The 115,343-nt window shown below is 55.6% G+C and carries 103 protein-coding genes and 3 riboswitches (2 of these 106 cut by a window edge); of the genes, 81 read left to right on the top strand and 22 right to left on the bottom strand.

From position 1 onward, the window contains the following. The 3 genes in view from G340_RS0110485 to trpA are tightly spaced (at most 5 nt apart) and all read left to right on the top strand, a layout consistent with a single transcriptional unit that may run on beyond the window. Positions 1-641: the 3' portion of a phosphoribosylanthranilate isomerase gene (locus G340_RS0110485; protein ID WP_020073610.1), read on the top strand. It extends 19 nt beyond the left edge of the window; the window shows 641 of its 660 coding nt (coding positions 20-660); its start codon lies off the left edge, out of view; the stop codon is at positions 639-641. A gap of 5 nt (positions 642-646) precedes the next feature. After that, on the top strand, positions 647-1,831 hold the full coding sequence (gene trpB / locus G340_RS0110480) for a tryptophan synthase subunit beta (RefSeq protein ID WP_020073609.1): 1,185 nt from the start codon (positions 647-649) through the stop codon (positions 1,829-1,831). Further along, on the top strand, positions 1,828-2,607 hold the full coding sequence (trpA, locus tag G340_RS0110475) for a tryptophan synthase subunit alpha (RefSeq protein ID WP_020073608.1): 780 nt from the start codon (positions 1,828-1,830) through the stop codon (positions 2,605-2,607). The genes trpB and trpA overlap by 4 nt, the downstream gene beginning before the upstream one ends. Before the next feature lie 213 nt (positions 2,608-2,820). Here the strand turns inward: trpA and G340_RS0110470 are convergent, their stop codons facing one another. After that, complete coding sequence (locus G340_RS0110470) at positions 2,821-4,020, bottom strand: MFS transporter (protein WP_020073607.1); 1,200 nt, start codon at positions 4,018-4,020, stop codon at positions 2,821-2,823. Between the two features lie 367 nt (positions 4,021-4,387). Between G340_RS0110470 and G340_RS0110465 the strand changes: the two genes are divergently transcribed. The 5 genes from G340_RS0110465 to G340_RS17930 all read left to right on the top strand — a co-directional run bounded on the left by G340_RS0110465 (position 4,388) and on the right by G340_RS17930 (position 7,557). Beyond that, a complete protein-coding gene (locus tag G340_RS0110465; RefSeq protein ID WP_020073606.1) occupies positions 4,388-5,224 on the top strand; it encodes an aldo/keto reductase in 837 nt (278 codons plus the stop codon). Between the two features lie 205 nt (positions 5,225-5,429). Further along, positions 5,430-6,296: an EamA family transporter gene (locus tag G340_RS0110460; RefSeq protein ID WP_020073605.1), complete on the top strand. Its 867-nt coding sequence runs from the start codon at positions 5,430-5,432 to the stop codon at positions 6,294-6,296. 42 nt (positions 6,297-6,338) lie between these two features. After that, positions 6,339-6,584, top strand: a complete 246-nt coding sequence (locus tag G340_RS16725; RefSeq protein ID WP_326522378.1) for an MBL fold metallo-hydrolase — start codon at positions 6,339-6,341, stop codon at positions 6,582-6,584. An 87-nt stretch (positions 6,585-6,671) separates the two neighbouring features. Then, positions 6,672-7,172 (top strand): nitroreductase family protein, encoded by a 501-nt coding sequence (locus tag G340_RS0110450; protein WP_020073603.1) that lies wholly within the window; start codon positions 6,672-6,674, stop codon positions 7,170-7,172. Continuing rightward, positions 7,123-7,557, top strand: a complete 435-nt coding sequence (locus G340_RS17930; RefSeq protein WP_154653173.1) for a hypothetical protein — start codon at positions 7,123-7,125, stop codon at positions 7,555-7,557. The genes G340_RS0110450 and G340_RS17930 overlap by 50 nt, the downstream gene beginning before the upstream one ends. 151 nt (positions 7,558-7,708) lie before the next feature. On the opposite strand, the gene G340_RS0110440 is transcribed toward G340_RS17930, so the two are convergent. From G340_RS0110440 to G340_RS0110425, 3 genes are all read right to left on the bottom strand, one after another. Next, entirely contained in the window at positions 7,709-8,920 is a 1,212-nt protein-coding gene (locus G340_RS0110440) for a GNAT family N-acetyltransferase (RefSeq protein WP_020073601.1), read from the bottom strand. A gap of 20 nt (positions 8,921-8,940) precedes the next feature. Beyond that, a complete protein-coding gene (locus G340_RS0110435) occupies positions 8,941-9,771 on the bottom strand; it encodes an aldo/keto reductase (protein ID WP_020073600.1) in 831 nt (276 codons plus the stop codon). A gap of 240 nt (positions 9,772-10,011) precedes the next feature. After that, a complete protein-coding gene (locus tag G340_RS0110425; RefSeq protein ID WP_020073598.1) occupies positions 10,012-10,830 on the bottom strand; it encodes a MerR family transcriptional regulator in 819 nt (272 codons plus the stop codon). Between the two features lie 73 nt (positions 10,831-10,903). Here G340_RS0110425 and G340_RS0110420 point away from each other — a divergent pair, with 73 nt between their 5' ends. The 13 genes from G340_RS0110420 to G340_RS17925 all read left to right on the top strand — a co-directional run bounded on the left by G340_RS0110420 (position 10,904) and on the right by G340_RS17925 (position 23,565). Continuing rightward, positions 10,904-11,704, top strand: coding sequence for a YitT family protein (locus G340_RS0110420; protein ID WP_407635363.1), 801 nt, complete (start codon positions 10,904-10,906; stop codon positions 11,702-11,704). A 518-nt stretch (positions 11,705-12,222) separates the two neighbouring features. Then, positions 12,223-12,789 carry a glycerol-3-phosphate responsive antiterminator gene (locus G340_RS0110410; protein ID WP_020073596.1) on the top strand — a complete coding sequence of 189 codons (567 nt, stop codon included), beginning with the start codon at positions 12,223-12,225 and terminating at the stop codon, positions 12,787-12,789. Between the two features lie 191 nt (positions 12,790-12,980). Beyond that, positions 12,981-13,496 carry a flavin reductase family protein gene (locus tag G340_RS0110405; protein ID WP_020073595.1) on the top strand — a complete coding sequence of 172 codons (516 nt, stop codon included), beginning with the start codon at positions 12,981-12,983 and terminating at the stop codon, positions 13,494-13,496. Positions 13,497-13,535: 39 nt separating this feature from the next. After that, positions 13,536-15,026 (top strand): glycerol kinase GlpK, encoded by a 1,491-nt coding sequence (gene glpK, locus G340_RS0110400; RefSeq protein ID WP_020073594.1) that lies wholly within the window; start codon positions 13,536-13,538, stop codon positions 15,024-15,026. 33 nt (positions 15,027-15,059) lie between these two features. Beyond that, positions 15,060-15,767, top strand: a complete 708-nt coding sequence (locus G340_RS0110395; protein ID WP_020073593.1) for an MIP/aquaporin family protein — start codon at positions 15,060-15,062, stop codon at positions 15,765-15,767. A gap of 157 nt (positions 15,768-15,924) precedes the next feature. Beyond that, positions 15,925-17,373, top strand: coding sequence for an NAD(P)/FAD-dependent oxidoreductase (locus tag G340_RS0110390; protein ID WP_020073592.1), 1,449 nt, complete (start codon positions 15,925-15,927; stop codon positions 17,371-17,373). After that, the gene (locus G340_RS0110385; RefSeq protein ID WP_020073591.1) at positions 17,370-18,641 is read left to right on the top strand and encodes an NAD(P)/FAD-dependent oxidoreductase; all 1,272 of its coding nucleotides are present in this window, start codon (positions 17,370-17,372) and stop codon (positions 18,639-18,641) included. Before G340_RS0110390 ends, G340_RS0110385 begins: the two co-directional genes overlap by 4 nt. A 3-nt stretch (positions 18,642-18,644) precedes the next feature. Continuing rightward, positions 18,645-19,010, top strand: coding sequence for a DUF1667 domain-containing protein (locus tag G340_RS0110380; protein WP_020073590.1), 366 nt, complete (start codon positions 18,645-18,647; stop codon positions 19,008-19,010). A gap of 167 nt (positions 19,011-19,177) precedes the next feature. Next, complete coding sequence (locus G340_RS0110375; protein WP_020073589.1) at positions 19,178-20,632, top strand: MATE family efflux transporter; 1,455 nt, start codon at positions 19,178-19,180, stop codon at positions 20,630-20,632. Between the two features lie 127 nt (positions 20,633-20,759). After that, a complete protein-coding gene (locus G340_RS0110370) occupies positions 20,760-21,497 on the top strand; it encodes a methyl-accepting chemotaxis protein (protein ID WP_020073588.1) in 738 nt (245 codons plus the stop codon). Between the two features lie 304 nt (positions 21,498-21,801). Next, positions 21,802-22,383 carry a nitroreductase family protein gene (locus G340_RS0110365; protein WP_020073587.1) on the top strand — a complete coding sequence of 194 codons (582 nt, stop codon included), beginning with the start codon at positions 21,802-21,804 and terminating at the stop codon, positions 22,381-22,383. Positions 22,384-22,428: 45 nt separating this feature from the next. After that, positions 22,429-23,352, top strand: a complete 924-nt coding sequence (locus tag G340_RS0110360; protein ID WP_020073586.1) for an RluA family pseudouridine synthase — start codon at positions 22,429-22,431, stop codon at positions 23,350-23,352. Positions 23,353-23,421: 69 nt separating this feature from the next. Further along, entirely contained in the window at positions 23,422-23,565 is a 144-nt protein-coding gene (locus G340_RS17925) for a hypothetical protein (protein ID WP_020073585.1), read from the top strand. A 23-nt stretch (positions 23,566-23,588) separates the two neighbouring features. Here the strand turns inward: G340_RS17925 and G340_RS0110350 are convergent, their stop codons facing one another. Genes G340_RS0110350 through G340_RS0110340 form a run of 3 tightly spaced genes read right to left on the bottom strand, consistent with a single transcriptional unit; the run spans position 23,589 to position 26,529 of the window. Beyond that, positions 23,589-24,593: an ATP-binding cassette domain-containing protein gene (locus tag G340_RS0110350; RefSeq protein WP_020073584.1), complete on the bottom strand. Its 1,005-nt coding sequence runs from the start codon at positions 24,591-24,593 to the stop codon at positions 23,589-23,591. Next, positions 24,590-25,291 carry a GTP-binding protein gene (locus G340_RS0110345; RefSeq protein ID WP_020073583.1) on the bottom strand — a complete coding sequence of 234 codons (702 nt, stop codon included), beginning with the start codon at positions 25,289-25,291 and terminating at the stop codon, positions 24,590-24,592. Before G340_RS0110345 ends, G340_RS0110350 begins: the two co-directional genes overlap by 4 nt. Beyond that, on the bottom strand, positions 25,288-26,529 hold the full coding sequence (locus G340_RS0110340) for an ABC transporter substrate-binding protein (RefSeq protein WP_027103962.1): 1,242 nt from the start codon (positions 26,527-26,529) through the stop codon (positions 25,288-25,290). The genes G340_RS0110345 and G340_RS0110340 overlap by 4 nt, the downstream gene beginning before the upstream one ends. Before the next feature lie 462 nt (positions 26,530-26,991). Here G340_RS0110340 and G340_RS0110335 point away from each other — a divergent pair, with 462 nt between their 5' ends. Continuing rightward, positions 26,992-27,612: a hypothetical protein gene (locus tag G340_RS0110335; protein WP_020073581.1), complete on the top strand. Its 621-nt coding sequence runs from the start codon at positions 26,992-26,994 to the stop codon at positions 27,610-27,612. A gap of 60 nt (positions 27,613-27,672) precedes the next feature. On the opposite strand, the gene G340_RS0110330 is transcribed toward G340_RS0110335, so the two are convergent. Both G340_RS0110330 and G340_RS0110325 read right to left on the bottom strand, forming a co-directional pair. Continuing rightward, on the bottom strand, positions 27,673-28,164 hold the full coding sequence (locus tag G340_RS0110330) for a hypothetical protein (protein WP_020073580.1): 492 nt from the start codon (positions 28,162-28,164) through the stop codon (positions 27,673-27,675). A gap of 87 nt (positions 28,165-28,251) precedes the next feature. Then, positions 28,252-29,097: a P-loop NTPase gene (locus G340_RS0110325; RefSeq protein WP_020073579.1), complete on the bottom strand. Its 846-nt coding sequence runs from the start codon at positions 29,095-29,097 to the stop codon at positions 28,252-28,254. A 421-nt stretch (positions 29,098-29,518) separates the two neighbouring features. Here G340_RS0110325 and rpoB point away from each other — a divergent pair, with 421 nt between their 5' ends. The 8 genes from rpoB to metK all read left to right on the top strand — a co-directional run bounded on the left by rpoB (position 29,519) and on the right by metK (position 44,065). Beyond that, positions 29,519-33,241, top strand: coding sequence for a DNA-directed RNA polymerase subunit beta (rpoB, locus tag G340_RS0110315; RefSeq protein ID WP_027103961.1), 3,723 nt, complete (start codon positions 29,519-29,521; stop codon positions 33,239-33,241). A gap of 14 nt (positions 33,242-33,255) precedes the next feature. Next, entirely contained in the window at positions 33,256-36,801 is a 3,546-nt protein-coding gene (gene rpoC, locus G340_RS0110310; protein ID WP_020073576.1) for a DNA-directed RNA polymerase subunit beta', read from the top strand. A gap of 295 nt (positions 36,802-37,096) precedes the next feature. Beyond that, positions 37,097-37,528 (top strand): 30S ribosomal protein S12, encoded by a 432-nt coding sequence (gene rpsL / locus G340_RS0110305; protein WP_009060375.1) that lies wholly within the window; start codon positions 37,097-37,099, stop codon positions 37,526-37,528. 145 nt (positions 37,529-37,673) lie between these two features. After that, positions 37,674-38,144 (top strand): 30S ribosomal protein S7, encoded by a 471-nt coding sequence (gene rpsG, locus G340_RS0110300; protein ID WP_009060427.1) that lies wholly within the window; start codon positions 37,674-37,676, stop codon positions 38,142-38,144. A 76-nt stretch (positions 38,145-38,220) separates the two neighbouring features. Further along, positions 38,221-40,302 (top strand): elongation factor G, encoded by a 2,082-nt coding sequence (gene fusA / locus G340_RS0110295; protein WP_020073575.1) that lies wholly within the window; start codon positions 38,221-38,223, stop codon positions 40,300-40,302. A gap of 99 nt (positions 40,303-40,401) precedes the next feature. Continuing rightward, positions 40,402-41,607, top strand: a complete 1,206-nt coding sequence (gene tuf / locus G340_RS0110290) for an elongation factor Tu (protein ID WP_020073574.1) — start codon at positions 40,402-40,404, stop codon at positions 41,605-41,607. A gap of 202 nt (positions 41,608-41,809) precedes the next feature. Then, a riboswitch (FMN riboswitch) is annotated at positions 41,810-41,939 on the top strand. Between the two features lie 80 nt (positions 41,940-42,019). Then, positions 42,020-42,592 carry an ECF transporter S component gene (locus G340_RS0110285; RefSeq protein ID WP_020073573.1) on the top strand — a complete coding sequence of 191 codons (573 nt, stop codon included), beginning with the start codon at positions 42,020-42,022 and terminating at the stop codon, positions 42,590-42,592. Positions 42,593-42,710: 118 nt separating this feature from the next. Next, positions 42,711-42,812, top strand: a riboswitch (SAM riboswitch). A gap of 71 nt (positions 42,813-42,883) precedes the next feature. Continuing rightward, positions 42,884-44,065 carry a methionine adenosyltransferase gene (gene metK, locus G340_RS0110280; protein ID WP_020073572.1) on the top strand — a complete coding sequence of 394 codons (1,182 nt, stop codon included), beginning with the start codon at positions 42,884-42,886 and terminating at the stop codon, positions 44,063-44,065. Positions 44,066-44,253: 188 nt separating this feature from the next. Here the strand turns inward: metK and G340_RS0110275 are convergent, their stop codons facing one another. Further along, positions 44,254-45,648, bottom strand: a complete 1,395-nt coding sequence (locus G340_RS0110275) for an MFS transporter (RefSeq protein ID WP_326522377.1) — start codon at positions 45,646-45,648, stop codon at positions 44,254-44,256. 177 nt (positions 45,649-45,825) lie between these two features. Here G340_RS0110275 and G340_RS0110270 point away from each other — a divergent pair, with 177 nt between their 5' ends. The 18 genes from G340_RS0110270 to G340_RS0110185 all read left to right on the top strand — a co-directional run bounded on the left by G340_RS0110270 (position 45,826) and on the right by G340_RS0110185 (position 65,995). Further along, the gene (locus tag G340_RS0110270) at positions 45,826-46,446 is read left to right on the top strand and encodes a TetR/AcrR family transcriptional regulator (protein ID WP_020073570.1); all 621 of its coding nucleotides are present in this window, start codon (positions 45,826-45,828) and stop codon (positions 46,444-46,446) included. Positions 46,447-46,566: 120 nt separating this feature from the next. Then, positions 46,567-46,920 carry a hypothetical protein gene (locus G340_RS0110265; RefSeq protein WP_020073569.1) on the top strand — a complete coding sequence of 118 codons (354 nt, stop codon included), beginning with the start codon at positions 46,567-46,569 and terminating at the stop codon, positions 46,918-46,920. 49 nt (positions 46,921-46,969) lie between these two features. Beyond that, positions 46,970-49,186, top strand: coding sequence for an SF1B family DNA helicase RecD2 (gene recD2, locus G340_RS0110260; protein WP_020073568.1), 2,217 nt, complete (start codon positions 46,970-46,972; stop codon positions 49,184-49,186). Beyond that, a complete protein-coding gene (locus G340_RS0110255; RefSeq protein ID WP_020073567.1) occupies positions 49,176-49,865 on the top strand; it encodes a ComF family protein in 690 nt (229 codons plus the stop codon). Before recD2 ends, G340_RS0110255 begins: the two co-directional genes overlap by 11 nt. A 13-nt stretch (positions 49,866-49,878) precedes the next feature. Next, complete coding sequence (gene mreB / locus G340_RS0110250) at positions 49,879-50,988, top strand: rod shape-determining protein (protein WP_020073566.1); 1,110 nt, start codon at positions 49,879-49,881, stop codon at positions 50,986-50,988. Positions 50,989-51,229: 241 nt separating this feature from the next. Beyond that, the gene (locus tag G340_RS0110245; protein ID WP_020073565.1) at positions 51,230-51,886 is read left to right on the top strand and encodes a pentapeptide repeat-containing protein; all 657 of its coding nucleotides are present in this window, start codon (positions 51,230-51,232) and stop codon (positions 51,884-51,886) included. 569 nt (positions 51,887-52,455) lie between these two features. Continuing rightward, the gene (locus G340_RS0110240) at positions 52,456-53,625 is read left to right on the top strand and encodes an ABC transporter substrate-binding protein (protein WP_020073564.1); all 1,170 of its coding nucleotides are present in this window, start codon (positions 52,456-52,458) and stop codon (positions 53,623-53,625) included. Positions 53,626-53,700: 75 nt separating this feature from the next. Then, positions 53,701-54,573, top strand: a complete 873-nt coding sequence (locus G340_RS0110235) for a branched-chain amino acid ABC transporter permease (protein ID WP_020073563.1) — start codon at positions 53,701-53,703, stop codon at positions 54,571-54,573. A gap of 12 nt (positions 54,574-54,585) precedes the next feature. Continuing rightward, positions 54,586-55,476, top strand: coding sequence for a branched-chain amino acid ABC transporter permease (locus tag G340_RS0110230; protein ID WP_020073562.1), 891 nt, complete (start codon positions 54,586-54,588; stop codon positions 55,474-55,476). After that, on the top strand, positions 55,463-56,227 hold the full coding sequence (locus G340_RS0110225) for an ABC transporter ATP-binding protein (RefSeq protein WP_020073561.1): 765 nt from the start codon (positions 55,463-55,465) through the stop codon (positions 56,225-56,227). The genes G340_RS0110230 and G340_RS0110225 overlap by 14 nt, the downstream gene beginning before the upstream one ends. Before the next feature lie 3 nt (positions 56,228-56,230). Next, positions 56,231-56,935 (top strand): ABC transporter ATP-binding protein, encoded by a 705-nt coding sequence (locus tag G340_RS0110220; RefSeq protein WP_020073560.1) that lies wholly within the window; start codon positions 56,231-56,233, stop codon positions 56,933-56,935. Between the two features lie 40 nt (positions 56,936-56,975). Beyond that, positions 56,976-58,637, top strand: a complete 1,662-nt coding sequence (gene ilvD, locus G340_RS0110215) for a dihydroxy-acid dehydratase (RefSeq protein WP_020073559.1) — start codon at positions 56,976-56,978, stop codon at positions 58,635-58,637. A gap of 68 nt (positions 58,638-58,705) precedes the next feature. Continuing rightward, positions 58,706-59,713 carry a LacI family DNA-binding transcriptional regulator gene (locus tag G340_RS0110210; RefSeq protein ID WP_020073558.1) on the top strand — a complete coding sequence of 336 codons (1,008 nt, stop codon included), beginning with the start codon at positions 58,706-58,708 and terminating at the stop codon, positions 59,711-59,713. Between the two features lie 13 nt (positions 59,714-59,726). Next, positions 59,727-60,575: a sugar phosphate isomerase/epimerase family protein gene (locus G340_RS0110205; protein ID WP_020073557.1), complete on the top strand. Its 849-nt coding sequence runs from the start codon at positions 59,727-59,729 to the stop codon at positions 60,573-60,575. Positions 60,576-60,782: 207 nt separating this feature from the next. After that, a complete protein-coding gene (locus G340_RS0110200) occupies positions 60,783-62,159 on the top strand; it encodes an oxidoreductase (protein WP_020073556.1) in 1,377 nt (458 codons plus the stop codon). Between the two features lie 15 nt (positions 62,160-62,174). After that, the gene (locus G340_RS0110195) at positions 62,175-63,203 is read left to right on the top strand and encodes a zinc-dependent alcohol dehydrogenase (RefSeq protein WP_020073555.1); all 1,029 of its coding nucleotides are present in this window, start codon (positions 62,175-62,177) and stop codon (positions 63,201-63,203) included. 37 nt (positions 63,204-63,240) lie between these two features. Next, on the top strand, positions 63,241-64,008 hold the full coding sequence (locus G340_RS0110190; RefSeq protein ID WP_020073554.1) for a 3-ketoacyl-ACP reductase: 768 nt from the start codon (positions 63,241-63,243) through the stop codon (positions 64,006-64,008). A gap of 19 nt (positions 64,009-64,027) precedes the next feature. Then, positions 64,028-65,995, top strand: coding sequence for an FAD-binding protein (locus tag G340_RS0110185; protein ID WP_020073553.1), 1,968 nt, complete (start codon positions 64,028-64,030; stop codon positions 65,993-65,995). 325 nt (positions 65,996-66,320) lie between these two features. Here G340_RS0110185 and G340_RS0110180 read toward each other — a convergent pair whose 3' ends face one another. Beyond that, entirely contained in the window at positions 66,321-67,064 is a 744-nt protein-coding gene (locus tag G340_RS0110180) for a GntR family transcriptional regulator (RefSeq protein WP_020073552.1), read from the bottom strand. A gap of 326 nt (positions 67,065-67,390) precedes the next feature. Between G340_RS0110180 and G340_RS0110175 the strand changes: the two genes are divergently transcribed. The 6 genes from G340_RS0110175 to uxuA all read left to right on the top strand — a co-directional run bounded on the left by G340_RS0110175 (position 67,391) and on the right by uxuA (position 74,529). Beyond that, positions 67,391-68,416 (top strand): zinc-dependent alcohol dehydrogenase, encoded by a 1,026-nt coding sequence (locus G340_RS0110175; protein ID WP_027103957.1) that lies wholly within the window; start codon positions 67,391-67,393, stop codon positions 68,414-68,416. 89 nt (positions 68,417-68,505) lie between these two features. Then, positions 68,506-69,573 carry a TRAP transporter substrate-binding protein gene (locus G340_RS0110170; RefSeq protein ID WP_020073550.1) on the top strand — a complete coding sequence of 356 codons (1,068 nt, stop codon included), beginning with the start codon at positions 68,506-68,508 and terminating at the stop codon, positions 69,571-69,573. A gap of 68 nt (positions 69,574-69,641) precedes the next feature. After that, complete coding sequence (locus G340_RS0110165; protein ID WP_020073549.1) at positions 69,642-70,220, top strand: TRAP transporter small permease; 579 nt, start codon at positions 69,642-69,644, stop codon at positions 70,218-70,220. Then, a complete protein-coding gene (locus G340_RS0110160) occupies positions 70,217-71,515 on the top strand; it encodes a TRAP transporter large permease (protein ID WP_020073548.1) in 1,299 nt (432 codons plus the stop codon). The genes G340_RS0110165 and G340_RS0110160 overlap by 4 nt, the downstream gene beginning before the upstream one ends. Positions 71,516-71,589: 74 nt before the next feature. Then, a complete protein-coding gene (locus G340_RS0110155; protein WP_020073547.1) occupies positions 71,590-73,203 on the top strand; it encodes a mannitol dehydrogenase family protein in 1,614 nt (537 codons plus the stop codon). 252 nt (positions 73,204-73,455) lie between these two features. Continuing rightward, on the top strand, positions 73,456-74,529 hold the full coding sequence (gene uxuA, locus G340_RS0110145; RefSeq protein WP_020073545.1) for a mannonate dehydratase: 1,074 nt from the start codon (positions 73,456-73,458) through the stop codon (positions 74,527-74,529). Between the two features lie 398 nt (positions 74,530-74,927). Here the strand turns inward: uxuA and murC are convergent, their stop codons facing one another. After that, complete coding sequence (gene murC / locus G340_RS0110140) at positions 74,928-76,319, bottom strand: UDP-N-acetylmuramate--L-alanine ligase (RefSeq protein WP_020073544.1); 1,392 nt, start codon at positions 76,317-76,319, stop codon at positions 74,928-74,930. Positions 76,320-76,556: 237 nt separating this feature from the next. Here murC and G340_RS0110135 point away from each other — a divergent pair, with 237 nt between their 5' ends. The 6 genes from G340_RS0110135 (at position 76,557) to G340_RS0110110 (ending at position 81,258) form a co-directional block, all read left to right on the top strand. After that, entirely contained in the window at positions 76,557-77,414 is an 858-nt protein-coding gene (locus tag G340_RS0110135; RefSeq protein WP_020073543.1) for a dipicolinate synthase subunit DpsA, read from the top strand. Between the two features lie 5 nt (positions 77,415-77,419). After that, positions 77,420-77,998 (top strand): dipicolinate synthase subunit B, encoded by a 579-nt coding sequence (locus tag G340_RS0110130; protein WP_020073542.1) that lies wholly within the window; start codon positions 77,420-77,422, stop codon positions 77,996-77,998. Between the two features lie 325 nt (positions 77,999-78,323). Beyond that, the gene (locus G340_RS0110125; RefSeq protein WP_027103955.1) at positions 78,324-78,863 is read left to right on the top strand and encodes a PadR family transcriptional regulator; all 540 of its coding nucleotides are present in this window, start codon (positions 78,324-78,326) and stop codon (positions 78,861-78,863) included. An 85-nt stretch (positions 78,864-78,948) separates the two neighbouring features. After that, the gene (locus G340_RS0110120; RefSeq protein ID WP_020073540.1) at positions 78,949-79,662 is read left to right on the top strand and encodes an ABC transporter ATP-binding protein; all 714 of its coding nucleotides are present in this window, start codon (positions 78,949-78,951) and stop codon (positions 79,660-79,662) included. 1 nt (position 79,663) lies between these two features. Next, the gene (locus tag G340_RS0110115) at positions 79,664-80,380 is read left to right on the top strand and encodes an ABC transporter permease (protein WP_020073539.1); all 717 of its coding nucleotides are present in this window, start codon (positions 79,664-79,666) and stop codon (positions 80,378-80,380) included. A 446-nt stretch (positions 80,381-80,826) separates the two neighbouring features. Then, positions 80,827-81,258, top strand: a complete 432-nt coding sequence (locus G340_RS0110110) for an RNA polymerase sigma factor (protein WP_020073538.1) — start codon at positions 80,827-80,829, stop codon at positions 81,256-81,258. Between the two features lie 278 nt (positions 81,259-81,536). On the opposite strand, the gene G340_RS0110105 is transcribed toward G340_RS0110110, so the two are convergent. Continuing rightward, complete coding sequence (locus G340_RS0110105) at positions 81,537-82,586, bottom strand: PIN domain-containing protein (RefSeq protein ID WP_020073537.1); 1,050 nt, start codon at positions 82,584-82,586, stop codon at positions 81,537-81,539. A 166-nt stretch (positions 82,587-82,752) separates the two neighbouring features. Between G340_RS0110105 and G340_RS0110100 the strand changes: the two genes are divergently transcribed. The 8 genes from G340_RS0110100 to G340_RS0110065 all read left to right on the top strand — a co-directional run bounded on the left by G340_RS0110100 (position 82,753) and on the right by G340_RS0110065 (position 92,434). Then, positions 82,753-84,006, top strand: a complete 1,254-nt coding sequence (locus G340_RS0110100) for a plasmid recombination protein (RefSeq protein ID WP_020073536.1) — start codon at positions 82,753-82,755, stop codon at positions 84,004-84,006. A gap of 658 nt (positions 84,007-84,664) precedes the next feature. Further along, on the top strand, positions 84,665-84,859 hold the full coding sequence (locus G340_RS0110095) for a hypothetical protein (protein WP_020073535.1): 195 nt from the start codon (positions 84,665-84,667) through the stop codon (positions 84,857-84,859). After that, positions 84,849-85,421, top strand: a complete 573-nt coding sequence (locus G340_RS18490; protein WP_326522376.1) for a recombinase family protein — start codon at positions 84,849-84,851, stop codon at positions 85,419-85,421. Before G340_RS0110095 ends, G340_RS18490 begins: the two co-directional genes overlap by 11 nt. A gap of 39 nt (positions 85,422-85,460) precedes the next feature. Further along, positions 85,461-86,561: a DUF4368 domain-containing protein gene (locus G340_RS17130; RefSeq protein ID WP_326522375.1), complete on the top strand. Its 1,101-nt coding sequence runs from the start codon at positions 85,461-85,463 to the stop codon at positions 86,559-86,561. A gap of 434 nt (positions 86,562-86,995) precedes the next feature. After that, complete coding sequence (gene yaaA, locus G340_RS0110080) at positions 86,996-87,778, top strand: peroxide stress protein YaaA (RefSeq protein WP_020073531.1); 783 nt, start codon at positions 86,996-86,998, stop codon at positions 87,776-87,778. A gap of 87 nt (positions 87,779-87,865) precedes the next feature. Then, a complete protein-coding gene (locus G340_RS0110075) occupies positions 87,866-88,846 on the top strand; it encodes a helix-turn-helix transcriptional regulator (RefSeq protein ID WP_020073530.1) in 981 nt (326 codons plus the stop codon). Between the two features lie 264 nt (positions 88,847-89,110). Next, positions 89,111-91,747, top strand: a complete 2,637-nt coding sequence (locus G340_RS0110070; protein ID WP_020073529.1) for an NYN domain-containing protein — start codon at positions 89,111-89,113, stop codon at positions 91,745-91,747. 261 nt (positions 91,748-92,008) lie between these two features. Then, the gene (locus G340_RS0110065) at positions 92,009-92,434 is read left to right on the top strand and encodes an HIT family protein (protein WP_020073528.1); all 426 of its coding nucleotides are present in this window, start codon (positions 92,009-92,011) and stop codon (positions 92,432-92,434) included. A 124-nt stretch (positions 92,435-92,558) separates the two neighbouring features. Here G340_RS0110065 and G340_RS0110060 read toward each other — a convergent pair whose 3' ends face one another. Next, a complete protein-coding gene (locus G340_RS0110060) occupies positions 92,559-93,821 on the bottom strand; it encodes an O-acetylhomoserine aminocarboxypropyltransferase/cysteine synthase family protein (RefSeq protein ID WP_020073527.1) in 1,263 nt (420 codons plus the stop codon). Positions 93,822-94,100: 279 nt separating this feature from the next. Here G340_RS0110060 and G340_RS0110055 point away from each other — a divergent pair, with 279 nt between their 5' ends. From G340_RS0110055 to G340_RS0110010, 10 genes are all read left to right on the top strand, one after another. Further along, a complete protein-coding gene (locus G340_RS0110055; RefSeq protein WP_020073526.1) occupies positions 94,101-94,706 on the top strand; it encodes a TetR/AcrR family transcriptional regulator in 606 nt (201 codons plus the stop codon). 6 nt (positions 94,707-94,712) lie between these two features. Beyond that, positions 94,713-95,210: a DUF6323 family protein gene (locus G340_RS0110050; RefSeq protein ID WP_020073525.1), complete on the top strand. Its 498-nt coding sequence runs from the start codon at positions 94,713-94,715 to the stop codon at positions 95,208-95,210. Beyond that, entirely contained in the window at positions 95,197-96,189 is a 993-nt protein-coding gene (locus G340_RS0110045; protein WP_020073524.1) for a DUF6179 domain-containing protein, read from the top strand. The genes G340_RS0110050 and G340_RS0110045 overlap by 14 nt, the downstream gene beginning before the upstream one ends. A gap of 184 nt (positions 96,190-96,373) precedes the next feature. Continuing rightward, complete coding sequence (locus G340_RS0110040) at positions 96,374-97,333, top strand: NAD(P)H-dependent glycerol-3-phosphate dehydrogenase (protein WP_020073523.1); 960 nt, start codon at positions 96,374-96,376, stop codon at positions 97,331-97,333. Between the two features lie 203 nt (positions 97,334-97,536). Continuing rightward, on the top strand, positions 97,537-98,013 hold the full coding sequence (locus G340_RS0110035) for a MarR family winged helix-turn-helix transcriptional regulator (RefSeq protein WP_020073522.1): 477 nt from the start codon (positions 97,537-97,539) through the stop codon (positions 98,011-98,013). A 159-nt stretch (positions 98,014-98,172) separates the two neighbouring features. Further along, positions 98,173-99,093, top strand: a complete 921-nt coding sequence (pyrB, locus tag G340_RS0110030) for an aspartate carbamoyltransferase (protein WP_020073521.1) — start codon at positions 98,173-98,175, stop codon at positions 99,091-99,093. After that, positions 99,087-99,509 carry an aspartate carbamoyltransferase regulatory subunit gene (locus G340_RS0110025; protein ID WP_020073520.1) on the top strand — a complete coding sequence of 141 codons (423 nt, stop codon included), beginning with the start codon at positions 99,087-99,089 and terminating at the stop codon, positions 99,507-99,509. The genes pyrB and G340_RS0110025 overlap by 7 nt, the downstream gene beginning before the upstream one ends. Beyond that, positions 99,506-100,036 carry an inorganic diphosphatase gene (locus tag G340_RS0110020; RefSeq protein WP_020073519.1) on the top strand — a complete coding sequence of 177 codons (531 nt, stop codon included), beginning with the start codon at positions 99,506-99,508 and terminating at the stop codon, positions 100,034-100,036. Before G340_RS0110025 ends, G340_RS0110020 begins: the two co-directional genes overlap by 4 nt. A gap of 297 nt (positions 100,037-100,333) precedes the next feature. Continuing rightward, positions 100,334-100,942 (top strand): YhfC family glutamic-type intramembrane protease, encoded by a 609-nt coding sequence (locus G340_RS0110015; RefSeq protein ID WP_177309667.1) that lies wholly within the window; start codon positions 100,334-100,336, stop codon positions 100,940-100,942. Continuing rightward, positions 100,920-101,354 carry a DUF3887 domain-containing protein gene (locus G340_RS0110010; RefSeq protein WP_020073517.1) on the top strand — a complete coding sequence of 145 codons (435 nt, stop codon included), beginning with the start codon at positions 100,920-100,922 and terminating at the stop codon, positions 101,352-101,354. The genes G340_RS0110015 and G340_RS0110010 overlap by 23 nt, the downstream gene beginning before the upstream one ends. 270 nt (positions 101,355-101,624) lie before the next feature. Here the strand turns inward: G340_RS0110010 and G340_RS0110005 are convergent, their stop codons facing one another. The 3 genes from G340_RS0110005 to G340_RS0109995 all read right to left on the bottom strand — a co-directional run bounded on the left by G340_RS0110005 (position 101,625) and on the right by G340_RS0109995 (position 105,782). Beyond that, positions 101,625-102,920 carry an O-acetylhomoserine aminocarboxypropyltransferase/cysteine synthase family protein gene (locus G340_RS0110005; protein WP_020073516.1) on the bottom strand — a complete coding sequence of 432 codons (1,296 nt, stop codon included), beginning with the start codon at positions 102,918-102,920 and terminating at the stop codon, positions 101,625-101,627. Between the two features lie 226 nt (positions 102,921-103,146). Further along, positions 103,147-104,142 (bottom strand): putative ABC transporter permease, encoded by a 996-nt coding sequence (locus tag G340_RS0110000; RefSeq protein WP_020073515.1) that lies wholly within the window; start codon positions 104,140-104,142, stop codon positions 103,147-103,149. Between the two features lie 71 nt (positions 104,143-104,213). Beyond that, the gene (locus G340_RS0109995; protein ID WP_020073514.1) at positions 104,214-105,782 is read right to left on the bottom strand and encodes an oligosaccharide flippase family protein; all 1,569 of its coding nucleotides are present in this window, start codon (positions 105,780-105,782) and stop codon (positions 104,214-104,216) included. A 245-nt stretch (positions 105,783-106,027) separates the two neighbouring features. On the opposite strand from G340_RS0109995, the gene prmA reads away from it, so the two are divergent. Continuing rightward, a complete protein-coding gene (gene prmA, locus G340_RS0109990; protein ID WP_027103954.1) occupies positions 106,028-106,948 on the top strand; it encodes a 50S ribosomal protein L11 methyltransferase in 921 nt (306 codons plus the stop codon). Positions 106,949-107,062: 114 nt separating this feature from the next. On the opposite strand, the gene thiE is transcribed toward prmA, so the two are convergent. From thiE to G340_RS0109960, 5 genes are all read right to left on the bottom strand, one after another. Further along, on the bottom strand, positions 107,063-107,698 hold the full coding sequence (thiE, locus tag G340_RS0109985; RefSeq protein WP_020073512.1) for a thiamine phosphate synthase: 636 nt from the start codon (positions 107,696-107,698) through the stop codon (positions 107,063-107,065). Beyond that, entirely contained in the window at positions 107,691-108,554 is an 864-nt protein-coding gene (gene thiM / locus G340_RS16715) for a hydroxyethylthiazole kinase (protein WP_326522374.1), read from the bottom strand. The genes thiE and thiM overlap by 8 nt, the downstream gene beginning before the upstream one ends. Then, entirely contained in the window at positions 108,517-109,068 is a 552-nt protein-coding gene (gene thiW, locus G340_RS0109975) for an energy coupling factor transporter S component ThiW (RefSeq protein ID WP_020073510.1), read from the bottom strand. Before thiW ends, thiM begins: the two co-directional genes overlap by 38 nt. Before the next feature lie 398 nt (positions 109,069-109,466). Then, positions 109,467-109,573, bottom strand: a riboswitch (TPP riboswitch). A 30-nt stretch (positions 109,574-109,603) separates the two neighbouring features. After that, on the bottom strand, positions 109,604-111,811 hold the full coding sequence (locus G340_RS0109965; RefSeq protein ID WP_020073508.1) for a sensor histidine kinase: 2,208 nt from the start codon (positions 111,809-111,811) through the stop codon (positions 109,604-109,606). Continuing rightward, complete coding sequence (locus G340_RS0109960) at positions 111,786-112,484, bottom strand: response regulator transcription factor (protein WP_020073507.1); 699 nt, start codon at positions 112,482-112,484, stop codon at positions 111,786-111,788. Before G340_RS0109960 ends, G340_RS0109965 begins: the two co-directional genes overlap by 26 nt. A 751-nt stretch (positions 112,485-113,235) precedes the next feature. Between G340_RS0109960 and G340_RS0109945 the strand changes: the two genes are divergently transcribed. Together G340_RS0109945 and miaB are read left to right on the top strand one after the other, a co-directional pair. Further along, entirely contained in the window at positions 113,236-114,207 is a 972-nt protein-coding gene (locus G340_RS0109945; protein ID WP_326522373.1) for a glycosyltransferase family 2 protein, read from the top strand. Positions 114,208-114,426: 219 nt separating this feature from the next. Continuing rightward, on the top strand, positions 114,427-115,343 hold the 5' portion of the coding sequence (gene miaB, locus G340_RS0109940; protein WP_020073503.1) for a tRNA (N6-isopentenyl adenosine(37)-C2)-methylthiotransferase MiaB. Its footprint extends 502 nt past the window's final position; only the first 917 of its 1,419 coding nucleotides appear in the window; it begins with the start codon at positions 114,427-114,429; its stop codon lies beyond the right edge, outside the window.

Below are 115,343 nucleotides of genomic sequence, written 5' to 3'. Positions count from 1 at the left end.
GCGGGCTGTTCCGCCCGTGCGACGCCGAATACGTCAACCAGGCCATGCCGGATTACGCGGGCTTCGTGTTCTTTGAAAAAAGTCACCGCAAGGTAACCATGCAGCAGGCCGCGCAGCTCAGAGAAAAGATTCATTCCTCCATACCGGTCGCGGGGGTGTTTGTCAACGCCCCGCGGGAGCAGATCCTATCGCTGTGCCGTGCGGGAGTGATTCAAATTGTTCAGCTGCACGGCGACGAAAGCGAGGAATATATCGGGGGGCTGAAGGCGCTGCTCCCCGGCGTGCCGATCTGGCGGGCGTTTCGCGTGCGCGCGCCGGAGGATTTGACGGCGGCACAGCAAAGCACAGCCGACCTGATTTTGCTCGACAACGGCTACGGCACCGGCGAACCCTTCGACTGGTCGCTGATTTCGGGCATCACCCGCCCGTTTGTTCTGGCGGGAGGCCTGACACCGCAGAACATCCCGCAGGCGATCACGCGCTTTGCGCCGTACGCGGTGGATATCAGCTCCGGCGTGGAAACGGAGAGGCAAAAAGACCGTGAGAAAATTCTCGCCGCCGTCGCCGCGGCGCACGGCGCAGGGCAGGAAAATATAGAAAAGCCACAAAACCGGCCGGAGCGATCCGGCCAAAAGGAGTGAGCAAAATGGGAAACGGAAGGTTCGGAGTTCACGGCGGCCAATATATTCCCGAAACGCTGATGACCGCCGTCATTGAGCTGGAGCGGGCTTACAATGCGTATAGAGACGACCCGCAGTTCAACGCGGAGCTGACGGAGCTGCTCAATAATTACGCGGGTCGCCCCTCTCTGCTGTACTTTGCGGAAAATATGACAAAGCGCCTCGGCGGCGCGAAAATTTACCTCAAGCGCGAGGATTTGAACCACACGGGAGCACACAAGATCAACAATGTGCTGGGGCAGGCGCTGCTGGCGAAAAAAATGGGCAAAACGCGCGTGATCGCCGAAACGGGCGCGGGCCAGCACGGCGTGGCCACCGCCACCGCCGCCGCGCTGATGGGCATGGAGTGCGAGATCTTCATGGGCGAAGAGGACACAAAGCGCCAGGCGCTGAATGTGTACAAAATGCGCCTGCTCGGGGCGAAGGTGAATCCTGTTACAAGCGGCACGGCGACGCTCAAGGACGCCGTTTCGGAAACGATGCGCGAATGGGTGGGCCGGATCGCCGACACGCACTATGTGCTCGGCTCTGTGATGGGCCCGCACCCGTTCCCCACGATCGTGCGCGATTTTCAGGCGGTAATTTCCAAAGAGATCAAGGCGCAGCTTCTGCAAAAGGAGGGGCGTCTGCCGGATGCGGTTTTGGCCTGTGTGGGCGGCGGCTCCAACGCAATCGGCGCGTTTTACCACTTTATCGGGGATTCCTCCGTGCGGCTGATCGGCTGCGAGGCCGCCGGGCGCGGTGTGGATTCCTTTGAAACGGCGGCCACGATCGCCACCGGAAAGCTCGGAATTTTCCACGGGATGAAATCGTATTTCTGCCAGGATGAATACGGACAGATCGCGCCGGTCTATTCGATTTCCGCCGGGCTCGATTACCCGGGTATTGGGCCGGAGCATGCACACCTGCACGACATTGGCCGCGCGGAATACGTGTCAATTACCGACGACGAGGCCGTGGAGGCGTTCGAGTATCTCTCGCGAACGGAGGGGGTCATCCCCGCCATTGAAAGCGCGCACGCCGTCGCGTATGCGATGAAGCTCGCGCCGGCGATGGCGAAGGATCAGATCATCGTCGTCAATCTTTCGGGCCGCGGTGATAAGGACTGTGCGGCCATCGCGCGGTACAGAGGAGAGGAGCTGAGCGAATGAGCAGACTAAAAGAAGCGTTTTCAGGCGAAAAGGCCTTCGTGGCGTTTCTCACCTGCGGCGACCCGGATTTGGAAACAACGGAGCGGCTGATTCAGTCCATCGCCGAAGCGGGCGCGGATGTGATCGAGCTGGGGATTCCCTTCTCCGACCCGACGGCGGAGGGCCCCGTGATTCAGGCGGCGAACCTGCGCGCGCTGTCAAACGGCGTGACGACGGACGACGTCTTTCAGATGGTGCGCCGTGTGCGCAAGACGGTCGGCGTCCCGCTGGTGTTCATGACCTACGCGAACGTGGTATTCTCCTACGGCACCGAGCGCTTTCTCAAAGCCGCCGCCGAAATCGGGATGGACGGTCTGATTCTGCCGGATGTCCCGTTCGAGGAGAAGGGGGAATTTGAGCCGGTGTGCAGGCGGTACGGCATGGATTTCATCTCGTTCGTTTCGCCCACCTCCCGCGACAGAGTACGGCAGATTGCAAAGGAGGCCGAGGGCTTTTTGTACTGCGTATCGTCTCTGGGCGTCACGGGAGTCCGGTCGGAGCTTTCGTCCGGAATCGGTGAAATCACCGCTCTGGTGCGCGAGGTGACGGACACCCCGGTCGCGATCGGCTTCGGCATCTCCACTCCCCTGCAGGCGCAGAAAATGGCCGCGATCTCCGACGGCGTGATCGTCGGCTCGGCCATCGTCAGAATTGTCGGGCAATATGGGCGGGAAGCCGCTTCGGTCGCGGCGGAGTATGTAAGGCAGATGAAAGCGGCGATCAGCCGTTTGAACTGAACCGCATTAGGTTTAATCGCACGGTTCCCCATGTGCCTGAAAGCAGTCTGTTTTTCGAGTTACAACTGGAATTTATATAAAATGATATATTAGAACTTATCATAAAATACAAGCAAACGCCCCGATTCGGCCTGCAAAGCCGCTGCGGGGCGTTTGTTTTACTGTCTGAAGGGAATGTTCTCTAAATCTTTCCGCCGCCGATTGCTCCCGCAATCAGTTCTTTAAGGAATGCGAATTCTGCACAGCTTTCTCCCTTTTATCCTCGTTCGACAAAGTGTACGACATCACCGCCGGTATAATGGAAATCGCGGTGATGGCATAAATTGCCGCCATCAGGCCGAAATTATCGGCCAAATTCCCCAAAAGGGGCGCCATCATTCCGCCGATGCTGACCGAAAGGCCCAAAGTGATCCCAGACGCCAGCCCCATGCGGTTCGGCAGATATTTCTGCCCCAGTACCACCGTCAGGCTGCTGGGGGAATACAGCGCGAATGCCACCGGAATCAGGAGCAGAACCGCCGGCACAAGGGTTCTGGTGATCGCCAGAGCCGCCATCACCGGCAGGAAAAGGGTAAAGCCGATGCGGGTGATCCGCACAAAGCCGAACCGGTCGCCCAGTCTGCCGCCGATCAGCGTGCTGGCGGCTCCGATTGCAAAGTAGAAGCTCAGCAGGGCGCTGCCTGTGGATTCGGACTGCTGCAGCACCTGAATAAAAAAGAGCGGAAGGAACGTGTTCAGCCCGCAGAACACGATGGAACGGCCAAACAGCAGCAGACTGAGCAGGGTAAAGGGAACCCACCTGTCCGGCTCTGCCGGTTTTTCGGGAATCATTTCCGAGCGGCTCTGTTCCGGCGGGGCCTGGTCCATTTTCCTGATCTGCGATAAAATCGTGATCGCCATCAGCACACAGGGAACCGCAAGAACCGCCGTTCCCCTGAGCCCGAACAGCGAGATGGACGCCGTGGCCAGAATCGGCCCCACGGCGAAGCCCGCGTTGCCGCCGAACGAAAAGATGCTGACGCCCGTCCCCTTTTTGTCGCCGGAGACTTTATTCGCCATTCGGGCGCCTTCCGGGTGAAACGCCGCAACGCCGATTCCGCTGATCATAATCGATAGGAACAAAAGCCGAAAGTCGGAGAGAAAACCGGCCGCCGCCATACCTGTGCCGGCCAGCAGCACGCCGATCGCCATCATCCACGGCCGGGGCGTTTTGTCGGCAAGGTTCCCGAACACCGGCTGTATTATGGACGAAACTACGGTGGAAGCCAGCACGAGCGTTGCAACCTGTGCATAGTTAAAATGGTAAGCCGCAATTAAAAACGGGAGAATCGCCGGGAGTGCCCCCTGGTTCATGTCGGTAAACAGGTGCCCCGCCGAAAGCAAGTAAATGTAGCGGCTGTGATTCTGCTGCAATCAAAGACCTCCTTTTGCTGTGATGGTGTTATGTACGGCCAAAAGCCGTATGAAAAAGAGCCTGCGCTCGTCAATCATTTTGATGGAATGAAGCTTTTTTGATTATAATCGGACGCAGGCACCCTTTGACCTGATCATATTATTTATAACATTTTTTCAGAAAAATGGAAAGGAAATTTCAAATAAATGGGAAATAAGGTATGCGAGCCCCGCCATTTTTACTGCGTTTCTATATAGGCAAAGCTTTATTTTTCATCGCTCATTCCGTTGTGTTTGCCCGTTGACAAACGGTTTTTGCGTTATTATACTGAATGAAAAATGGATGTGGCTCCCAACAGGGAGACAAACAAATCAGGAGGTGTCTGTTATGAAAGCAAAAGAGTTTATCCTCAACGACGGTCTGAAGCTCCCGCCCATTGGCCTTGGTACCTACAGGCTCAACGGAAGGGAAGGAGTAAAGGCGATTCAGCACGCGGTGGAGATTGGTTACCGTCTGCTGGATTCCGCGTTTAACTATGAAAATGAAGGTGCTGTAGGCGAGGCGGCCAGAACCAGCTGTGTGCCGAGAAGTGAGCTGATCGTTACCTCAAAGCTCCCCGGTCGTCACCAGAAATACAGGGAAGCTCTGCTGACCATTGAGGAATCGCTTTACCGCGGGGGCCTCGATTATTACGACATCTACCTGATTCACTGGCCGAACCCGAAAACCGGTTGGTACGTAGAAGCCTGGCAGGCAATGATCGAGGCAAAAAAGCGCGGCATGATCCGTTCGATCGGCGTGTGCAATTTCCTGCCGGAGCATCTGGAGCGTCTGACCAGGGAAACGGGCGTCACGCCCAGCATCAATCAGATCGAGCTGCATCCCTATTTCAATCAGGAGGAGCAGCGCAAATGGGACGCGGCCCACGGCATTGTGGATGAAGCGTGGAGTCCCCTCGGGCGCGCGAACAGCGTTTTGCAGGACCCGGTAATCGGAGAAATCGCAAAAGCGCACGGCAAGAGCATTTCGCAGATCATCCTGCGCTGGCATGTTCAGCTCGGTGTGCTGCCGATTCCCAAATCGTCCGACCCCGCTCGCCAGAAAGAGAATCTCGAGGTGTTCGATTTTGTCCTTTCTGAGGAGGAGATGCAGAAAATCTGCGCGCTCAGCCGCCCGGACGGCCGAACCGCCAATCAGGACCCCAGCGTCTACGAGGAATTCTGATTCTGCTGGAAAACATAGAGAAACGCCGCGCAGGGGCAGCTTTTGCCCGCGGCGTTTTCGTTTGCTTTCTGACTCCAAAATCACTTGGTGCAGAAACAAACAAGAGTGAAGAATTGGTGGAAATATTGCCAAAAAATACGGTACCGTCTGATCCCCGGGCTTTGGTGAGCCGGGCGATGCTTTCTCGTGAAAGGGAGAGAATGTCATGTGGGTTCTATTCGCGTTTGGTTCCGCTCTGTTTGCGGGTATGACGGCCATACTGGCAAAATTGGGTCTGCAAAAGGTGGATTCCGACCTGGCCACGGCGCTGCGCACGGTGGTTGTGCTGCTGTTTTCGTGGCTGATGGTTTTTCTGGTCGGCTCTGAACATACGCTTGCGCTCGTTTCTGGGCGCAGCCTGATGTTCCTGATTTTGTCCGGCGGCGCAACCGGGGCCTCCTGGCTGTGCTATTTCAAAGCGCTGCAGCTTGGCCCTGTCAGCCGGGTGACACCGATCGATAAGAGCAGCACGATTCTCACCATTCTATTGGCATTTTTATTCCTGAATGAGGTGCCCGGAACGTGGAAGCTGATCGGCCTTGCACTGCTGGCTGCCGGAACGATCCTGATGGTTCAGCGCAGGGGCGGGCAGGAGACGGAACAGACCGGCACGGGAAAATCGTGGATCTTTTACGCCGTGCTTTCCGCTGTGTTTGCCGCCCTGACGTCGATTCTGGCCAAGGTGGGAATTCAGGGGATCGAATCGAATCTCGGCACGGCGATCCGCACGATTGTGGTTCTGGTCATGGCGTGGGGAATCGTGCTGCTGCGCAAAAAGCAGGTGAATCTACATGTGATTGACCGCCGCAGCTGGCTTTTTATCGTCTTTTCCGGCCTTGCAACGGGATTCTCCTGGCTGTGCTATTACCGCGCTTTGCAGGAGGGCCCCGCCAGCGTGGTTGTACCCGTAGACAAGTTAAGCATCCTTGTGACCATCGCTTTTTCGCGCGTGTTTTTGCGCGAGCGCCTGCCGAAAAGGGCGCTGGCCGGTCTGTTGCTGGTGGTTGGCGGAACTCTTTTGATGCTGCTTTGAATTTGTGCCCACAAAATGTCCCCGCCGCACCAGTCCAGTACGTTGCCGTCCTTTGCTTTTACATCCACCGGAACCGGCCATACGCCGGGGCACACCTCGCTCTGTCTGCTGGAATTCCAGACGCTGATTACCGGCGACGCCATCGCGCTGGAGCATGGCGCGCCGGTGATCACGAACCCGCAGTATACACTGGGTATGCCCCGGGCACGGGAATCAATACAAAAGCTTCTGGAATATGGAGCGAAGAAGCTCATCTGCTGCCACGGCGGCCGGTGGATTCCCGCCTGAGCGCAAAGGCTTGCCGAAGCTCCGCCCTCGCAGCACGCGGAGCCTCGGCGTAACACATCATGACACACGGAACAGGAGGAAACGAGTATGAACGCCATTTTTCAGCGCAGGAGCATTCGGAAATACACCTCACAGCAGGTTGCGGAGGAGCGGATTGAGCAGCTGCTCAGGGCCGGCATGGCCGCGCCCTCCGCGGGCAATGAGCAGCCGTGGGAATTCGTTGTCATCCGCGACCGCGCGGTGCTGAACGAAATTCCGAAGTTTCATGCCTTCTCCAAAATGCTGCCGGAGGCCGGCTGCGCCATTGTGGTCTGCGGCGATTTGAACCGCGATCAATTCAATGGCTTTTGGGTGCAGGACTGCTCGGCGGCCGCACAGAACATTCTGCTAATGGCGCAGGAGCTGGGGCTTGGCGCCGTATGGCTCGGGGTTTATCCGGATCAGAGCAGGGTACAGCCTCTTGCAAAGCTGCTGTGTCTGCCGCAGAATATCGTTCCGCTGTGCATTCTTTCCGTCGGCTACCCGGCGGAAAACCGCGGTGAAATCGATCGGTTTGATCCGGACAGAATCCACAAAGACAGATGGTGAAAAAGGCCGGGCCGGGGAAGCAGATGCTCCCACAGTCCGGCCTTTCTGGCAGCTTGGGCGTCGGCCTGCGGGGAATAAGATTGGCAAGCTGTTTCAACGCGTCTTGAGACGCGCGCCGGCACCTGTGGCCTTTTCAGGGCTGCGGCCCATGCGTGGCTTTGATTGCGGAGAAAAGGAAAAGCAGCGCGATCCGGACGGTTCCGGCTTCACGCTGCTTGGTTTGATTGGTTCTTTGGAGCCTTGGACCGTCGGGCACAGCCAAGGCATTCTGGCGGTAGAGAAAGGAACAGAGCATCTTTGCCTGCCACCGGGGCTCCCGTCTTGCGAATCGGGCAATTCCGGCGCGCTTCTTGCAGGAAAATTTGTATGCAAAAGCGGAATATGACTCTCTGTCATCGGGAAGGGGGAAGCTTGTCTACCCCAGGTTCCGTTTCTCTTTGTTATAATAATACAGAAAAAATATGTGTAAGTTGTTTATAAATTATGAATTTTTTTAAAACAAAAATCATTCTTGTTTTTGTACGACGGATTTGGAATTAAAAATAATCCGAAAAATAGGGGGTTTGCTGCTCAATGGCATCCTCCAGCATGTCCACCGTTTCGGGGCTGCATTGCATCCGGCCGATCTTGTGCAGGTAGTCGGGCCGCTTGTAGCCCAAAAGCATGGTCGTCAGGGTTTGAATATCGGTTCTGTCGCCGCTGTGCCGCGTGCTGCGGGCGATGCTCCCTTTGCCCTCCGAGGTGATGCCCAGTGTGAAAACGCCCTGGTTCCACGAAAGCATTGGGTCGTCCAGCGTGAAGGTCCATTCGCGTACGCCGGGATCCGGCTTGAAAGGGTACTGGGCGATGAACTGCTCCACGTCTACGATGCGCGCCATAATGTAGGGGGAAATGGTCTCCTTGATGTCCGCGTCCTCCAGCAGGAACGCCAGCGGTTCGTCGGTGTAAATGTCGCCGACCACCTTCGAGATCATTGAAAAGTGTGCGCTGATAAAGTTCCACAGGCCGCTGCGGGCCGCCTCGTCCACAAAGATCATGTCCTTGATGCGGAAAATCTCATCCGAAATCCAGTACAGCACATAGCCGTCCGGCTCTCCCTTTTCATTGTAATAGATCGCCGCCATCAGGTCGTCCAGATCCCACCTCCAGTATTCGTCCCAGGCCAGGTCGTCGCGCAGCATGGCGCCGTGCGTCTGCATCGCGTAGCGGTAGTAGGCCTGCCGCAGCTCTTTGCTCTCCGGATCCACGCGTTCCACCTCGCCGGGAACCTGCTTGTTCTTCGGCAGCTGGTAGTCGTTGATTTCATAGGTGATGCGGTCGGAGACGATCTCCCATCCCTTTCTGCGGTAGTAGGGGATGGAGTAGGGGTACAAATAAGAAATGGACTGCTTTTTGTTGCGCATGTTTTCCAGCGCCTTGTACAGCAGCTTGTGCATCAGGCCCTGATTGGAATACTCCGGGTAGGTGCCGACACCCGTCAGGCCGCCCATGTCGTAGGTGCGGTCAAAAATGCGCACCCGAAACGGGTACACCGCCACCTGCGAAATCAGCTTATCGCCGTCGAACCACCCCAGCACGTCGGCCCGCTGCAGCACGGGGAACTTTGTTTTCATAATCTCTTCGTCTTCCCAGCCGGTCTGGTGCAGCTCCCGGTCGTTGACCTGAAAGACATACCGCAGCAGCTGATTGTATTGCTCCAGGTGCTTCACGCTCACCTGCTTCATTTTCAGCTGTTTTCTTCTGCTCATAAATGCTCCTTTGTTTATGCTTACAGCATATCCAGCTCGGTTTTTTTCGTTGGCGGGGCAAAATCCGCGTCGATCCGCCGCAGCTCGTCCGGGGTGAGCCGAATGTTCAGGCTGTTCAGGTTCTCCGCCACGTGCTTTGCGCTCGAGGCCTTGGGAATGGCGATGACATTTTCCTGCCGGGCCAGAAACGCCAGCATAATCTGGTAGATGGAAGCGCCGTGCGCCGCGGCGATGTCCCGCAGTGCTGTGCTCGACGCAATCGCACTGCGGTAGCGCGCGCTGTGCGCCAGAGGGGAATAGGCCATCAGCGGAACGCGGTGCTCACAAAGCCAGGGCAGAAGATCGAATTCCACCCCGCGCGAAGCGATGTGGTACAGCACCTGATTCGCGGCGCAGGCGTTCCCGCCCGGCACGCTCCAAAGCTCCTCCATGTCTGAGACGTCGAAGTTGGAAACGCCCCAGCGCCGGATGCAGCCCTCCCGGCGCAGCTCCTCAAAGGTCGAAACGGTTTCCTCCAGCGGCACGCTGCCGCGCCAGTGCAGCAGGTACAAATCGAGGGTATCGGTGCCCAGGCGCCGCAGAGACGCGTGGCACGCCTCCTTCATCTTTTTCCGCGATGCGTTATGCGGGTACACCTTAGAGACCAGGTACAGGGAATCCCGGCGCACGGTGCGGATGACCTCGCCCACCAGAGTCTCCGCGCTGCCGCTGCCATACATCTCGGCGGTGTCGATCAGCGTCAGGCCGTTTTCGATACCGAAAGAGAGCGCCCGGCGTTCCTCGGGGCCGGGGGCGCGGTTTTCCGCCATTTGCCAGGTGCCCATTCCCAGTTTGTAGTCGCACAGCTCCATGTGTTTTTCCTCTCTTTCCTTTTGTTCTTTGCGGAGTGATCTGCTTTTGCAGGCATTCCTTTTTCAAAAAAACCTGCGTTCTTCCGTTGCCGAAAAAGGGGGAAGAACCGCCGCTCTTCAAAAAGATGTTTTTCAGTAATTGATTCTATTATAACCCTTTTTGGGTGGTTCGCGTCAATTGAAAATTGGATGCGGGAGGAAAATCTTTTTCCGAAGTTTTCCGTCGGGTTGCCCGAACTTTTACGGCGCGGCGTCTTTTTCCACAGGAATCTGAATTTCTGTGAGAAACTCCTGCGGCAGAATGGTGTCGCGGTTGTCGATGAGGTACAGCTCGAACGGGTCGCCGGTCACCCGCAGCCGCGCCGTTTGGGCGTGGCGCATCGCCTCTCGGATTTTGCCGGGGCTCTGCGCGTATTCGCCGCGGTAGCAGTACGTCAGGTACCGCCCGGCGGGCAGAATGAAATCGGCCTCCTCGTCGCCGGGCGGCAGCAGAAAGAACACGGAGCGGAACACGTTTTCCAGCCCGTTGTCCAAATCCTCCCGCGAAACCTGCGCGCCGATCGCCTGGTTCCCAAAATCCTGAATGCGGCTTTCGTGGGCTCGGTGCAGCTTTTTAATGGCGAAATCCATTTCCTCGTCTCGGGTGATGTATTCATTGAGCCGCAGGCACGGCCGCGCGGGGAATTCCCGAACCGCAAAGACCCCGGCAGCGATGCCCTGCGCTCCGGTGAGCGAGCGGATGCGCTTTTGCAGGGATTCCTCCCGGCTTTTCAGCTCCCGCAGCTGCCGGTGCAGCAGCTGGCGCTCCTCCTCCAGCACCGCCAGCGTGTGGGCCACGCTCTGGCGCTCCAGGTATTCGCGAATCTGCGGCACCGAAAAATCGAGCCGCCGCAGGTCGCGCAGAATACTCAGCTTGTAAATATCCTTCAGGCCGTACATGCGGTAGCCGTTTTCGGCGCGCCGGGGCCGCAGTACACCGATCTTTTCATAGTAGCGCAGCGAATCCGCGCCGATGCCGTACAGCTTTGCAATTTCGCTGATTTTATAATATTCTTTCATAGCTGTGCTTCCTTTCGGAAAAACTGGCCTTGACATTCGTATTGTACCAGAGTTTATACTGAAAAGGTAGCGCATGCGGAAGAATCGACTCCATGAAATTGCGGTAGAAAGGCAGATTATGATGACGGTTGCGAACAGACTGAGAGAGATTTATTTAAAAAATAAAGAGTTATTTACCGCAAAGCGGATTCTGTTGATTATGCTGGGCACTGCGATCGGCTCCTTCGGCATCACGAATATCCACCAGAGAGTGGATATCACCGAGGGCGGTGTGCTGGGGCTGGTGCTGCTTTTGAACCACTGGACGGGCCTTTCGCCGTCCGTTCTTTCCCCCTTGCTCGACCTGCTGTGCTACGCGCTGGCGTTCCGGCTGCTGGGATGGGATTTCATCAAGGTTTCTGCGGTTTCCACCGTCAGCCTGGCGGCGTTTTTCCGGCTGTGGGAGCAGTTCCCTCCCGTGCTGCCCGATCTGTCCGCCTACCCGCTGCCGGCGGCGGTGCTGGGGGGAATGTTCGTCGGCATCGCCTGCGGGCTCATTTTGCGGCAGGGCGGCTCGAGCGGCGGAGACGACGCTCTGGCGCTTGCCATTTCAAAGCTGACTCGCTGCCGAATCGCACGGGCCTACCTCGCGACGGACCTGAGCGTGCTGCTGTTTTCTCTTTCCTATATTCCTCTGGGGCGCATCGCTTATTCTCTGGTGACGGTGACGGTGTCGTCCCTGCTGATCGACTTTGTGCATAACGCGGGCCGCAGTCCGGCGCACACGCGGAGCGCGGCGAGAGAAGAGAAACCGGCGGAGGCATGCGGGGCGGCGGAAAATACGGAAGCACCGGAGTCCCCCGAGCGGGCGCCGGAGGAAGCTTCGGAGTGCTGACCGCGCGCCGCCGCTGCACCCGGCCGTTCTGCGCGCCGGTTCCCAAACAGCGCGAGGGCTCCGCATGCGGGTGAAAAGACATGGTGTCAATACGGAACTTTCAAATAGTTACCCCGCGGCTTTCCCGCATGCGGGTAAAAAGGCATCCTTTGTCCGGCGGCAGGAAAAGCAAAGACGAAAAATCGGGAGAATCACTTTGTGAATAAAAAGGCAATTTGTGTGAATATTTTATCAATCTCCAGAAACGGCCATTTGCTCTAGTTTATGGTAATAGCACCAGAGGAACTCTGTGTATTTTGTATGTTTTGTGTCTTGCAATTCAAACAGAAACAGGGTATAATGCTTAAAAGATAAGAAATGCATTGTGTATAGGTACCAAATGTCTGCGTTGAGAATTGTGACGTGCAGAAAACGGCCTGGCCGTTTTTTGTGCGCTTTTTTATTCAGTTTTCCTTTCTTTTTGCATATACATAGTACCGTGAGGAAAACGCAGGAAAAGAAAAGCATTGAGGTATAGAATGAATCAGGATTTTGTAGAGGCGCTGGAACGCAATCCCGTGATCGCGGCGATCTTTGAATCTTCCGATCTGGAGGAGGCGCTGTCGTCGCCGTGTGAGGTGATCTTTCTGCTGTCTGGCAATATCTGTGAGCTGAAGGAACTGATCCACAGAGTGCATGCGGCGGGAAAGAAGATGTACATACATATCGATCTGCTGGAGGGAGTCGCGAACGACCGCAGCGCGATTCAGTTTTTAAAAACCCATTTCTGCCCCGATGGGATTATTACGACCAAGGCCGTTGTGGCAAAGCATGCCCGGGAGGAGGGCGTGTTCGTCATTCAGCGCTTTTTCCTTCTCGATTCCAAATCCTACGAAACCGCGCGCAAAACCGTAAAGAACGGCGACGCGGACGCGATTGAGATTTTACCGGGGATTTTGCCGGAGATCATTCATCAGATCAGCCAGTGTTCGTCGGTTCCGGTGATTGCGGGCGGCTTGATCCGAACCAAAAAGAATGCGGTGGACAGTTTGGCCATGGGGGCGATGGGAGTTTCCACCAGCTGTAAAAAGCTTTGGAATATGTAGCGCCTTTCATTACAAAGGGCCGCTGCATTTGACAATTGAATCAAAAATGCGAGAAATGAGAGCAGCAAAAGAGCAAGGGGGAGACCCCTCTGGTTTTGTTGCTCTTTTGCGAATCCGGCAATCCTGTGGGATCCCCGCGCTTGCAGAGCAGGCGCATAACATATAAAAATATGAAAACAGGAGGTATCAGCATGAATTATGACGGACTTTCCAAATTGGGGTACGGCGTTTATCTGGTAGGCGCACCGGATGGCAAGGGAGGAGGCAATGCGCTGCTGGCGAACCTTGTGATGCAGGTTTCCAGCGAGCCGCTCATGGTGTGCGTGTGCATCGGGAAAGAAAACCTGACGCACGACCAGATCGCCGCGGCCGGGAAGTTTAACATTTCGGTTGTGGGAGAAAATGCCGATTTGGAATTTTTACAGTTGTTCGGATTTTCAAGCGGACGCGATACCGACAAGCTGGCAAAGGCAGAAACCAAAGAGTACAACGGCTTCCCCACGGTCGTGCAGAACTGCGTGGCCCTCCTGGAGTGTGAGGTGACAGGCCGCACAGACTGCGGCGCTTCCACCGTGTATTTCGCGAATGTGCTGTCCACCCGTACTCTGGCACCCGGGAAAGCGATGACCAGCTCCTATTATCACGATGTGATGGAAGGAAAGGCCTCTCATAAAGCCCCCGCTTGGGCGGCACGGTATGAAAAATAAGGGATCAACGGCTGAATCAATCGAAGGAGGAGTTTGTAAATGGGCAAATATTTAATCGCATTGGATCAGGGAACCACCAGCTCGCGCTGCATCATCTTTGATAAGCAGGGCAATATCATCAACGTGGCGCAGAAGGAATTCACCCAGATTTTTCCCCACCCGGGATGGGTGGAGCATGACCCCATGGAGATCTGGTCCAGCCAATTGGCGGTGCTGACCGAGGCAAAGGCCAGATGCAATGTCGATGTTTCCGACATCGCCGCCATCGGCATTACGAACCAGCGCGAAACCACCATTGTATGGGACCGCCACACCGGCCAGCCGGTTTACAACGCGATCGTGTGGCAGTGCCGCCGCACCGCGGAATATTGCGACCAGCTCAAGGCCAAGGGCTTGGAGGAAACGATCCGGGCAAAGACCGGCTTGATCATAGACGCCTATTTCTCGGGTACCAAGGTGCGCTGGATTCTGGAGAACGTGGAGGGCGCCAGAGAGAAAGCGGAGCGCGGCGACCTGCTGTTCGGTACGGTAGACAGCTGGCTGATCTGGAAGCTCACCAAGGGCAAATGTCATGTGACGGATTACACCAACGCTTCCCGTACGATGCTGTTCAATATACATACTCTGGAATGGGACGACGAGATCCTCAGGGAGCTGGGAATTCCCAAGAGCATGCTGCCGGAGGTAAAGCCCTCGAGCTATGTATACGGCAATGTGGACGAGGAGTTCCTCGGGGGAGAAATCCCGATCGCCGGTATCGCGGGCGACCAGCAGGCCGCTTTGTTCGGTCAGTGCTGCTTTGAGTCCGGCCTTGTGAAGAACACGTACGGAACGGGCTGCTTTATCCTGATGAATACCGGAGAAAAAGCGGTGGATTCCAAGAACGGCCTGCTTACTACCATTGCCTGGGGAGTCGACGGCAAGGTGGAATACGCCCTGGAGGGCAGCGTGTTCGTGGCCGGGGCGGCGATTCAGTGGCTGCGCGACGGGCTGCGCATGATTGACAACGCGGCCTTTACCGAAACCTATGCGAACAAGGTGCCGGACAGCGCCGGCGTCTATGTGGTTCCCGCATTTGTCGGCCTTGGCGCGCCCTATTGGGACCAGTACGCGAGGGGCATCATCGTCGGCCTGACCCGCGGCGTGGAAAAGGAGCATTTTATCCGCGCCACGGTGGAAAGCCTTGCGTATCAAAGCTACGACGTCATGAAGGCGATGGAGGCGGATGCCGGTGTCGTGCTCAAAGAGCTGCATGTGGACGGCGGCGCGTCGGCCAATAACTTCCTCATGCAGTTCCAGTCTGATATTTTGGGGATCGACGTGCTGCGGCCGAAGGTGATTGAGAGCACCGCCCTGGGCGCCGTGTATCTGGCCGGCCTTGCGGTAGGGTATTACAAGGACAAAGAGGATATCCGCCAGAATGTGGCTCTCGACAGAACCTTCCGCCCGAAGATGGAGGAATCCACACGGCAGGAGCTCGTTGGCGGCTGGAAAGAAGCCGTCAAGCGTTCGTTTGGCTGGGCCAAGTAATTCCCGAAAGCAAATTGCGGAGGAGGATTTGTTATGCAAAACTATCTGTATGAATTTTTGGGCACGGCCCTTCTTGTTCTGCTGGGCGACGCGGTCGTTGCCAACGTCATCCTGAATAAAACCAAGGGCCAGAATTCCGGGTGGATCGTGATTACGCTCGGGTGGGCCTGCGCGGTGCTCATCCCCGCGCTCATCTTCACCGCCAGCGGCGCGGTGTTTAATCCCGCTCTGGTGCTGGGCCTTGCCGCAGTCGGCAAGCTGGACTGGGCGGTCGTTCCCGGGTATATCATTGCCGAAATGCTGGGCGGCTTTGTCGGCGCTGTGCTGGTATGGGTGATGTACAAAAATCACTTTGACGACACCGAAGACGGCGATACAAAGCTGGGCGTATTCTGCACCGGCCCCGCGATCCGCAGCTACGGCAACAATTTTATCAGCGAAGTAATCGCCACGTTCGTGCTCGTATTTGCCATTCTGGGGATCGCGCAGACCCCGGTGGGCGACGTGGCCGCAATGAGTACCTTCGGCGTTGGCGCGATCATTTTTGCCTGCGGTGCCAGCCTCGGCGGCACCACGGGTTATGCGATGAACCCGGCCCGCGACCTTGGGCCCCGCATTGCGCATGCCGTTCTGCCCATTCCCAACAAGAGAGATTCCGACTGGAGCTATTCGTGGATTCCGGTGGCGGGCCCCGTTTGCGGCGGCCTTCTGGGCGCCTGGCTGGCGGCGGCGATCTTTTAAGCCCTTTGAATTACCACTTGACAACGGCCTTACAATGGCATAAACTGAAATTTGCCGAGAGTTGAGAGAAAGAGCCGGGCAAACTAGACTCATGTAGAAGTGGGTCTGCTTTGCTTGGCTCTTTTTGCTCGAATCGATACTTTTAGGAGGTTTACAGATGTATGATGTAGCAATCATCGGCGGTGGCGCGTGCGGCTGTTCGCTGCTGTATGAGCTGAGCCGCTACAAGGTGAACGCGGTGCTTTTGGAAAAGGAAAACGACGTGAGCGTCGGCACCACCAAAGCAAACAGCGCGATCGTGCACGCGGGATACGACCCGGAGCCGGGCACCTTGATGGCCCGCTACAATGTGGAGGGCAACCGGATCATCGAGCAGCTTTGCGCGGATCTGGATATTTTATATGATAAAATCGGTTCGCTTGTACTTGGATTTTCCGAAGAGGACCGCGCGACGGTGGAGGCTCTGTACCGAAGGGGCATTGCAAACGGAGTGCCGGGGTTGCGCATTATCGAAAAGGAAGAGCTGCACCGCATGGAGCCGGCGCTGAGCGAGAACGCTCTGTTTGCCCTTTGGGCGCCCAGCGCGGCGATTGTAAACCCATGGGAGCTGGCGATTGCGCAGGCCGAGGCGGCCGTGCAGGGCGGCGCCAGGGTGATGCTGGACGCGGAAGTGACCGGCATTGAGAAAAACGGCGGTGTGTTTACCGTGCGCACCACCCAGGGGCCGGTACAGGCCCGGTTTGTCGTCAACGCAGCCGGCGTGCATACAGACCGTGTCGCGGCGATGGTGGGCGACGACAGCTTTCGGATTCTGCCGAACCGCGGCGAGTATTTTGTGCTCGATACCACCCAGGGCAAGCTGGTCAGCCGCGTGATCTTTCAGTGTCCCACCAAGGTGGGCAAGGGCGTGCTGGTTTCCCCCACGGTGCACGGCAACCTGATTGTGGGGCCGAATGCGGAGGATGTTTCTGCGGACAACGCCGACACCACGGCTGCCGGCTTGCACAATGTGCGGCAGGCGGCGGTCAGGAGCGTGCCGCACATCAATTTCCGCGATTCCATCCGCAACTTTGCGGGCGTGCGCGCTATTTCCACACAGGATGATTTTATTGTGGGGCCGAGTAAGGCGTGCGAGGGCTTTTTCAACATCGCGGGCATCAAGTCCCCGGGGCTGACCTCCTCCCCGGCGATTGCGCGCGACATGGTGCAGATGCTGCACCGTGCCGGTTTGGAGCTTTCGCCGAATCCGGACTTTGTCTCAAAGCGCCGCGTGCTGCGGTTCAAATCCCTCAGCCCGAAGGAGCGCGGCGAGGCCATTCTTCGCAACCCGCTGTACGGCACCATCGTGTGCCGCTGCGAAACCGTAACCGAGGGGGAGATTGTAGACGCGATGCACCGCCCGCTTCCGCCGCGTTCGGTCGACGGCATCAAGCGCCGCTGCACACCCGGCATGGGGCGCTGTCAGGGCGGCTTCTGCGGGCCGAGAGTACAGGCGATCATCGCCCGCGAGCTGGGGATTCCGGAGAGCCAGGTGCCTCTGGACCGCGCGGGGATGAACATCGTGCTTGGCCGGACGAAAGAGCAGAAGGAGGCGGGCAAACAGTGAAACAGGAATATGATGTGATTGTCGTCGGCGGCGGCCCGGCCGGTTTGGCGGCGGCGCTTTCCGCACGGCAGAACGGGGCCGAAAGCGTGGTGCTGCTCGAACGCCAGGCGGATTTGGGCGGGATTTTGAACCAGTGTATCCACAACGGCTTTGGGCTGCATTATTTTAAGCAGGAGCTGACCGGCCCGGAATACGCCGAACGGTTTATCGATGAGCTGAAAAAGACGGATATCGAGGTGCTCACCGGCACCATGGTGCTGGAGCTCGATTTGAGCGAGCGCCGCACGGTATATGCCATCCACCCGCGGCGCGGGTATCTGGAGCTGCACGCGAAGGCGATTGTTCTGGCCATGGGCTGCCGCGAGAGAACGCGCGGCGCGATCGGCATACCCGGTAGCCGCCCGGCGGGCGTGTTCACGGCGGGCGCGGCGCAGCTGTATATGAATCTGGAGGGCGACCGCGTCGGCAACCGCGTGGTGATCCTCGGCTCCGGCGACATCGGCCTCATTATGGCCCGCCGCCTGACGCTGGAGGGGGCCAAGGTGCTGGGCGTCTACGAGGTGATGCCGTATTCCGGCGGGCTGATGCGCAATATTGTGCAGTGCCTGAACGACTATGACATTCCGCTGCATTTGTCGCACACCATTACCGAAATCCGCGGCGACAAGCGCGTGGAGCAGGTGGTCGTGCAGAAGGTGGACGAAAACCGCGTTCCGATTCCGGGAACGGAAGAGGTGCTCGACTGCGACACCGTGCTGCTCTCCGTCGGCCTGATCCCCGAAAATGAGCTTTCGCGGCAGGCCGGGCTCGAGATCGACCCGCGCACGAACGGCCCGGTGGTGTATGAAAACATGGAGACCAGCACCCCCGGCGTGTTTGCGTGCGGCAATGTGGCGCATGTGCACGATCTGGTGGATTTCGTCACCGCGGAAAGCCAGCGCGCCGGCAAATCCGCCGCGCTGTGCAGCAAAAGCGGCAGCCCCTCCGCGGAGGGAATGCTGCGCCTGAAAAACGGCTTCGGCGTCGGGTATACCGTGCCGCAGAACATCCGCCCGCAGGGCGTGGAGAAATCCGTAGACGTTTTCTTCCGCGTGAATCAGATTTTCCGCGGCGCACAGATTATGGTAAGCGCCGGTGAAACCCGCATCGCCTCGTATCACCGGGAGCACATGGCCCCGGGCGAGATGGAGAAAATCACCCTGCCGCTGGCCCTTTTAAAAAAAGCGGAAAACGGCGAGCTTGTTGTTTCGATTGAAAAGGAGGAATGACGCATGACAGAGCTGGTTTGCATTGTTTGTCCCAAAGGGTGCCGCCTGCATGTGGATGAGAAGAACGGATATAAGGTAACGGGCAATTCCTGCCCGAGGGGAGAGATTTACGGTAAAAAGGAGCTGACCGCCCCCACCCGTACCGTCACCTCCACCGTGAAAATCGAGGGTGCTTCCATTGCGCGCGTACCGGTAAAGACGGACCGCGAAATCCCCAAAAAGGATATCTTCGCGGCCATGCGCCTGCTGGACGGCATCACACTGCAGGCCCCGGTGCATGTGGGCGATATCGTGGTGCCGAATCTTCTGGGGCTCGGCGTGAATTTTGTGGTAACGCGCAGTCTCTCCAGAGTTTCGGACGCAGGGTAAGCGGTTTGGCTGCAATCAATTGAATTCGTTTGTATCGGCAGGCGGCCCCGTTTGGGGTCGTCTGCTTTTGTTATAATTGTATCCGAATGCCGTCATAGCGAAAAAAGTACTTATCGAAACGAAAAAATTCCGGTATAATGGAGCTATTCTTATTCCGGGAGGTTGTCATGGCGTCAAAAGTCACCCTGTCCGAGGGGAAGATACAGCCGCTTTTGCTGCGGCTTGCGTTTCCGCTTCTGGTAGGCAATATTTTACAGCAGTTCTACAATATCATCTCTGCCATCATCGTGGAGCGCTACCTTGGGGAGGCCTCGTTTGCGGCCATCGGCATTGCGGGCACGGTGATGAATCTGTTTATTTTCATTCTGGGCGGCTGCTGTACCGGCATCGCCGTCATTTTGGCCTCGCTGTACGGCAGAGGGGATTACCCGGCCCTGCGGCAGGCAATTTTTCTGTCGCTGGTGCTGGGCGCGTCGTTTACGCTGCTCATCGGCCTTCTGGGTTTGACCTGCACGCCCTTTCTGCTCCGGCTGATTCAAACCCCGCCGGCGGTTGCCGCTTTGGCAGTGAACTACCTCAATACGATCTTCCTCGGGCTTTTGGCCTGCTTTCTGTATAACTTTTTTGCGGCGGTGCTGCGGGCGATCGGCAACACTGCCGCCGCGCTGCTGTTTTTGCTCGTCTCGATTGTGATCAGCCTGTTTCTGGCGATCCTGTTTGTGGCGCATTTTGGCCTGGGCGTGCGCGGAGCGGCACTGGCTACCGTGCTGGCGCAGATTTTGTCGGCGCTGCTGTGCCTTTTTTACATTCGCAAAACGCTACCGCTTCTGCGGGTGGGGCGTGAGGACATGCGCTGCGACGGCTCTCTGATCGCGAAGATCACCCGGTTTTCGCTCGTTTCGGCGCTGCACCAGTCCAGCCTGTACATCGGCAAGCTGCTGGTGCAGGGCGCGGTGAACACCATGGGGCTGGCGGCCATTTCGGCCTATACGGCCACCACCCGTGCGGAAGGAATCATTCTCGCCGTCGGCGACAGCGGGGCCGAAGCGATTTCGGTCTTTGTGGCCCAGAACACCGGGGCAGGCAAGCGCCCCCGCGCAAGGCAGGGCTTTTTCATCGGCCTGCGCGGCCTTCTGGCAGTCGCGGGGCTGCTGTCGCTCATTCTTTTCTTTTCGGCGGAGGCGCTCATGCGCTTCTTTGTTCCCGACGGCAGTGCGCGAACCATTTCCTACGGAACCTCTTATCTTCAAATCCTCTGCTTTTTCTACTTTTTGAGCTATACGGGCAGCGCGTTCGTGGGCTTCTACCGCGGCAGCGGCCTGGTAAACATTCCGCTGATCGGCACGACCCTTCACATTTCGCTGCGCGTGATTTTATCGTATCTGTTTGTGGCGAGCCTGGGCATGGACGCGGTGTCTTACGCAACCGGCGTCGGCTGGATCATCATCGTCATTTTCCACAGCCTGATGTTTGTGCGTTTAAAGAAAAAGGAGGATCAGCCGCCGTCGGGCGGGCCGGTCTTTGCGGCGGAAGAACCGGCTGCTCCGGCGCAGGGGGCTTCGGCAACCGTGTTGGCGCAGGAAGCGCTCGATCCCCTTTCAGTTTCGGAACAGAAGGATTGAGCGCGGCAGGAGCGGGCCTTTTTGCGGCGGTGCGGCTTCCCCGCCGGGCCATCATAAAGAGTGTTATATTGTACATCTTCCGGTCACCGTTTCGGGGCTGGATGCGCCGCTTTCCGGCGCGTTTGTCGTGACGAAGGACGATGCTCTGCGGCAGGTGTATTGGATCCTTGCGCTGCTCATCGGCATCATCGGCATCGGGATTTTGATCATTCTTCGCCGGGCGCTGCGTCCGATTGGAATGGTCATCTCCGCGACGGAGCAAATGGAGCGGCCCGCTTCCTTTGTCAAAATTTCGGAGCAGGCCGAGGAGAACATGAGGCATGTTGAGAGCGCCTCTCAGCTGGTCGATGAGGCCAACCAGAGCTTCAACCTGGGGATTTCTTACATGAAACGTCTCGAGGAATCCATGAAAGAGATCGACAACGCCTCTTCGCGGATCGGCATGATTACGAAGGTGATCGAAGATATCGCGTCCCAGGCCAATATTCTGGCGCTGAACGCCGCCATTGAAGCGGCAAGGGCCGGCGCTGCGGGCAAGGGCTTTGCCGTAGTGGCGGACGAGGTGCTCAAGCTGGCCGCAAAATCTTCCGAGGCGGTCAGACAGACGGAACAGCTCATTCGCAAATCGGCCGAGAAGAAGCTTATTATTTGTAACGTTTTTCGCTTCTGCGTGGATTGGATGAAACCGCAGCAGTTGCAAAAGAGGCGGGAGCCGGGTGAAATTGTTCACCCGGCTCCCGCCTCTTTTGCGGAAAAAAGAACCGCCCGCTCCATCGGTGGAGCAGATTGCCGATACGAAACAAACTTTAAAACGAGACTGTTTGGAAGCGCGGAAGAAACGGGGAACTGCAGCTTTTGCGGTTGATAGGGTGCATGTGCTCCAAGCAAATGTTCGGGTTTTAGCGTCAGAATGGTTCCCGCCGTAATACTATAATAGAAGGGGGCGCTTCCGACAATAATAAAAGTTATATCGTACTTTTGAACGCCCCGGCCGTGCAAAAACCTGCGGCGGACTTGCCATGAGCGGGGTTTCTGCCCTGCGGCAGGGGCTTGTTAAGAGAAATACAGTCGTTCTTCTTTTATCGACAAGATTTACGATCTGCGTTATAATAAAATGAAACTAAGAGAGCGCGGCCTGTGCTGTTTGCCGCGCGAAAGGGGCAGTCCATATGAATCCGGTTATGGAAAACATTCTTACCAGACGCAGCATCCGTTCTTATGAGGAGCGGCAGATTCCGGCGGAAAGCCTGGATCAGATTCTCCTCGCCGGCACCTACGCGCCGTCGGGCAGAAGCCTGCAAACCTGGAAGTTTACCGCCGTTCAGAATCCGCAGGTGCTGGCGCGCATCAACGCCGCCCTGCGCGAGGCTTTGCGCACCGTTGCCGCAGGGCCGGGTACCCACCCGTATGTGGTTCGCCTGAAGGCTAAGGCGGAACGGGAGGATTCGGAGTTTTTGTTTCACGCCCCCACATATGTCATTGTTTCAAACGACCGTGAAAACGTCAACGCCCTTGCCGATTCCGCCGTGGCGATGGAAAACATGATGCTGGCGGCCCATTCCCTCGGGATCGGCTCCTGCTGGCTCAATCATCTGCCCGGCCTGACGCGCCATCCCGTGATCCGCGGATTAATGGCGGAGCTGGATATTCCGGATCATCACGATATTTTTGCAACTCTTGCGCTGGGCTGGCCGAAAAATTCTTCCCCGGCCGCCGGCCCGCGCAAGGATGTAATACACATCATCCGTTGACCGGGCGGTTCCCATTGCCGCCCATTTTAGAAAGAAGGGGACACCATGATAAAAAAAGAAAAGTCCCGAGGGAAGAATCCGCATGCGCCGGTGATTTTACAGGCGAATGAGCCCGGGCTTCTGATCGATTTTCTGCGCGGTCATCTGCGGGGGAAATCGCGAAACAACATCAAATCGCTGCTGGCCCGCGGCGCAGTGCTGGTGGAGGGCCGGGTGGCGACCCGCCACGATTACCCCCTGCGTGCGGGGCAGTCCGTACAGGTTCGCTGGGCGCCGCAGGCCCCTGCCGCCGGGGGCCGCGTGCTGGAGATTCTGTATGAGGACGACGAGCTTTTGGTCATCAATAAGCCCGCCGGCCTGCTCTCGATTGCCAATGAGAAGGAAAAGGAGCGCACCGCGTATCACCAGATGACGGAACACGTGCGCCAGAGCGACCCGAACGCTCGGATTTTCATTGTGCATCGGCTCGACAGAGACACCTCCGGCGTGCTGCTGGCCGCAAAAACAGCGGAGATGAAATACGCTTTGCAGGACCAGTGGGGAACGCTCGTGAAAACCAGAGCGTATACCGCCGTGGTGGAGGGGTGTCCGCAGCCTCTGAGCGGTCAGATTCACACCTGGCTGTATGAAACAAAGAACACGATGGTCTTTTCCGGCGAGCAGGGCGAAGAGGGTCTGGAGGCCATTACAGACTACAAGGTGATCGGCGTGGCGCCGGAGTATTCGCTGGTGGACATCCGCCTGCAAACCGGCCGGAAGAACCAGATTCGCGTGCACATGAAAGAAAAGGGCTGCCCTGTTGTGGGGGACAAAAAGTACGGGGCGAAAAGCAATCCCTTTAAACGGCTTGGCCTGCATGCCGGCGTGCTGGAGCTGCGCCACCCCGAAACGGGGAAGCTTTTGCGCTTTGAGGCCAAGGTGCCCGCCGTGTTTTTATCAATCTCGTTCCAGCGTACCAATATCAAGTAAAGAGAACACTTTGGTTTTCTTAAAATATCGGCACAATCAAAAAGCGCGTGGAGAAATCCGCGCGCTTTCGTGATTTTATATGCGGCAAATGCTCAAACGGGATCGTTTGAAGGCGCGGGCATCGCCGGCGGGCTTGCCGCCGTTTATCCTCCATCGCACCGGGAAGGTGCGATGCGGGAACCGCAATTTGAAAACCGCACGCTTTTCAAGTGAATGGACGATACGTTGATCCCCGGCTATTTCAAGTCCTCCACAGAGAGGGTCTGGCCGTCCCGCAGCTTGTGGCGGGCGCCCTGAATCATCGCGTCCATCTGCTCCAGCTCCTTTAAAAGCCGGCGCTCCTGTTCAGTGGTGGAAAGCACCTTGTGGATTCCGCCGCCCCGGATCACGATCCGCCGGTCGGCAATCAGCGCAAGGAGCGGGTCGTGGGTGGCCATCAGCACGATTTTATCCTCCGCCACGAGCAGCTTCAGCGCCTTCTTGCGGTCGATGCCAGCGTTTTCGATCTCGTCGATCAGAACGATCGGCGAGGTGCTCAAAATGGCGGTGTCGGCAATCATCAGCGCGCGGGACTGCCCGCCGCTCAGGCTGGTGACGGGAGTATCCATGCGGAACTGCTCCCCGGCAAGATGGTTCGCCTCCTCAATAATGCGGGCGATCACCGTGTCGGCGTTGTCGCACAGGCGGCTCTGGGCGTGCAGCTCCAGAAACTCCCGCACCGTCAGATCCATGACGAAGTTCATATTCTGCGAAAGCTGGGCCACGAGCTTGTTACCGGAGGAAAAGCGCCATTTGTTGTCCGGCTTTTCTCCGTTGATGAGAATGCTGCGCCCGGTTGGGGTATCGCCCTGCGCGACCCATTCAATGTCCGCCAGCAGGCGGCTTTTGCCGGAGCCGGTCGGCCCCACAATCGAGATGATCTGCGAGCTGCTCACCGTCAGGCTCTCAAAGCCTTCCGGTACGCCGGTTTTGTCGTGCCCCGGCAGAATCGTCAGCGAGTGGACGAGCGAAGAACGGTCCAGCCCCAGAAAATCATTCATCTGCTGAATAAACGCCGGCAGGTCGGCCCGCAGGCGCTCCTTGTCGATCGCAAGATCCTCCAGCTCCGCAGGGGAAAAGTGCTCTAAAAACAGGGGGAAGGTCATCGATTCGTATCCGGTCACATCCAGCTCGTTCAGCGCAAAGTAATCGGATACAAACGGGAATTCCGTCAAAAGCTGCGCAATGGTTTTTTCGTTCATGCCGGGTCCTCCCCAAGATCTATTTTTTTGATGTTCCCCAGCTGGTAATTCTCGCCGATTCTGGTTTCACCCAGGCAATACGAGCACAGGGCCGCCGGCATGGGGAAGCGAAGCTGCACGCCCTGTACCGAATCCACGCGTTTGGATTCGTCATATATGAGCGTTCCCAGCTCGTAGGCGCCCTGGCCGGTGAGACCGTTGACGTGCATCACGACGGCGCGGGGATTGACCGAGCTGACGCGCGAGGCAAACACCTCGCGCTCCGCCTGCGACACAATGTCGCCCTTGGTGATGACGACAATGTCGGCGGATTTGAGCAGCGGGCCGATTTTTTTGGGGGTGTTGATGCCCGAAAGGTTGTCGATCACACAGACGCCCTTGATGTTTTTCAGGTAAGGGGAGCAGCGGTTGCACAGCCCGGCGGATTCGCTGATGAGCAGGTCGAGACCGATGCGGTTGCCCCACCGCACGATTTCTTCAATGTTCGAGGCGAAAAAGTGGTCGGGGCAAAGTGCGCCGGACAGACCCTTTTTCACGGGGACGCCAGCCTTTTCATAGGCGACGTCGTCGTCGGTATACAGGCAGTCGAACTTGACGACGCCCACCTTGATGCCGCGGTTTTGAAGCGCGGCAATGGTTTTCAGAATCACAGAGGTTTTGCCCGAGGAGGGAGGGCCGGAAAAAATCGTGAGGTTCATAACTGCTCCCTTCCGGCGGCAGCGAAAAAGTCACGTTCTGTTTCGCGGATCAGCGCGCCGATATCATTCTCGTGGATGTAGTCCCAGCCCAACCACAAAAAGTGCTGGTCGGGACGCAGGCCGTTGTCCACCAGCGGGTTGGTCGAGGGGAATTTGCCGTTCAGTGCCATCAGCTCGCCCACCCCCTTGGAGAACAGGAAATCCACAAACGGCTTTACCTTCTCTCTGGCGCTGCCCTTTGTCAGCAGAAAAATGGGGCTGATGATCGCGCCCTCCTTCGGCCAAACCGGCACAAGCGGGCTTTGTGCGTCGAGCATCTGCGTGAAAAAGTAGGGGGTGATCGAAACGGCCGGGGCCTGCTGCTGGCGCCCTGATTTGACCATCTGTGCCGGGTGCATGCCGCTGAGCAGGTTGCGTCCGAGCTTTTCAACGCCATCCTTGCCGTAAAAGCGGCGGATGTGCAGCGTCAGCGCGTTGAACATATCCAGATCGCGCACCGGCAGGGAAATGCTGTTCTCGAATTCGGGGCTCAGCAGATCCTCCCATCCGGACGGGAATGGGCGGTCGCCCAGAACGGCGGTGTTCACCATGAACACGCAGGGCACCACGCCGATGATTGTATACTGCCCGAGCGGATCTTTCAAATTGATGCGCTCATTTTCAAAATCGGGATTCAGACGGGCAAGGCCCGAAATATCCTCGAATACGCCCGCTTCCCGGTAGCGGCCCATCAGCTGGCGGTCAAAGAACAGGTCAAAGCCCGCGGAAAGGTACAAATCCGAAAGCTTCCCCGCATCGCCGCCAGCGGCGAGCACGCGCTCCTTTGCGGTATCGAGCCCCATGCTGGCGGCTTTTAGATCGTAGTCCGTGCGTGCGGCCAGCTCGCTGTTTTCTTTCAGCCAGCCTTCCAGGCGTTCCAGCAGCGGAATGCGGATGGGGCAGGGCAGAACGCCCTCCACCCGAATTTCCGCGCCGCTTTCCTTTTTCATCTCAGAAAGTCCGGTGCCGGCGGCATACCGGCCCTGCTCAATCCGTTCCGCCAGCTTCTGCCCGAACAGCTCGGGATTGATTTTTCTGCTCTTGAGAGCGGTTTCGAGCGAGATGGTTTTGCCCATGGTTTTGCGCATCAGGTCGTTTTTCAGCTGCTCAAAACCATGAGAGATCAGCAGCTCCTTTGCTTCCGGGTATTTTTCTGTGATATCGTAAACGGTGTCGGTGAGTTTAAAATAGTCATTCATATTGATACCGTCCTTTCTGTTCGGCTTTTTCGGCGGATTTTTTCTGTTAGTGTTAGTATACCAAAAAGCAAGCGGCTTGTACGTTGTAAAAGCAACGGAAACAAACACAAAATAATTTCGCCGTCCATCTGCCTGATCAGACTGTTTAAAAAAAGATGGCCTCCCGCGCTGCCGCATGCCCGCGGAGCGAATTCTGTGGGGCCCGGCCGCATGGAACGGGAAGGTTTTTGCTTTGCCGCAGTTCCCGTTTTGCCCACCCATCTTCGACAATTTTACACTTTTTATAAGCTGAAAAAACAATATTGTGATTTTTTTAGCGTTGACAGTCCCGCTTCATGGCGATATCATACGGTTAGTGCCACCCTTTCACAGGGTGAGAGGCTCGCTTGGGTTCGCGCAGGCGTTGTCCGCATATTATGAAAATGAGCGCGAAAGCAGGCGAGTTTCAGTGGAGGTGTCGCTATGGTAGTCCATGAATTGCCGTTCCCCATCGTGTGGGAAAACGGCGCACAGGCTGGGTACGGCGGGAACCAGGAATGGTTTTCGCAGGCGTTTCAGCGCACGGCGGGCTGCGCCAGCGTTACAGGCGCTAATCTGGCGGCATATTACGCGCCCCGGGCTGCCGAAAGCCGCGGAATGTATTCCGGGAATACGGAGCGGTTTTCCAAGTCGGAATATCTGCGGGTCATGGAAGAGGTGTACCAGTACATGACGCCGGGGCCGATGGGGTTCCCGGTAGCGGGGCGGTTCGTACAGAAATTTTTGCAGTTTGCAAAGGAGCACGGGAGCGCCTTTCGGGCGCACACAATGTTCCACCGCTGCGGCAGTGAGGAGCGAATGGCCTTTCTCAAACAGGCGATCGCCGGAGAGAATCCGGTTGCTCTTCTGATTCTGAGGCACCGCGCGCCGCAGATGAGGGAGAACAACTGGCATTGGGTGACCATTACCGGCTGGATTGAGGACGCCGGCGGCGAGCGGGTGATCGTGTCGAACTGCGGCGAGCGCGAGGTGTACCCGGCCGAAATGCTGCTTGAAAACCACCGCGGGAATGTTTTGCGGATGGCATGGTTTTCCCGGGGATGACAAGCAAAAATCTCCCTCCCCCGAATGAACGGGGAAGGGAGATTTTTTGACAGATGCGTTTTATTCTTTGTCCGGGCTCCTTTTTCTGTCCACCCGGTCGCGGATGAAGTTCCGCGGAACAATGCTCTCGATCAAAGCGTCCAGTAAAACGGTATCGGTAAAAACAACCATACCGTACACACGCCGGTCTACCCAGTAGTAATACAGGGCGTAACATGCGAAAAACAGGGCGAGGATGAAAACCAGACGGAGCAGAGTCTGAAGGGTGCTTCCGCGCGTGGCTTTGGCGCGGGGCTCCGGTTCGGGCTGCGTGCCGGGGCTGCGGCCCGGCACAAGCGCCTGCTGGATGAAAATGGCCAGAATGATAAACAGATACAGCACCCAGTCCAGCCACGTCGGGTTGTCGTAATTCATCGTTACCCCGCCGGGGCGGAGATACAGGTATCCGTGAAAAGCGAGGAAAAGCAAGGCGATGAAAACGGGACTGACCAAATACCGGGAGACGCGGGAGCTGAATTTGGAATCGGCAGAAGCCTGCCCGCTATTTTTCACGCTGTGCGCACCACCTTTTTCCTATTTTCGCAGCAGAATGCTCCGTGCAAGGGCACGTTCGGAGCCGCGGGCTTTGCGGCCGCCCCCTTATTGCTTTGCGGGCTTTTCCCACCCGGCGATCAGGTCAGCCGTCGGTTCCAGCGCGGCGGCGGGGTAGCCCTCAATGCTGCCGCTGTCGCAGGCCGCGGCCAGAGCCGGGTCGATCGGCAGTTTGCCCAAAACGTTCAGATTGTGCTGCCGCGCGATTTCTTCCACGTGGCTTTCGCCGAACACCGCGATTTTCTTGCCGCAGTCGGGACACTCCACGTAGGACAGGTTTTCGATCAGGCCCAGAATGGGAACGTTCATCATCTCCGCCATCTTCACCGCTTTCGAGACGATCATCGAAACCAGCTCCTGCGGCGAGGTGACCAAAACGATTCCGTCCAGCGGGATCGACTGGAACGCGGTCAGCGCCACGTCGCCGGTTCCCGGCGGCATATCGAGGAACAAAACGTCCACGTCGCCCCACACGACTTCCTTCCAGAACTGCTTGACGACGCCACCGACGATCGGGCCGCGCCACAGCACGGGGTCTGTCGGGTGATCGAGCAGCAGGTTGACGGAAATCAGCTTGATCCCCGTTTCGCTCAGAACGGGAAGAATGCCGTTTTTGTCCGCCAGCGCTTTTTCCGTAACGCCGAACAGCTTGGGGATGGAGGGACCGGTAATGTCTGCGTCCAGTACGCCGCTCACCAGGCCCATCCGGTTCGCGAGTACCGCCAGCATTGCCGTTACCGAAGATTTGCCCACGCCGCCCTTGCCGCTGACGACGCCGATCACCTTTTTGATCCGGCTCAGGCGGTGGGGGGCTTCCAGCAGGCTGGAGGGTTCGGTGCGGCTGGAACAGTTGGCGCTGCAGCTGCCGCAGGAATGGTTGCAGGTTTCGCTCATAGCATTCTCTCCTTTGTTCGTTTTGCGTATTCCTGTTACAGTATACTCCGTTCTGGTCGAAAGTCAACCGCACCGCCGGGGAGCGGCGCGGGCAATAAAAAATCCTTTTCGCGGCGCGAAAAGGATGAAACAGGCATATTTTCATTTCAACAAAATACTAGAATATGATTAACTGAACAGAAATATTCCAATTATCTTTCAGGATATACTTGACAATCGCAATATATTGTAATAAAATAGTATACTGCATCATCATGGAAACGTATACTTTTTTCCTTAACTTTAGGTCTATTCTAACATGCTTTTTGGAAAAAGGCAAGAGCATCTTTTAAAATTTTACAGAAGCGGTGGTGTGCGCCGGCAGTTAAAGTTTGTTTATCCGACAAAGATGGTGAAATATATGAATGGAGTGATTGAGCCAATGGTGAATGTCAAACCGGTACAACTAGGCAAGAATACTCGCATGAGCTTCTCCCGGATTGATGAAGTCCTGGACATGCCGAACTTGATCGAGGTGCAGAAGAATTCCTACCAGTGGTTTTTGGAAGAGGGCCTGAAAGAGGTTTTCCGCGATGTTTCCGGCATCACGGACTATACCGGAAATCTGGTACTGGATTTTGTAAACTACAAACTGGATGACAAGCCCAATTACAGCGTAGAGGAATGCAAGGAACGCGATACCACTTACGCTGCGGCTCTTCGGGTAACAGCCCGCCTGCTGAATAAGGAAACCGGCGAGATCAAGGAATCCGAGGTTTTCATGGGTGACTTCCCGCTGATGACAGACAGCGGTACTTTTGTGATTAACGGTGCGGAGCGCGTCATTGTATCTCAGCTCGTGCGTTCTCCCGGCGTTTACTATAAAATGGATTACGACAAGACCGGCAAGGAGCTGTTCAGCTCCACGGTGATTCCGAACCGCGGCGCCTGGCTGGAGTATGAGAACGATGCGAACGACGTGTTCTACGTGCGCATCGATAAGAACCGCAAAATTCCGATCACGGTGTTTATCCGTGCGCTCGGCCTCTCCACCGACGAGGAGATCCGCGAGTATTTCGGCGAGGACGACCGCATTCTGGCCACCATTGAAAAAGACCCCTGCAAAAACACCGAAGAGGCTCTGTTTGAGGTATACCGCAAGCTGCGCCCCAGTGAGCCGCCCACCATCGAAAGTGCGCAGTCGCACATCAACGGGCTGTTCTTTGACGCGAGACGCTACGACCTTTCCCGCGTGGGCCGCTATAAATATAATAAGAAGCTGAATCTGGCCGGCAGAATTACCGACCAGCAGCTGTCGCGCCCCATCGTCAACCCGCTGACCGGCGAGCTGATGGCCGAGGCCGGCGAGGTGATCTCCCACGACAAGGCGGTGCAGATTGACAACGCCGGCGTGTCCACTGCCTATGTGCAGCAGGGCGAGCGCGAGATCAAGGTCATCTCCAACGGCATGGTCAACGCGAGCGATTTTGTTCCGTTCGACGTGAAGAAGGAGTGCGGCATCAACGAGCGCGTCCGCTTCAGCGTTCTGGTAGAGATTCTGGAAAGCTGCGAGGGCGAGGAGGAGCTCAAGGAGGTTCTGCGCGCCCGCGCCGACGAGCTGGTGCCCAAGCACATTATCATCGACGATATTTTCTCGTCCATCAACTATATGAACTGCCTGGCGATGGGCCTCGGCCACACCGACGACATCGACCATCTGGGCAACCGCCGCATCCGGTCCGTCGGCGAGCTGCTGCAGAACCAGTTCCGCATCGGCTTCTCCCGTCTGGAGCGCGTCATCCGCGAGAGAATGACTTTGCAGGCGCAGGATCTCGAAATTCTGACGCCCCATTCGCTCATCAATATCCGCCCGGTTGTGGCGGCGATCAAGGAATTTTTCGGTTCCTCCCCGCTGTCGCAGTTCATGGATCAGAATAACCCGCTCGCGGAGCTGACGCACAAGCGCCGCCTGTCCTCCCTCGGCCCCGGCGGCTTGTCCCGTGACCGCGCCGGATTCGAGGTTCGCGACGTTCACTACAGCCACTACGGCCGCATGTGCCCGATTGAAACGCCGGAAGGCCCGAACATCGGCCTGATTTCGTACCTCGCGACCTTTGCGCGCATCAACGAGTACGGCTTTATTGAGGCGCCGTTCCGCCGTGTGGATAAGGCGACCGGCTGCGTGACGGAGGAGGTCGAGTATATGACCGCCGACGTAGAGGATGATTACATTGTGGCGCAGGCCAACGAGCCGCTGGATGAGGAAGGCCGCTTTGTGCACCCGAAGATCAACGGCCGTTACCGCGACGAGTTTGTGCAGGTGGAAAGCTCCCGCGCGGACTTTATGGACGTTTCGCCCCGCATGGTGGTTTCCGTCGCGACAGCGATGATCCCGTTCCTCGAGAACGACGATGCCAACCGCGCTCTGATGGGCTCGAACATGCAGCGGCAGGCGGTTCCGCTGCTGAAAACCGAAAGCCCCATCGTCGGCACCGGCATGGAATACAAGGCCGGCGTAGACTCAGGCGTCTGCCTTCTGGCAAAGCGCGCCGGTGTGGTGCGCAGCGTCAGCGCCGATGAAATCCGCATCACCGCGGACAACGGCGAGGTGGACACCTACCGCGTGACCAAGTTTATGCGCTCCAACCAGGGCACCTGTATCAATCAGGTTCCGGTGGTGGACCGCGGCCAGCAGGTGGAGGCCGGCGAGGTCATTGCCGACGGCCCCGCGACCAGCAACGGCGAAATCAGCCTCGGCAAAAACGCTTTGATCGGCTTTATGACCTGGGAGGGCTACAACTACGAGGACGCCGTACTCATCAATGAAAAAATTGTACGCGACGATGTTTACACGTCCATTCATATTGAAGAATATGAGATCGAGGCCCGCGATACAAAGCTCGGGCCGGAGGAGATCACCCGCGACATCCCGAACGTCAACGAGGATCTGCTCAGTGACCTGAACGAAAACGGCATTATCCGCGTCGGCGCGGAGGTTCGCGCCGGTGATATTCTGGTCGGTAAGGTAACGCCCAAGGGCGAAACCGAGCTGACGGCGGAGGAACGCCTGCTGCGCGCCATCTTCGGCGAAAAGGCCCGCGAGGTGCGCGACACCTCTCTGCGTGTGCCCCATGGCGAATACGGCATTGTGGTGGACGTAAAGGTGTTCACCCGCGAGAACAGCCACGACGAGCTGAGCCCCGGCGTCAACAAGGTGGTTCGCTGCTATATTGCCCAGAAGAGAAAAATTTCGGTCGGCGATAAGATGGCGGGCCGCCACGGAAATAAGGGCGTTGTGTCCCGCATTCTGCCGGAAGAGGATATGCCCTTCCTGCCCGACGGGCGCCCGCTCGACATCGTGCTGAATCCCCTGGGTGTTCCGTCCCGTATGAACATCGGCCAGGTGCTCGAGGTTCATCTGGGCCGCGCGGCCAAGGCGCTCGGCTGGAAGATCATGACCCCTGTATTCGACGGCGCGCATGAGGACGATATCCGCGAATGCTTCAAAGCCGCCGGCATGAGGGAAGACGGCAAGGTGGAGCTGCGCGACGGCCGCACCGGCGAGCTGTTCGACAACCCCGTTACCGTAGGCTATATGTATTACCTCAAGCTCCATCATCTGGTTGATGATAAGATCCATGCCCGTTCCACCGGCCCGTACTCGCTCGTTACCCAGCAGCCGCTGGGCGGCAAGGCGCAGTTCGGCGGCCAGCGCTTCGGTGAGATGGAGGTTTGGGCGCTCGAGGCTTACGGCGCCGCTTATACCCTGCAGGAAATCCTGACCGTCAAGTCCGACGACGTGGTCGGCCGCGTTAAAACGTACGAGGCCATCGTCAAGGGCCAGAACATTCCGAAGCCCGGCGTGCCGGAGTCCTTCAAGGTTCTGATCAAGGAGCTGCAGTCGCTGGCTCTGGACGTAAAAGTGCTTGACTCCAACAACGAAGAGGTCGACCTCCAGGTAAACTACGACGACGATGTCGGGTTTACTCCGTCCGGCGAAACGTTTGATGAGCCGACGGTTTCCACACAGGATAACTTTGACGGATATACGATGGAAGATCCCGACCTGGACGATTCCTATGAGGAGGAGCCTGATCTGTTCTCGGACGAAGAAGATGAGGAGGATCCTTTCGACAGCGATTCTGACACCGAAGATATGGAATAACAGGGGGTTGCAATATGGAATTTAACGTTTTTGAATCAATGAAGATCGGCCTGGCTTCTCCGGATACCATCCGCGCATGGTCGCACGGCGAGGTAAAAAAGCCCGAAACGATCAACTACCGCACCCTGAAACCCGAACGCGACGGACTGTTCTGCGAAAGAATCTTTGGGCCGCAGAAGGACTGGGAGTGCCACTGCGGAAAATACAAAAGAATTCGTTACAAGGGTAAAATCTGCGAACGCTGCGGTGTTGAAGTGACCACCGCAAAGGTTCGCCGCGAGCGCATGGGCCACATTGAGCTGGCCGCGCCCGTCTCCCACATCTGGTACTTCAAGGGCATTCCGTCCCGCATGGGCCTGATTCTCGACATCTCGCCCCGCATGCTGGAGAAGGTGCTGTACTTTGCCCTGTATATCGTCACCGACCCGGGCAATGTGCGCGAACTGCAGAAAAAGCAGATGCTCAACGAAAAAGAATACCGCGATATGCGCGAAAAATATGAGGACGATTTCAAAGCCGGCATGGGCGCCGAAGCGATTCAGGCTCTGCTTGCCGAAATCGACCTCGATAAGGAGTCTGAGGAGCTCAAGACGGAGCTGGAGAATTCCTCCGGCCAAAAGCGTGTGAGAATCCTGAAAAGGCTCGAGGTTGTCGAGGCGTTCCGCCTTTCCGGCAACCGCCCCGAATGGATGATTATGGATGCCGTTCCGGTGATTCCGCCGGATCTGCGCCCGATGGTACAGCTCGACGGCGGCCGCTTTGCGACCTCCGATTTGAACGACCTGTACCGCCGCGTGATCAACCGAAACAACCGACTGAAAAGATTGCTGGAGCTCGGCGCGCCGGACATTATCGTGCGCAATGAAAAGCGTATGCTGCAGGAGGCGGTCGACGCCCTGATCGACAACGGCCGCCGCGGCCGCCCCGTTACCGGCCCGAACAACCGCCCGCTGAAATCCCTTTCCGACATGCTCAAGGGCAAGCAGGGCCGTTTCCGCCAGAACCTGCTCGGCAAGCGCGTCGATTATTCCGGCCGTTCCGTTATCGTCGTCGGCCCCGAGCTGAAAATGTACCAGTGCGGCCTGCCGAAGGAAATGGCGCTGGAGCTGTTCAAGCCCTTTGTGATGAAGCGCCTGGTCGAAACCGGACTCGCGGGCAACATCAAGGCGGCGAGAAAGGCCGTGGAGCGCGCAAAGCCCGAGGTTTGGGACGCGCTGGAAATCGTGATCAAGAACCACCCGGTTCTGCTCAACCGCGCGCCTACGCTGCACCGCCTGGGCATTCAGGCCTTTGAGCCGGTTCTCGTTGAGGGCCGCGCGCTGAAGCTGCACCCGCTGGTCTGCACCGCGTACAACGCCGACTTCGACGGCGACCAGATGGCCGTTCACGTGCCGCTTTCCGCAGAGGCGCAGGCCGAGGCGCGCTTCCTGATGCTGGCCGCCGGCAACCTGCTCAAGCCCTCCGACGGGCGCCCGGTCACCGTCCCCACGCAGGACATGGTCCTGGGCTCCTATTACCTGACGCTGGATAAAGACGGCGAGCAGGGCGAGGGCAAAATCTTCCGCGATGTGGATGAAGCCCTGATGGCCTACGACACCGGAGTGGTTCAGCTGCACGCCAAAATCAAGGTGCGCCGCACGCTCGAAATCAACGGCGAGAAGGTCACCGGCCTGGTGGATACCACCGTGGGCCGCATCATCTTCAACCGCCCCATCCCGCAGGATCTGGGCTATGTGGATCGCTCCCTCCCGGAAAATCGCCTGAAGTTTGAAATTGATTTCCTTGTGGGCAAAAAGCAGCTCGGCAAGATTATCGACCGCTGCATCCGCGTGCACGGAACCTCCAAAACGGCCGAGGTGCTCGACAGCATCAAGTCGCAGGGCTACAAATACTCCACCAAGAGCGCCATTACCGTCGCCGTCAGCGACGCGACGATTCCGGAGGAGAAAAAGACTCTGATCAAAGAGGCCGATCACCAGATCGATATGGTCACGGATGAGTACAGAAACGGTCTGCTCTCCGAGTCGGAGCGCTATAACGCCGTTCTCAAAATCTGGGAAAAGACGACGGGCGAAGTGACCAATGCGCTGCAGCACGCGCTGGACCGCTACAACCCCATCTTCATGATGGCGGACTCCGGCGCCCGTGGTTCGATGAGCCAGATTCGTCAGCTCGCCGGCATGCGCGGCCTGATCGCCAACACCTCGGGCCGTACGATCGAAATCCCCATCAAGGCCAACTACCGTGAAGGCCTGAATGTTCTGGAATACTTCATTTCCTCCCGCGGCGCCCGAAAGGGCCTGGCCGATACCGCGCTGAGAACGGCGGACTCCGGTTACCTGACCCGCCGCCTGGTCGACGTTTCGCAGGAGGTCATCATCCGTGAGGACGACTGCGGCACCACCGAAGGCCTCGAGGTGTTTGATATCCGCGAGGGCAAGGAATCCATTGAGCCGCTCACCGAGCGCTTGCAGGGCCGTTATCTGGTCGAGGATTTTGTCGATTCCGAAACCGGTGAAGTGCTGGTTTCCAAAGACAAGCTGATGGATGAGCAGGATGCCGAGCGAATCGTTTCCAAGGGCACCACGCACATCAAGATCCGTTCCATCCTCAACTGCCGCGCAAGACACGGCATCTGCAAGAAGTGCTACGGCGCCAACCTTGCGAACGGCCAGCCGGTCGATGTCGGCGAGGCTGTGGGCATCATTGCGGCGCAGTCCATCGGCGAGCCCGGTACGCAGCTGACCATGAGAACCTTCCACACCGGCGGTGTTGCCAGTGCCGAGGATATCACGCAGGGTCTGCCGCGTGTTGAGGAGCTCTTTGAGGGCAGAAAGCCGAAGCATCTGGCCATCATCAGTGAGATCGCGGGTGAGGTTTCCTTTGAGGAAATCAAGAAAAACCGCCATGTTGTCATTACCAATAAAGAAACCGGCGACCAGAAGTCGTATCTTGTTCCGTTCGGCTCTCGCATCAGCGTGAAAGAGGGTCAGGAGATCAAGGCCGGCACAAGGCTGACCGAAGGCTCCGTCAATCCGCACGACGTGCTCGCCATCAGCGGCCCGCAGGCGGTGCAGGACTACTTGATTCAGGAAGTGCAGCGCGTTTACCGGATGCAGGGCGTTGATATCAACGATAAGCACATTGAGGTTATCGTTCGCCAGATGATGAAGAAGGTTCGCATTGAAGAGGCGGGCGACACCAACCTGCTGCCCAGCGCGCTGGTGGATAAGAGTGACCTCGAGGCGGAGAACGAGGCGGTTCAAAAGCGCATTGACGCCGGTGAAGCCGACCTGCAGCTCGCCACCTTTACCCCCATGCTGCTCGGTATTACGAAGGCCTCTTTGGCTACCGATTCGTTCCTGTCCGCCGCCTCCTTCCAGGAGACCACCCGCGTTTTGACCGACGCCGCCATCAAGGGCAAGGTCGATCCGCTGTTGGGCCTGAAGGAGAACGTGTGTATCGGTAAGCTGATCCCCGCCGGTACCGGCATGAAGTGCTACAGCGATGTTGAGATCAAGTGCGAAAACCAGGTATTGACAAACGATGCGGTATCGTGATAGAATAACCAATTGTGATGATTTGTGAAAAGAACAGCGAAAATCCTGCTCAAAGCATGGTAAAAAAGAGCAGGATTCCGCTGTGTTCTTGTGGAATTTTTACAAATTGCGGCATGGTATTTCTCGGTTTCTTCCAACGCTTTTGCGCAGAAAAACAGAGAATTCCGCAGTCGCCTTGTAAAAATTTTGCTTCTTTGCGTCCCGCAAAGACAAGCCGTCTGTTTTTGTATCAATTCGGTTAATACGGGAAGTATATTCCTGTTTAACATATTAAATTTCAGTGAGGAGGTGTCATATGCCCACGTTTAACCAGCTGGTCCACAAGGGCAGAGAAGTCAGCGAAAGAAAGGCCAAGGCCCCGGCGCTTCTGAAAGGTTGGAACTCCAAGAAACGGATCGCTATCGATCAGGATTCCCCCCAAAAGCGCGGCGTTTGTACTTCTGTCAAGACCGCTACCCCGAAAAAGCCTAACTCGGCTCTCAGAAAGATCGCCAGAGTGCGTCTGTCGAACGGCATTGAAGTCAGCGCTTATATTCCGGGTGTCGGCCACAATCTGCAGGAACACAGTGTTGTAATGATCCGCGGCGGTCGTGTAAAGGACCTGCCTGGCGTGCGTTACCACATTATTCGCGGAACTCTGGATGCCCAGGGTGTTGCGAAGCGCATGCAGGCCCGTTCCAAGTACGGTGCGAAGCGTCCGAAGCCCGGCGCTGCGAAAAAGGGCTAAAAACCGAATATGACAGAAACCTTACGGCTGCGTGCGTATGCACAGTTGCGGCGTTTTTATAAATAGATAAGAGCGTCTCTTCGGCCCACGGGAGTTTGTCCTTTCGAGTACCTATGATATCATTTATGTGAAGGAGGGAAGTAAAGTGCCAAGAAGAGGCTCTATTGCGAAACGTGATGTTTTGCCCGATCCGCTTTACAAATCCAAGCTTGTCACCAGACTGATCAACAATATTATGCTGGACGGTAAAAAGGGAGTTTCCCAAAAGATCGTTTACGGCGCGTTTGATATTGTCAGTGAAAAAACAGGAAAAGACCCGCTCGAGATGTTCGAGCAGGCAATGGAAAACGTAATGCCCGCTTTGGAGGTAAAAGCCCGCCGCGTAGGCGGCGCGACCTACCAGGTTCCTATGGAGGTTCGCCCCGAAAGAAGGCAGACGCTGGGTCTGCGTTGGATCACCCGTTATTCCAGACTGAGATCTGAAAAGACCATGAAAGAAAGACTTGCCGGAGAAATCCTTGATGCGATTAATGGTGCCGGTGGCGCTGCCAAGAAGCGTGATGACACGCATAAGATGGCGGAGGCCAACAGGGCGTTTGCTCATTACAGGTGGTAATTTTCCGGCGCTGACCGAAAGATTTTCCGTGTTGGCATAATGAGCGGATACATTTTTCAGAATTAAGGAGGAAACTATGCCGAGGCAGGTATCGCTTCAAATGACAAGAAATATCGGCATCATGGCCCATATCGATGCCGGTAAAACAACAACGACAGAACGCATTCTGTATTATACGGGCGTTAATTATAAGATTGGTGAAGTCCATGAAGGCGCCGCAACAATGGACTGGATGGCGCAGGAGCAGGAGAGAGGAATTACCATTACCTCCGCTGCTACCACCTGCTTTTGGAAGGGGCATAGGATCAACATTATTGATACTCCCGGCCACGTTGACTTTACCGTAGAGGTAGAGCGCTCTCTGCGCGTGCTGGACGGTTCCGTTACCGTTTTCTGCGCGAAGGGCGGAGTGGAGCCTCAGTCCGAAACCGTATGGCGTCAGGCTGAGGAATATAAGGTTCCCCGTATGGCCTACGTCAATAAAATGGACATCATGGGCGCCGATTTCTACCGCGTGGTACAGATGATGAAAGACCGCCTCAAGTGCAACGCGGTTCCCATCCAGCTGCCGATCGGCAGTGAGGATACCTTCCGCGGGATCGTCGACCTGGTAAACATGAAAGCCTATGTTTATTACGACGATCTGGGCAAGGATATCCGCGAGGAGGAAATCCCCGAGGATCTCAAAGAGCTGGCGGAAAAATACCACACCGAGATGGTCGAGCATGTGGCGGAGCAGGACGACGCCCTGTTTGAGAAGTACCTCAACGGGGAAGCTCTGACAGAGGCTGAAATCCGCGACTGCATCCGCAAGGCGACCATCGCGAACCACATGGTTCCGGTTACCTGCGGCACATCCTACAAAAACAAGGGCGTACAGAAGCTGCTCGACGCGATTGTGGATTACATGCCCGCTCCGACGGACATTGAGTCCATCAAGGGCGTCAATCCGGAAACCGACGAGCCCGAGGTTCGCCATTCTTCCGATGAAGAGCCTTTCTCCGCTCTGGCGTTCAAAATCGCCACCGACCCCTTTGTCGGCAAGCTGTGCTTCTTCCGCGTGTACTCCGGTACGCTTTCCGCGGGCTCCACGGTTTACAACTCCACAAAGGACAACAACGAGCGCATCGGCCGTATTCTGCAGATGCATGCGAATCACCGCCAGGATCTCGAAACCGTGTATGCGGGCGATATCGCCGCGGCGGTCGGCCTGAAGAACACCATCACCGGCGATACCCTGTGCGATGAGCGCCACCCGGTTATCCTCGAGTCCATGGAGTTCCCGGAGCCTGTTATCCGCGTGGCGATCGAGCCGAAAACAAAGGCCGGCCAGGAGAAGATGGGCATTGCTCTCGCGAAGCTCGCGGAAGAGGACCCCACCTTCAAGGCTTATACCGACGAAGAGACGGGTCAAACCATCATCGCCGGCATGGGCGAGCTTCACCTCGAAATCATCGTAGACCGTTTGCTGCGTGAATTCAAGGTGGAGGCGAACGTCGGTAAGCCCCAGGTTTCCTACAAAGAAACCATCCGCAGAAATGCTGAGGCAGACACCAAGTATGCGAGACAGTCCGGCGGTAAAGGCCAGTACGGTCACGTTAAGATCCGCATTGAGCCGAACCCGGGCAAGGGCTACGAGTTTGTCAACGCCGTTGTCGGCGGCGCGATCCCCAAGGAATATATTCCCGCTGTTGATCAGGGAATTCAGGGCGCAATGCTGACCGGTATTCTGGCGGGCTACAACGTGGTTGACGTAAAGGTTACACTGTATGACGGCTCCTATCATGAGGTCGACTCCTCCGAAATGGCCTTTAAGATCGCCGGCTCCATGGCGTTCAAAGAGGCGATGAGAAAGGCCGACCCGGTTCTGATGGAACCCATTATGAAGGTGGTCGTTACTGTTCCGGACGAGTACATGGGCGACGTGATCGGCGACCTGAACTCCCGCCGCGGAATGATTTTGGGTATGGACGCCGTTTCCGGCGCACAGCAGATCAATGCCGAGGTTCCGCTCTCCGAAATGTTCGGTTATGCAACTGACATGCGCTCTAAAACACAGGGCCGCGGCCAGTATGTAATGGAACCCGCGCACTACTCTGAAGTGCCGAAATCCGTATCGGAGAGCATCATCTCCGACCGCAGCAAAAAGAACGACTAACAGGCGTAAAAGGCTTGATTTTTCATACCCGACTTGTTAGAATAGGCGTAGTCTGATTATGATGAAATTGATTTATGAAAAATAAAAGGAGGATTTCCAATGGCAAAGGCAAAGTTTGAAAGAAACAAACCGCACGTAAACATTGGTACCATTGGCCACGTTGACCATGGTAAAACCACATTGACCGCCGCTATCACCAAGGTTCTGAACTTGAACGGCACTTCCGAGTTCGTTGATTACGCGAACATCGATAAGGCCCCCGAAGAGAGAGCGCGTGGTATCACGATCAACACTTCCCACGTTGAGTACCAGACCGCTAACCGCCACTATGCGCACGTTGACTGCCCCGGCCACGCCGACTATGTGAAAAACATGATCACCGGCGCTGCTCAGATGGACGGCGCTATTCTGGTTGTTTCCGCTGCGGACGGCCCCATGCCCCAGACCAGAGAGCACATTCTGCTGTCCCGTCAGGTAGGCGTGCCTTATATCGTAGTGTTCATGAACAAAGCGGATCAGGTTGATGATCCCGAGCTGCTGGATCTGGTTGAAATGGAAATCCGCGATCTGCTCAACGAGTATGAGTTCCCGGGCGATGATACCCCGATCATCCGCGGTTCTGCTCTGCAGGCGTTGGAATCCACCTCCAAAGATGTCAATGCTCCCGAGTACAAGTGCATTCTTGAACTGATGGACGCGGTTGACAGCTTTATCCCCACTCCCGAGCGCAAGGCGGATCAGCCCTTCCTGATGCCCGTTGAAGACGTATTCACCATCACCGGCCGCGGCACCGTTGCTACCGGCAGAGTGGAGCGTGGCCAGCTGAAGACTTCTGAGGAAGTTGAGATCGTCGGCCTGACCGACGAGCGCCGCAAGGTTGTTGTTACCGGTATCGAAATGTTCAGAAAGATTCTGGATTACGCTGAGGCCGGCGATAACGTGGGTGTTCTGCTGCGTGGTATTCAGAGAAATGAAATCGAGCGCGGTCAGGTTCTGGCAAAGCCCGGTACCATTCATCCGCATACCAAGTTCAAGGGCCAGGTTTATATCCTGACCAAAGAAGAAGGCGGCCGTCATACTCCGTTCTTCAACAACTATCGTCCCCAGTTCTATTTCAGAACGACCGACGTTACCGGCGTTATCTCTCTGCCCGAGGGCACCGAGATGTGCATGCCTGGCGATAACGTTGTCATGGATGTTGAGCTGATCACCCCCATCGCGATTGAAGAGGGTCTGCGCTTCGCTATCCGTGAAGGCGGCCGTACTGTTGGCTCCGGCGTTGTTACCGGTGTTGTTACCGCCTGATTTCGGGCTGTGATTTGTCTGATTGCCCCCGGCCGCTTTGGCCGGGGGCTTTTTGCGCCACAAACGCTCCCGCAGGCTGTAAGGATTTTTTCTGTCGAAGGCGGCGCGGAGTATTTTCGCGGATTTGGTGAGTGCAGAGAATTTGCAATCGCCTGTTGACAAACTAATATCAAATGAATATAATAAAACTATCAATTAAATAAGCTGTCTTCGGGGCGGGGTGTGATTCCCCACCGGCGGTAATGCGGCTTTTTGCCGTTAGCCCGCGAGCGTGTGCCGATTTTGGTGAGATTCCAGAGCCGACGGTATAGTCCGGATGGAAGAAGAACTGCGCATTTGCGTTTGTTTTGTCCCGCAGATTTTCTGCGGGATTTTTTTTCGTTGACAGCGAAAAAAAGGAGAGACAATAGAAGTGAAAAAATCCATGACCCAAAAGAATATTATTCAGATGACGCAGCTTGCCGTGCTGGCGGCCATTTCCGTGGTGCTGGTCGCCTTTGTCCGTATTCCTCTGATTCCCGCGGTGCCGTTTTTGGTGTACGACATGGCGGACGCACCCATTTTGATCGCGGCGCTTCTGTTTGGCTCCGGCCCAGCGCTCCTGGTGCTTTTTGTGGTTTCCGTCATTCAGGCGGTTTTCCTCGGAGGCAATGGATGGGTTGGATTGGTGATGCATTTTGTGGCATCCGGCGCTCTGGTGTTTCTGGTGGGCGAGTTTTACAGAAAAAAGCACAGGTTTTCCGACGCTGTGGTCGGAATGGTGCTTGGCACGCTGGCCATGACGGCTCTGATGGTGCCCATGAACTACATCTTTACCGTGCATTTCTTCGGCATGCCGAAGGCGGCGCTCGACGCGCTGATTCTGCCGGCGATCATCCCGTTCAATCTGCTCAAGGCTTCTCTTAACAGCGCGATTGCGGCGGTATTGTTGAAGTCCTTACAGCCATTTGTTCAAAAAAACCGTAAAATGATTCATCCGGTTTAGCAAGTATTTTTTGACTTTTCTTTTGTATTTTTCATATTATATGTTATAATAAGCTCATAACAGGCACTGGGGCATCGCTTCTGGCGCCTGAGAGAGTATTGGTTTACAACTGAATAATTCCTTATCAAGAGTGACGGAGGGAACAGGCCCTGTGATGTCCGGCAACCTGCGCAATGTGCGAAAGGTGCCAAATCCTGCGGATAAAGCCGGCAGATGAGGTTGCTTTCCACCGTTTGGCTTCTTCCAAACGGTGGATTTTTTGATTGTCTTATTGTAGTAGGAGGCTTGATTATGTCAAATTATTTTTTTACATCTGAATCGGTGACAGAGGGACATCCCGATAAAGTCTGCGATCAGATTGCCGACGCGGTTTTGGACGCGATTCTAGCGCAGGATGATAAGGCCCATGTGGCCTGCGAGGTTACGGCCACCACCGGACTGGTGCATGTGATGGGCGAAATCTCGACAGAGTGCTATGTTGATATTCCCGCGATCGCCCGGGAGGTGATTCGTGAGATCGGCTACGACGACCCCCAGTATGGCTTTGACGGCAATTCCTGCGGTGTGCTGACTTCAATCGATATGCAGTCGCCCGATATTGCGATGGGCGTGAACCAATCGTTTGAGGCCCGCGGCGGCGCCACGGATGAAAACGATCTGATCGGCGCGGGGGATCAGGGCATTATGTTCGGCTTTGCCTGCAACGAAACGACTACGCTGATGCCGCTGCCGATTTACCTTGCCCACGCGTTGGCCAAGCGTCTGGCGGCGGTACGAAAAGACGGTACCCTGCCATATCTGCGCCCCGACGGAAAAACGCAGGTAACGGTGGAGTATGAGAACGGCAAGCCCACCCGCGTGGAAGCGATTGTCGTTTCTACCCAGCACGACCCCGACGTGACCCAGGAGCAGATTCATAAGGCTATAATCGAGCAGGTGATCCGCCCGGTGGTATCCGCCGATCTGCTGGATGAGAGCACCAAGTATTTTATCAATCCCACCGGCCGCTTTGTGGTGGGCGGCCCTGTCGGCGACAGCGGCCTGACCGGCCGAAAGATCATTGTCGATACCTACGGCGGCTTCGGGCGCCATGGCGGCGGCGCGTTTTCCGGCAAAGACCCCACGAAGGTAGACCGTTCCGCGGCGTATGCAGCCCGCTATGTTGCAAAGAACATTGTCGCCGCAGGCCTTGCCGAAAAATGCGAGGTGCAGCTTGCCTATGCCATCGGCGTGGCGCACCCGGTTTCCATTCTGGTGGAAACCTTCGGCACCTCCGCTTACACCAGCGCCCAGCTGGAAGCCGCGATTCAGAAGGTGTTTGACCTGCGCCCGACCGCGCTGATCAAGTCGCTCGGCCTCAATCGGCCGATCTACCGCCCGCTGGCGGCATACGGCCACATGGGCCGCGAAGATTTGGGCGTAGCATGGGAGAAAATCGACAAAACAGAGCAGCTGAAGGCCGCGCTGGCCTGAGCAGATCCGGTTTACGGGAGCAGCTTCAATTAATACAAAAGAGTATATTTTTATAATAAAACAGCTGCGGAACAGTATTGGGTTCCGCAGCTGTTTTTGGTAAATAAGGCCACTTTTCTTCCAGTGTGAACTGTGCGGCAAAGCGTCATTTTTTGAGGGGACACTTTCCTCGTTAGATAATGCTTCTGTTAACAGGATGCTTCTTCTCTTTTTCCGCGAAACAATGTAAGCAACAGAGCCGCCAATGCACAGCAAGCCGCCACGACGCAGATTATGCGCAATGCATAGAAAAAAGTAGATTGCTGTAACGCAATGCCTTTCATTCCTTTGGCGGAGAATACGGCGGTGGCATAGCTCACTTTAGAGGAAAGCAGAGCGGCTGAAAGAGCTTCGCCCAGCACCATACCGATATTGCGCATGGTTCCCAGGGTTGCACCCGCCACACCCCTGCTTTGTGCCGGTACGCTGCCCATCACAATGCTGTTGTTGGGGGTATGGAATAATCCTGCTCCAAGGCCGGTTATTGCAAATGCAAGCAGTAATAAGGGCACGGGGGTGTTCTGGCGAAAAGCGCTGAAGGTAAGAATTGCTGCCGCTAAAATACCAAGGCCGATACAGCTGATCAGCCGGCCATCCGTTTTGTCAGAAATTGCACCGCTGACGGGTGCGGTTGCCATCATCATCAAAGACATTGGCAGCATGATTAAACCAGAGGTTGAGATAGGCAGCATATGCTGCTGCTGAAGATAATATGGAGACAGAAAAACCATCATGAATTCACTGATATAGAAAAAAGTTGCGGCGAAATTGCTGGCGGCAAACACCCTGTTTTTGAACAGCGCAAGATTCAGGATGGGGTGTGGGAAATTCTTTTCATGAACGAGAAAGGCAACCAGAAAAGCGGTTCCCAAAACAAGGAGAGTGGAAAATAGAACGGGATTTACGGTTGATTTTCCAATCATGGAAAGCGGTAAAAAAATCAGCGTTAACGCTGCCATAATAAAAATACTTCCCATGGGGTCGAATTTTGATCCTGCTTTTGGTGTATCCGAAGAGATATTCCGTATGGCCAGAGTAGTTCCGATGATGCCAACAGGAACGTTGATGAAAAAGATGCTGCTCCACCCAAAGTGAAAGACCAGAAGGCCCCCCAGAGAAGGGCCCGCGCAGGTTGAAACCGCAACTGCAATGGACGTAACGCTGAGCGCTTTTCCTCTGTTTTCCGGTAAAACGGAATTCGTGATAATGGCGCTGCCCGTTGCCATCATCATAGAGCCGCAAAGTGCTTCTAAAACCCGGAAGAGAATCAGCGTGGTAATATTGGGGGAAAATCCGCAAAACAAGGAGCTAAGAGTAAACCCGATAAAGGCTAAGATATAGATTTTTTTCAGGCCGTACAGGTCGGAAATTCTGCCAAAGGTAAGCTGAGTGGCACATAGTGTCAGCAAATAGGCTACTACCACCCACTCGACAACAGAGATGCCGGTCTGGAAAGTATTCTGAATAGAAGGCAGTGCCACATTTACCGCATTGATGTCAAAGCAAGTCATAAATGTGCCGAGAGCGACGGTCAGAACCGTCAAATTGGGATTTCTTTGAATAGAGTACACGATGTTTCCTTCTTTGCATATTTAATATGAGCAAAAGCTCACATTAAATATATTCCTTTGACATCCGAATGTCAATCATAATATGAGCAAAAGCTCTTATTTGTTTACAAATAACATCATTTGCATTATAATAAAATAGAGGTGGACAAAATGGAAGCAGAAAAAGCGGTACGTAAGCCACGGCAGAAAAGAAGCATTGAAACAAAAGAAAAAATAGTTTCCGCAGCTTATCAGCTCTTTTGTGAAAAGGGATACTATAATACAACTACAAATGAAATAGCACAGGTTGCAAATGTATCAATCGGCAGCCTTTATTCCTATTTTAAAGATAAAGACACCATCTTCTTAGAGATTTTAGAACGATATAACGATTCTTTTTTTAAAGTGCATAACGAACTGTCCTGTGAGATGGAACAGTATGCGAACAACCTCAGGGCATGGTTTCGCCGCTTGATGGAGGGGCTGATTCGGGTGCATCAAATATCAAAGGAATTAAACCGAGAAATGGAGCTTCTTTGTTCCACTATGCCGCAGGTGGCTGCTATTCAAAAGCGGCAGAGGGAAAAGACATGGCAGGCAACGCTTCAATGTTTTTACGCAAATAAAGAATTCATAAATGTAAAAGATATCGAGGCCGCCGCCATTGTTGTTTTCAATTTGGTGAGCTCGGTTGTGGATCAAATTGTTTTTTGCCAAAACGAAATCGATAATGAGCGAATTTTACAGGCAGGAGTCGACGCCGTGTACAAGTTCTTGATTGATAAGGAATGAAAAGAGCCCGCCGCAGTGATTTTCCAAAATGTTTGCGCCTCAAGCAGACCTGGGGAACGCCGGCGGGTATTGCTGTCATTTTTTCCTTTTTCGCATATCATAGCAATGAGGTGATTGCAAATGGAAGATATGATCGGCAGAATTCTGGTGGCGTTTTTCGCGGTAGTCGGCCTTACGGAGCTGTGCCGTTTTGTATTGTTCTGGCTGACCCGCCCCGGCTGGGAAGAGAAGATCACGGTTTTGGTGTGCGTTTCGGGGAACGACAGCAAGGTGGAGTATCGGCTGCGCGGAGCGCTCGAGCGTTTGCGCTGGCTTCGTCATACCGGGCACAGGGAGCTGATCTGCGTGGACTGCGGAATGGATCGCGAAACGAGGGAGATCTGCGAAACATTTGCCCTCGCCAACCCGAGCGTCCGGCTCTGCATGGCGGCCGATCTGCCGGAAACACTGAACGGGGAGTTTGCAAATACATAGAAAAAGAGGTATACTGAATTGAATAGGAAACACAGCCGAGGATGGGAATATGCAGGAAAAACAATTGCTGGAACTGACCGGCACGGTGGAAGAAATTGTCTTTAGCAATGAGAATAACGGGTATAAAATTCTGGAGCTGAAAGCAGGGGAGGAGCTGATCACGGTGGTCGGCACCCTCCCCTGGGTTGGCTGTGGGGAAGAGCTGCGCGTCATCGGCACCTGGATTCATCACCCGAGCTTCGGCCAGCAGTTTAAGGCGGAGGCATTCGAGCGTTCCGCGCCCAAAACGGCAGACGCCATTCTGCGGTACCTGTCCTCGGGCGCCATCAAGGGAATCGGCCCGGCCACGGCGACCCGTTTGGTGGAGGCCTTCGGCGAACATACGCTCGAGGTGATGGAGCAGGAGCCGGAGCGCCTTTCTACCATCAAGGGTTTGACACGCGCCAAAGCAGAAAAAATTGCACAGGAGTTCCAGCGCATTTACGGGATTCGAGAAATTATGTTGTATCTTGGCGGGTTTGGGATCACGCCGGAAGAAGCTCTGCGGGTTTGGAAGCAGTACGGCCCTTCCTCGAAAGAGCTGATTCGCACCGATCCATTTCTGCTGTGCGCCGACGGCGTCGATATCGATTTTGGGCGCGCCGATCTCATCGCAGAATCCGCGAGCGTGGAGCAGGACGATTTTTCGCGCCTGCGCGCGGGACTCCACTATGTGCTGCGGCACAACACGAACAACGGCCATACCTGCCTGCCGAAGGACAAGCTGATTCCCGCCGCCGCGCGCATGCTCGGCGTGGAGCCGGAGACGCTTTCCTCCGTGCTCGAAGAGTTGAAGGAAGAGCGTGCGCTGATTCCCCAGCTGCTCGGGGGGCGGGAGTTTATCTTTCTGCCGCGCTATTATCAGTCCGAATCGTACTGCGCGGGGCGGCTGCTGATGCTGCTTCGCTACCCGGCGCAGTCGCTGCGAAATGTCGGCGGGTATATCGCGGCGGTGGAAAAGCGCCTTGGCATCGCGTATGCCGAGGGGCAGAAGCTGGCGGTGCGGCAGGCGCTCGAGCAGGGGATGCTGATTTTGACCGGCGGCCCCGGCACCGGAAAAACGACGGCCCTCAACGCCATCATTTCCATTCTGGAGGAGCAGGGGGAAAAGGTGCTGCTTGCGGCGCCCACCGGGCGGGCGGCGAAGCGCATGTCTGAGGTGACGGGCAAGGAGGCGAAAACCATCCACCGGATGCTTCAGGTGGAGTGGAACGACCGCGACGCGCCCACCTTCGCGCGCAACGAGAAAAATTTGCTGGATTGCGACGCGCTGGTGCTGGACGAGCTCTCGATGGTGGACGTTCAGCTGTTTGAAAGCGTGCTGCACGCGCTCCCGCTCGGCTGCCGGCTGATTCTGGTGGGCGACTGCGACCAGCTGCCGTCCGTCGGCGCGGGCAACGTGCTGGGCGATCTGATCCGCTGCGGCAAATTCCCCGTCGTGCAGCTGCAGGAGGTGTTCCGCCAGTCGATGAACAGCCTGATCGTACGCAATGCGCACCGTGTGGTGGCGGGCGAAATGCCGGAGCTGCACGACCGCACCGGGGACTTTTTCTTTCTGCCCATGCGGCAGGCCGACCGCATCGCGGATACGGTCGTTGGGCTGTATACCGAGCGTTTGCCCCGCACCTACGGCTACGACCCCGCGGCTGATATTCAGGTGCTCTGCCCCGGCAAGCGCGGCGCCGTGGGCACGGAGGAAATGAACCGCCGCCTGCAAGAGGCACTGAATCCTCCCGGGCCGCAGAAGCGCGAGATCAATGTGAACGGCGCCGTTCTGCGCACGGGTGACAAGGTGATGCAGGTGCGCAACGACTATAACCTGACCTGGCAGCGCCCGGACGGCAGCACCGGCGAGGGCGTGTACAACGGCGATGTCGGCATCCTGCTCGAAATTGACAAGCGCGGCGGTACGCTCACGGTGCAGATGGACGACCGCTATGTGCTCTACCCGCTCGAAAGCGCGGCGGAGCTCGACCTGGCGTATGCCATGACGGTTCACAAAAGCCAGGGCAACGAATTTCAGGCGGTGGTGATTCCGCTGTATACCGGGCCGTCGCAGCTGAATTACCGCAACCTGCTTTACACGGCCATCACCCGCGCCAAATCGCTGCTGATTCTGGTGGGCATGGAGCAGGTGATCGAGGCCATGGTCAACAACAATCGAAAGACGCTGCGCTATTCGGGGCTGGGCTGGTTCCTGTCGGAGGAAAGCGTACATGAAATGTAAAAGCCTGTGGGACGGCGTGCTGGAATTTTTTTATCCGCCGCGCTGCCTGCTTTGCCGAAACATCGTGCCGCCCGGCCGCGAATGCTGCGAGGCCTGTGAGAAGGCGCTTTTGCCCGCAAACTGGAGCGTGCGCATGATCGAACCGGAAACCGGGAAGACTTTTGTTTGCGTCGCTCCCGATCCATATGACGGCCCGCTGCGAAAGGCGATGCTGGATTTTAAATTCCACAACATGCCGAAGCACGCGCGTTTTTTCGCGCAAAGGATTTTTTCGCAGCTGCGGCAAAGCCCGTTTCTCACCCGTGCGGATTTTGTTGCGAGTGTGCCGCTGTCGCGGGAAAGGCTGCGGCAGCGCGGCTATAACCAGTCGGAGCGCATTGCGCGGGAGCTGGCCGCGCTGGCCGGGCTGCCCTATTTCACCGTGCTCGAAAAGCATGTGGAAAATCGGGAGCAGCACCGTTTGCACAAAAAAGACCGCCGCCAGAATGTGCGCGGCGTGTACCGCATTCTCCCGGGTGTTCCGGTGGAAGGGTGCCGCATCCTTTTGGTGGACGACATTCTCACCACGGGCGCCACGCTTGGCGAATGTGCCGCGGTGCTGTATGCCGCCGGTGCAAAAGAGGTGCTTTGTGCAGCGGCGTGCCGCGTCTCCGCCCAACCGGAATCCATTTCCTGTTGAAAAAAGGGGCAAAATGTTCTATAATTATATACTAAATCTGCCGAATGCGGGCAATCAGCCCGCGGCAGAAATGGGAGAAAGGCAGGTGACCTGTGCGGTGCTTGGAACAGACATTGCAATTGATCTCGGAACATCGTCGGTAAAAATATACCTGGATGGCAAGGGAATTATCCTGAATGAACCATCCGTTGTGGCATATGAGCAGGACACGGACAACATTGTGGCGATCGGGCATGAGGCCTACGCCATGGTGGGGCGCACCTCTTCAAAAATCGCGGTGGTGCATCCGCTGTGCAACGGCGTTATTTCTGATTTTGCGCTGGCTCAGTATGTGATTCAGCATTATTTAAAGAAGATCAACGTCAGCAGGGTGGTGATGCCCCGAGTGGTTGTCAGCGTCCCCTGCGGCATTACGGAGGTGGAAAAGCGTGCGGTGGTCGACGCGATCAGTGCGTCGGGCGTGCGCAAGATCTGCCTGATCGAAGAGCCGGTCGCGGCGGCGATGGGCGCCGGGGTCGATATTTCCGTTCCCCACGGCTGCTTTGTGATCGACATCGGCGGCGGCACCACAGACATGGGCGTGATTTCGCTCAGCGGCGTCGCGTTAGCCCGGTCCATCAAAGTGGCGGGCGACGCCTTTGACGAAGCGATCATCAAAATGGTGCGCCGCAAGTACAATCTGCTGATCGGCACCCGCATGGCGGAGGAAGCCAAAATCGCGATTGGCTGTGTATACCCGCGCAAAGAGATCATCACGCACCGCGTGAAGGGCCGCAATATGCTCACCGGTCTTCCTCAATGGGCAGACATCAGCTGTGACGAAGTGCTGGAAGCGCTCCTCGAGCCCGCGATGCAGATCATCCGCACCGCGCAGGAGGTTCTGGAGAAAACACCGCCCGAGCTGATGGGCGACATCGACACAGACGGCATCATCCTTACCGGCGGTTCCGCGCTGCTTTACGGCTTTGATACGTTGATCAGCAAGAAAACGAAGATGAAGGTCTTTGTGCCCGAAACTCCCGAAAGCTGCGTGGCAGTGGGGGCCGGCAAGGCGATTTCGTTTATTGACGATATGGAGAACAAGAACTACGGCGTGCTGAATCCCTTGAGCGCGGCCTACTGAAACAGAAGAGAAGGGTACGATACCGGTGTCGTTCTGATGCGAGCCGGTATTTTTCTGTATCGCTGCGTTGGGCGGGGATCAAACGGGCGCCTCCGGGGCAGACCCTTTTTAAAAGGGGATGGCATTCTTTTTCCCGCCGCGTGCGGGGAGAAAAAATCGCGGCGCCTGCATGGTGCTTTTTCAGTTCATTGGCAAAGGCTATGCCTGAATGCTTTCAAATGGGAAGGAGCGGGGAACACATATGGGAATCGCGGAACCAAAGCTGGCAAAGGAGCTTTGGAACATAGAGGATTTTGACGCCGTCATTTTGCGCTGTCTGGAGGAGGAAACGCCGCTCATTGCCGCCCGGTGCGGCGCAGTACAGGCTGATGGCGGCGATTTTTCCGGTCTGGATCTGCGGGCCGGTATTGTGGAAAACAGCGCGTTGCGCAATTGCAGCTTTGAGAACGCCTCGTTTACCGATGTCATTTTTCAGTCCTGCGATTTTTCAAACAGCGATTTCAGCAACGCTTTCTTTGAGCGCTGCCGATGGGCCGACTGCAAATGCGTCGGCGGGAACTGGAACGATACGGTGCTGCGGCAAACGGTTTTTGAACGGACGCTGCTTTCTTATGCCAGCTTTGACCGGACAAGGATCACAGACGTTTGTTTTCACTGCGTCGATTTTACGGAGGGCTCATTGTCCGAGGCGAAGCTGAAGAACTTTTCCGTGATAGAATCCAAGCTGATCAAAAATAATTTTTTCCGAACGCTTTTGGCCGGCGTGAATTTGACGACGGATGAACTGGCCGGGCCGATCGTGTCGTCCACGGCGGAAGAGCTGAAGGGTCTGGTGATCACCCCGTTTCAGGCGGCGGATCTCATCGGCCTTTGGGGCATTGAAGTGGATCGGGGCTGAATCTGGTTTGTCCTTTCATTTGGGAAAAGGGTGTTCTGTGCTTTGCACGGAACACCCTTTTTTCTTTTGCTGTGGTTTTCTCTCGTCGGCGCGGCAAAATGCAAGGAGTATTTTTCTTGCCATGGTCAGAAAGAGCCTTACCGAGGGCAGGGCGTATGATTTCTGCTTTCTGGGAAAAAATAGTAGCAGGGAAAAAGCTTGCATTTTAAGATAAAACACCCTTACTTATGTGCGAGCCAGGCAGAAAAAGGAATTTTCTGCAAAGGTTTTCATATTAAATATGCAGCAAAAAGCACAAATATCAAAAATATAATTAGGAAACTATTCAAAGCAATCGGTAATGTGCAAACCTTTTCATAGTTTTATTTATATAAAACAGGAAAAAACGATTTCAAGATTGACAAAGTGTGAACGAGAATGGTAATATACACTTAAAATTCATCGCTATATTTAAAGATTATTACTAATTGTTCCATTTTTATTGATCCGGCAACAGTGTAAAAACGTTTTCACATTCGGTTATTGCCTGCACCCGCAGGACAGTACATAAATTTAAGGAGGAAATCGAAATGAAAAAAGTACTCGCATTTCTCATGGCCATTGCTATGGGACTGAGCGCGACGGCTTGTAGCAGCCCGTCTGCCTCTTCCGGGTCCTCATCGAATCAGGGAGGAGAGATCGTGATCGGCTGTCTTCAGGACGTCACGGGGCCGACTTCTTCTCTGGGCCAGATGGTTCAGGCCGGCGCTCAATGGGCCGTTGACGAAATCAATGAAAAAGGCGGCATTGACGGCAAGAAGATCAAAATGAACAGCTACGATACCAAGGGCGACGTCACCGAAGCGGTAAACGCCTTCACCAAGGCCGTTACCGTTGACAAGGTGAGCGTTATTGTTGGCCCGCCTGTTGCGAACATCGCGCTGGCGATCAAAGAGATCAGCGAGCAGTATGATGTGCCGGTGATGGGCCTGGCGATGGATAAGAACGCACAGCTCAAGCAGGACGGTACCCCGTATAAGAACATGTTCACCTTCCAGCCCAATGCGGACCAGCAGGGCGCCATCATGGCAAAGTATGCGCTCGAAAACGGCTTTAAGTCCTTCGGCGCCATTTACAACGAGAGCAACTCTTACTCCACCTCCCTTCTGGCTCCGTTCGTTCAGACCGTTGAGAGCTCCGGCGGCACGCTTGCAAAGAATCTGCAGGTAGCCTACAACGCGAACGACACAGACTTTAAAACCCTGCTTTCTCCCATCGTAAACGCGAAGGTTGACGCGATCTTTGTTCCCAACTACACCAAAGACCTCGTCAACATTACCACGGCGGCCCGCGCGCTCGGCTATCAGGGCGCTTTGATCTGCGGCCTTGACGCCTGCCCGCCCTTCAACACCATGATGGGCACCAGCTGCGACGGCGTGTACTACATCAACAACATCGACGACACCACGCAGGCTCTGCAGGACATGATCAAGAAGGTTAAGGAAAAGACCGGCGTTGAAGCGACCAACAAGTTCTTCCTCGGCTACGATATCGTCAACATCGCGGCGAAGGTTCTGAAAGAAAACGGAACCAGCGACCCCGCGAAGATTCGCACCGCTCTGGAGAACCTCAGCGATTACACCGGCATGACCGGCAATATCTCGATCGATCCCAAGACTCATATGACAAAGAGCATGGAGATGTTCATGTTCACCTATGAGGGAACGACTCCGAAATTCCTGCAAAAATTCTCTGCCTGATCATCGAATCGGCTATTCATTTGGATGGGGATTCCTTCGCACTGAAGGGATCCCCATATGAAAGGAGGACATCCCGTGTCACTGCAGATCATTGTCAACGGATTGGCGACCGGCTCTGTTTACGCCCTGATCGCCACCGGATTTTCTTTGATTTTCAATGTGCTGAAGTTTTCAAACTTTTCGCACGGTGCATTAATGACCCTCAGCGCTTTTTGCGGTTATTTTATCGCGGCCGAAAGGGGCCTCGGGTTGATCCCCACCATCTTGGTGGCGGTTGTGACCGGTGCTCTGGTCGCGTTGGCGGGCGAATTCATCGCATTCCGCCGAATCACCCTGAACAATACCTCTCCCGTTTATTTCTTCGTATCCTCTATTACGCTGGGAACCATGTTTGAGGGTATCGTAACGGTAAAGGTAGGCGCAAACTTCTACAACTACCCGCAGTTTTTTCAAAATTCGACCATTAAGTTCGGGAGCGTGGTTATCTCCACATCGGACCTGCTGATGTTTTTTTGCAGTGTGGTCACGCTGTTGATACTTGCTTATATCCTTCAAAAAACACGTCAGGGGCGCGGCCTTCGCAGCGTCAGCTTTGACCGGGATACCGCAAGCCTGATGGGCATCAACGTAACCCGCACCATTCAGTTCACCTTTATCGTTTCGGGTGCGCTGGCGGGCCTTGCGGGCGTGTTCCTCGGCATCAACTACACGCTGTATCCCACGCTCGGCAGCCTTGTGGTAAAAGGCTTTATCGCATCGGTCATCGGCGGCCTCGGCTCCCTGACCGGCGCAATCATCGGCGCGGTTCTGCTCGGCTTTGTGGAGACCATCCTCATCAGCCTGGTCGGCTCCGGGTATACGCCGGTATTTACATTCCTGCTCATGCTGGTATTTCTGTTGGTACGCCCCAGCGGCATTGCAGGCTCGAACGTTCAGGAAAAGGCATAAGGGGGGGCCGGCATGACATTATATCTTTCGATTCTGACTCAAATTTTGATTACGGTCGTTGCGGTCTGCGGTGTTTATGTACTTACCGGCCTGACTGGTATGTTCAGCCTTGGCCAGGCGGCGTTTATGGCGGTTGGCTCTTATGCCTCGGGCATACTGGTGGTAAAATGCGGCTTCCCGTTCTGGCTGGCCTGTATTCTGGCGGTGCTGATCGCAGTGGTGATCGGCTACCTGGTCGGCTTCCCGACGGTGCGCCTGCGCCGCGACTACATCTCGCTCGTCACGCTCGGGTTCGGCGAAGCGATCACCGCCCTGCTCAACCGGGCGACCAAGCTCACAGGCGGTGCCTCCGGCTTTATCGGCATCCCCAGAAAAACAACCTTCCTGCTCGCTCTGGCTTCGGCCATTGCGGCAATCGCGATTGTTAGCTGGTTCAAAACCAGCAAATACGGCCGCCAGTGTATTGCGGTGCGCGGCGATGAGCTGGCCGCAAAGGCCATGGGCATCAACGTGCCGAAAATCAAGATGAACGCATTCCTGCTCAGCGTGGCGGTTACGGCGTTCAGCGGCTGTCTGTATGCGTTCTTTATTACTTATGTGGACCCGACCATTTTCGGCTGGAAAAAGAGCGCGGACTGGGTCATCATGGTGTTCTTCGGCGGCGTCAACAGCCTGACGGGCTCTGTTGTGGGCGCATTCATCCTCAGCGGCCTGCCCGAGGTGCTCCGTTCGCTCGACCAGTACCGCAGTATCATTTACGCAATTCTGGTTCTGCTCATCATCAACTTTAAGCCCTCCGGTATTTTCGGCGAGTGGGAGCTTTCGCCCCGTAACCTGAAAGCGCTGGGGGAAAAGCTGGCAAAAAGATCCCGAAAGGAGGAAAAGACGGATGGCGCTGCTTGAGGTAAAAAATATCAGTAAGTCCTTCGGTGGGCTCAAAGCGATTCAGGATTTTTCTCTGGAAGCGGAAGCGGGCGAGATTCACGGAATCATCGGCCCGAACGGAGCCGGCAAAACCACTATTTTCAACGTGATCTCCGGTGTGTATACGGCGGACGAGGGTTCGGTTACCCTCAAAGGCAAAGACATCACCAAAATGGAGCAGTATCTTATCACCCGCGAGGGCATGGGGCGCACGTTCCAGAATATCCGCCTGTTTAAGGGCCTTACGGTGCTCGAGAACGTGCTGTGCGCGTTCGACCCGCAGTCGAAGTACGGCATTGCGGGGGGACTGCTCCCCACGCCGAAGCGCTTTTCGGAAGAAAAGCGCGGCCGCGAGATCTGCGAGCAGTATCTTGAGCTGGTCGGCATGGCCGACTTTAAAAACGAACGCCCCGAAAATTTGGCTTACGGCAAGCAGCGCCGTGTGGAAATCGCGCGCGCGCTCACCTGCCACCCCAAGGTGCTTCTGCTCGACGAGCCCGCGGCGGGCCTGAACCCCACGGAGGTTTCGGAGCTGACCGACCTGATTCGGCGCCTTTCGGCAGACATCGGCTTTGCGATTTTGCTGATTGAGCACCGTCTGGAGCTGGTCATGAGCATCTCGCACAAAATCCATGTGCAGAACTTCGGCAAAACCATTGCCGTGGGCACGCCGGATGAGGTGCGCCAGAACCCCGAAGTCATCGAAGCCTATCTGGGAAAGGAGGAGTAAGCAATGGCAATGCTGGAAGTAACGGATCTGAGCGTGGACTACGGTCACGTAAAGGCATTAAAGCATGTCAGCGTCGAGGCCAACGAGGGCGAAATCGTCAGCATCATCGGCTCGAACGGCGCGGGAAAGACAACGCTGCTGCGTACGATCTCCGGCCTGAAAAAACAACAGGGCGGTACGGTTCGCTTTTTGGGCGAGGCCCTGCCGAACCAGCCGCACAAGATTGTGGCCAGAGGAATCGTGCATGTGCCGGAGGGCCGCAAAACCTTTTCCGGCCTTACCATCCGCGACAACCTGCTGGTTGGCGGGTACCTCTTTAAGGGCAGAGAGCTGGAAAACGATCTGCAGGAGCAGTACTGCCTGTTCCCCATTTTAAGAGAACGGCAGGATCAGTATGCCGGAACTCTGTCCGGCGGCGAGCAGCAGATGCTTGCGATCAGCCGCGGGCTGATGGCCCGGCCCAAGATCATCCTGCTGGACGAACCCAGCCTTGGTCTGGCTCCCCTGATCGTGAATCAGGTGTATGAGCTGATTCAAAAAATCCGCAATTCCGGAATCACCGTGCTGCTGGTAGAGCAGAACGCCCGCAAGGCGCTTTCCATCTGCGACAAGGCGTATGTTCTGGAAAACGGCATGATCAATATCAGCGGCACCGGCGACGAGCTGCTGCACAGCGACACCGTGCGCAAGGCGTATCTGGGTGGCTGATGAATGGAGTTTGGAAACATAGATTGAGAGGCGAACAATCATGATCCGTGAATGGAATGAAGAATCTCTGGATCACCGCAACGCACTGCTGTACGCAATGGGAGTTTCGGAGGAGGACGCAAAGCGCCCCGTGATCGGACTGGTCAATTCCTGGAACGAAATGAATCCCGGGCATTTTCCGTTTAAGGATGTCATTGCCGAGATGAAGGAAGAAATTTACAAGGCTGGCGGCCTTGCGCTGGAGCTTCCCGTTACCGGCATCTGCGACGGCATCTGTTCCAACACCCCCGGCGACCGCTATACGCTGCCCGCGCGCGACCTGGTTTCGAGCGAGGTGGAAATGGTCGCCGAGCTGAATATGCTTGAGGGTATGGTCATTATGTCCACCTGCGACAAGGTGGTGCCCGGCATGATTATGGGCGCCCTGCGGGTGAATATCCCCACCGTGATGCTCACCGGCGGCTTTATGGCGGCCGGGCATACCGAGGAGGGCAAAATGCTGACCCTCACGCACACCAAGCAGGCGTATGCCGCTTACATCGCGGGCGATATCGACCGCGAACACTACAAGATGGTCGTCCGCAACGCGTGCCCCACCCCGGGCGCCTGCCCGTTTATGGGAACCGCGAACACCATGTGCGCTCTGGCAGAAATTCTGGGTCTGTCTCCGCATGGCAACGCCAGCGTGCGCAGCCAGACGCCCGAGTGGCACGAAATGGCCCGCGGCGCGGCGCGCAGACTGGTGCAGGCCATTCGCGACAATGTCCGGCCGCAGAGCTTTATCACGCAGCAGAGCTTTGAAAACGCGGTTCGCTATATGATGGCGACCGGCGGCTCCACCAACAGCCTGCTGCACATCCCGGCCATTGCGCGCCAGGTAGGCTGCGAGATTTCGCCCGAAACCTTCGACCGCATCAGCCGCGAGGTTCCGGTGATCAGCGCGATCTACCCGAACCACCCATCCTACACCATGGAGGAATTCTCTGCGGCGGGCGGCCTCGGCGCCGTTGTGAAGGAGCTGGCGAAGGCCGGCAAGATCAACACGGAATGCGGCGGCATGTTCGGCACCATCGGCGAAAAGGCGGAGCTTTCGCATAACAGTAACACGGATGTGATCCGTCCGGTCGAAGCGCCGATTCACGAGCAGGGCGGCCTTGCGGTGCTGCACGGCAACATCGGCAGCGAGAGCGCCATCGTCAAATTCAGCGCCGTAGACCCCGAGGCGTGGAAGTTCAGCGGCCCCGCCAAGTGCTACGATTCGCAGGACGACGCGTGGAACGCGATCCTCCGCGATGAGATTGTGCCGGGCGACGTCGTCGTCATCCGCTACGAAGGCCCGAAGGGAAGCCCCGGCATGCCGCATATGGAAACCTTCATGGCGGCTGTTTTGGGCAAGGGAATGGGCAAGGAGATCGCGCTTGTGTCCGACGGGCGCTTTTCCGGCGCCACGGGCGGTCTGGCGATCGGCCATGTCAGTCCCGAAGCCTACGAGGGCGGCAATCTGGCCCTGATCGAAAACGGAGATGTCATCCATATCGACATTGAGGGGCGCACCCTCACCATCGACGTCAGCGACGAGGAGTTCGACCGCCGCCGCGCATCGTGGAGGCCGGTGGAGAAGCCCGCAATCGGCTGGCTGGATCTGTACCGCAGAAGCTGTACCTCCGCGCATAAGGGAGCGACGGTTTACTGGAAAAAATGACCATATCAATCTGAAAACGGTTGCAGGAGCAGGGAAAGAATGCTATGATTCATTTGAGGTGATTGACTTTGACCAACATCAAAGATGTCGCAGCGGTGGCCGGGGTTTCGGCCAGCACTGTTTCCAGAGTGCTCAGCGGCAAAAGCTATGTGAACGAGCAAACCCGCCAGCGCGTGCTGGAGGCTGTGAAGAAAATGGATTATAGCCCGAATGTGCTTGCCAAAGGGCTTAAAATGGGGCGCAGCAATACCATTGCGCTGATGGTCCCCAGCATTCAGAACCTGATTTTCCCGGACATTACCCGCGGCGTGGAGGATACCGCCCGCAAAAACGGTTTTACGGTGGTCCTGTGCAATACCGACGAGGATGTCGAGGTGGAAAAATCCTATATCAACAAGCTGAAAAAGCGCTGGATCGACGGCTTTATCGTCTGCTCCATGCTGCCGGGCTCCGACCACATCCGCGCTCTGCGCGACGAGGGCTTCCCTCTGGTACTGGTCAATCGGTGCGCGAAAGAGGAGCATCTGGACGCGGTGATCGTCGACAACCACAAGGCGTCGTACGATGCGGTCAACTATCTGGTGCGCACGGGGCACAGCCGCATTGCGCTGGCGCTCGGGCGCGAAGAGGTGGTTCTGTACCGCGACCGTCTGGAGGGCTACCTGGCCGCCCTGCGCGACAATATGCTTCCCGTGGACGAACGGCTGATCCTGCGGGAGACCAACGGCAGCAACAGCTTTTATTATCTGACGCGGAACATGCTTTCGGTGGAGCCCTGGCCCGACGCGATTTTCGCGACGAGCGACCCCAAGGCGATCGTGATCCTGCACGCGCTGCACGATATGGGCGTGCGCATCCCGCAGGATATTTCCGTGCTGGGCTTCGACAACGTCGGCCTGTCCGCGCTGGTGGAGCCACCGCTTTCCACCGTGTCGCAGCCGCTGTATGAAATGGGCGTCGTTGCGGCCACAAAGCTGATCAATCAGATTCGATATAAGGATCATACCGGCGGCCTGCCGGAGCCTGCGGTCGATATACTGAATACCGATCTTGTCATTAGAAAATCAACCCGATGAAAGGGTGAACCAAATGAACCCGCTTGGCATTAATCTTTGGAACTGGACGAACGCGCTGGGCAGCGATTGCCTGGGACTGCCGACGAAGATCGCCGAAATGGGCTTCGACGCTGTGGAGCTCCCGATGACACAGCCGGAGGTTCCGGCGCCTCTCGCCGAAGAAATCCGCAAAACCGGCCTTCGCGTTTCGCTCTGCGCGGCGATGTCGCCGGGGCGCGATCTCTCCAATTTTGACCCGCAGGTTCGGGCCAATACAATGGACTACCTGACAAAATGCCTTGAAACCGGGGCAAAGCTCGGGGCCGACGTGTTCGCCGGCCCGCTGTACGCTGGCGGCGGAAAGCGCCACCTGCTGCCGCCGGACGAAGCCGAGCGCGAGTGGGAGCTTGCGGTGCAGGGGCTGCGCGCCCTTTCTGCCCGCGCGCGGGAATACGGGGTGCGCCTTGCGATTGAGCCGCTCAACCGTTACCGCAGCAGTGTGGTGAATACGGCGGAGCAGGCCCTGCGCATGGCAGACGATGTGGGCGACGATTTTCTCGGAATTCATTTCGATACCTTCCACGCGGGCATCGAAGAGGAGGATCTGTGCGGTGCGATCGAGCGCGTGCTGGCCGCCGGGAAAATGTTTCACTTTCACGCGTGCGCCAATCATCGCGGCGCACCCGGGCAGGGAATATTCCCGTGGGAGCGGATTTTCGGTCTGCTGCGCGGCTACGGCTATGAGGGACACGTCACGATGGAGACCTTCAAGCCCGGCGGGCTCGACAGCGGCTGGGTACAGCTGGGGGAATCCCCGGATGAGCTGGCACTGGCGGGGCTCCGCTGCCTGACCGGTGCGTTTCGTGAAAAACAGGCAGTCTGAAAACAGCACCCCGGCCCGTTTTTGAACGGGTCAGTGTGATCTCGTTTTGCAAACGATTGCATAAATATGTTCGCAAAATATGCGACACCGGCACAGCGGTTTCTTCCCTCGCCGCGGGCAGGGAAGAAAGCAAGCAGGATATTGGGAAAGAATAAGAATGCTGTGAATCATTCGCTTAAAAAGAAAACGTAGGAAAGGACGGATGAAATGGCTTCGCATGAAAAGTTTCATTTTCAGTCGATTGAAGAGGTGAAGGAAAAAGTCGCCGAGCTTGGGGCGAATATTCATCTGAGCGAGGACTTGTCCCCGCTCTCACATCCGGTGAAGGTCGGCAGAAAAACCTCGCCGAACGCAATTGCGGTGCTGCCCATGGAGGGCTGCGATTCCGAGCCGGACGGCTCGCCGAGCGAGCTGGTAGAGCGCCGGTATACCCGGTTTGCCGCTGGTGGGGCCGGGCTGCTGTGGTGGGAGGCCTGCGCCGTTGTGCGGGAGGGCCGCGCAAACCCGCTGCAAATGATGCTCACCAAAGAGAATGTCGGCAAATTTGCCGAACTGCTGAAAAAAACCAACGCGGCCGCCGCGGCCGCAAACGGCGCGGATCACCGGCCGCTGAACATCATTCAGCTGACGCATTCCGGCCGGTACTCCAGGCCGGAGGGCCACAAGGGCGCTCCGCTCGTGCCGCAGCACGATCCTCTGCTCGACCCTCGCGTGGGCCTTGCTCCCGACGCGCCCGTCGTCACCGATGAATACCTCGACGCGCTCACCGAAAAGTATGTGCAGTCCGCGCTTCTGGCCAAAGAGGCCGGCTTTGACGGCGCAGACATCAAGAGCTGCCATCGGTACCTGCTCAGTGAGCTGCTGGCCTCCCACACCAGAGAGGGAAAATACGGCGGCAGCTTTGAGAACAGAACGCGTTTTCTGCGCCAGACCATTCGCGCCGTGCGCAAGGCTGTGGGCGACGATTTCATCATTGCCTGCCGCTTCAATGTGTTCGACGCGCACCCCTATCCCTACGGCTTCGGCGTGGACCAAAACGACGCGTGGAAGTTTGACCCTACCGAGCCGATGCTGCTCGTGAAGATGCTGGTGGAAGAGGGCGTAGACCTTCTGAGCAATTCCGCCGGCAACCCGTACTATATTTATCCGCAGGTGACGCGCCCCTTCGATCAGTCCAGCATGGGCATTCCCGTGCCGGATGAGCACCCGCTCGAGAGCGTTTCCCGCCTGTTTGACTTTACCCGCCGCATTCAGCAGGCCGCCGGAGACGTTCCGGTCGTCGGTAACGGCTACACCTGGCTGCGCCAGTACGCGCCCTACGCGGGCGCGGCAAACATTGCAGATCACAGCTGCAGCTTTATGGGCCTGGGCCGTTCCAGCTTCGCTTACCCCGAGGCCCCGCGCGATATTCTCACCAAAGGTGAGATGGATCCGAAGCAGTGCTGCATCACCTGTTCCAAGTGTACGCAGATCATGCGCGACCACGGCCGCACGGGCTGCGTCATCAAAGACAGCAAGCTGTATGCCCCGCTGTACCGCGAGGCCAGAGAGGAAGCACAGCAGCGCGAGCACAGCTTTCAGTAGAAGGGGGAGCCTCACTTGAAAGAATGGAACAGCAGGGTCGGCCGCGTGGCCGAGCCGATGAAAACGGATTTTTTGCAGAGAACCTTTTCCGAGCCCGCAGAGGGCCAGGTGCTGATCCGCGTGGTGTCGAGCGCGGTCTGCGGCAGCGATCTGCATATCTTTAAGGGCCGTCACCCGGCAGTTCCGCTGCCGGTGACGATCGGCCATGAATTTTCCGGCGATATCGTCGCAGTGGGCCCCGGAGTAGACGGACTTTGCGAGGGAGACCGGGTCACGCTCGAGCCCTGCATTGTCTGCGGCACGTGCGAGGCCTGCCGCCGCGGCAACTACGGGTACTGCGAAAACATCAGCTTTTCTTACCGCAAGGGCGACGGTGCCATGGCGGATTATGTGATGGCGCAGGCCGAGCATGTGTTCCGCCTGCCGGATGATCTGAGCTACCACGCGGGCGCGCTGATCGAGCCGCTCTCCGTTGCGACGCACGCGGTTCGCCGGGCGGATGTCAGGCTGGGCGAAACCGTGCTGGTCATCGGCGCGGGCGCGATCGGCCTTCTGATCGCGGCGGTTTGCCGAAAGAGCGGCGCTTCGCAGGTCATCATCGCCGACCACTCCGACGCCCGTTTGAAGCTGGCGCTGGAGCTCGGCGCAACGGCGGCGGTCAATTCCGGCAAAGAGCCGCTGGAGGATGTCCTTCACCGCCTGACCGGCGGCAAGGGTGTGGACAAGAGCTTTGAGTGCGTCGGTCTGGAAGCGACCTTCGTGCAGGCCATCTCGTCCATCCGCCAGAACGGTCTTGCAACGATCGTGGGTATTTTTGAAAACCCGAAGATCAGCATCCCGGCAGACCTGTTTGTCTCCCGTGAAATCCGGGTGCAGGGCGCGCAGGGCTATTGCTGGGATTTCCCCGTGGCCATCGAGCTTTCCCGCGAGCTGAATCTGGAAAAACTGGTGACCCACGTGTTCCCGCTGGATGATTTGCAGAAGGCGCTGGAAACCTGCCTCGACAGAAGTGCCGGCAGTGTAAAGGTGCTGCTGGAGCCGTAACCGGTGTCTGATCAAATTAGAACAGGAGAGAACAGTTATGAAAAAGACCGCAATAGTGACCGGAGGAAGCCGGGGAATCGGGTTTGCGATTGCCCGCCGGCTTGGGCTGGACGGCTTTTCCGTTGTGATATTCGCAACCACACCCCGGGAGGCGAATCAGGAAAGGCTCGATCAGCTTTCCTCAGCGGGAATCGAATACCACTATGTTCAGGGCAACCTCGGTTCTTCGGAGGATCGCCAGAAGCTCGTGCAGGAGGCGGTGGCTCGCTTCGGCGGAATCCATGTGCTCGTCAACAACGCGGGCGTGGCCCCCAAAAAGCGCGCCGATCTGCTTGAAATGAGCGAAGAAAGCTTCGATTTCGTGGTGGGCGTCAACACCAAGGGCAACATGTTTCTTACCCAGGCCGTGGCAAAGCAGATGCTCCGCCAGCCGATCGAGGGCAAAAAGCGCGGCACCATCGTGAACGTTTCGTCCTGCTCAGCCGAGGTGTCTTCCATCAACCGCGGGGAATACTGCGTTTCCAAGGCGGGCGTGTCCATGCTGACCACTTTATATGCGGATCGTCTGGCCGGTGAAGGAATTCTGGTGCACGAGGTGCGCCCGGGCGTGATCTCTACCGATATGACCGCCGGCGTGCATGAAAAATACGAATCGCTGATCGAGCAGGGCGTTTTCCCGATCGCCCGCTGGGGCACCCCGGAGGACGTTGCCAATGCCGTGAGTGCGTTCTGCGGCGACGCGTTTTTGTATACCACCGGCAATTATGTCGATATCGACGGCGGGTTCCACATCAAACGACTGTAATCAAACAAGGGAGGCGGCCATGAACACATCTTCATTGCAAACCCCGCAGGGGACTTACCGGCAGATCACGGTGAACACCGTGGTTGTGGGCTCCGGAGCGGCCGGCTTTAACGCCGCCGACCGCCTTTGGATGCTGGGGCAGCACGATGTTGCCATTGTAACCGAGCACGTTAAGGCGGGCACCTCCAGAAATACCGGTTCGGACAAACAGACCTATTATAAGCTCACGCTCTCCGGCGGGGACCCGGACAGTGTGCGGGAAATGGCGGAAACGCTCTTCTCCGGCGAGTGTGTGGACGGCGATATCGCGCTGTGCGAGGCGGCACTGTCCGCGCAGGGCTTTCTGCGTCTTGCGGAGCTGGGCGTTCCGTTCCCGAAAAATCGATATGGGGAATACGTGGGCTACAAAACAGACCACGATCCGCGCCGCAGGGCGACCAGCGTCGGCCCCTACACCTCCAGAAGGATGACGGAGGCGCTGGAAAAATCGGTAAACGAAAAGAAAATCCCGATTTTTGACCGGATGCAGGTCATCCGGATTCTCTCGGATCGCAGCCGGGTGTACGGCCTTTTCTGCCTCGACACCTCCGCGCCGGAGCATGCGGACAGCCGCTTTGTGGTGTTTCGCTGCAAGAACGTGATTTACGCCACCGGCGGCCCCGCGGGCATTTATGCGGACAGCGTGTATCCCTTCGGCCATTTCGGCGCGACGGGCATTGCGTTCGAGGCCGGAGTTCGTGGCAAAAACCTGACGGAGTGGCAGTATGGCCTTGCCTCCACCCGCCCCCGCTGGAATGTGTCCGGCACGTATATGCAGGTGATGCCGCGGTTTCTCTCCGTAAATCCCGACGGCTCGGAGGAGCGCGAATTCTTATTTGACTTCTTTACCGATCCGGGCGACATGCTCACCAAGGTGTTTTTAAAGGGCTACCAGTGGCCGTTTGACGTGCGCAAGGTGAAAGACGGAAGCTCGATCATCGATATTCTCGTCTATCTGGAAAGCTGCAAGGGCCGCAGGGTGTTCCTCGATTTCCGCTCGAATCCGGGCGGCGGCGGGCTGGATTTCTCCAGCCTCGGTGCGGAAGCGCGCGACTATATGGAAAAAGCGGGCGCCTGCTTCGGCACACCGTATGAGCGCCTGCTGCACATGAACGCGCCCGCGGTGGAGTTTTACCGCGGACGCGGCGTGAACCTTGCGGAGGAGCCGCTGGAGATCGCCCTTTGCGCCCAGCACAACAACGGCGGACTTGCGATCAACGCGTGGTGGCACACGAATCTGGAGGGCTTTTTTGCCGCCGGAGAGGTCAGTGCCAGCCATGGCGTGTACCGTCCGGGCGGCAGCGCGCTGAATGCCGGTCAGGTGGGTTCTTCCCGCGCGGCGGAGTATATCGCGGCGCGCAGAACCGGCGAACCGGAGGAGGAGCGGGCGTTTTTGGCCTGCGCGCTCGAAGCCGCCGAGCAGATGAACGCCCTTGCGGACGAAGCAGTGCACAATACTGCCGGTACGCCCGTGCAGCAGCTGTGGGATGCCGCCGCGGCGCGGATGAGCCGCTTTGGCGCGGCCATTCGCAGCAGCGAAGGAATTGACGCCGCCCTGGAGGAAACGCGCCGGGAGCTTTCCGCGTTTTCCGGCCTGGTTTCCGTCGCTTCCCCCGCGGAGCTTTCCAAGCTCTTCCGTTTGCGCGACGTTTTCATCTGCCAGCAGGTGTATCTCTCCGCCATGCGCGATTATCTCGAGCGCGGCGGAAAAAGCAGGGGAAGCGCCCTGTACACCGACCCGCACGGGGAAAAACCGTACGCCGTTCTGCCGGATACCTTTACCTTCCGGCTCGACAACGGAGCGGGGGCCGGCGTGATTCAGGAGGCTGTTTATCAGAACGGCGCCTGCGAGATCAGCTGGCGGCCCGTGCGCCCGATTCCGGAGGACGACGACTTTTTTGAAAACGTCTGGCGTTCCTACCGCGAAAACGGGAACATTGACGAATAAGCAAATTCCGCACCCGGTTTGGAATAAGCCGCAGCCTCGCGCGGCCGGTGCATTTGTGCAGTCCAAAGCGGGCCCACCCTCCCGCTTTGGAACTGTGCTTCATTTTGATCCCTTTGAGTATGACTTTGCCGGATGTGTGCTCCACCGCACATCCCAATAGGCTTCCTGTGGAAAAGCAAGAGAAAAGCCGAAAGCATCCATGTGTAACGCGCGCATGGATGCTTTCGGCTTTTCTGCCCTTTTGTCGGCAAAACAAGGCCTCGTCTTCTCCGCCGCAGGCGGGAGAGAAGCGCCTCTTTTCGCCTGTTTTGCAGAACGCTTTGTATTATATGGTCATCAAAAAATCCTCTTCCCAGATTTTGCCCTTGAGCTGGTCGGCTTCCTCAACCGCGGTAAACAGCTCCGGGTATTTGCGTTTCATGCGGGTTTCTTCGTCCTGCTTGTCCACAATGTGAAGATCGATCAGCGTTCTGATTTTTGAAACGTCCCTCTCCTGGATCAGCCGCAGAATTTCTTCGTGCTGTTCATAGGTTTGCTGGCGGATGTCCGATTCCGAAAGGGACAGTAGGCGAATCCGGTAATAATGGTTCGACATGTTCAGAACGTTTTTCAAACAGAACGGGTGGTTGGTCGCCTGAAAGAAAACCGTGTGAAAGGCGTCGTCCGTGCGCAGAAAATCGCGGGCGTCTTTGTTTTCCAGCGCCTTCTTCTGCTGCCGCAGCAAATCCTTCAGCGTCTCAATGTCGGATTCGCGGTAGCTTTCCAAAAACTCCCTCAGAACCCGCTCCTCAATACAGGCGCGCATAAAGCGTTCGTCTCTCACGCGCTGAATGTCAATTTTAGAAACGATCGTGCCCTTTTGCGGCGTGGTCGTCACCAATCCGTCCTTTGCCAGCTGAATCAGAGCGTCACGGATGGGGGAGCGGCTCACCTTTAAAAAATCACTCAATTCGTTGATGTTGATGGTCTGGCCGGGCTTCACCTGCAGCCCAATGATGCTGCTGCGAAGGTACTGATATACATTTTCTCCCGCTGTCTGCGAGTCCTTGGGTTGCTTCTGATTGGTCACAAATGCCCCTCCTTGAATGAAAGTGGACGATGGAATCGAAAAAAATTATTCCTAACATATTTGTCTAATATATTGTATTGCAATACGCACTGTAATACAAGAGGGGATGAAAAAATTTATGCGGCATTGCAATGCGCCCATGTTAAAAAATCGGCTTTTTGGCCAAATTCATAAACAACAGAGCGGCATTTTGTAGAATATACTCATAGACTGTCGCCTTTAACTATGCTATATTTAACATGACAGGCAGTTATATCAGGTTAATATATTAATGTAATATTCAACATGGTATATATATTATGGAAATGTGAAGGGTGGTCACAATCTTGAAAGAAGTAGTCATTACCGGGCCCCGGCAGTTTGAAGTGCGACAGGCTCCCGTGCCGAAACCCGGCGACGGAGAAGTGTTGATTCAAATGAAGGCGGCCGGCGTGTGCGGTTCCGATTTTCATTTATTTTTGGGCGAAAACCCCAATGCGGTGTATCCCCGCATTCCCGGCCATGAGAATGCCGGCGTTGTGGTGGAGGTGGGCAGGAACGTAACCTCCGTCCGCCCCGGCGACGCCGTGGTGGTCGATCTGGTGGTTGCCTGCGGTCACTGCCCGCAGTGCCTGAGCGGACGCAGAAATATCTGCCAAACGGTAAAGGCGCGCGGCGCTGCGATCGACGGCGGCTGGAGGGAATATTTTGCCGTGCCGGAGCATGAGGTTTACGTTCTGCCAAAAGGGATTACCTATCGTGAAGCTGCGCTGATCGAGCCCTTTGCCATTGGCGGCCACTGCACCGGGCGGGCCGGAATTCAGGGCGGAGAGTCCGTGCTGGTGCTGGGCAGCGGAACCATCGGCGCGGTGATTCTGCAAACCTTAAAGCAGAAGGGCTGCCGCGTGATTTGTGCCGACATCAACGAAAGCTCCCTGAAGCGCGCGAAGGAATACGGCGCCGATTCCGTTGTCAATACAAAGGTGCACAATCTTCGGGAGTGCGTTCAGAAATTTACAAATGGGGCCGGGGTCGACGTGATTTTCGATTCCGCGTGCTATCCGGGCTCGCTCACCGCGGTGCTGGAACAGGGGATTCCCGCAAACGGAGCGACCATTGTTCCCCTGGGCTTTTGCACGGAGCCGGAAGGGATCACACAGGCGATGATCAACGCGCGGGAGCTTTCGATCATCGGCACCAGAATGTCCAGCGGTCAGTTTGAGCCCACCATCCGGAACTTTGCACAGGGTAAATTCCAGCTGGACGGCATGGTCAGCCACTACATCCCCTTCGATCAGGTGGACCAGGTGTTTCAGAACATGCTGCATCCGGTAAAGGACATGAAGAAGATGGTTATTGTGTTTGGGGAATAAGCGTTATTTTTTCAAAACAGGAATTTAGCGGCGGAGAAATTTCGGAGCCGCTAAAGATAGAATGTGAGAAAAACAGGAGGAGTTCAAGAATGAAAAAGTTTTTTGAGAGTTCGGGAGGGAAACCGACGGTGAAAAAGTTGTTTTCCAGCATTCTGGCGGTTGCGATGATCGCTTCGCTCGCGACGGCGTGCGGCGGCACCGCAGGCACCGCAGACGCAGGCGGCGCGGAGGAAAAGGAGTTTAGCCTGAAAATCGGCGACAACTGGGGCGCCACGCACCCCATGGCGGCGGCCCTTGACAACGTCTTTAAGAAGCAGATCGAAGAAAAGTCCGGCGGCAAGATGAAGGTGGATGTTTACCACGACGGCCTGCTGGGCGACGAAGCCGCTCTCTGGCAGTCCGTGCGCGACGGCTCCGTAGACTTTACGGTGGTCGGCACCCCGATGAACCAGGAGTTCCCGATGATGCTGATTTCCGACTGGCCGTTCCTGTACCGTGACCTCGACCACGCGAAAAAGGTCTGGACGGGCCCGGTCGCAGACGAAGTGGGCGCAAAGTTCCACGAAAAATTCCCCGAGGTGGAGCTGCTCGGCTGGGGCCCCAACTCCGCGCGTACCTTTACCTCAAACAAGAAGCTGACGAGCGTTGAGGACTTTGCGGGCCAGAAATTCCGCATGCCCAACAACCCCATTCATGTCGGCATTGCTCAGAACCTTGGAGCCTCCGCAACGGTTATTCCGCTCGGCGAGCTGTTCACCGCGCTGGAAACCGGCACCGTAGACGGGCAGGACAACGGCATGGTAACGGTGCTTGCCCAGAACTTCCAGGAAGTTCAGAAGTATCTCTACGAAACCAACCACATTGTTGCCACCCTCGAAATCGTTGCGAATACGGATAAGCTCGGGGAAATGTCTGAGAATCAGCGCCAGATCATCCGCGACGCGGCCAAAGCGGCCGCCGCTCAGGCGTGGGACGACTACATTGCCTCCGTTGATAAAGATCGGCAAACGCTGATAGACGCCGGCGTGACCGTAACCGCCTGCTCCGAAGAAGACCGGGCGAAAATCATCGAAAAAATTCAGCCCACCATCAACAAGCTTCTCGCTGAGAACGACTGGGCGAAAAAATTGACCGAAGAAATCAAGGCCGTTCAGTAATTTCATTTGAGCAAGACCGTGCCCGTTCATCCGGGTACGGTCTTGTGTATCGAAGAGGAGGGGGATTTATGCCCGGCAGCAATCATAAGTCGAGTGGATTCGGGAAGGCCGTAGACAAATTGTTTCATGTCATAGAGATTGTCATCGCGATCTTTCTGGGCGTCATGATTTTTTTCACCTTTTTAAACGTGATCCTGCGTCAGTTCAATCTGGGCTTTGCGTGGACGGAAGAAGTGGCGCGCATCTGTTTTATTTATCTGGTCTATTTGGGCTCGATCATAGCCGCACGCGAAAACCGCCATCTGATGATCGACACGCTGATCAACAAGATTCCACCCATGCCTCAGAAAGCTCTGTACGTGGTGATTCAGGGCACGATCATTTGGCTGATGGGAGTATTGGCGACGGGCGCGTTTCAAAACGCGTGGAAGAATCGCAACGACTTTTGGGTCGCGACACACTTCCCGGTTTTTCTGGTGCATTTTGCCGGTGTCCTGCTTGGCGTTTCGGTGATCATTATTTCACTGGTAAACCTGTACCGTATGTTCTTCCTGAAAGAATCCGTATTGGAGCTGTTCGGGGATCATGGTGAGGACGACGCGCTCTCTGACGACGAAGAATTAGGGGAAGGGGCCGGTCTGCAATGATTATTGCCGTATTTATTGCCTCCATGCTTGTGGGCATTCTGATCGGGCTGCCGATCGCCGTGGCCCTGCTGCTGTGCGCCGTGGCAACAGCGCTGGCGCTTGGCGGCGGCGACGCAAACCCGACGATTATCGCTCGTACATTAATGCAGGGGTCGGATTCCGTTACCATGATGGCGCTGCCGTTCTTCGTACTGGCGGGCGAAATCATGAACCGCGGCGGACTGACGAAGCGCATCATTGCGTTCTGCAATATCTTTATCGGGCGTGTGCGCGGCGGATTGGGCTATGTTACAATCCTCGCGTGCCTTATGTTCGCCTCGCTGGTCGGCTCCGCCGTTGCAGCCTGTGCCGCGCTGGGCGCGATTTTGATCCCGATGATGGCGAATTCCGGCTATAACCGCGAGAAAGCCGCCGCGCTTACCGCAAGCGCGAACCTGGTCGCGCCGATCATGCCGCCGTCGGTGCCGATGATTGTGTACGGCATTGCGGCGGGCGTATCGATCAAGTCCCTGTTCATGGGCGGCATTGCGCCGGCCGTTTACCTCACGATCATCGCCAGCGTGGTGTGGTTCTTTGTTTCCCGCAAAAAGGGCGTTGTACCGGATACGGAGACCGTGTCGAAGCCGTCGCCGAAGGAAGCGGTGAAAATTATCCTCGACGGCATGTGGGCGCTGTTCCTCCCGGTGATTATCCTCGCCGGCCTGCGCTCCGGCTATTTCACAGCAACAGAAGCAGGCGTGATCGCCTGCGTCTACGCGATCCTGATCGGCCTGTTCGTCTACCGCGAGATGAAAATTGCGGATTTGATGAAAGCGTTCGTTTCGTCGGCGAAGATGTCCGCCGTGGTGATGTTCCTCGCGGCGGCCGCCAACTGCGCCGCCTACTTTATGACGATCTCACGCATTCCGCAGATGATGACGTCCGGACTGGAGGGCCTGGTGGAAAGGCCCACGCTCCTGATGCTCGTACTGATGTGCATTGTCGTCGTTGTGGGCCTTGCCATGGACGTGGTGCCGAGCATTCTGATTCTCACGCCCATTATGCTCCCGCTGGTGAGGGCCGCGGGAATCGACCCGGTGTATTTCGGAATCGTGTTTGTGCTGATGAACGTTTTGGGTTTGACGTCTCCCCCTGTCGGGCCCGTTCTAAATGTGGCGTGCGCCACCGGCAAAGTGAAAATGGATAAAATCATTATGCCGACCATGCCGTATTTTATAGCGCAGACGATCCTGTGCTTCCTGCTGGCGCTTGTGCCAGCACTGGTCGAGGTCCCCTTGAGATGGCTTGGGGGCTGATTTGTGAAAGCGTAACTGCCCGAAAAAACGGTGCGATAACATTCGCATGACAGGAGCCAAAAGGAGAAATGAACATGAAGCTAAGCAGAGAGGGAATTCGTCGGCAGGAGGAGTGGGAGCGGTCCGGTATTCGCCTGCCCCGGTTCGACATAGACGCGATGCGTGCGCAAACCGAAACACAGCCGCAATGGGTGCATTTCGGCGCGGGAAATATTTTCCGCGGCTTTATCGCCGAGCTCCAGCAGCGCCTGCTGGAAGGCGGCTCTGCCGCCACCGGAATCATTGCGGCAGAAACCTTCGACGATGAGATCATCGAGAAGATTTACCAGCCGTACGATCATCTGGCGCTTTTGGTGCTGATGAACCCGGACGGCCGCCTCGACAAGACCGTGGTGGGCAGCATCGCCTGCGGCCTTTCCGCCTCGCCGAAAAGGGAGCGGGACTGGAACGAGCTCAAGCGGATTTTCCGCAGCCCATCGCTGCAGATGGTCAGCTTTACCATTACGGAAAAGGGCTACGCTCTGCGCGACATGAAGGGTGAGCTGCTGCCTGTGGTACGCGAGGATTTGCAGGCCGGCCCCGGGGCTCCGCATCACGCGATGGCGATCGTGGCCGCACTGGCCTATGAGCGTTACCGGGCGGGCGAGCTGCCGGTCGCCTTTGTCAGTATGGACAACTGCTCGCACAACGGCGAAAAGCTATCCTCCTCCGTGCTGGAGGTCGTCCGGGCCTGGCGGCAGAACGGATTTGTTCCGGCGGAGTTTGCCGCGTATATGGAAAACCCGGCAAAAGTGGGATTCCCGTGGTCGATGATCGATAAAATCACTCCCCGCCCTTCGCCGGTGGTGCAGCAGGCGCTGGAACAGGACGGCCTGGAGGCGATGGCCCCCGTCATCACGGAGAAAAAGACCTTTATCGCTCCATTCGTCAACGCGGAGGTTGCGCAATACCTGGTGGTGGAGGATCAGTTTCCGAACGGCCGCCCCGCGCTGGAGAAAGCGGGTGTCTATTTTACAGACCGCACTACCGTGGAAAATACCGAGCGCATGAAGGTGACCACCTGCCTGAACCCCCTGCATACCGCGCTGGCGGTGTACGGCTGCCTGCTGGGCTACGATTCCATCGCGGCGGAAATGGCTGATCCGCAGCTTAAAAAGTTGGTGGAGCGAATCGGCTACGACGAGGGAATGCCGGTGGTGGTAGACCCCGGTATCATTCACCCCATGGAGTTTATCCACGAGGTGATCGACCAGCGCCTGCCGAACCGTTTTATTCCCGACACGCCGCAGCGAATCGCCACAGATACCTCCCAGAAGGTCGCAATCCGGTTCGGCGAGACCATCCGCGCGTATCAGAGCCGCGAAGGGCTCAATCCCGGCGATCTGGTCTATATTCCGCTGGCGCTCGCCGGCTGGCTGCGCTACCTGCTGGCCCTTGACGACAACGGTCAGCCGATGGAGGTCAGCGCCGACCCCATGCGCGAGCAGCTGCGGCAGTATTTGCAGGGAATCGAGCTGGGCAATCCCGCATCGTATCGCGGCCAGCTGCGCCCGGTGCTGGAGAACGAAGCGGTGTTCGGCGTCAACCTGTACCGGGCGGGCCTTGGCGAAAAGGTGGAAGGCATGTTCCAGGAGCTGATTGCAGGGCCTCACGCGGTGCGCGAGACTCTGAAGCGGTATGGACTTTAAAAAAGCGATCCGTTTCTTTTTCCACCGCGGGCGGGGAAAGAAACGGTGATATTGTCGGTTCACCTGAAAACCGCCCGGATTTCAAGCTGCAGGGAATTGCCGCAACGCATGGTTCAGGTGCCGATTGGCTGGAACGGCGGCGCACGGCTGCCCGTGCGCGTTCAAGCTGTTCCGTTTTCAATTTGTTCCGCATCCCTGCATCGGGCGATTGAAAAGTGAATTCATTCTGAAACAAGAAGGAGAGAACAAGGCGTGAAAATGACATTTCGCTGGTATGGCAGCGGTTTTGATCCGATTCCCCTGAAATACATCCGACAGATTCCCGGTGTGTCCGGTGTGGTCGGCACACTGATGGACGTCCCCGCCGGGGAGCTCTGGCCGCTCGAAAAGATCAAGGCGCTCCAGAAGGAGGTCAACGATGCCGGTTTGGAGCTGGAAGTGATCGAAAGCGTCAATGTTCATGAGGACATCAAGCTGGGCCTGCCCACTCGGGATCGCTATATTGAAAATTACAAGCAGACCCTGCGCAATTTAAAGGAAATCGGCGTAAAGGTCGTCTGTTACAACTTTATGCCGGTGTTCGACTGGACCCGTTCCGACCTGGCCAAGGTGCTGCCCGACGGCTCCAACGCGCTGTCGTATGATCAGTCCGTCATCGACAAGATCACCGACCCGCAAAAAATGGCCGATGAAATTCAGAAGGATTCCGGCGGGTTTGAAATGCCCGGCTGGGAGCCGGAGCGCATGGCCAGCCTCAAGAAGCTGTTCGAGCAGTACAAGAGCATTTCTCACGACGACCTGTTCGCGAACCTGAAGTATTTTCTCGAGCGGATCATCCCCGTGTGCGAGGAATGCGACATCAAAATGGCGATTCATCCGGACGACCCGCCGTGGGATATTTTCGGCCTGCCCCGTATCACCACCAACGCGGAAAATCTGGAGCGGATTCTCGGCCTTGTGGACAGCAAATACAATGGCCTGACCCTCTGCTCCGGCTCGCTCGGCTCCAACCCGGACAACGACATTCCCGCGCTGATCCGCCGCTTTGGCAGCCGGATTCATTTTGCGCATGTGCGCAATGTCAAGATTCACGAGCGCGGCAGGTTCGATGAGAGCTCGCACCTGAGCTCCGACGGCTCTCTCGATCTGTTCGAGATTATGAAGGCCTACCACGACGTTGGCTTTGAGGGCTACGTGCGCCCCGACCACGGCAGAATGATCTGGGATGAAAAGGGCCGCGCCGGCTACGGCTTGTACGACCGGGCGCTCGGCATCGCATACCTGAACGGCTTATGGGAAGCCATTGAAAAAATGAGTGCAAAGTAATATTTGAGCATATGGAACAGCGGATGGGCCATGCTTCCCGATTGGGAAAGCGGCCCATCCGCTGTTTTTACAGGCTGAGCCTGCACACACGTCGCGAATCAACTCGGTGGAGGAAATCATTTCTTCCGTCGCGAAGGAAAGCTTTTATAAAACCTTCTAAAACTGATTATTTTTAATAGTTTTCTCTGTCCAGGGTTTCTGCTGGTGCAGGCTTGCCCCGGCACGAGGGGCAAACCCTGCTCCAGCAGGCAGATCATGTTTGCACTCACATTGTGAGGAAACCGGCAGAAAAAAATCGATTTTCCGCAAAAAAGTTTGATCGAATATAAAAAAGCCTGCCCCAACTTGAAGGGCAGGCATCAATAAAATTGCGTCTGTAGAAAACTCTCTAAAAGTTCTTACGCTTTCAATAGAGAATCTTTCGTCTGATAATTTTCCACAATCAAATTCGCACACTTGTAAATATCGCCGCCGCCCAGCGTTAAAATCAAGTCTCCCGGCTGTGCGTGCGACATGGCATAGTCCGCCATCTCTTCAAAGGAAGAAAGACAGACGCTGCCGGGAACCTTTTCCGCAAGATCCCTGGAGTAAATATGGTAGGTGTTGGTTTCACGTACCGCCAGAATGGGGGAGAGCACCACGTGCTCCGGGATGGACAGCGCCTTGGCAAAGTCGTCGAGCAGCAGATAGGTGCGCGAATAGGTGTGCGGCTGGAACAGCGCCCATACCGCGCGGAACCCCATGCGGGAGGCTGCCGTCAGCGTGGCGGTCAGCTCGGTGGGGTGGTGTGCAAAATCATCTGCCACGGTCACGCCGTCGAATTTGCCCAGTATTTCAAAGCGGCGGTGAACTCCGGTAAAGCGGCCGAGGCTTTCCGCCGCCGTTTTCGGGTCGATCCCAAGATAATCCGCCACCGCAGCCGCGGCCAGCGCGTTCATAATATTGTGCTTGCCCGGAACAGACAGCGTAACGTCGGAAAGCTTTTCGCCGTGCTTGTAAACCGAGAAGCTCTCGCAGGCCTGCGGCAGATCGGAGATTCCGCCTGCGGCGTAGTCGTTGTCGGGGTTCATACCAAACGTGATGATTCTGGCGTTCCGGATTCCCTCCACCGCCTTGCGGCAGTTCGGGTCGTCGCCGTTGATCACCAACAGACGGCTGGTCTGCAAAGAGAACTGATGAAAGGATTTGATGATGTTTTCCAGCGTGCCGAAATAGTCCAGATGATCGGCGTCGATGTTCAGGATCACAGAGATCGCCGGGGTCAGCTGAAGAAAGGTATCCACATATTCGCAGGCTTCGCAGATGATGGTCTGGCTTTTGCCGACACGACCGTTCCCGCCAATCGCAGGCAGCTTTCCGCCGATGATCGCGGACGGATCCGCACCGCCGTCAATGCACACCTGGGTGATCATCGCGGTGGTGGTCGTTTTGCCGTGCGTGCCCGAAACGGCGATGGAGTTCTTGTACCGGCAGGTGACGATCCCCAGCATCACGGAGCGTTCCACCACGGGGATGCCGCGCTCTTCGGCGGCCACCAGCTCGGGGTTGTCGTGCTTGACCGCCGCGGTGTATACCAAAAGCTGTGCGTCGCCGATGTTTTCGGCTCTGTGTCCCATTGAAACGGGGATTCCGTAAGAGCGGATTCTATCAAGCGTGTCGGATTCGTTTACGTCGGAGCCGGTCAGCTCGAACCCCTCGTGATGAAGAATTTCTGCCAGCGGGCACATGCCCGACCCGCCGATACCGACAAAATGGATGCGTTTGACCTGATCTAAAATATCCTGCTTCATAAAATAAGGACTCCTTTTATCCTGAAATCGCCGAACAAACGGCGCGAAAAATTGAAACTTCATTGCTTTTAGCGTCCAGAAGGCTTACCTATCTATTATATTGCTTTCGTCACATAAAATAAACAACTTTTTTCATTTTTCGGCGGAAAAAACCGGCCGGATATTCTTTTGTGCAATCACAACCCCACGCCCAAATCCATACTATATTTTAGCAGATGATATAGGAGGTTATGAAGCTTGGAATGGAACAGCTTTGGAGTGATAGGCGGCGATCAAAGGCAGATAGCGCTGGCAGAATCCATCGCGGCTGACGGATATACGGTATATGCCTGCGGTTTTGATAAAGCGGCGGAGCTCAAGGGAGTTCGTGCGGCAGAACTGAGAGATCTGGCACTGGTTTGCGACACGATTGTGCTTCCCCTGCCGGTAACGCGGGACGGGCAGCATCTGAATACGCCGCTGGGCAGCGAGCTGATCCCGCTTGACGAGGAGTTTGCCCAACTGATGCGGAACAGGAGAGTGTTTGGAGGCATGATGGATCGGCTGTATCAAACCAGCGAGCTGTGGCAGGAGATAGACACCCGCGATTATTTTGCCAGAGAAGAGCTGGCTGTGCGCAACGCGGCGCTGACAGCAGAGGGAAGTATTGAAATCGCCATGAAGGAATACCCCGGCGCAATCGGAAAATCCCGCTGTCTGGTGGCGGGATTTGGGCGCATCGGCAAGGCGTTGGCACATATGCTGCGAGGGCTGGGGGCCAAGGTGTCCGTCAGCGCGCGCCGTCCCGAGGATTTTGCCTGGATTGAGGTCTACGGCTACGAGCCGGTGCACACCGGCAGCATCTGCCAGAAAGAACAGTACGATATTATCTTTAATACCATCCCGGCCCGGGTGTTTACCAGGCGGGTTCTGTCCGCCATACCCACGGATACGATTTTGATCGATCTGGCGTCCGCCCCGGGCGGTGTGGATACAGAGGCGGCGGAAAAGCTGGGCATTCACGTGATTCCGGCGCTTTCTCTTCCGGGGAAGGCTGCCCCAAAAGCGGCGGGAGAGGTGATTAAGGGGACTATTTACAACATGATGGAGGAGTGAGAGCCTTGAGCGGATTGACCATAGGCTATGCATTGACAGGCTCGTTCTGCACCTTTGAAAAATCGGTGGAGCAAATGCGCCGTTTGATAGACGAAGGGCACCGGCTGATTCCGATCATGTCGGAAACCGCCTTTTCAACAGACACGAGGTTTGGCCGCGCGCAGGATTGGAATCAAGAAATTGAAGAGCTTTGCGGTCACGAAATCTGGCATACGATTGTTCAGGTAGAGCCGATCGGTCCGAAGCGCCTGGTCGATTTGATCCTGATCGCCCCCTGTACGGGGAATACTCTGGCGAAGATGGCCCACGGAGTAACGGACACCGCCGTAACAATGGCGGCAAAATCTCATTTGCGGGTAGGGGGACCGGTGCTTCTGGCCATTTCCACAAACGATGCGCTCAGTGCGGCAGCCCAGAATGTGGGCCGCCTGATGAACACGAAGCACATTTATTTTGTTCCCATGGCGCAGGATGACCCGGAGAATAAGCCGAATTCCGTTGTGTCGGATTTCAGCCTGCTGCCTGCCGCAGTGCTCAGTGCGGTACAGGGCAAACAGCTGCAGCCGGTATTGCTGCAAAAATAACAGGAGAGCGTTTCCGGTTGGAAAACGCCCCGGCCTGTCGAAAAAGGTCCAGCTTAAGGTAGTCCTGCATAAGATAGTACGAAAACTTAAACTGTTTATGGGCTACTGCCAAGTAAAATGTCTAAAATAAGCGTATCGTTCACAATGAACGATACGCTTATTTTTACTCCCTGTCGTAATGGGTAATGTCGCATCAAAACACTAAATAACAAAACAGACGGCTAACAGATAAGTAATGTTAAAACAAAATGTACTGCAATCATCTTGACAGATTCACTTGATCAATGATATAATATTCAACGTTGAGTAAGTGAGGTGAACTGAATTGACGCGGTTACTTGTACTTGGAATTTTAGATGTTCAACCAATGTCTGGCTATGATATTCAGCAGGCATTGCAAATGACAGACGCAGAACGCTGGGGCGGTGTATTAATTGGTTCCATTTATCACGCTCTTAAGAAAATGGAGCATGAGGGATATGTAGCAGTTACCAGCATTGAACAGACAGGACACCGACAAAAAGCTGTTTATTCTATTACGGACACCGGGCGAACTTATCTGCAAACGCTGATTAAGGATTCGTTAAAAGCTTCCTCTGTCCTATACCCCTCAACACTATATTCCGGCCTATCTTTCTATGAAAAGCTATCAGCGGAGGAATGCCGAAAGGCACTTGAAGAACAGCGCATTGCTCTGAATAATGAATATAGTGCTGTTAAACGTGGACTAGAAGCTAAAGATGCTGCTATGCAACACAAAATTCCTCCAATGGTCAATCTTATCATGGAGAATATGTTTTCCACTATAAAGCAACAACAAGACTTTGTTGATAAGGCTTTGGCCCTTTTAGAGAAAGATCACTAAAAATTCTCCCTCGTAACAGAGGGAGAAAAAACATCCCTGATATTCAACGTTGAATAAACAACATTAATTAAACGGAGGTTTGAAAATGAATTTAATAGAAGCAAAAGAAATACGCAAGCAATTTCATAACCGGGAGGTAGTGAAAGGGATTAATTTAGAAATTCGACAAGGTGAAATTCTAGCTTTGATTGGAACCAATGGGGCGGGTAAATCGACCACGCTGGCAATGCTCTTAGGAATATTGCCGCCAGATGCCGGAACGATTACGCGCTGGAGTGAAGATTATAAGGCACATATAGGGGTTCAATTACAATCAACTCCATTTTTTGAGGGCTATAGCACCGAAGAAAACTTAAGGATTTTTGCAGCACTATACAACGTGCGAATGGATAAGGAACAAATTCAAGCCAAGCTGGAAGAATGCAATCTACAGGAAGCGAGGAAAACACTTGCTTCACGCTTATCAGGAGGACAGCAAAAAAGACTTGCGATTGCCGTTACCACTTTGCACAATCCAGACCTGATTATACTCGACGAGCCAGCGGCAGGACTTGACCCCCGCGCCCGGCACGAAGTAAGAGCTATGATAGAACGATTAGCAGAAAATAACGTAACCGTCCTTTTTTCATCACATGATATGGAAGAAGTATCCCGTATAGCTGGCCGCATTATTTTAATGCACGAGGGGCTAATTGTTGCACAAGGTGAACCGGAACATCTTTTACAGGAATATCACGCAGAAAATCTTGAGAGCCTGTACCTTGAATTGACAGACAGCGTAGAAGCAGGAGGAAAATAAAATGAAAACCATATTCAACCTTACATTTAAATCTGCAAGCCGAGATCCTTTTCTACTTCTATGGTCTATCATACTGCCAATCGGCGGAGCCATTGGATTGGGGTTTTTTATAAAATCCCCTGATTATCCTGAACATATTTTAACCGGCATGATAGCAGTGAGTATCTTGTTCTACTCTTTTATGACTACTTCGTTTGCGATTCTGACACAACGGCGCAGAGGTGTATATAATCTTCTGCGAGTGACGCCTATGCCGCTTTGGAAATATGTATGCAGTATATCGGGAGCTTGGACTTTGATTTCATTTGTATGTGCCATGCTTGTGCTACTGTCAGGAATTTTTGTATTAAAAATAAATGTTTCTGTGCAGTCCTTTTTCGCGTTAATACCCATGATTATTATTGCAACAGTTGGGTATGTTTTCTTCAGCTTTTTTATAGCAAGTCTAAGTCGCACAGAAAACAATGTAAGCATTTTGACCAATATTATTACCATGCCACTATTATTCAGCAGCAGCGCTTTCTACTCCCTAAACAATGCCCCTGAATTTCTCCAAACGATTAACAGATTTAATCCTTTTCAGTGGTTTGTCAGTGGCTTGCGTAATGCTCTTGATTTATCGTGGGTTAGCTATTTAGCAGATTTGGGTCTTGTATCATTGGTGGCAATCGTTACGCTGATATTGGCATTAAGAACATTTCGATTTACAGATGTTTAGAATTATGTAAATAGAAACAATTATAAATCTGTCAAGAAACCACTATGCAACTGCCATTATATACAGCAATATTGTTTTTAGTAAAGGGCCTTTCAATGGCAGTTGTATCATTGGAGGGCTCTTTATGTATGTATACCTTTTCTGCCTATTGAAAAAGGAGCCGCCACCTTGTTGTGACGGTTTGGCATAGCTGATGTTCTAAGACTATACAATTTCAAAAAAACATATCAAAAAATGGGTGTATACTGCGCCCATTTTTCATACGACACCGTTCGAGGTTTTTCTCGGACTGGTGTCTTTTTGTTTGCTGGCATTACGGACAAGCCCCAGTGCGACTTCGGGCCAACTTGGCCCGAAGTGCCATACTTCCCCGGATGTTGTTCGCCGCCCTGCTCCATTCGATTCTGAAAGCCCGTAAACCTGAAAAATCGAATGGAGGATTAACCATGATAACAGTGAATTTGAAAGACCTTTATTACTGGTGCAAGGAAGATGTCTTCGTAGAAATTACGGAGGAAATGCTGGAAGCCATGAAAGCTGCTGACCGTCAAGAATCCGCATATAAGCGGCGCACATATTACCACCGGGCACACTACACATTAGATATGGGGGACGGTATTGCGAATGAGTGCGTCACCAAGCCGGAAACCCCGGAGGAAATTTACATCAAAGAAGAAACGACACAGGAAATTGAAGACGCTATTGAAAATCTGACCGAAGCACAAAAACGCCGTTTAAGACAGCGGTATTTTGAGGGCATGAAAATCAAGCAAATTGCAGACATGGAGGGAGTGAACCACTCGACCATATGCTATTCGCTCCGCGCTTCACTCAAAAGCTTGAAAAAACAAACACAGATAAAGCGTTTTAGAGAATAGCCACTTGCCCCGGTGCCGCCGCTTTCGCGTATAGCGATCCGGCGGCGCACCATGAAAAAGCGGAGTGTGGTCACAAACCACGCCCCGCTTTTTCTCGGCCTGTCAGAAATGGGATTGCGGTAGCAAGACCGTTTCCGCTAGGCCGGAACCCGCCCGCAGGCGGCGTCCCCCCTCGGAGAGCCCACGGGACACTTTGCCGCGAAGCGGAAAGTGTCAGAGTGGGTCATATACTTCAAGGAAGTATATGACTGCGGCCAACAAACAACAATAATCAAAATTTAGAAAGGTAAGTTATCCTCATCATCGTCACTCAACCGTGGTTCAACATAATTTCCATTGATAATTGAAGCGGCGGCACTATAAAATTGTGGTAAATAATCTGGTAGTCTGCGATTAATTTCCTCATACAATGACAATGCAGACTCCAAAGCAGACATTGGAATCGAAACGCCGTTTTTTACACGGTCATCTAACCCAAGTATTTTTTCTGCTGGAATTGTCGTTTCAAAAAGATTGTCTCTTATGTCTTGCTTTAAATGAGCAAATACAACTTCCATATATGCACTATCAACCTTTTGACTAAGTGTAAACGTTCTGTCCCAATCTGGATTACCCCAATAATCCTCACTGTTAACACCGCATAGGGAATAAATAACTTCATGTACTTTTTCCCGTAGTTGGTTCACATCTGGAAGCGGTGTGTCCTTTTTGGTTTGGGGTGGCTCAACCTCTTTTATTTCTGATAAGGTTTTGTAATAACCATTGTCTTTGATGGCTATAGATTTTCCGGTATACTCTGTGAACTCTTGGCAAAGAATTTCCGCGTTTTTTCTGAACCCATTATCATTAGTTACGAAAACAACATCACTTTCTCCATTTTCTTTAAAAAATTCTAGTAGTGAAACCCAAATCAACGAATCTTTGAACCCTTTATCGCTAGCCCCATCGACGGATAAGAAAGGGGGGATTTTCTTGTATACTCTATCTAAAATTTTAGCAAAAGTAATGTCATTCGATGAAAAAGGAATAATATGTTCGCCAAACAAGTCTATATATCCCTTTTGTGTTAGCTCTTTTTCTGTTTGGACTCGCTTTTCTAAGGGCGTAGTTATTCGTATGCTGGCTATACCCCTATAATCTTCGGTTAGCTTGATCAATTTATCGTATTTATTTTTCAAATCAAGATACTTTTGAGATATCCGTTCATCTATTGAAACTTGAGTAACATATACGGAGAATTTATCGCTTAGATTTGTAACTACCTCTTTAAGGTTAAGATTTTCAATTATGAAATTTGTATCAAAAACAAACGCACTTTTACTATCCAAGCAATTCCCCTCCAAGCCGCACAATTTTCCACTTACATTATACAACATTTTCCTCAACTTCACAATCCTAATTCACTTCGGGCCAACTTGGCCCGAAGTTCCTTTTTGCCCGGAAACCTGCCCAAAAGCATCAGAACTATCACGGTAATTGAAAGGGGGCCGTGCCATGCAGAAAGTTGACCGTTCTATAGTCCGCAATGAAGCCTATCAAAAGAAAAGCGTTTCTATTCGGGAACGCCACAACGAGCGAAAAAATCAGGGCTATTCCAATCCCGACATTGTAACAGACCGCTCCTATCTCAATGTACATTTTAAAACCTGTGAGGTTAGTTATGCCCAAGCCTTTGACAAAATGCTGGAAGCTGGAACCATCAGCACGCGCGGCCTGCAACCAGATGCAAAGGTCATTGACGAGCTGGTTTTTGATGTGAATACCGCTTACTTTGACCGCAATGGCGGGTATGAATATGCAAAGGATTTTTTTGAAGAAGCTTACCGCTTGGCAATACAGGAAGCTGGCGGCGAACAATACATTTTATCGGCGGTTATGCACGCCGACGAGCGCAACCGCGCCTTGTCGGAACAGCTTGGGCGTGATGTATTCCACTACCATCTGCACGTTATCTATGTGCCTGTGGTGGATAAGGAAATCAAGTGGTCGAAACGCTGTAAAGACCCTGCTTTGGTCGGTACGACAAAGGAAGTTATTAAACAGGTCAGCCATTCTAAAAAATGGCCCAAGCTGAAACAGTTGGACAGGGACGGGAATCCTGTTTTAAGTAAGAACGGGAAAGCCATTCTTATCAATTCCTATTCACTTTTACAGGACAGATTTTTTGAACATATGAGGGCGGCGGGCTATACCGATTTCGAGCGTGGGGAGCGCGGAAGCACCGCCGAACATTTAAGTGTGTTAGATTACAAAATCCAGCAGGACACACAGCATATTTCCTCACTGAATGAGGTTATCGAGGACAAAGAAAACACTGCCGTCCTGCTGGATAAAAAGGTAGAAAAACAGACGGAACGTCTTTCCGGCTTACAGGAAAAAATCAGCGTGACCAAGCAAGCCGTCGCTACTTTTTCAGAAATTGAGGATATGACGAAAAAGACCATTAGCGGCAATGTACAGCTTTCCCCGGCAGACTGGAAAACCGTATCCGGCCTTGCGAAAAAGGGTGTGACCGCCGAGGGCGATATTTCCGATTTAAAGAAACAGCTTGCCGCCGCGAAAAAGGACGCGCAGATATACAAATCCCGTTGGGATCGGCTGTTAGAGGAAACAAAGCTGTTCCGGGAAGCCGTGAAACACGCACCGCGCTTGGTAAAGGAATTTCTTGCTTCTGTATTCCGCAGACCGCCGGAAAAACAGGAGCCGGAGCGAACGCCAAAGCGGAAAAATAAAGATGTGGAGTTATAGCCACTTCGGGCCAAGTTAGCCCGAAGTCCGCAAGGTATCAAGAGGGTGTTCCCCCTCTTGCACTCCCCCCACTCGCCGTGTGGCAGAGGTTCCCATGTTTAAAGGATATGGGAACCTTGCGGTTCAGTGTGGGGCACAGCTTATGTCAATGGGCTTTTGCGGCATATGCTCTGTCGCTCCGCTCGTCCGCTATTCCACAGTCCCATTGACAACGCCTTTCGCCCTTTCTGCTCTTTGGAGGAGGCCGGGGCGCGGGGCTGGCCCCGCATAAGCTGACGATAGCCACCAACCGAGCGGAGCCGGTTTTGCCGTAGAATGGAGCGGACGGAAACGGGGCCAGTTTCTCCTTGCTCTGCTCCCCGTTTTCGGCGGTGTAATGGCACGGCAAAAATTCGAGCTGTCAAGGGTTAAGGGTGAAGCCCGTCCCTTGACTGCCCGGATAGGCGAAGCGGCCTAAGTTTCGGACAGGTCGATGTTACGATTTATCTCTTTTATACAGTCCACAAACCCGCATGAATACAGGGTTTCTTGCTCCTCTAAAACCCCGTTTTGAGGGGTACTAAGGGTTTTGTATTACCCACCCCTTGAAATCAAACAAAAAGCTAACATTTATCACTTCGGGCCATGTTGGCCCGAAGTGATCGAAAGGAGTTGCCCTATGAATAAAAAATATAATAAAGATGGTCATATCGTTGTGAAAGTTCCTCTTTCTGGTGAACTGCCGCAAGTAACCTTGAAACGGCAAATCGGTGGTACGGAGTATTCCGTGTCCGGCAGTTATGATGGGAAACGAACTTTGCCCGCCAAGCTGTTGAATCTCATGGTTCAAAGCGGTGACAACCATGACAAGTAACGGTACACATGGTAAAATAGAGATAGACATTGAACCTTTGGCAGACTGCCCGGAAAAGGAGGAAAACATGCGGCGGTCTGAAACAATTACAGCGTTATATCTTCGGCTTTCCCGTGATGATGAACTGCAAGGAGACAGCAACAGTATTCTAAACCAAAAAGCAATTTTGAGTAAGTACGCAAAGGAAAATCATTTCCCTAATCCAACTTTTTTCGTGGACGACGGATTTTCTGGAACAAATTTTGAAAGACCCGGCTGGAATGATATGCTGGAACAAATTGAAGTCGGAAAGGTCAAAACCGTTATTGTCAAGGACATGTCCCGGCTTGGGCGTGATTACTTAAAGGTAGGGTTTTATACCGAGGTTCTCTTTCCTGAAAAGAGTGTACGCTTCATTGCAATTAACAACGGAATTGACAGTAACAATCAGCAGGACAGCGACTTTACCCCATTTTTGAATATCATCAACGAGTGGTACGCAAAAGACACCAGCAAGAAAATCCGGGCCGTCATGAAGTCTAAGGGCGAAGCGGGTGAATACCTTTGTACCAACCCTCCCTAAGGTTACAGAAAAGACCCGGACAATCCGAAAAAGTGGCTTGTGGACGAAGAAGCGGCACAGGTGGTGCGACGTATCTATGCCTTATGTTTGGAGGGCTACGGCCCTACGCAAATTGCCCGATTGCTCAAAGAGGAGCATATTCCTGTTCCAACGGCCTACTGGCTATCCAATGGGCGCAAGCCAAACACTGCCTTACCCGACAATCCCTGCAAATGGGTATCGGACACCGTAGCTTATATTTTGGAGCGCAAAGAATATCTTGGACATACCATTAATTTCAAAACCTACAAACAATCCTACAAGTCCAAGAAAAAACTATGGAATCCCGAAGAAAAGCAGATGGTATTTGAGAATACCCATGAAGCCATTATTACTGCTGATGTATGGAAAAAGGTACAGGTTTTGCGAAAAAACAAGCGCAGGCCGACACGGACGGGAAAAACCAATCTGTTTTCAGGCATTGCTTATTGTGCAGATTGCGGGGCGAAACTGTACTATTGCACCAGCAAAAACTTTGAAACTCGGCAAGACCATTTTGTCTGCTCCACTTCGAGAAAAAAAGGTAAGGAAGTTTGTGCCACTCATTTTATCCGTGCTGTTGTTTTGGAAGAAATGGTACTCTGGCATTTGCAGTATATCACCAGCTTTGTAACGGCGTATGAGGATATATTTCGGGACAAAATGAATGCCAAACATACCGCAGACCAGAAGAAGCAGATCGCTCTGCGGCGCAAGCAGATTGCACAGGCAGAACGGCGTATCACCGAATTATCCAAACTGTTCAAGCGTATGTATGAGGATAATGTAAGCGGAAAACTCAATGATATTCGCTTTGAAGAATTGTCCTCTGACTATGAAACAGAACAAGTAGATTTGGAAAACAAGCTGGAACAGTGGCAAGCGGAATGGACCGAACAGGAACAGCATACCGAAGATGTGGAACGGTTTATCAGCAAGTGCAGGAAGTACACGGATTTGACGAAACTGACACCCACAATCTTGAATGATTTGGTGAACAAAGTATTTGTAGAAGCACCTGATAAATCGGACGGCAAGCGTAGGCAGAATATTCACATCAGTTATGACTTAGTGGGAATTCTGCCGCAACTAAATAACCCAATACATGAAGAAATGGCGTAGCTTTTACGCTACGCCATACTTCATTCAAATATTGTTTTACTAAGGACGGCCTTATGCTGGGCTTTTTGTTTGTAAAATGGTAAAATAGAGACAGGTGATGAAAAATGCTGGAACGGGAAAATCTGCGCAGAGACGCAGTGGAATTTGTGAATACGGACCTATTGGTGCCACAGGAACATCTGCTGCGACAGATTGGCAGCGTGGTATTCAATGACGGGCGGGCGCTGTCCACAGCGTACAAGAGAACGATGCTCTAAGCGGGGAATCTGGAATGGCGGAAGTATGTGTACAACGATTCTGGCGGGGGCCGTCCAATGCGGCCCCCACGCGCTTGTCTCTATCCGTACAACACAGCCGGTCACGTGGTACACTGGGTGTATTCCCAATCATCGATCAAAAATTACGCTTTGGCAAACGCACAAGGATGTGACCCTATGAGAATCATCATTTCTCCCGCAAAAAAGATGAATATTGATACCGACAGCCTGCCCTATGAGAGCCTGCCGCAGTTTTTGGAGCAGGCCGAAACGCTCCTCGGCTGCCTGCGTGCTATGGATTTTGCGTCCCTTAAAGCGCTGTGGTGCTGCAACGATTCGATTGCCGATCTCAATTACAGGCGGGTGCAGTCGATGGATTTGCGCAATGCGCTGACGCCCGCGATTTTGTCGTACGAGGGGACTCAGTACCAATACATGGCCCCCGGTGTGTTTGAGCGGGAGCAGCTTACATATATCAATGAGCACCTGCGGATTCTGTCGGGCTTTTACGGTCTGCTGCGCCCCTTCGACGGGGTGACGCCCTATCGCCTGGAAATGCAGGCTCGGCTTTCGGTGGGCGGGCAAAATCTGTACGCCTTTTGGGGGAACCGGCTGGCGCAGCGGCTTTGTGCCGAAAGCGAGCTGATTTTGAATTTGGCTTCCAGTGAATACAGCAAAGCCGTTTTGTCCCATCTGCCGAAGACGGTGCGCTTTCTCACCTGTACCTTTGGGGAGTGGAAGGACGGCAGGGTGGTTGAAAAGGGTACCCTGTGCAAAATGGCCCGCGGCGAGATGGTTCGCTGGCTGGCAGAACAGAACGTGACGGAGCCAGAGGACATCCGCGGCTTTGACCGCCTCGGCTATGCCTACCGCAAAGAGCTTTCGGAACGCGACCATTATGTGTTTGTCAAAGAGGGCGCCGAAAAGCGGAAGGTGCAGATTTTACTGCATGATTTTTAAAAATCATGCAGTAAAATGCCGGCAGCTATTTTCCAGGGATTGGTAAATGTGCTATACTATGGTATCCTCATTTTGGGAAGTGACGTTATGCCCAGTTCATCGAATCAAAAAAAGAAGCTGCTCTATTTGATGCGAATTCTTTTGGAGCGCACGGACGCGGACCACGTTATGACGATTCAGGAGCTGATCGCCGCGCTGGCGGAGTACGGGGTTCCCGCCGAGCGAAAGTCGGTTTATGCCGATCTGGAGCTGCTGCGCGAATTCGGCCTGGATGTGGAATCGCGCAGAAGCAGAACCATCGGCTACTATGTCGACGCGCGGGAGTTTGAGCTGCCCGAGCTGAAGCTTCTGGTAGACGCCGTGCAGAGCTCGCGCTTTATTACGCCGAAGAAAAGTACGGAGCTGATTCAAAAGCTGTCGTCCCTGACGAGCAATCCGCAGGCCGGCCAGCTTCGGCGACAGGTGTATGTGGCAAACCGGCCCAAGACCATCAACGAGAGCATCTATTACAATATCGACGCCATCCATACCGCCATCCATTCCGGGCGCAAAATCAGCTTTCAGTATTTTGATTACAACGCGGACAAGGAGCGCGTGTACCGTAAGGGCGGCGAGCGGTACTGCCAGAGCCCCATGGCGCTTTGCTGGGACGACGACAAGTATTACCTGATTTGCTACAGCACCAAATACGGGGATTTTGCGCATTACCGGGTCGACCGGATGAATCAGGTTGCGGTGTGCGGTGAAGAAGCGGAGCGCCCCGATCAAAAAGATTTTGATGTCGCCGAGCACGCAAAGCAGGTATTCGGCATGTACAGCGGCGAGTTGGTCGCCGCCACACTGCGCTTTGATCAAAGCCTGGTCAATTCTGTGTTAGATCGATTCGGGCCCGAGGTTCCGTTTCGCAAATGCGGCGATTTTTTTGAAATCTGCGTTGAGGTCTCCAACAGCCCGGTCTTTTTGAGCTGGATTTTCCAGTTTGGGGAAAAGGCCGAAATCGTCGCGCCGCAGAGCCTGGTGGATTCTATGCGCGCTCTGCTTTCGGCACAGATAAAGAAATACCAGTAAAACCGCAAGGCGCCCCTGATTGCAAAGCGCTCAGGGGCACCTTTTTTATGTGTATTGCGGCTGTTGATTCACCCGCCGTGAAATGGTATGATAACGTAGTACGAAATGCAAATAGAATACGGCAATTCCACTGTGGATTTGCCTGAAAAAGAGCTTGCTGTCAAAATGAAAATTTCCTTGTCCGCCGAAGGTCAGGGAGGAAATCAGTGCTCTTATTTTCAAATAAAATGTATCATATCGATATCGGGATAATGGGGAACAGGAATGAAAAGACTGGCTGTTGGAATTTTGGCTCATGTAGACGCTGGGAAAACGACGCTTTCCGAAGGGCTGCTCTATACCTGCGGGCGGCTGCGGCAGCTGGGCCGGGTCGACCATAAGAATGCGTTTCTGGATACGGAAGCGCTCGAGCGGGAACGCGGGATCACCATTTTTTCCAAGCAGGCGGTGCTGCCGCTCGGCGATTTGGAAATCACCCTGCTCGATACCCCCGGCCACGTGGATTTTTCGAGCGAGATGGAGCGCACGCTGCAGGTGCTGGATTACGCCATTCTTGTCGTGAGCGGGTCGGACGGCGTGCAGAGCCACACCCGCACGCTCTGGCGGCTGCTCGGCCGCTACCGGATTCCCGCCTTCCTGTTCATCAATAAAATGGATTTGCCCGGTACGGACCGCGAGGCGCTTCTGCGCGAACTGAAAGCCTCTCTTTCGGATGGCTGTGTCGATTTTGGTGCGGATCAGAGCTGCGGCGAGTGGATGGAGAATGTCGCCGTGTGCGACGAGGAAGCGATGAGCCGGTATCTCGAGCAGGGGGAGCTTTCCGATACAGAGGCTGCCGCGCTGGTGGCCCGCCGCAAGGTGTTCCCCTGCTATTTCGGCTCCGCGCTGCGCCTTTCCGGCGTGGAGGAGCTGGTGCGGGGCCTGTCGCTTTACACGCAGGTTCCCCAATACCCGCAGGAATTCGCGGCCAGAGTGTTCAAAATCACCCGGGACGCGCAGGGGAACCGACTGACGCATCTGAAGGTGACAGGGGGCACCCTCCGGGTGAAAATGCCGCTCAAAAGCCGGGAGTGGGAAGAAAAAGTCGATCAAATCCGCGTCTATTCAGGGGCGAAATTCCAGCCTGTGGACGAAGCGCCTGCCGGAACCGTCTGCGCTGTAACGGGCCTGAGCAAAACCCGCGCGGGAGAGGGCCTTGGGGCCGAGGGAGCGTGCGAAGCCCCGGCACTCGAGCCGATGCTCACCTACCGGGTGATTTTGCCGCAGGGCTGTGACGCGCACAGCGCGATGCAGAAGCTGAGCGCTCTGGAGGAAGAGGACCCGCAGCTTCATCTGGTATGGAACGCGCGGCTGCGGGAGATTTCGCTGCAATTGATGGGCGAGGTGCAGCTCGAGATTCTGAAAACTCTGATCTACGAGCGCTTCGGCCTGCGGGTGGAATTTGGCTCCGGCAGCATTGTGTATAAAGAGACCATCGCCGCCGCAGTGGAAGGAGTGGGGCATTACGAGCCCCTGCGCCACTACGCCGAGGTGCATCTGCTGCTCGAGCCGGGCGAGCGGGGGAGCGGCCTGCACTTTGCAAGCACCTGCCCGGAGGCTCAGCTCGACAGAAGCTGGCAGCGGCTGGTTCTGTCGCATCTGGAGGAGCGGGTTCATCGCGGCGTGCTGACCGGCTCACCCATTACCGACCTGAACATTACGCTTGTGGCGGGCAGGGCCCATGTGAAGCATACCGAGGGCGGCGACTTTCGCCAGGCCACCTACCGCGCGCTGCGGCAGGGGCTGATGAGCGCCGAGAGCATCCTTTTGGAGCCGTGGTACGATGTTCGGCTGGAGCTGCCAGCCGTAAACGTGGGCCGCGCGATGACGGACATTCAGCGCATGGGCGGCAGCTGCGCTCCCCCGGAGCCGTGCGGCGAGCTGACGCTTCTCACCGGCAGCGCCCCCGTTGCGGGCCTGCGCGGTTATGGCCGCGAGGTGCTCTCTTACACCCGGGGCCGGGGGAAGCTCGCCTGCTTTTTCCGCGGGTATGAGCCCTGCCGCAATCAAGCGGAGGTAATCGCCGCCATCGGCTACGACCCGGAGCGCGATTTGGAGCAGCCCGCGGATTCCATCTTTTGCGCGCACGGGGCGGGATTTTCCGTCCCGTGGAATCAGGTGCGGAATTATATGCATGTGGAAAGCGGCTTTCGCTCCCACGAGGAGAATCGGCAGGCGGAGAGCGCTCCGGGATTCTCCGCGCGGCCGTCTGTCTCTTATACCGGCGCTTTGGAGCAGGACAAGGAGCTGCAGGCTATTTTTGAGCGGACGTACGGCCCGGTCAAGCGGCGTGAGTTTGTGCCGCAGAAGCTGCCTTTGCAGGGGACGGAGCAGGCCGCAAAGCGGGAAGCCGTCCGTCCGGTCATGGCCGGGCCGGAATATCTGCTGGTGGACGGCTACAACATCATTTTCGCGTGGGATGATCTGAAGGCGGTGGCGCGGGAGAGCCTCGACACCGCGCGCAAGCTGCTGATGGATTTGCTCAGCAATTATCAGGCTTACCGCAAGTGCGAGGTGATTCTGGTGTTCGACGCCTACCGCGTTCCGCGCAACACCGGCGAGGTGCAGCGGTACCACAACATCAGCGTGGTGTATACCAGACAGGCCGAAACCGCCGACGCCTACATTGAAAAAACGACCTACGAGCTGGCCAAGCAGTACCGGGTGCGGGTCGCAACCTCCGACGGCATGGAGCAGATGATCATTCTCGGGCATGGGGCGCTCCGGATTTCGGCCCGGGTATTCCGCCAGGAGGTGGAGATGGTCGGCGGCCAGATTGCGGAGCTGCTGGCGCAGATCAACCGGTATGAAAAGTCGCGCCCCGTACAGGCCGCCTTTGAAAAAGCGAAGAAAAAGGAATGAAAGAAAAGCATTGCAAAAAAGCCCGATGAATCGGTGTGTTTTGGTTGACGCGGGGGTTGATTGGTTTTATAATTGTTTCGATATCAGAAATATTTCTCCCGCCCGGTGAGGATTGAAAAGCTTTGGCAACGGCAAATTTTCTGAGCGGCGGAATGGGAATCTGCGGATTGCCCCGGCAGAAGGCGTGAGAAAATCGTAAGACGCTTCTCGGCTTTCGGGATCAAATAAGGTTAACAATACAAAACAGAAGGAGCAAATCAAATGGATGCAACGTGCGCATACTGTGTGGAAGGCGAACTGCTGGATAAGTTCGGAATCAAAATCTGCGAGCTGGAAACCTCGAAGGTATATTTGTTTAAAGAGCAGAGCCACGAGGGCCGGGTGGTCGTGGCCCATAAAAAGCATGTGAGCGAGATGATCGAGCTTTCAGACGAAGAGAGAAACGCCTATTTTGCCGAGGTGAATCGGGTGGCCAAGGCGCTGCATGAGGTGTTTCACCCCGAGAAGGTCAATTACGGCGCGTATGGCGACACCGGGCATCACCTGCATTTTCATCTGGTGCCGAAATACCGCGACGGCGCCGAGTGGGGCGGAACGTTCGCCATGAACCCCGATCAGGTCTATTTTGATGAAAAAAAGAATGCGGAGCTGATCGATCGAATTCGTCGGGCACTGCAAGTAAAATAAGGCTCGTACCCGAACGCAGGTGAAAAAGGAAGAAGCTTTTCAGCATTTTGGTGAGAAATGTTGAAAAGCTTCTTTTACTCTGTTGTGCCGCGGCAGTCCGCCGCGGGCGTATGTGCGGCGGAGCTTACACCTTGCGCAGGCTCTGCTCAATATCTTCGATTATGTCCTCAACGCTTTCCAGCCCGACGGAGAGGCGGATCATACCGGGGTTGATGCCTGCGGCAAACAGCTGTTCTTCGGTCAGCTGGCGGTGGGTGGCGCTGGCGGGGTGCAGCACGCAGGTGCGAATATCCGCCACATGTACCTCAATGGAAGCGAGCTTGAGGCCGTCCATGAATTTCACGGCGTTGTCCTTGCCGCCCTTGATGATGAACGAAATCACGCCGCTCGTGCCCTTCAGGTACTTTTTTGCGAGCGGGTAATATTTGTCGCTCGCAAGACCCGGGTAGATCACCTTTTCAATCTTGTCGCAGGCCGCGAGATAGTTTGCCACCTCCAGCGCATTTTTGCAGTAGCGCTCCATGCGCACGGCAAGCGTTTCGAGGCCGAGATTTAAAAGAAACGCGGAGTTTGCAGCCGGGTAGGCGCCGTAGTCGCGCATCAGCTGCATTCTGGCCTTTGTAATGTATGCGGCCTTGCCGTAGTTCCCCACATAAGTAATGCCGTGGTACGATTCGTCCGGCTCGGTAAACTCGGGGAATTTGCCGTTGGCCCAGTCGAAATTGCCCGAATCGACAATCACGCCGCCCACCTGCACCGCGTGGCCGTCCATGTATTTCGAGGTGGAATGCACCACGATATCCGCGCCAAACGCAAACGGCTTGCACAGAATCGGGGTGGCAAAGGTATTGTCCATGATCAGGGGGATTTTGTGGCGGTGGGCGATACGCGCGAATTTCTCAATGTCCAGCACGCTCAGGGCCGGGTTTGCGATCGTTTCGCCGAAAATCAGCCGGGTGTTTTCCCGCACTGCGGCGCTGATGGTTTCCTCGTCGGCGTCGGCGTCCACAAAAATGCACTCGATCCCGTAATTCTTCAGGGTAACGGCAAACAGGTTCACGCTTCCGCCGTAAATCTGAGAGGTGCTGATGAAGCTGTCGCCCGCCCTGCACAGGTTCAAAATGGCGAGCAGCGTGGCGGCCTGGCCGGAAGAGGTGCACATCGCGCCCACGCCTCCCTCCAGGTCGGCGATTTTCCGCTCGACCGCCATCACGGTGGGGTTGGCGAAGCGCGAGTAAATCAGGGCTTTGGTCGGTTCGTCGAATACGTCGCCGACCTCCTGCGTCGAATCAAACACATAGGTTGTGCTTTGAACGATCGGAACCATCTTTGGCTCTGAATTTTTTGGGGTATACCCGCTGTGGATGCATTTGGTTTCGTCCCTCATGCTGTGTTTCCCTCCTGATCGTTAATTCTCTTTATCATACCGCAAATACGGATTGTTTTGCAATAAAAATCCTACCACCTTACTATGATTTGTTTTTTGCCGCACGAATTTGATGGGGAAAATATGCTGCGCCCCACGCGCCGTGCCCGCCGGACACCGCGCGGTTTCTCATCGCAGAAGCCCATTTGGGTTCAGGATTCTGTTGACAGCGGCTAAGAGGCGTGATACAATCTATTACCACCGGTAATTACCAACGGTAATAGATTGGAGGGGATACCAGTGACGAGCCGGAAACCCATTTCAAGGGAACAGATTATCGACAGCGCACTGGAGCTGCTGCGAAACCGCCGCGACGTACAGAGCTTGAATCTGCGCGAGATCGCGCGGGCTCTGGGCTGTGCACACACGAACCTGTACAATTATTTTTCGTCCTATCCGCAGCTCCTGTGGGAGGCGCACGCCGTCTGCATGGAGCGGATGTCGGCGCAGATCGGCGCGGTGGCGGCCGCCGCGCTTGCGCCCAAATACAAATTGCAGGCTTTTTTTTACGCTGTGGTGCGCGTGTACCTGGAGAACACCGGCTGGTTCCGGCTGGCGTGGCTCGAATATTTGGGGGAGCAGCGCCCCGAGGGCAATGCGCTTGCCGTGGCGGCGGCCCGGGAGAGGATGAACCGTGCGGTCGCGCAAATCTGGCGGGAGCTGACCGGCCACCCGGCTGACGCTGAAAAGCTGGAGGAAACCGTTCATTTTGTTCACTGCTACCTCATCGGGGAAATCTCCAATTATATTTCGGGCCGCCGCGTAATTGAGGATGAGGAGGAGTTTTGTCAGTCTGTTGTGCGTCAGGCGGTGCGAAGCACCGCGCTGCTGCTGAGGGAGGAGTGATGCGCTTTGGGGTTTGAGCTGGGATTTTTGAATCAGGGTTTGATCCGGAGGCAGGCGATTGGGGAGATTCTAAAATGCAACGATAGGACCGCTCGCTTTGGTCTGGAGCTGACGGAGCGGCAGGCGGCGCAGCTTGTGGAAACCCGGGCGTTCGCGCTGAAAACCGCAGGCAGAATCGAATTTGGCGGCGGAGTCATTCAAAAGCTGATTTACGCTTTCTGCGATTCGCCGTACCTGATGCGCCAAAATTATGAATCCACGCTCCACGAGCTGGTGGAGCTGTTTTATTTTTATAAAAACGAAACGGAAAATCGCTTCAGCGACGACGAGCTGATCGATTTTATGAAAAAGGCGTACGACGGCCCCTGCGCAGGCTCTTTGGAGCTGTTGGCCGGGAGGGAGCTGTACCGCCTGGCGGAAAATCTGCGCTGGTGCCGACCCGCGGATTTTGACAGCGAAGCGCCCGACGACGAGGAAGAGGAGGATGACAATGGATTCTCTTGAACGGATCAGCAGGATCGACCGCTCGCTGCTCAGCGGCGAGCACTACCTTTCAACCCTGCTGGAGCAGGCCTACCTGACGGAGGTGCTCACCGCGCCGCAGATTGAGGCGGTGCAAATGGCCTGTCTTTCTGTTCTGGCGCGGCAGACGCAGCTCTATAACGGGATGGAGAGCAGCTCCGTCCGCGTGGAGGACGCGGAGGAAATTCTGGAATCGGTGCTGTTTACGATCGGCGTTTGCCTGAAGGAGTACGGGAACGCGGAGGACGCCGCTCTGGCGCTGATCCGTGAAGGGGCCGAAGCTCTGTTTGCGCGCGGGGGCAAACGAATAGACCGCATGCTGAAAACGACGAAGCTCTTTCACGCCGGCCTTGTCCGCAGACTGATGGAAACGCCCAACGTGTTTTACCGCTCGACGGTGGAGGACGGCATCAACGGTTTTTTTCAGCTGTACCGGCCGCAGTTCGGCGCGCAGCAGATTCACATTACGGCGGATTACCCGCTGCTGCACCCGGTGGCCGATCTGGCCGGGATCGAGTTCATCCGGGAATATATCGAGCGCGTGGACTGTGAAAACCAGTTCTGCACCTGCTTTTCACCGGTGACGATTCATGCGCTGCTGTGCGGGCTGCCGGTGGATTACCGGGAGCTCCCGCTGAATCTGTGCGGGCCGGTGCTCACGGCCGCGCTTGGGAGCGTGCTGTGCGGGAAAAATTTCTATTCGTTACGCCTTTCGGCGGAGGATTTGGCTGATTTAAAAGAAAAGCTGAACGGCCGGGGAAAATCAGAGCTTCTGCCGCTGCTGCAGGCGGCGTTTGAAAAGATGAGCCTTGCTCTTTCGCTGCGCCGGCGCACGGAGGAGTATCTGGCTGCCGCGCTTCCCGGCATTGCGGCGGAAATAGAAAACGCGGTACGCACCGATACCCTGAGCGGGATTTTATTGATGACCCGGCTGCCGCGGGATGGGTACCGCCCGGTTTGACCGCTATGGGCGGTTCCGTTTGAAAGCATGTTCCGTATCAGATCATTTTTCGTCTGCGCGGCGCTTCGACGGCTTTGATTGACAACACGACGCAAAGGACCTATGATAAATAAAGTTACTGCTGGTCGCCGCCCCGCAGGGCGGCGGGCCAAAGATTCGGGAATGGGAAAAGGAGCAAAAGCGAATGAAAATAACAGTCATCGGCAGCGGACGTTGGGGCAGCTTTATCGCGTGGTACCTTTCGGGGCTGGAAAAGGAAGTTACCATCTACGGCAGACCGACCAGCGAGCAGTTTTCCAAGCTGCGGCAGACCCGTACCAACGGGCTTGTCACTTTTTCCGACGCCGTCCTGTTTTGCGATGATCTGGAGTGTGCGCTGGAGGGCGCGCAGATCGTGGTGATCTCGATTCCCTCCCAAAGCCTGCGCGGGCTGATGCAGCAGCTGTCGCAGCTTTCGATGGCGGGGAAAACCGTCGTGCTGTGCATGAAGGGCATTGAGGCCGCCACCGGCAAGCGGCTGACCGAGGTGGCGGAGGAATTCCTCCCGCCCGAAACCGGCCTCGCCGTTTGGGTGGGGCCGGGCCATGTGCAGGATTTTACCGCCGGAATCCCCAACTGCATGGTGATCGACAGCAAAAAGCAGGAGACAAAGCGGTTCTTGATCGAGCAGTTTTCCGGCAGCCTGATCCGCTTTTACTACGGGGAGGATCTGCTCGGCAACGAGGTGGGGGCCGCCTCCAAAAACGTGATCGGAATTGCTGCCGGCATGCTGGACGGCCTGAATAAAACGGCGCTCAAGGGCGCGCTGATGTCGCGTGGTACCCGTGAGATTGCCCGGCTGATCAAGGCGATGGGCGGCAACGAGATTTCCGCATACGGGCTGGCGCACCTCGGCGATTACCAGGCGACGGTCTTTTCGCCGTACAGCCACAACCGCGCCTTCGGCGAACGCTTTGTGCGGGGCGAGCACTACGGCGAGCTGGCGGAGGGCGTCGCCACCACCCGGGCAATGCTTTGCCTGGGGCAGCAGTACGGCGTGGAGCTGCCGATTTGCCAGGCGGTGGAGGCGGTGATCCACGGCGGGCAGGCCGCCGACAAGGTGCTTTCCGATCTTTTCCTGCGCAGCCAGAAGGCCGAATTCTGAACTGTTTCTTCCAAAATTTCATTCTCCCCCGCTTTTGCGCACTGGAAAAACCTGGCGTTTTCTTGACAAAAGCGAAAAACAATCTATACTATTTCATATACTTAACTAATGAAAGTCCGCAGTAAAAGGGGAAGAACCGGTACGATTCACTGCGTTTATGAAAATTGGTATGAGGGGTTTACAAACTGGTGGGGAGGGCTTTTATGTCTGCGAAGGATCGAACGGACGATTTGTTCGGAGTTCTGCATTATCTGAAAAGGGCAAAGGATCTGATTCCTGAGATTCCGGGAGTGCCGCAGGGCGAATTTATGATGATGCACAAGATCCATTGCTGTCTGCAGGAGGGCGAATGCCGGGGAGAGCAGCCCGGCGTGAAGGTGTCCAAATTGAGCGCGCGGCTGGGGATGTCGATGCCGGCGGTGTCTCAGATGCTGAAATCCCTGCAGAAAAAAGGGCTTGTCACCCGCACGGCCGCCACAGACGACCGCCGCGTGGTGTATGTGGCGCTTACCCCGGCGGGGGAAAAAATCTTTTCCGATGCGATCAACCGCTTTTTGGAACGCGTGAACGCGGTGGCGGAGCTGTTCGGAGAAGAGAAAATCCAGCAGATTACCGTTTTGCTGGAGGATTTGGGCCGCGCCATAGAGCGCGTGCGCAAGGACCAGCCCGAAAAATTTTAGCGTATTTCCCGGGCAGGGTATGGACAGCTGTCACTTTTTCCGCTATACTGTTGAAAGAAAAACGGACAAACAATAGCACAGAACAGGCACACTTTGAAAGATCAGGGATTTTCAAGGTGTGCTTCTTTTGAGCGCGCGGGAAAAGAAAGGAAGACCGGAATGAAGCACCTGATAGACCCGTTGGACTTTACGGTGGAGGAAACGCTGGAGCTGCTCGAGCTGGCAGACCAGATCGCGCTGGATTCGTCCCCCTACGCAAAGGCCTGCCGCGGCAAAATTTTGGCCACGCTGTTTTACGAGCCCAGCACGCGCACGCGCCTTAGCTTTGAATCGGCAATGCTGCGCCTTGGCGGCAGCGTGTTGGGCTTCGCCTCTGCGGAGAGCAGCTCGGTGAGCAAAGGGGAAAGCGTGGCGGATACCATCCGCGCGGTTTCGTGCTATGCGGATATCTGCGCCATGCGCCACCCCAAAGAGGGCGCGCCGCTGGTGGCGTCGCACTATTCCGGCATCCCGGTGATCAACGCAGGCGACGGCGGGCACCAGCACCCCACCCAAACGCTGACGGATTTAATGACGATCCGCCGCAAGAAGGGCCGCCTCGATCAAATGACCATCGGCCTGTGCGGGGATTTGAAATTCGGGCGCACGGTGCATTCGCTCATGAAATCCCTGGTGCGCTTCGGCAACATCCGCTTTGTGCTGATTTCGCCCGAGGAGCTGCGCGTGCCGGATTACATCATGCAGGATGTTCTGCTGGCGCACAGCGCGCCGTACCGGGAGGTGGAAACGCTCGAGGAGGCGATGCCTGAGCTCGACATTCTATACATGACCCGCATTCAGAAGGAGCGATTTTTCAACGAGGAGGATTACGTCCGCCTGAAAGACAGCTGCATTTTAACCGCGGAAAAGCTCCGCGCGGCCAAGAGCGACCTTGCGGTGCTGCATCCGCTGCCCCGCGTCAACGAAATCACGGCGGAGGTGGACAACGACCCCAGAGCCGCCTATTTTGAACAGGCGCAGAACGGCGTTTCTGTGCGCATGGCATTGATCCTGAAGCTTTTGGAGGTGGCGGCATGCTGAACATCGACAGTCTGGAGCACGGAATCGTGATCGACCACATTCATGCGGGCTCCGCAATGAAAATCTATCATCTGCTCGGGCTCGATTCCCTCGACTGCAGCGTGGCGATCATCAAAAACGCCAAGAGCAGCAAATTCGGGAAAAAAGACATTATTAAGATTGAGGGAAAAGCAGATTTGAACCTTGACATTCTGGGGGTAATAGACCATAATATTACCATCAATGTGATTGATATGGGGAAAATCGTTGCAAAAAGAAGCCTGGTGCTTCCAAAGCAGGTAACGAATGTGATCCGCTGCAAAAATCCGCGCTGCATCAGTAACGCGGAGGAAGGCGTTGATCATATTTTTCAGCTCTGCAATGAAAAATCGCAGCTTTACCGCTGTATATACTGTGAACAGGAGTTTCAAAAATGAATATTTGGCATGATATATCTCCCAAAAGGATCAACCCGGCCGATTTTATCGCGGTGATCGAAATTTCCAAGGGCAGCAAGAAAAAGTATGAGCTCGACAAAGAAACCGGCCTGATCATATTGGACCGCATTCTGTATACCTCCACGCACTACCCGGCCAACTACGGCTTTATTCCCAGAACCTACGGCGACGACCTTGACCCGCTGGATGTTCTGGTGCTTTGCTCCGAACCGCTGGAGCCCCACACTCTGGTGCGCTGCTTCCCCATCGGCGTCATCTCGATGCTCGACGGCGGCCGTAACGACGAAAAGATTATCGCGATCCCCTTCAATGACCCCACCTACAACAAGTATCAGGATATCAGCGAGCTGCCGACCCATATTTTTGACGAGATGTCTCATTTCTTCCGGGTGTACAAGGAGCTCGAGAATAAAGAGACCGCCGTGAGGGAAGTCAGCGGCCACGAGGAAGCTGTACGGATCATTGAGACTGCGCTGGAAAGTTATATTCAAAATTTTTGCAAATAAAAAACGGGGATGATCCTTCGTGGGATTCCGGCAGTGGATTGGATTCGGGAGGAGTTTCACAATAGATAGAAGTGTCCGGCTTTTCGGCGGAGCATTCCGCCGCCCTGTTGTGTGTCGCCGGGATTCACGAGAGATACCAGACGTTTTTTTCGCTGATCGGTGCTGGTGTCGGCGTCCCGCTTTTGCGGGGCTGCCGGCAGCCAGAGTTGCGGTCGGCGTTTTTTTGTTTACAGAAAGGTGGGGAATACGGTGCCGGATTCGCCAAAAATGAATCGCGGTCGTCCTTTCGTCCAATACTTGCTGTGGTTTGTGCTGGGAGCCGCCTGCTTTTTCGTTTCGCAGCCGCTGCTGCGCATTCCGTTGCTGGGGCTGGTAAACCGCAGCATGTGGTTTACCATGTTCAGCACGCTGCACCCTGTTTTGGCTGTGGTGCTCATCGGCTTTTCCGCCGGTGTGTTTGAAGAGGGCTTTCGCTTTCTGTTCAAGCGCTTTCTGCTCCGCCCGGCAAGATGCACTTTTGCGCAGCCGCTGCTGTTCGGCCTTGGGCATGGCGGCATTGAGGCCGGGCTGATTTTGATTCCCCTGCTGATGCAGGGGGATGCCTTCGGCGCTCTGCACATGGCTCTGGTGGAGCGTGCACTCGCGGTGCTGCTGCATTTGACTCTGACGGTGATCGTTTGGAACGGCTTTCAAACGGGCTGCCGGCTGCGTTATCTGGCCGTGGCGGTTGTTCTGCACGGCCTGGTGGATTCTGTTCTGCCGCTGCTTGCGCGCGGTGGAATGCAGGTGCCTCTTGTCGAACTGGTCTTTGCCGGAATGGTTCTGTGCGCCGGGATTTATGCCGTTTTATCCCGAAGGCTTTATTTGGAAGGAGAAACAAAAGATGAGGAAAATTCTAAAGCTTAAAAAGATGTTTGTGCTTGGAGCCGTGCTTGTGCTGTGTCTGGCGCTGCTCACCGCGTGCAGCGGCGGGCAGAAAAAGCTCTCCGACGATTTTGATCAGGATCAGGTTCAGGAGGCGACGGCAAAGGTGATCGACGCGGTCAACGCGAAAGATGGAGACGCACTGCGGGAGCTCAGCGACGACAAGATGAAATCAGCCCTGACCGACGACGCGCTCGCCGCGGTGTACAAGGCGATCGGTGAGGGCGGCGCGTTTCAGGAAATCAAAGAGATCAATATTGCCGGCGCCTCAGACAAAGACACCAAGGAGGATTACGCCGTGGCCGTGGCCAGAGCCCAGTACGAGAAAAAGGCGTTTATCTATACCATTTCCTTTACAAAGGACATGAAGCTGGCGGGCCTGTACTATAAATAATCGGGTTTTGATAAAATGAGGAATTGTGGCTGCCGTCTGCTTTTTTTAGGAAAGCGAGAGAAAAGATAGCTGGGTTTCCCTTTTGAGCCGCAGCCTTAATCAAAAGCGCGGGACGGTTCAGCGGCCCGCGCTTTTCTGCCGGTTAAAGCAAAAGAAAGCAGAGCCGGCGTTCCCCAATGGCAGGGAACGCCGGCTCTGACTATTTTATTATTTTGGAGGAATATGAAACAATGTGCGGAAAAAGCTGATTTAAAAAGCTGGCGGGAACGATCAGATCGTATCGAATGCCTGCTGCAAATCGTAAAGGATATCGTCAATATGCTCTGTGCCGATGGAAAGACGGATGGTGTTGGGCTTGATCCCCTGATCCAGCAGTTCCTCCGCGCTCAGCTGAGAGTGTGTGGTGGAGGCCGGGTGAATCACCAGCGATTTCACGTCCGCTACGTTCGCCAGCAGGGAGAACAGCTGCAGATTGTCGATGAATTTTGTGGCCTCCTCCGCGCCGCCCTTCACCTCGAAGGTGAAGATGGAACCGGCGCCGTTCGGGAAGTATCTCTCATACAGCGCGCGGTAGGGGCTGCCGGGCAGCGCGGGGTGATTGATATGCTCCACCTTGGGATGATTCTTCAGAAAATCGAGCACCTTCAGCGAGTTTTCCACATGGCGTTCCACGCGCAGGGAGAGAGTCTCCAGCCCCTGCAGCAGCAGAAAAGCGTTGAACGGGGAAATCGCGCTGCCGGTGTCGCGCAGCAGAATCGCGCGGATTCTTGTGATGAAGGCCGCCGCACCCACATCGCGTGCAAAGCTCAGGCCGTGGTAGCTGGGGGTGGGCTCGGTCAGGCCCGGGAATTTGCCGGAAGCGGCCCAGTCGAATTTGCCGGAGTCAACGATCACGCCGCCGAGTGTGGTGCCGTGCCCGCCGATGAACTTGGTGGCGGAGTGGATCACGATGTCCGCACCGTGTTCAATGGGGCGGAACAGGCTGGGCGGGGTAAAGGTGCTGTCGATCAAAAGCGGGATGCCGTGCTTGTGGGCAATGCCGGCCACCTGTTCCACGTCGATCAGGTTGGAGTTTGGGTTGCCGAGGCTCTCGATAAAGATCGCCCGGGTGTTCTCCTGAACGGCGGCCTCAAAGGCCCCTTCCTCGTCCGGGTCCACAAAGGTGGTGGTAATGCCGTACTGCGGCAGAGTATGTGCAAGCAGGTTATAAGTACCGCCGTAAATCGTTTTGGCAGAAACAATGTGGTCACCGGCCTGCGCCAGATTCAGGATGGAATAGGTGATGGCCGCCGCGCCGGACGCCACCGCCAAAGCGGCGATGCCGCCTTCCAGAGCGGCAATTCTCTTTTCAAACACATCCTGAGTGCTGTTTGTCAGGCGGCCGTAGATATTTCCGGCGTCCGCCAGCCCAAATCGATCCGCCGCGTGCTTGCTGTTTCTGAATACATAAGAGGTGGTCTGATAAATCGGTACGGCTCTCGCGTCGGAAGCGGAGTCGGGCTGCTCCTGGCCGACGTGCAGCTGAAGTGTTTCAAATTTCCATTGATGCTTTGTCTGATTGCTCATTGAGATTCTCCTCTTTCTATTGATGATTTATGGTTTGCCGTTGTCAGCAGGGGAACAGCCGCACATTCGACAACGAACCAATAAGCAGAAATCAGAGGAATACAGTTTCATAAGCGGACAGCTCCTTTTATATAATTAATTAAACATATATACTTAATATGTTATTGTGCTTTTAGTATACTGTCTAAGGAGAGGAATGTCAATCCCTTTTTGAATAAAATTGTATTTATTCTTTTCTGTCTCCGGATTCGTTTTCGGGCCCGCTGCCGGAGCCGCGCACCCGCTTGCGGGCCGCAGCGGCGGCATGGCGAAAGCGCTGGAAAGATTCCGGGCTCTGAATCGAACGCATGTGGGGAAATGCCTCCATAATTCTGCGGTGCATGGGGTGGGCCTGCGATTCCAGGTAATTCTGCTTGTCTTGCAGCATGCGCAGGCGAATCCGGTTTTCGTCGTTGATGAAATCCAGAATCGAATTGCGCAGGCGTTCAATGCTTTCCGCCTTGACGTCATCCGTTTTCAGGCGCAGCTCTTCGAGTGCCTGCCGCAGGCCGAGCAGGGTTTCGGATTTGAGCTCATCCGCTTTGTCACGCAGCTCGTCCAAAGAATGCTCCAGCTCGGCCCGGTTGATTTGGGCCGCGGCGGCGGTGCGTTCGCGGATTTCATCCAGTATCGTCTGCAGCTGCGCCAGCTTGCCGTTCATGCGCAGAATGCCGAAGGTGGTGACGGTGCCGTCGAGAATAAAGTAGACGAACAGCCCTCCTGCCAGCGGGTAAGACACAGTGCGCGGAATGGCGTTCAGCAGCGAAGCGACCAGCGGGTGCAGCACCTTCAGCACAAGGGTGGACATCGCCCCGAACAGCAGCGAGTTCACCAGGCAGACGCGTCCGTGAATCTGGTATTTGTGATCTGAATAGTCCCACCACGAGGTGTGGAACAGCTTTTCCAGCAAAACGCTGGTCGCATACTCCAAAGCGGAGGTCAGCAGAACCGCTGCGAAAAACAGCGCGATCAGCTCCAGCGGAAGCTCAAAAGCTCCCAGCAGCGGCGAAAGCGCCGCCAGAATCAGCAGCGCTCCAAAACCGTACACGGGACAGAACGGGCCGTTTAAAAAGCCGCGGTTGATCCAGCGTCTTTTGGGGATGGAGCAGTAAATGCTCTCGCACAGCCAGCCGATCATGCTGTATACGGAGAAAAACAGTATGAGTGTGACAAAAGTCTGCATAGAAAGCCCTCTTTCTCCTGAAATAAAAATGAAGTCTCTGCCTTTCAGTTTAGGGAGTTGCGCAGAATTTGTCAATCGGAATTTGCTTGTGCCGGGGCCGCCGCCGGGCGGCGGCCGGTTAGGGAGCGAACCCAGCGGATGTCCTCGCGGCCGAGGCTGCCGCACAAAAACAGAAAAGCGGCGTAGAGCGGCGGGGTTACGCATACCTGCAAAATCACGCACTGGTACGGCAGAAAGAAGGAGAAGGGAGAAAACCGCAGCAGCAGCGTAACGAGCGAGACGGAAAGCGCCATGCACAAAAGGGGCTTTGCCACCCAGTCGATCATCTGAATCGGCACCCGCGCCACCTTGATCAGGCGGTGAATGCTCAGGCTGGCATTGAAAATCGTGCTGAAAAAGACGACCGCAATGTAGCCCTTCAGGCCATAAACGGGAATCAGCGAGTAGATCAGCACCACGCGCAGCGCGGAATCGGAAAGATTGTATTTGAGCGAGCTCATCTGCTGATCGAGCCCCTTGAGGATGCTGTCCACAATGCCGTCCAGATACATCAGGGGAACCAGCGGCGCGAGAATGCGCAGCAGAATGCCCGTCTGCTCGTTTTTATAGAAGGTGAGGCCAATGTCCCGGGAAAAACCGAGGAAAATTCCCATGATCAAAAAGGAGAACAGCAGGGTCATCTGCATGGCGCGCCCCGTGGCGCGGGCGATGGCGCGGCTTTTCCCCGCGGCGTTTGCCTCCGCCATTTCGGGCACCAAAAGCGCCGCCAGCGCGGAAAGCAGCGCCGCCGGGAAATACAGCACCGGCATCACCATCCCTTGAATCACGCCGTACTGCGCCATGGCGCTGACCGCGTTTGAGCCGTTCTTGCGCAGGCCTGTGGGGATGAGCAGGTTTTCCACGGCACTTAAAATGTTGCGGGCGGTGTAGCCGGTCATCGAAGGCAGGGCGATGCGCAGAATGCCCCACAAGGCCCCTTTCCCGCGCGCGCGGTGGCCGTGCAGGCGGCGCACATCCCACAGGTACAGAATTCCGTTGTATAGGCAGGATACCATCTCTCCGGCGGTGGAGCCGAGCATCAGCACCAGACAAGCGCCCTCCAGCGTCTGCGGGGCCAGCAGGGCAAACAGCGTCACCGCGATGCCGATGGTCGCAAGCTGCTCCAGTATTTCTGCCGTGGCGGGGCGCAGGGCCTTGCGCATCGCGATGAAGTAGCCGCGCAGGCTGGCGGATACCGCCATAAAGGGGAGCCCCGGCGCGAGCATTTGCAGCGGGCGGGCGGCGGAGGGCTCATTCAGCAGCACGTCTGCAATCGGCTGGGCGAGAAGATACAGCACCGCCATAGCGGCGAGGCTCAGGGTGAGCGAGCAGGCGATTCCCTTTCGCACCGCGCCCTTGGCGTAGCCCGGGTCGTCCTTGGCCATGGCTTCTGCCACCAGCCGGGTAACAGCCAGACTGATCCCCGAGGTGGAAATGGTGATTGCCAGGATAAAGACGGAGAAAATCAGCTGGTAAAGACCGAGCCCGGCCGCACCGATGCGGTCTGAAATAAACACGCGGTAGCCGATGTTCAGCATCCGCATAAAAAGCGACCCTGCGGTCAAAATCAGGGTATTGATGAGAAAAATGCGTTTATTCATAAGGCAAAGCACCATTCCTGTTCCAAATCATTCCATGGGCGTATGGTCAAATGTATTCGTCCGTAAGGGAAAAATATGTATCGGCAATTTACTTTAAGAACGACTGCGCTACCAATCGAAGCACAGCTTCTTCTCTCAACCTTGGCATGGAAAGGAACGAATCGCTTTTTAATGCGGTGTTACTATACAATTTCCGCGCGATCGTGTACAATAAGGAGCAGAACAGAAAGGGGAGCCAAAAGAAAATGGAATGGACAGAAGTGACAATCACCGTTCCTGCCGAATCGGTGGATTTGGCGGGGGACATTGCCCAGATGGTGGTGCCCTACGGTATTTATATTGAGGATTACTCGAATCTGGAGCAGGAGGCGTGGGAGATTGCCCACATTGATTTAATCGATGAAGACCTGCTGAAAAAAGACCGCACCAAGGCGCTGGTGCATGTGTATATCGACCCAAAGGAAAATCCGTCGGAGGCGGTCGCGTTTTTGAGCGAACGCTACCGCGCGGAAGGGATTCCCTTTGCCATTGATACCAGTGCCTGCCTGGAGGAGGATTGGATCAACAACTGGAAAAAATATTTTAAGCCGATGCCGGTGGGCAATCGCCTGTTGATTCGCCCCACGTGGGAGGAGGAATACGACGCGGGCGGCCGCTCCGTGCTGCATCTGGAGCCGGGCGTGGCGTTCGGAACCGGCACGCATGAAACGACCCGCCTGTGCATGGAGCTGCTGGAGGACTATGTTACGCCGGGCTGCGAGATGCTCGACGTCGGCTGCGGCAGCGGGATTTTGTCCATCGCCGCGCTGCTGCTCGGCGCAAAGCGCGCGGTCGGTGTGGATATTGACGAGGCGGGCGTTCGCACCGCGGTGGAAAACGCGCGCATCAACGGTTTGTCCGGCCGCTTTGCCGGGATTCACGGCAACCTGACAGACAGGGTGCAGGGCACCTTCGACGTGGTCGCCGCGAACATCGTGGCGGACGTGATCATCCTGCTGACCGGCGACGTTCGGCAGTTCTTAAAGCCCGGCGCGGTGTATCTCGTCAGCGGGATCATCGATACGCGAGAGCAGGACGTGCTTTCGGCTGTGGAGAAGGAGTTTGAGATTCTTCAGCGCCGCGAGGAAAAGGGCTGGGTGGCGATGGCGCTGCGGAGCAAAGAATAACAAATCATCATTACGAATCGAAAAAACAGGCGCGTTTTCCTTTTGGAAAACGCGTCTGTTTTATTACTGAATGTATATTTTGCACTGATATAGACAAATAGAAAAAAATCGACGTCAGCTTTGGGCAGACAAAAGCGCCGTTACCTTCGCTTTCAGCTCTGCCGCCGCCCGGCAGGGGTCGGCCGCTTTCATTACAGCGGAAACGACGGAGATGCCCGCGACCGGAACGCCCCGCAGAATATCGCAATTCCCTTCGTTCAGGCCGCCGATTGCCGCCACGGGAATGGAAACGCTGCGGCAAATCTCGTTCAGGGTGGAAACCGGGGTCAAAACCGTTTTTACCTTTGTGGTGGTCGGGTAAATCGCGCCGACGCCAAGGTAATCCGCTCCCTCCCGGGCGGCCTTTTGCGCCTGCTCCACCGTTTTGGCGGTGGCTCCCACAATTTTGCCCGGGCCGAGCAGAGCGCGGGCCGCAAAAACGGGCAGGTCGCTTTGCCCCACGTGTACCCCGGCGGCGTCAGCCGCGGCGGCAATATCCGCCCGGTCGTCGATAATGAGGGGAATCTGGTACCGGTCGCTGATGCTTTTGACCTTTCGCGCCAGCTCGAAATACTCCTGCCCGGATTTCTCTTTCTCCCGCAGCTGCAGCAGGGTGATTCCTCCCCGGCAGGCCTGCTCTATTCGCTCGAGGAATACGGGTTCTTCCAGACCGGTACTGTCGGTCACCAAATAAAGTGTCAGGTCAAGCATGTTTCATCCTCCCGTTGTAAACGGTGCAGTTCACGGTTTCTTCCAGCTGCCGGTCGGTGACCAGATGCAGCAGATCCATCAGGCGCAGAAAAAAGCTCGAAGGGCCCTGCTGCGCCTCCTGCGCCAGCTCGCCGCACACGCCGAAATAAGAGACCGCCAGCAGCGCGGCATTCAGCGGCTCACCGCCGGACAAAAAGCCGGCGGTGAGGGCGCCCAGCATGCAGCCGGTGCCGGTGAGCAGCGACATTGTTTCGCAGCCGTTTCTAAGCACATAAGCCCTGCGGCCGTCCGTCACCAGGTCGATCGCGCCGGTGCAGGCGATCACCGCGCTGGTATCAAGGGCAAGCTGCGCCAGCATGGCGAGGGGTTCGTCCAATAAGTCTTCGGTTACGCGGTCCTGCTCCCCCGCGTCGATGCCCCGGGCGTGGCTGGAAAGGCCCGCCAGCGCCCGCAGCTCCGAGCTGTTGCCCTTGATCACGCAGGGGCGGCACTCCCGGATGAAATCGCGGGCAAAGGATAGCCGGGGGCTGCTGCAGGCGACACCCACCGCGTCGATGACGCAGGGGATGCCTTTTTCCAGAGCGGTTCTGCCCGAAATCATCATGGCCTCCATGCGCGATGCGCTGATATTCCCCAAATTCACGGCGAGCGCCCGCGCCTGTGCGGTGATCTGCGCGGCCTCCGGCGGGTATTCCGCCATGATCGGCCGGGCCGAGACTGCCAGCAGGGTGTTGGCGCAGTCCCTCATCGAGATCGGGTTTGTGATGCAGTGGATCAGCGGCTTTTCGCGCTGCACGCGGTGCCGTATCCGCAGCAGCTCAGACATTGCGAATGTTGCTGTGATGGGATTTGTCATATACTTTCGCCCCCAGTTGCTTTTGAATTAAAGTGAGCATTCCCGTCTTGGCCAGCGCGCTCAAAAACAGGAACGCAATGCTGCCGCCGATCAGCGTTCCCCCCAGGAACAGCGGGATGTAAAAGGCCCAGCCGATGCCCTGCTTGCCGACCAGCAGCGTCATCACCGGGTAAGAAACCAGCGCGCCGATGATGCCGGTGCCGATGATTTCACCGATGACGGCAAAAATCAGCCTGCCGCCTGAAAGGCGGTACAAAATCCCCGAGAGAGCGGCCCCGAAAATGGCGCCGGTGAGCGCCAGCGGAGGAATGCCCATGAGCGTCATGCGCAGAATCCCGATGGTAAAGGCGCACGCAAAGGCGTAGCCCGGCCCCAGAAAAACGGCGCATACAATGTTGATCAGGTGCGCCATGGGGCACATTCCCTCAATGCGCAGAATAGGGGAGATCACCACCCCGATCGCGACCATCATCGCGAGCATGACAAGCTTTAAAAAACGCGGACTTTCTTTCATAATCATTCTCCTCAACAAATAGAGTTGTACCGCTTGAAAATGCCGACCATGGCTTCCGCGCCGCGGGCGGGGGAAGCCATCATTGTACTTATATCAGGCCATTTCAAAGTGGATTGGATGAAACCATATTGTTGATTGGAGCGGTAAGCCGGCTCGTCAGGGCGCAAAAAAAGACAAAGAAACAGCAAGCCGCTACGGCGCCAACCCAATATTGGCCGGTCGAAGCTCAAAAGCTTCCTCTCAACCCGAAACACGGGCTCCCTCGCTATTTCATTGTCTTTGCGTTACCGGTACAGGGCGCTCCCCCTCTGCCGGGGCGCCTGCTTTGGATGCGATCGCCCGGTTTGCGGCGAATCAAAACGGGCGGCGCCAGGTAAGGCGCCGCCCGAATCACATGTTGTGGTGTCAGCATAACTCCCTACGTTGGCATAATCCAAATCAGGTCAAGGGTCAAAGGTCGGTTCCTTTTTCTCAGCCCGAAACACGGGCTCCCCTGTTATTTCCAGCTTAGTATAGCACAGATTTCTCTCTGCTGTCAAATCAGTTGATCCGATGGAGAGGCTTCCGGGTCTTCCGCTTCCCGCGCTTCCTGCCAAAGCTCTCCGGGCTGCGTCTCCTGTTCTTCCGAATGAATGGGCGCAATACTGTGAGAAGCCTCCGCCTGCCTGTTTTGATTCTCATATTGCGGTGCGGGTTCCTGATCTTCCGGCTGCGGCCCGGGAATTACCGGGAATGAAACGGCGGCGCAGAAGAGATCGGCGTCCGTGCTGATGAAAAAGCTGCCGCCGCAGGCTTCGGTAAAGCTCTTGGCGATTGAAAGCCCCAGGCCGGAGCCGTCGGTGCTGCGGGAATCGTCGCCCCGCACAAAGCGCTCGGTCACATCCGGCAGGTTGTCAAGGGCAAATCGGGAGGTGTTTTTGATCTGCGTGAGGGCGGTGCCGTCCTGCACGGTGAGCTGAATAAACACGCGCGAGCCCTCCAGCGAATACTGTAATGCGTTGCGGATCAGATTCTGAAAGACGCGGTACATCCGGTTGCCGTCGGTCAGAACATAGACCGGCTCCTGCGGCAGGTCCAGGCGGAGCGCCAGATGTGCGGCGGCGACGGACTCTTCCATGTCGGCCAGCGTCTGCTGAATCAGCTTCTGCAAAATCAGCGGCTCGGGGTGCAGCTCGATGTTCCCGGTGCTGGCCTTTGAGACCTCGAAGATATCCTGCACCATTTTTTTCAGGCGGTCGGCCTTTCCTGCAAGAATCTCAATATAGTCCTGCACGTGCTCGGGCAGCTCGCGCTCCTGCCGCAGCAGGCCGATGTAGTTGATGATCGAGGTCAGCGGCGTCTTGATGTCGTGCGAAACGTTCGTGATCAGCTCTATCTTCATGCGTTCCGCCCGCACCTGATCCTCCACCGCGTGGCTGATGCCGGACTGAATGCTGTTCAGGTCCTCGGCTGCCGGGGCCAGGGCCGATTCCGCGCGGAATGTGAGCGGCGGGGCGTCGGCTCCGGCCTTCATTTCCGCAATCCGGTCGGTGAGCCTCGCAAAGTCGGTGAGGATTCCGGCAAAATGCCGGAGATACAGCAGCAGAATCACCGCGGCCGCCGCGGCTGTGATCCATGCGCCGAGGGAGGAGGGAATCACCCGGAAAATCCAGAACAAAATGCCCTCCGCCGCGGCAAACAGAGCAAAGCTGCTCATCATGCGCTGCTGGAACCGCTTTTTCATCTGGTGCGACAGGTACCAGCTCTTCGCACTGCGGTAGCTGTTGTGCCGGTAAACGCGGGGATTATAACGAATGTCGTTGAGGAGAAACAGCAACGTCCAGAACAGCAGCAGCAGGGGGAAGAGCGTTTCTCTCACGCTTGCCCTTTCCAAAAACGGCTGCGCGCAGAACCACGCGGCCCAGCCGAGGAACAGCAGCTTGATTTCAAACCAAACTTCCCCGCTGACCTGCGCCAGCTGGCGGTCAAATTCCGCCTTTCTGTCGCGCGAAAACAGGTAGAACACAAACAGCACAAGGGCCAGCACCAGCGCCGCCGCGCCGCCGAGCCAGAGCGCCTGCAGCGAAAACAGCTCGTTCGCCGCGTCCGAAAGCACGGCCGAATCACGGTCGGCGCGTAGGTTCGGCGCAACGACCATCACCAAAGAAAGGTCGGAGAGATCGGGGTATTCCTCCCAGAACTCCCCGTCTTTATCGGCCAGCTTGGAAAAATAAGTGCGGTAGCCGTCTGAATCGATCATCGCGTCGGTGTCATACACGCGTACCCCGTCGCGCTCAATAACCAGACTGTCGCCGTCAAACAGCAGCATGTAATTGTAGCCCTCCGGCGCGCCCATCAGGTAGCTTTGCAGCAGCCGGGTGTTGCGCGCGCTTTCCGGGTCGGTGGAGCCGGTGTTGCTCAGCGTATCGCGTGAATCCTCCTGAGCGAACAGCAGGATGTTCGAGGTTTCCCATTTTAAATTCGGGTAGGCTTTGGAAAAGCTCCCCCGCTGCTCCTCGTCCGCAAGGTCGGTCAAAGCGGCGTAGACGATCTGGCTGACGTCCTCGCGGAACGCGGCGGTTTCCTGCGGGTTGCCGTTTAGCGCGGTCTGCAAAGACTGCTTGGCCTGCGCTACCGCCGTCGTGCCGGAAAAAAAGGTCTGCACCGCGGCCGCGGCCACCGTGAACAGAATGCTTACGCTCAGAACAAAGCACAGCCAGCTGAGAACGTTGGCTTTTTTATGGTTTGTCGATTTTGTATCCAATCCCCCACACCACCTTCAAATATTCGGGTTCCTTCGGGTTGATCTCAATTTTCTCGCGGATGCGGCGGATGTGCACCATCACGGTGTTTTCAGCCGAGAAGGCCGGCTCATTCCAAACGCGGCGGTAGATTTCCTCCGCCGGGAAAATCCGGCCGGCGTTTTTCATCAGCAGCTCCACAATCTTTGTTTCGGTGGCGGTCAGCCGCACCGGCTCGCCGTCGGCCGTGAGGGTGTGGTTGTCCGTGTCAAACGTGAGTCGGCCGATCGTAATCAGGTTCTGCGCCGTCGAATGAATATCCCCCAGTGTGGTGTAGCGCCGCAGCTGCGATTTAACCCGCGCCACCAGCTCCTGCGGGTTAAAGGGCTTTGTGATGTAGTCGTCCGCACCCATGGAAAGGCCCAATATCTTGTCGCTGTCCTCCGATTTGGCGGAAAGCACGATGATCGGCAGATTGCGGGTTTCGCGGATTTTCAAAATCGCGGCCAGTCCGTTCTGCCGCGGCATCATCACATCGATCAGAATCAGATGGATGTTCCGGCTCATGGCAAACTCCACGGCCTGTACGCCATCGTACGCGCACAGCACGTCATAGCCCTCTTTTTCCAAATAAATCGAAATGGCCCGAACGATTTCCTTGTCGTCGTCCACGACCAGAATGCATTGTTTTTCCATCTCCGATTTTCCTCCAAACAATTGTTACAGGAACTTGACCGGATGCTCAGGGACATAGGTTCCTTTATTTATCTTAATATAAAAACCTGACAAATTTGAGGCGGCTTTCTTACAGCTCTCTTACGATTGCCGCCGGGATCTTCCCATCGTCCTGAAGATATGCTTTTATTACATTTAGAAGAATAAAAGTGTTAAAATGTCGTTTCCCACGGCGGCCCTTTTCCGGGAAAGCTTTTTCGTCAGCTTGACATTCGGATTGGGCAGGCTTGTTTTTTTACGATTTACCATTTAAATTGATCTTTCACTTTCTTCTAAAAAGTAACAGGCTTTTTCTTTAGCGGCTATACCGCGGGTTTCTGCTGGCGCAGAGCCTGCCCGTCAGGCCGGGGCGCAGCCGCACCGCAAAACGCCCGTTTCAATGGGAAAAATCCCGCCGAACGGTACAACTGTAATTGTTATATTATAGCACAACAAAGAGCGACCTGTCATCCCGGCGTTTACTGGGAATCCGTTTGCAGGCAACGAAAGGGCAAACCGGAAAAAGAAACAAAAGAATTTGCACAGACGGCAAGCTTCTGTTACTTTTACATCTTTATTCCTGGCCGAAATATGGTATAATTGCCGCAGGCGGCGATGATACCGGCTTCGCCAATTGATAAGGCTGCCGCAGCGGCGCTTTTATGCCTGTGCGGCGGCAGGAACACCGGAAATATGCGGCTGAAGCAAAGGCGTTTCGCCGTGCAAATAGTGAATGAAATGTCAGGAGTGTGTGTTGCAGATGCAGGCACCCGAGCTTTCCCTGATCCTGCCCGTGCGGGATATTGAAATAGAATTGCCTGGAATCCTGCGTTCTATCAAGGAGCAGGTCGGCGCCGCCACGGCGGAGTGGATCATTGTCGATATGGGCTCTGACGACCAGACGGTGCTGCGTGCGGTGCAGTATATTAAAGAAGAAAGACTGCAGGGCTTTGTGATTCAAAACGGAAAGGGCAGCGTTTCCGCCGCGCTGAACACCGGCATGCAGAAGGCGGCGGGGGAATACCTTTCTTTTGTGTTCGCCCGGCGCCTGTACGGCGGGTATCTTTCCTCCTATCTGGAGGCGGCGCGGGCCGCGCAGGCGGATTTGGTGTTCGGCGGCCTGGATGCGAACGCGGAGCAGCCAAAGGGTAAGCCCGCGGGGGGCGACGGCCTCTGGTACGCGCAGCAGATGGCCCAGGGCCGCCTGCGCATCGACATTGCCGCGCTGCTGCTGCGCAAAAGCTTTTTGCAGGCGCAGAAGCTGTATTTTCAGGAAAATTGCAGGCATGGGTACAGCGAGGAGTTCATTTACTGCTGCCTGCTTTCCGGCGCAAAGGTCGCAAGAGCGCCGGTAGCGCTCAGGCGCCGCCGCGAGCTGGAGCTTTGGCGGCCCAAGGCAGCCCCGGCGGGCCGCGAGATTTTTCAGGCGATTGAGGCGATGCTGCGGGTTCAGGCCGTAATCGAAAACCGCTGCCCGGACAATCGGGAGCTGTGTGAAAGCTTTGAGGAGCGAAAGCTGCCCGAAACGGTGATGGACTGCGTGGATGTGCTTTTGCGCGAGGGCCTTGGCTACAATACCGTGCGCGGGTATTTGCGGGTGGAGGGATACGACCGCCTGCTGGCGCAGGGGAAAAGGACCGGCCGTGCGCTGCGGGGCCGCATTCGGCTGTGGCGGATGCTTCCGTGGATGTACCACCCGCAGTGACGGGAATGATGCCGAAACAGAATGGGCCGTCCGGGTTTGATGCAGGGGAAATTCCCTGCCGGTTCGGGCGGCCCTGCCGATTCCCCCGGCCTTTATATTGGGCGGAAACGGGCCCTCTGGGCACGGGAAAACGGTGTCGCTTCCCCCGGTGTTTTACTTGCCGGGGAAAGCAAAATATGATATAATATGCTGATACCGTAGCATAGGAGGTCGCACTTTTTGACAGAGAAGCTGGAACAGACTGCGCGGGGCTTGACCCGCGAGGAACATATTGAGGAAGTGGCGCAGATCATGTCCATCCGCGCCCGGGGCGCGGTGCCTATGGCGTGCGTGCGCACCTACGGCTGCCAGCAGAATGTGGCGGACGGGGAAAAAATCAAAGGGCAGTTGGAGCAGATGGGCTTCTCTTTCACGGAGGATGAGGACGAGGCGGATCTGATTCTGTTCAACACCTGCGCAATCCGCGAGCACGCGGAGGACCGCGTGTTCGGCAACGTGGGCGCGCTCAAAAATGTCAAGCGCCGCAATCCGTCCCTGATCGTGGCCGTTTGCGGCTGCATGATGGAGCAGGAGCACGTGGCCGAGCGCATGAAAAAAAGCTTTCCGTTTGTGAATCTGGTGTTCGGCACCCATGTGATTCACAAGCTGCCGGAGCTGATGTTCCGCACGCTCACCGACGGACGGCGCGTGTTTGAGCGCGGCGACGACAGCGAGGACAAAACGATTGTGGAGGGTTTGCCCATCCGGCGCGACGGCTCGTTTAAGGCGTGGGTGACCGTGATGTACGGCTGCAACAATTTTTGCTCGTACTGCATCGTTCCCTATGTGCGCGGGCGTGAGCGCAGCCGCAGGCCCGCGGCGATTTTGGAAGAGGTGCGCTCTTTAGTAAGTGCAGGCTACCGGGACATTACCCTTCTGGGGCAGAACGTCAACTCCTACGGCAAGGAGCTGACCCCCGCAATTAGCTTTGCGGAGCTGCTGCGGCAGCTCGACGCGATCGATGGGGATTTTCTGCTGCGCTTTATGACCTCGCACCCGAAGGACGCGACGCACGAGCTGATCGACACCATCGCACAGAGCCGGCACATCTCGCACCACCTGCACCTGCCGTTCCAATCCGGCAGCAACCGGATCTT

The organism is Faecalispora sporosphaeroides DSM 1294, assembly GCA_000383295.1.
Taxonomy (GTDB): Bacteria; Bacillota; Clostridia; order Oscillospirales; family Acutalibacteraceae; genus Faecalispora; species Faecalispora sporosphaeroides.
The sequence above is the reverse complement of the archived record's forward strand: the minus strand, read 5'-3'. Positions and strand labels throughout refer to the sequence as shown.

Bases quoted from the DNA above. Each gene is read 5' to 3' on its own strand.
- trpB (WP_020073609.1), top strand. From the start codon at position 647: ATGGGAAACGGAAGGTTCGGAGTTCACGGCGGCCAATATATTCCCGAA.
- trpA (WP_020073608.1), top strand. From the start codon at position 1,828: ATGAGCAGACTAAAAGAAGCGTTTTCAGGCGAAAAGGCCTTCGTGGCG.
- G340_RS0110465 (WP_020073606.1), top strand. From the start codon at position 4,388: ATGAAAGCAAAAGAGTTTATCCTCAACGACGGTCTGAAGCTCCCGCCC.
- G340_RS0110460 (WP_020073605.1), top strand. From the start codon at position 5,430: ATGTGGGTTCTATTCGCGTTTGGTTCCGCTCTGTTTGCGGGTATGACG.
- G340_RS0110450 (WP_020073603.1), top strand. From the start codon at position 6,672: ATGAACGCCATTTTTCAGCGCAGGAGCATTCGGAAATACACCTCACAG.
- G340_RS0110440 (WP_020073601.1), bottom strand. From the start codon at position 8,920: ATGAGCAGAAGAAAACAGCTGAAAATGAAGCAGGTGAGCGTGAAGCAC.
- G340_RS0110435 (WP_020073600.1), bottom strand. From the start codon at position 9,771: ATGGAGCTGTGCGACTACAAACTGGGAATGGGCACCTGGCAAATGGCG.
- G340_RS0110425 (WP_020073598.1), bottom strand. From the start codon at position 10,830: ATGAAAGAATATTATAAAATCAGCGAAATTGCAAAGCTGTACGGCATC.
- G340_RS0110420 (WP_407635363.1), top strand. From the start codon at position 10,904: ATGCGGAAGAATCGACTCCATGAAATTGCGGTAGAAAGGCAGATTATG.
- G340_RS0110410 (WP_020073596.1), top strand. From the start codon at position 12,223: ATGAATCAGGATTTTGTAGAGGCGCTGGAACGCAATCCCGTGATCGCG.
- G340_RS0110405 (WP_020073595.1), top strand. From the start codon at position 12,981: ATGAATTATGACGGACTTTCCAAATTGGGGTACGGCGTTTATCTGGTA.
- glpK (WP_020073594.1), top strand. From the start codon at position 13,536: ATGGGCAAATATTTAATCGCATTGGATCAGGGAACCACCAGCTCGCGC.
- G340_RS0110395 (WP_020073593.1), top strand. From the start codon at position 15,060: ATGCAAAACTATCTGTATGAATTTTTGGGCACGGCCCTTCTTGTTCTG.
- G340_RS0110390 (WP_020073592.1), top strand. From the start codon at position 15,925: ATGTATGATGTAGCAATCATCGGCGGTGGCGCGTGCGGCTGTTCGCTG.
- G340_RS0110380 (WP_020073590.1), top strand. From the start codon at position 18,645: ATGACAGAGCTGGTTTGCATTGTTTGTCCCAAAGGGTGCCGCCTGCAT.
- G340_RS0110375 (WP_020073589.1), top strand. From the start codon at position 19,178: ATGGCGTCAAAAGTCACCCTGTCCGAGGGGAAGATACAGCCGCTTTTG.
- G340_RS0110365 (WP_020073587.1), top strand. From the start codon at position 21,802: ATGAATCCGGTTATGGAAAACATTCTTACCAGACGCAGCATCCGTTCT.
- G340_RS0110360 (WP_020073586.1), top strand. From the start codon at position 22,429: ATGATAAAAAAAGAAAAGTCCCGAGGGAAGAATCCGCATGCGCCGGTG.
- G340_RS0110350 (WP_020073584.1), bottom strand. From the start codon at position 24,593: ATGAACGAAAAAACCATTGCGCAGCTTTTGACGGAATTCCCGTTTGTA.
- G340_RS0110345 (WP_020073583.1), bottom strand. From the start codon at position 25,291: ATGAACCTCACGATTTTTTCCGGCCCTCCCTCCTCGGGCAAAACCTCT.
- G340_RS0110340 (WP_027103962.1), bottom strand. From the start codon at position 26,529: ATGAATGACTATTTTAAACTCACCGACACCGTTTACGATATCACAGAA.
- G340_RS0110335 (WP_020073581.1), top strand. From the start codon at position 26,992: ATGGTAGTCCATGAATTGCCGTTCCCCATCGTGTGGGAAAACGGCGCA.
- G340_RS0110325 (WP_020073579.1), bottom strand. From the start codon at position 29,097: ATGAGCGAAACCTGCAACCATTCCTGCGGCAGCTGCAGCGCCAACTGT.
- rpoB (WP_027103961.1), top strand. From the start codon at position 29,519: ATGGTGAATGTCAAACCGGTACAACTAGGCAAGAATACTCGCATGAGC.
- rpoC (WP_020073576.1), top strand. From the start codon at position 33,256: ATGGAATTTAACGTTTTTGAATCAATGAAGATCGGCCTGGCTTCTCCG.
- rpsL (WP_009060375.1), top strand. From the start codon at position 37,097: ATGCCCACGTTTAACCAGCTGGTCCACAAGGGCAGAGAAGTCAGCGAA.
- fusA (WP_020073575.1), top strand. From the start codon at position 38,221: ATGCCGAGGCAGGTATCGCTTCAAATGACAAGAAATATCGGCATCATG.
- tuf (WP_020073574.1), top strand. From the start codon at position 40,402: ATGGCAAAGGCAAAGTTTGAAAGAAACAAACCGCACGTAAACATTGGT.
- metK (WP_020073572.1), top strand. From the start codon at position 42,884: ATGTCAAATTATTTTTTTACATCTGAATCGGTGACAGAGGGACATCCC.
- G340_RS0110270 (WP_020073570.1), top strand. From the start codon at position 45,826: ATGGAAGCAGAAAAAGCGGTACGTAAGCCACGGCAGAAAAGAAGCATT.
- G340_RS0110265 (WP_020073569.1), top strand. From the start codon at position 46,567: ATGGAAGATATGATCGGCAGAATTCTGGTGGCGTTTTTCGCGGTAGTC.
- recD2 (WP_020073568.1), top strand. From the start codon at position 46,970: ATGCAGGAAAAACAATTGCTGGAACTGACCGGCACGGTGGAAGAAATT.
- G340_RS0110255 (WP_020073567.1), top strand. From the start codon at position 49,176: ATGAAATGTAAAAGCCTGTGGGACGGCGTGCTGGAATTTTTTTATCCG.
- mreB (WP_020073566.1), top strand. From the start codon at position 49,879: ATGTTCTATAATTATATACTAAATCTGCCGAATGCGGGCAATCAGCCC.
- G340_RS0110245 (WP_020073565.1), top strand. From the start codon at position 51,230: ATGGGAATCGCGGAACCAAAGCTGGCAAAGGAGCTTTGGAACATAGAG.
- G340_RS0110240 (WP_020073564.1), top strand. From the start codon at position 52,456: ATGAAAAAAGTACTCGCATTTCTCATGGCCATTGCTATGGGACTGAGC.
- G340_RS0110230 (WP_020073562.1), top strand. From the start codon at position 54,586: ATGACATTATATCTTTCGATTCTGACTCAAATTTTGATTACGGTCGTT.
- G340_RS0110225 (WP_020073561.1), top strand. From the start codon at position 55,463: ATGGCGCTGCTTGAGGTAAAAAATATCAGTAAGTCCTTCGGTGGGCTC.
- G340_RS0110220 (WP_020073560.1), top strand. From the start codon at position 56,231: ATGGCAATGCTGGAAGTAACGGATCTGAGCGTGGACTACGGTCACGTA.
- ilvD (WP_020073559.1), top strand. From the start codon at position 56,976: ATGATCCGTGAATGGAATGAAGAATCTCTGGATCACCGCAACGCACTG.
- G340_RS0110205 (WP_020073557.1), top strand. From the start codon at position 59,727: ATGAACCCGCTTGGCATTAATCTTTGGAACTGGACGAACGCGCTGGGC.
- G340_RS0110200 (WP_020073556.1), top strand. From the start codon at position 60,783: ATGGCTTCGCATGAAAAGTTTCATTTTCAGTCGATTGAAGAGGTGAAG.
- G340_RS0110190 (WP_020073554.1), top strand. From the start codon at position 63,241: ATGAAAAAGACCGCAATAGTGACCGGAGGAAGCCGGGGAATCGGGTTT.
- G340_RS0110185 (WP_020073553.1), top strand. From the start codon at position 64,028: ATGAACACATCTTCATTGCAAACCCCGCAGGGGACTTACCGGCAGATC.
- G340_RS0110170 (WP_020073550.1), top strand. From the start codon at position 68,506: ATGAAAAAGTTTTTTGAGAGTTCGGGAGGGAAACCGACGGTGAAAAAG.
- G340_RS0110165 (WP_020073549.1), top strand. From the start codon at position 69,642: ATGCCCGGCAGCAATCATAAGTCGAGTGGATTCGGGAAGGCCGTAGAC.
- G340_RS0110160 (WP_020073548.1), top strand. From the start codon at position 70,217: ATGATTATTGCCGTATTTATTGCCTCCATGCTTGTGGGCATTCTGATC.
- G340_RS0110155 (WP_020073547.1), top strand. From the start codon at position 71,590: ATGAAGCTAAGCAGAGAGGGAATTCGTCGGCAGGAGGAGTGGGAGCGG.
- murC (WP_020073544.1), bottom strand. From the start codon at position 76,319: ATGAAGCAGGATATTTTAGATCAGGTCAAACGCATCCATTTTGTCGGT.
- G340_RS0110120 (WP_020073540.1), top strand. From the start codon at position 78,949: ATGAATTTAATAGAAGCAAAAGAAATACGCAAGCAATTTCATAACCGG.
- G340_RS0110115 (WP_020073539.1), top strand. From the start codon at position 79,664: ATGAAAACCATATTCAACCTTACATTTAAATCTGCAAGCCGAGATCCT.
- G340_RS0110110 (WP_020073538.1), top strand. From the start codon at position 80,827: ATGATAACAGTGAATTTGAAAGACCTTTATTACTGGTGCAAGGAAGAT.
- G340_RS0110100 (WP_020073536.1), top strand. From the start codon at position 82,753: ATGCAGAAAGTTGACCGTTCTATAGTCCGCAATGAAGCCTATCAAAAG.
- G340_RS0110095 (WP_020073535.1), top strand. From the start codon at position 84,665: ATGAATAAAAAATATAATAAAGATGGTCATATCGTTGTGAAAGTTCCT.
- G340_RS18490 (WP_326522376.1), top strand. From the start codon at position 84,849: ATGACAAGTAACGGTACACATGGTAAAATAGAGATAGACATTGAACCT.
- yaaA (WP_020073531.1), top strand. From the start codon at position 86,996: ATGAGAATCATCATTTCTCCCGCAAAAAAGATGAATATTGATACCGAC.
- G340_RS0110075 (WP_020073530.1), top strand. From the start codon at position 87,866: ATGCCCAGTTCATCGAATCAAAAAAAGAAGCTGCTCTATTTGATGCGA.
- G340_RS0110070 (WP_020073529.1), top strand. From the start codon at position 89,111: ATGAAAAGACTGGCTGTTGGAATTTTGGCTCATGTAGACGCTGGGAAA.
- G340_RS0110065 (WP_020073528.1), top strand. From the start codon at position 92,009: ATGGATGCAACGTGCGCATACTGTGTGGAAGGCGAACTGCTGGATAAG.
- G340_RS0110060 (WP_020073527.1), bottom strand. From the start codon at position 93,821: ATGAGGGACGAAACCAAATGCATCCACAGCGGGTATACCCCAAAAAAT.
- G340_RS0110045 (WP_020073524.1), top strand. From the start codon at position 95,197: ATGGATTCTCTTGAACGGATCAGCAGGATCGACCGCTCGCTGCTCAGC.
- G340_RS0110040 (WP_020073523.1), top strand. From the start codon at position 96,374: ATGAAAATAACAGTCATCGGCAGCGGACGTTGGGGCAGCTTTATCGCG.
- G340_RS0110035 (WP_020073522.1), top strand. From the start codon at position 97,537: ATGTCTGCGAAGGATCGAACGGACGATTTGTTCGGAGTTCTGCATTAT.
- pyrB (WP_020073521.1), top strand. From the start codon at position 98,173: ATGAAGCACCTGATAGACCCGTTGGACTTTACGGTGGAGGAAACGCTG.
- G340_RS0110025 (WP_020073520.1), top strand. From the start codon at position 99,087: ATGCTGAACATCGACAGTCTGGAGCACGGAATCGTGATCGACCACATT.
- G340_RS0110020 (WP_020073519.1), top strand. From the start codon at position 99,506: ATGAATATTTGGCATGATATATCTCCCAAAAGGATCAACCCGGCCGAT.
- G340_RS0110010 (WP_020073517.1), top strand. From the start codon at position 100,920: ATGAGGAAAATTCTAAAGCTTAAAAAGATGTTTGTGCTTGGAGCCGTG.
- G340_RS0110005 (WP_020073516.1), bottom strand. From the start codon at position 102,920: ATGAGCAATCAGACAAAGCATCAATGGAAATTTGAAACACTTCAGCTG.
- G340_RS0110000 (WP_020073515.1), bottom strand. From the start codon at position 104,142: ATGCAGACTTTTGTCACACTCATACTGTTTTTCTCCGTATACAGCATG.
- G340_RS0109995 (WP_020073514.1), bottom strand. From the start codon at position 105,782: ATGAATAAACGCATTTTTCTCATCAATACCCTGATTTTGACCGCAGGG.
- prmA (WP_027103954.1), top strand. From the start codon at position 106,028: ATGGAATGGACAGAAGTGACAATCACCGTTCCTGCCGAATCGGTGGAT.
- thiE (WP_020073512.1), bottom strand. From the start codon at position 107,698: ATGCTTGACCTGACACTTTATTTGGTGACCGACAGTACCGGTCTGGAA.
- thiM (WP_326522374.1), bottom strand. From the start codon at position 108,554: ATGACAAATCCCATCACAGCAACATTCGCAATGTCTGAGCTGCTGCGG.
- thiW (WP_020073510.1), bottom strand. From the start codon at position 109,068: ATGAAAGAAAGTCCGCGTTTTTTAAAGCTTGTCATGCTCGCGATGATG.
- G340_RS0109960 (WP_020073507.1), bottom strand. From the start codon at position 112,484: ATGGAAAAACAATGCATTCTGGTCGTGGACGACGACAAGGAAATCGTT.
- G340_RS0109945 (WP_326522373.1), top strand. From the start codon at position 113,236: ATGAAATGTCAGGAGTGTGTGTTGCAGATGCAGGCACCCGAGCTTTCC.